Origin of the sequence: Bradyrhizobium sp. BR 1433 (assembly GCF_051547665.1) — a bacterium.
Lineage (GTDB): Bacteria > Pseudomonadota > Alphaproteobacteria > Rhizobiales > Xanthobacteraceae > Bradyrhizobium > Bradyrhizobium australafricanum.
The window spans coordinates 4,446,378-4,560,039 of record NZ_JBPUGG010000001.1 but is presented as its reverse complement, the minus strand read 5'-3'; the positions used below and the strand labels follow the sequence as shown (position 1 = coordinate 4,560,039).

Annotated in this window: 97 protein-coding genes, 1 tRNA gene, 1 other RNA gene, 5 pseudogenes and 1 riboswitch (1 of these 105 running past the window's edge); of the genes and pseudogenes, 38 read left to right on the top strand and 66 right to left on the bottom strand. The window is 65.1% G+C overall.

The features are described 5' to 3' along the window. From ACSKB9_RS22150 to ACSKB9_RS22110, 9 genes and pseudogenes are all read right to left on the bottom strand, one after another. Positions 1–352 (bottom strand): annotated as a pseudogene (locus ACSKB9_RS22150) (ABC transporter ATP-binding protein); it reaches 663 nt to the left of the window's first position. Next, on the bottom strand, positions 352–1,245 hold the full coding sequence (locus ACSKB9_RS22145; protein WP_016848340.1) for an ABC transporter permease: 894 nt from the start codon (positions 1,243–1,245) through the stop codon (positions 352–354). The pseudogene ACSKB9_RS22150 and the gene ACSKB9_RS22145 overlap by 1 nt, the downstream one beginning before the upstream one ends. 86 nt (positions 1,246–1,331) lie before the next feature. After that, on the bottom strand, positions 1,332–2,279 hold the full coding sequence (locus ACSKB9_RS22140) for an ABC transporter permease (RefSeq protein WP_028335293.1): 948 nt from the start codon (positions 2,277–2,279) through the stop codon (positions 1,332–1,334). A gap of 229 nt (positions 2,280–2,508) precedes the next feature. Further along, positions 2,509–4,104 carry an ABC transporter substrate-binding protein gene (locus ACSKB9_RS22135; RefSeq protein WP_438075729.1) on the bottom strand — a complete coding sequence of 532 codons (1,596 nt, stop codon included), beginning with the start codon at positions 4,102–4,104 and terminating at the stop codon, positions 2,509–2,511. A gap of 416 nt (positions 4,105–4,520) precedes the next feature. Beyond that, positions 4,521–4,859 (bottom strand): TauD/TfdA dioxygenase family protein, encoded by a 339-nt coding sequence (locus tag ACSKB9_RS22130; RefSeq protein WP_438080342.1) that lies wholly within the window; start codon positions 4,857–4,859, stop codon positions 4,521–4,523. Continuing rightward, positions 4,771–5,409, bottom strand: coding sequence for a TauD/TfdA dioxygenase family protein (locus ACSKB9_RS22125; protein ID WP_438075727.1), 639 nt, complete (start codon positions 5,407–5,409; stop codon positions 4,771–4,773). The genes ACSKB9_RS22130 and ACSKB9_RS22125 overlap by 89 nt, the downstream gene beginning before the upstream one ends. A gap of 71 nt (positions 5,410–5,480) precedes the next feature. After that, a complete protein-coding gene (locus ACSKB9_RS22120; protein WP_430640642.1) occupies positions 5,481–6,179 on the bottom strand; it encodes a DUF2270 domain-containing protein in 699 nt (232 codons plus the stop codon). Positions 6,180–6,299: 120 nt separating this feature from the next. After that, complete coding sequence (locus tag ACSKB9_RS22115) at positions 6,300–7,850, bottom strand: AMP-binding protein (RefSeq protein ID WP_438075725.1); 1,551 nt, start codon at positions 7,848–7,850, stop codon at positions 6,300–6,302. Between the two features lie 88 nt (positions 7,851–7,938). After that, entirely contained in the window at positions 7,939–9,093 is a 1,155-nt protein-coding gene (locus ACSKB9_RS22110) for an iron-containing alcohol dehydrogenase (RefSeq protein ID WP_438075723.1), read from the bottom strand. A gap of 504 nt (positions 9,094–9,597) precedes the next feature. On the opposite strand from ACSKB9_RS22110, the gene ACSKB9_RS22105 reads away from it, so the two are divergent. Next, positions 9,598–9,903 (top strand): DUF6916 family protein, encoded by a 306-nt coding sequence (locus ACSKB9_RS22105; protein WP_438075721.1) that lies wholly within the window; start codon positions 9,598–9,600, stop codon positions 9,901–9,903. Here the strand turns inward: ACSKB9_RS22105 and ACSKB9_RS22100 are convergent. The 6 genes from ACSKB9_RS22100 to ACSKB9_RS22075 all read right to left on the bottom strand — a co-directional run bounded on the left by ACSKB9_RS22100 (position 9,885) and on the right by ACSKB9_RS22075 (position 20,380). Beyond that, positions 9,885–10,433: an N-acetyltransferase family protein gene (locus ACSKB9_RS22100; protein WP_438075719.1), complete on the bottom strand. Its 549-nt coding sequence runs from the start codon at positions 10,431–10,433 to the stop codon at positions 9,885–9,887. The genes ACSKB9_RS22105 and ACSKB9_RS22100 overlap by 19 nt on opposite strands. A 7-nt stretch (positions 10,434–10,440) precedes the next feature. Then, complete coding sequence (locus tag ACSKB9_RS22095; RefSeq protein ID WP_057021215.1) at positions 10,441–10,974, bottom strand: phage tail protein; 534 nt, start codon at positions 10,972–10,974, stop codon at positions 10,441–10,443. A gap of 12 nt (positions 10,975–10,986) precedes the next feature. Next, complete coding sequence (locus ACSKB9_RS22090; RefSeq protein ID WP_076834878.1) at positions 10,987–11,511, bottom strand: phage tail protein; 525 nt, start codon at positions 11,509–11,511, stop codon at positions 10,987–10,989. Between the two features lie 12 nt (positions 11,512–11,523). Continuing rightward, positions 11,524–12,024 (bottom strand): phage tail protein, encoded by a 501-nt coding sequence (locus tag ACSKB9_RS22085; RefSeq protein ID WP_225162022.1) that lies wholly within the window; start codon positions 12,022–12,024, stop codon positions 11,524–11,526. 410 nt (positions 12,025–12,434) lie between these two features. Continuing rightward, positions 12,435–12,779: a hypothetical protein gene (locus ACSKB9_RS22080; protein ID WP_438075716.1), complete on the bottom strand. Its 345-nt coding sequence runs from the start codon at positions 12,777–12,779 to the stop codon at positions 12,435–12,437. Further along, a complete protein-coding gene (locus tag ACSKB9_RS22075; RefSeq protein WP_438075714.1) occupies positions 12,776–20,380 on the bottom strand; it encodes a cadherin domain-containing protein in 7,605 nt (2,534 codons plus the stop codon). The genes ACSKB9_RS22080 and ACSKB9_RS22075 overlap by 4 nt, the downstream gene beginning before the upstream one ends. 798 nt (positions 20,381–21,178) lie before the next feature. On the opposite strand from ACSKB9_RS22075, the gene ACSKB9_RS22070 reads away from it, so the two are divergent. The 3 genes from ACSKB9_RS22070 to ACSKB9_RS22060 all read left to right on the top strand — a co-directional run bounded on the left by ACSKB9_RS22070 (position 21,179) and on the right by ACSKB9_RS22060 (position 27,024). Continuing rightward, positions 21,179–22,396, top strand: coding sequence for an efflux RND transporter periplasmic adaptor subunit (locus ACSKB9_RS22070; protein ID WP_438080340.1), 1,218 nt, complete (start codon positions 21,179–21,181; stop codon positions 22,394–22,396). After that, positions 22,393–25,566 carry an efflux RND transporter permease subunit gene (locus ACSKB9_RS22065; RefSeq protein WP_225642972.1) on the top strand — a complete coding sequence of 1,058 codons (3,174 nt, stop codon included), beginning with the start codon at positions 22,393–22,395 and terminating at the stop codon, positions 25,564–25,566. Before ACSKB9_RS22070 ends, ACSKB9_RS22065 begins: the two co-directional genes overlap by 4 nt. Before the next feature lie 267 nt (positions 25,567–25,833). After that, positions 25,834–27,024, top strand: a complete 1,191-nt coding sequence (locus tag ACSKB9_RS22060; protein ID WP_057021219.1) for an ABC transporter substrate-binding protein — start codon at positions 25,834–25,836, stop codon at positions 27,022–27,024. A 191-nt stretch (positions 27,025–27,215) separates the two neighbouring features. Here the strand turns inward: ACSKB9_RS22060 and ACSKB9_RS22055 are convergent, their stop codons facing one another. From ACSKB9_RS22055 to ACSKB9_RS22035, 5 genes and pseudogenes are all read right to left on the bottom strand, one after another. Next, the gene (locus ACSKB9_RS22055; RefSeq protein ID WP_438080339.1) at positions 27,216–27,605 is read right to left on the bottom strand and encodes an MAPEG family protein; all 390 of its coding nucleotides are present in this window, start codon (positions 27,603–27,605) and stop codon (positions 27,216–27,218) included. Between the two features lie 266 nt (positions 27,606–27,871). Beyond that, complete coding sequence (locus ACSKB9_RS22050) at positions 27,872–28,957, bottom strand: lipocalin-like domain-containing protein (RefSeq protein WP_438075711.1); 1,086 nt, start codon at positions 28,955–28,957, stop codon at positions 27,872–27,874. Beyond that, a pseudogene (locus ACSKB9_RS22045) lies at positions 28,947–31,407 on the bottom strand (FtsX-like permease family protein). Before ACSKB9_RS22045 ends, ACSKB9_RS22050 begins: the two are co-directional and overlap by 11 nt. After that, positions 31,404–32,058 (bottom strand): annotated as a pseudogene (locus ACSKB9_RS22040) (ABC transporter ATP-binding protein). The pseudogenes ACSKB9_RS22045 and ACSKB9_RS22040 overlap by 4 nt, the downstream one beginning before the upstream one ends. Positions 32,059–32,094: 36 nt before the next feature. After that, on the bottom strand, positions 32,095–32,856 hold the full coding sequence (locus ACSKB9_RS22035) for a class I SAM-dependent methyltransferase (RefSeq protein WP_438075709.1): 762 nt from the start codon (positions 32,854–32,856) through the stop codon (positions 32,095–32,097). 222 nt (positions 32,857–33,078) lie between these two features. On the opposite strand from ACSKB9_RS22035, the gene ACSKB9_RS22030 reads away from it, so the two are divergent. Beyond that, entirely contained in the window at positions 33,079–34,407 is a 1,329-nt protein-coding gene (locus ACSKB9_RS22030; protein WP_438075707.1) for an MFS transporter, read from the top strand. Between the two features lie 225 nt (positions 34,408–34,632). Here ACSKB9_RS22030 and ACSKB9_RS22025 read toward each other — a convergent pair whose 3' ends face one another. Then, entirely contained in the window at positions 34,633–36,351 is a 1,719-nt protein-coding gene (locus ACSKB9_RS22025) for an N-acyl-D-amino-acid deacylase family protein (protein ID WP_438075705.1), read from the bottom strand. A 166-nt stretch (positions 36,352–36,517) separates the two neighbouring features. Continuing rightward, positions 36,518–38,326: a chloride channel protein gene (locus ACSKB9_RS22020; protein WP_438075703.1), complete on the bottom strand. Its 1,809-nt coding sequence runs from the start codon at positions 38,324–38,326 to the stop codon at positions 36,518–36,520. A 76-nt stretch (positions 38,327–38,402) separates the two neighbouring features. Between ACSKB9_RS22020 and ACSKB9_RS22015 the strand changes: the two genes are divergently transcribed. Then, positions 38,403–38,855, top strand: coding sequence for a MarR family winged helix-turn-helix transcriptional regulator (locus ACSKB9_RS22015; RefSeq protein ID WP_283089155.1), 453 nt, complete (start codon positions 38,403–38,405; stop codon positions 38,853–38,855). A 124-nt stretch (positions 38,856–38,979) separates the two neighbouring features. Here ACSKB9_RS22015 and ACSKB9_RS22010 read toward each other — a convergent pair whose 3' ends face one another. After that, complete coding sequence (locus ACSKB9_RS22010) at positions 38,980–40,218, bottom strand: MFS transporter (RefSeq protein ID WP_438075699.1); 1,239 nt, start codon at positions 40,216–40,218, stop codon at positions 38,980–38,982. 162 nt (positions 40,219–40,380) lie between these two features. Here ACSKB9_RS22010 and ACSKB9_RS22005 point away from each other — a divergent pair, with 162 nt between their 5' ends. After that, entirely contained in the window at positions 40,381–41,628 is a 1,248-nt protein-coding gene (locus tag ACSKB9_RS22005; protein ID WP_438075697.1) for a hypothetical protein, read from the top strand. Positions 41,629–41,645: 17 nt separating this feature from the next. On the opposite strand, the gene ACSKB9_RS22000 is transcribed toward ACSKB9_RS22005, so the two are convergent. From ACSKB9_RS22000 to ACSKB9_RS21990, 3 genes and pseudogenes are all read right to left on the bottom strand, one after another. After that, positions 41,646–42,638: an ABC transporter substrate-binding protein gene (locus ACSKB9_RS22000; RefSeq protein WP_438075695.1), complete on the bottom strand. Its 993-nt coding sequence runs from the start codon at positions 42,636–42,638 to the stop codon at positions 41,646–41,648. 376 nt (positions 42,639–43,014) lie between these two features. Continuing rightward, positions 43,015–43,188, bottom strand: coding sequence for a hypothetical protein (locus ACSKB9_RS21995; RefSeq protein ID WP_438075693.1), 174 nt, complete (start codon positions 43,186–43,188; stop codon positions 43,015–43,017). 112 nt (positions 43,189–43,300) lie between these two features. Then, positions 43,301–45,584: pseudogene (locus ACSKB9_RS21990) on the bottom strand (TonB-dependent receptor). Between the two features lie 109 nt (positions 45,585–45,693). Further along, a riboswitch (cobalamin riboswitch) is annotated at positions 45,694–45,891 on the bottom strand. A gap of 112 nt (positions 45,892–46,003) precedes the next feature. Here ACSKB9_RS21990 and ACSKB9_RS21985 point away from each other — a divergent pair. From ACSKB9_RS21985 to ACSKB9_RS21975, 3 genes are all read left to right on the top strand, one after another. After that, complete coding sequence (locus tag ACSKB9_RS21985; protein WP_438080337.1) at positions 46,004–47,047, top strand: FecCD family ABC transporter permease; 1,044 nt, start codon at positions 46,004–46,006, stop codon at positions 47,045–47,047. Beyond that, positions 47,044–47,817, top strand: a complete 774-nt coding sequence (locus ACSKB9_RS21980) for an ABC transporter ATP-binding protein (RefSeq protein ID WP_438075691.1) — start codon at positions 47,044–47,046, stop codon at positions 47,815–47,817. The genes ACSKB9_RS21985 and ACSKB9_RS21980 overlap by 4 nt, the downstream gene beginning before the upstream one ends. Before the next feature lie 270 nt (positions 47,818–48,087). Next, entirely contained in the window at positions 48,088–48,834 is a 747-nt protein-coding gene (locus ACSKB9_RS21975) for an ABC transporter substrate-binding protein (protein ID WP_438080335.1), read from the top strand. Between the two features lie 98 nt (positions 48,835–48,932). Here the strand turns inward: ACSKB9_RS21975 and ACSKB9_RS21970 are convergent, their stop codons facing one another. The 8 genes and pseudogenes from ACSKB9_RS21970 to soxX all read right to left on the bottom strand — a co-directional run bounded on the left by ACSKB9_RS21970 (position 48,933) and on the right by soxX (position 54,870). Then, positions 48,933–49,973 carry an MBL fold metallo-hydrolase gene (locus ACSKB9_RS21970; protein ID WP_438075689.1) on the bottom strand — a complete coding sequence of 347 codons (1,041 nt, stop codon included), beginning with the start codon at positions 49,971–49,973 and terminating at the stop codon, positions 48,933–48,935. A gap of 340 nt (positions 49,974–50,313) precedes the next feature. Then, positions 50,314–50,769, bottom strand: coding sequence for a DsrE family protein (locus tag ACSKB9_RS21965; protein ID WP_253606209.1), 456 nt, complete (start codon positions 50,767–50,769; stop codon positions 50,314–50,316). Next, positions 50,766–52,515, bottom strand: a pseudogene (gene soxB, locus ACSKB9_RS21960) (thiosulfohydrolase SoxB). Before soxB ends, ACSKB9_RS21965 begins: the two are co-directional and overlap by 4 nt. Before the next feature lie 34 nt (positions 52,516–52,549). After that, positions 52,550–52,864, bottom strand: a complete 315-nt coding sequence (locus ACSKB9_RS21955; protein ID WP_438075687.1) for a hypothetical protein — start codon at positions 52,862–52,864, stop codon at positions 52,550–52,552. After that, positions 52,861–53,721 (bottom strand): sulfur oxidation c-type cytochrome SoxA, encoded by an 861-nt coding sequence (gene soxA, locus ACSKB9_RS21950; RefSeq protein WP_438075685.1) that lies wholly within the window; start codon positions 53,719–53,721, stop codon positions 52,861–52,863. Before soxA ends, ACSKB9_RS21955 begins: the two co-directional genes overlap by 4 nt. Beyond that, a complete protein-coding gene (gene soxZ, locus ACSKB9_RS21945; RefSeq protein WP_057021236.1) occupies positions 53,718–54,029 on the bottom strand; it encodes a thiosulfate oxidation carrier complex protein SoxZ in 312 nt (103 codons plus the stop codon). Before soxZ ends, soxA begins: the two co-directional genes overlap by 4 nt. A gap of 21 nt (positions 54,030–54,050) precedes the next feature. Then, positions 54,051–54,545, bottom strand: coding sequence for a thiosulfate oxidation carrier protein SoxY (gene soxY, locus ACSKB9_RS21940; RefSeq protein ID WP_092078902.1), 495 nt, complete (start codon positions 54,543–54,545; stop codon positions 54,051–54,053). 34 nt (positions 54,546–54,579) lie between these two features. Beyond that, positions 54,580–54,870, bottom strand: coding sequence for a sulfur oxidation c-type cytochrome SoxX (gene soxX, locus ACSKB9_RS21935; protein WP_051448082.1), 291 nt, complete (start codon positions 54,868–54,870; stop codon positions 54,580–54,582). Between the two features lie 262 nt (positions 54,871–55,132). Between soxX and ACSKB9_RS21930 the strand changes: the two genes are divergently transcribed. Continuing rightward, the gene (locus tag ACSKB9_RS21930) at positions 55,133–55,807 is read left to right on the top strand and encodes a DUF938 domain-containing protein (RefSeq protein ID WP_438075683.1); all 675 of its coding nucleotides are present in this window, start codon (positions 55,133–55,135) and stop codon (positions 55,805–55,807) included. Between the two features lie 6 nt (positions 55,808–55,813). Here the strand turns inward: ACSKB9_RS21930 and ACSKB9_RS21925 are convergent, their stop codons facing one another. Next, complete coding sequence (locus ACSKB9_RS21925; protein ID WP_438075681.1) at positions 55,814–56,686, bottom strand: protein-L-isoaspartate O-methyltransferase family protein; 873 nt, start codon at positions 56,684–56,686, stop codon at positions 55,814–55,816. A gap of 86 nt (positions 56,687–56,772) precedes the next feature. Here ACSKB9_RS21925 and ACSKB9_RS21920 point away from each other — a divergent pair, with 86 nt between their 5' ends. The 3 genes from ACSKB9_RS21920 (at position 56,773) to ACSKB9_RS21910 (ending at position 60,199) form a co-directional block, all read left to right on the top strand. Further along, positions 56,773–57,264, top strand: a complete 492-nt coding sequence (locus tag ACSKB9_RS21920) for a type II toxin-antitoxin system HicB family antitoxin (protein ID WP_438075679.1) — start codon at positions 56,773–56,775, stop codon at positions 57,262–57,264. A gap of 304 nt (positions 57,265–57,568) precedes the next feature. Then, the gene (locus ACSKB9_RS21915; protein ID WP_438075677.1) at positions 57,569–58,813 is read left to right on the top strand and encodes an MFS transporter; all 1,245 of its coding nucleotides are present in this window, start codon (positions 57,569–57,571) and stop codon (positions 58,811–58,813) included. Positions 58,814–58,984: 171 nt separating this feature from the next. After that, positions 58,985–60,199, top strand: a complete 1,215-nt coding sequence (locus ACSKB9_RS21910) for an MFS transporter (RefSeq protein WP_438075675.1) — start codon at positions 58,985–58,987, stop codon at positions 60,197–60,199. Positions 60,200–60,378: 179 nt separating this feature from the next. Here the strand turns inward: ACSKB9_RS21910 and ACSKB9_RS21905 are convergent, their stop codons facing one another. Continuing rightward, positions 60,379–60,816, bottom strand: a complete 438-nt coding sequence (locus tag ACSKB9_RS21905) for a helix-turn-helix domain-containing protein (RefSeq protein WP_438075673.1) — start codon at positions 60,814–60,816, stop codon at positions 60,379–60,381. Positions 60,817–60,898: 82 nt separating this feature from the next. Between ACSKB9_RS21905 and ACSKB9_RS21900 the strand changes: the two genes are divergently transcribed. From ACSKB9_RS21900 to ACSKB9_RS21890, 3 genes are all read left to right on the top strand, one after another. Continuing rightward, positions 60,899–61,762 (top strand): class I SAM-dependent methyltransferase, encoded by an 864-nt coding sequence (locus ACSKB9_RS21900; RefSeq protein ID WP_438075671.1) that lies wholly within the window; start codon positions 60,899–60,901, stop codon positions 61,760–61,762. Then, complete coding sequence (locus ACSKB9_RS21895; RefSeq protein WP_438075669.1) at positions 61,755–62,258, top strand: DUF2938 domain-containing protein; 504 nt, start codon at positions 61,755–61,757, stop codon at positions 62,256–62,258. The genes ACSKB9_RS21900 and ACSKB9_RS21895 overlap by 8 nt, the downstream gene beginning before the upstream one ends. A 415-nt stretch (positions 62,259–62,673) precedes the next feature. Further along, on the top strand, positions 62,674–63,708 hold the full coding sequence (locus ACSKB9_RS21890) for an IS110 family transposase (RefSeq protein WP_438075667.1): 1,035 nt from the start codon (positions 62,674–62,676) through the stop codon (positions 63,706–63,708). A gap of 358 nt (positions 63,709–64,066) precedes the next feature. Here the strand turns inward: ACSKB9_RS21890 and ACSKB9_RS21885 are convergent, their stop codons facing one another. Together ACSKB9_RS21885 and ACSKB9_RS21880 are read right to left on the bottom strand one after the other, a co-directional pair. After that, positions 64,067–64,582: a VOC family protein gene (locus ACSKB9_RS21885; protein WP_438075665.1), complete on the bottom strand. Its 516-nt coding sequence runs from the start codon at positions 64,580–64,582 to the stop codon at positions 64,067–64,069. Positions 64,583–64,694: 112 nt separating this feature from the next. Then, a complete protein-coding gene (locus ACSKB9_RS21880; RefSeq protein ID WP_028343517.1) occupies positions 64,695–65,240 on the bottom strand; it encodes a carboxymuconolactone decarboxylase family protein in 546 nt (181 codons plus the stop codon). A gap of 170 nt (positions 65,241–65,410) precedes the next feature. On the opposite strand from ACSKB9_RS21880, the gene ACSKB9_RS21875 reads away from it, so the two are divergent. Both ACSKB9_RS21875 and ACSKB9_RS21870 read left to right on the top strand, forming a co-directional pair. Continuing rightward, complete coding sequence (locus ACSKB9_RS21875; protein ID WP_438075663.1) at positions 65,411–66,595, top strand: acyl-CoA dehydrogenase family protein; 1,185 nt, start codon at positions 65,411–65,413, stop codon at positions 66,593–66,595. Positions 66,596–66,744: 149 nt separating this feature from the next. Then, complete coding sequence (locus ACSKB9_RS21870) at positions 66,745–67,884, top strand: acyl-CoA dehydrogenase family protein (RefSeq protein ID WP_438075661.1); 1,140 nt, start codon at positions 66,745–66,747, stop codon at positions 67,882–67,884. 97 nt (positions 67,885–67,981) lie between these two features. Here the strand turns inward: ACSKB9_RS21870 and ACSKB9_RS21865 are convergent, their stop codons facing one another. The 9 genes from ACSKB9_RS21865 to ACSKB9_RS21825 form a co-directional block, all read right to left on the bottom strand. After that, entirely contained in the window at positions 67,982–69,019 is a 1,038-nt protein-coding gene (locus ACSKB9_RS21865) for an amino acid ABC transporter substrate-binding protein (protein ID WP_438075659.1), read from the bottom strand. A 59-nt stretch (positions 69,020–69,078) separates the two neighbouring features. After that, the gene (locus tag ACSKB9_RS21860; RefSeq protein ID WP_438075657.1) at positions 69,079–69,672 is read right to left on the bottom strand and encodes a L,D-transpeptidase; all 594 of its coding nucleotides are present in this window, start codon (positions 69,670–69,672) and stop codon (positions 69,079–69,081) included. Between the two features lie 170 nt (positions 69,673–69,842). Further along, complete coding sequence (locus ACSKB9_RS21855) at positions 69,843–69,971, bottom strand: DUF2474 domain-containing protein (RefSeq protein ID WP_092078858.1); 129 nt, start codon at positions 69,969–69,971, stop codon at positions 69,843–69,845. Positions 69,972–70,072: 101 nt separating this feature from the next. Continuing rightward, positions 70,073–71,074, bottom strand: a complete 1,002-nt coding sequence (gene cydB, locus ACSKB9_RS21850; RefSeq protein ID WP_438075655.1) for a cytochrome d ubiquinol oxidase subunit II — start codon at positions 71,072–71,074, stop codon at positions 70,073–70,075. Beyond that, positions 71,071–72,477, bottom strand: coding sequence for a cytochrome ubiquinol oxidase subunit I (locus ACSKB9_RS21845; RefSeq protein ID WP_438075653.1), 1,407 nt, complete (start codon positions 72,475–72,477; stop codon positions 71,071–71,073). Before ACSKB9_RS21845 ends, cydB begins: the two co-directional genes overlap by 4 nt. 190 nt (positions 72,478–72,667) lie before the next feature. Beyond that, a complete protein-coding gene (locus ACSKB9_RS21840; protein ID WP_076834906.1) occupies positions 72,668–73,246 on the bottom strand; it encodes a thioredoxin family protein in 579 nt (192 codons plus the stop codon). Positions 73,247–73,263: 17 nt separating this feature from the next. Then, positions 73,264–74,013, bottom strand: coding sequence for a cytochrome c biogenesis CcdA family protein (locus ACSKB9_RS21835; protein ID WP_438080333.1), 750 nt, complete (start codon positions 74,011–74,013; stop codon positions 73,264–73,266). A gap of 411 nt (positions 74,014–74,424) precedes the next feature. Continuing rightward, entirely contained in the window at positions 74,425–75,036 is a 612-nt protein-coding gene (locus ACSKB9_RS21830; RefSeq protein ID WP_438075651.1) for a sigma-70 family RNA polymerase sigma factor, read from the bottom strand. 246 nt (positions 75,037–75,282) lie between these two features. Continuing rightward, a complete protein-coding gene (locus ACSKB9_RS21825; RefSeq protein WP_438075649.1) occupies positions 75,283–76,350 on the bottom strand; it encodes an acyltransferase family protein in 1,068 nt (355 codons plus the stop codon). Positions 76,351–76,562: 212 nt separating this feature from the next. On the opposite strand from ACSKB9_RS21825, the gene hrpB reads away from it, so the two are divergent. The 4 genes from hrpB (at position 76,563) to ACSKB9_RS21805 (ending at position 83,056) form a co-directional block, all read left to right on the top strand. Continuing rightward, positions 76,563–79,031, top strand: a complete 2,469-nt coding sequence (hrpB, locus tag ACSKB9_RS21820) for an ATP-dependent helicase HrpB (RefSeq protein ID WP_438075647.1) — start codon at positions 76,563–76,565, stop codon at positions 79,029–79,031. Positions 79,032–79,250: 219 nt separating this feature from the next. After that, positions 79,251–80,702 (top strand): NCS1 family nucleobase:cation symporter-1, encoded by a 1,452-nt coding sequence (locus ACSKB9_RS21815; protein ID WP_438075645.1) that lies wholly within the window; start codon positions 79,251–79,253, stop codon positions 80,700–80,702. Between the two features lie 188 nt (positions 80,703–80,890). Further along, positions 80,891–81,403, top strand: a complete 513-nt coding sequence (locus ACSKB9_RS21810) for a TIGR02281 family clan AA aspartic protease (protein WP_438075643.1) — start codon at positions 80,891–80,893, stop codon at positions 81,401–81,403. Between the two features lie 153 nt (positions 81,404–81,556). Next, on the top strand, positions 81,557–83,056 hold the full coding sequence (locus tag ACSKB9_RS21805; RefSeq protein ID WP_438075641.1) for a phosphomannomutase/phosphoglucomutase: 1,500 nt from the start codon (positions 81,557–81,559) through the stop codon (positions 83,054–83,056). Between the two features lie 145 nt (positions 83,057–83,201). On the opposite strand, the gene ACSKB9_RS21800 is transcribed toward ACSKB9_RS21805, so the two are convergent. From ACSKB9_RS21800 to ACSKB9_RS21775, 6 genes are all read right to left on the bottom strand, one after another. After that, positions 83,202–84,668 (bottom strand): methyl-accepting chemotaxis protein, encoded by a 1,467-nt coding sequence (locus tag ACSKB9_RS21800; RefSeq protein ID WP_438075639.1) that lies wholly within the window; start codon positions 84,666–84,668, stop codon positions 83,202–83,204. Next, positions 84,649–84,960, bottom strand: coding sequence for a hypothetical protein (locus tag ACSKB9_RS21795; RefSeq protein ID WP_229161883.1), 312 nt, complete (start codon positions 84,958–84,960; stop codon positions 84,649–84,651). The genes ACSKB9_RS21800 and ACSKB9_RS21795 overlap by 20 nt, the downstream gene beginning before the upstream one ends. Before the next feature lie 161 nt (positions 84,961–85,121). Further along, on the bottom strand, positions 85,122–85,622 hold the full coding sequence (locus tag ACSKB9_RS21790; RefSeq protein WP_016848075.1) for an Lrp/AsnC family transcriptional regulator: 501 nt from the start codon (positions 85,620–85,622) through the stop codon (positions 85,122–85,124). 75 nt (positions 85,623–85,697) lie between these two features. Continuing rightward, positions 85,698–86,645, bottom strand: a complete 948-nt coding sequence (locus ACSKB9_RS21785; RefSeq protein WP_438075636.1) for a sugar kinase — start codon at positions 86,643–86,645, stop codon at positions 85,698–85,700. A 78-nt stretch (positions 86,646–86,723) separates the two neighbouring features. Then, positions 86,724–87,674 carry an NAD(+) diphosphatase gene (gene nudC / locus ACSKB9_RS21780; RefSeq protein ID WP_438075634.1) on the bottom strand — a complete coding sequence of 317 codons (951 nt, stop codon included), beginning with the start codon at positions 87,672–87,674 and terminating at the stop codon, positions 86,724–86,726. Positions 87,675–87,681: 7 nt separating this feature from the next. Then, positions 87,682–88,101, bottom strand: coding sequence for an HIT domain-containing protein (locus ACSKB9_RS21775; RefSeq protein ID WP_016848078.1), 420 nt, complete (start codon positions 88,099–88,101; stop codon positions 87,682–87,684). A gap of 110 nt (positions 88,102–88,211) precedes the next feature. Between ACSKB9_RS21775 and ffs the strand changes: the two genes are divergently transcribed. The 5 genes from ffs (at position 88,212) to ACSKB9_RS21750 (ending at position 91,815) form a co-directional block, all read left to right on the top strand. Beyond that, positions 88,212–88,308, top strand: an RNA gene (gene ffs, locus ACSKB9_RS21770) — signal recognition particle sRNA small type. 112 nt (positions 88,309–88,420) lie between these two features. Then, positions 88,421–90,274 (top strand): DNA polymerase III subunit gamma/tau, encoded by a 1,854-nt coding sequence (locus tag ACSKB9_RS21765; protein ID WP_438075632.1) that lies wholly within the window; start codon positions 88,421–88,423, stop codon positions 90,272–90,274. Between the two features lie 23 nt (positions 90,275–90,297). Beyond that, entirely contained in the window at positions 90,298–90,618 is a 321-nt protein-coding gene (locus ACSKB9_RS21760) for a YbaB/EbfC family nucleoid-associated protein (protein WP_028335943.1), read from the top strand. Beyond that, positions 90,619–91,224: a recombination mediator RecR gene (gene recR, locus ACSKB9_RS21755; RefSeq protein ID WP_016848081.1), complete on the top strand. Its 606-nt coding sequence runs from the start codon at positions 90,619–90,621 to the stop codon at positions 91,222–91,224. Between the two features lie 147 nt (positions 91,225–91,371). Next, positions 91,372–91,815 (top strand): hypothetical protein, encoded by a 444-nt coding sequence (locus ACSKB9_RS21750; protein ID WP_371852196.1) that lies wholly within the window; start codon positions 91,372–91,374, stop codon positions 91,813–91,815. 130 nt (positions 91,816–91,945) lie between these two features. Here the strand turns inward: ACSKB9_RS21750 and ACSKB9_RS21745 are convergent, their stop codons facing one another. Continuing rightward, positions 91,946–93,316, bottom strand: a complete 1,371-nt coding sequence (locus ACSKB9_RS21745) for an AmpG family muropeptide MFS transporter (protein WP_438075629.1) — start codon at positions 93,314–93,316, stop codon at positions 91,946–91,948. A gap of 195 nt (positions 93,317–93,511) precedes the next feature. After that, positions 93,512–94,729, bottom strand: a complete 1,218-nt coding sequence (locus ACSKB9_RS21740) for a DNA recombination protein RmuC (RefSeq protein ID WP_316398618.1) — start codon at positions 94,727–94,729, stop codon at positions 93,512–93,514. Positions 94,730–94,899: 170 nt separating this feature from the next. Between ACSKB9_RS21740 and def the strand changes: the two genes are divergently transcribed. The 3 genes from def to truA are packed head-to-tail and all read left to right on the top strand — an operon-like array spanning position 94,900 to position 97,130. After that, entirely contained in the window at positions 94,900–95,427 is a 528-nt protein-coding gene (gene def / locus ACSKB9_RS21735) for a peptide deformylase (RefSeq protein ID WP_438075627.1), read from the top strand. A gap of 30 nt (positions 95,428–95,457) precedes the next feature. Continuing rightward, a complete protein-coding gene (fmt, locus tag ACSKB9_RS21730) occupies positions 95,458–96,393 on the top strand; it encodes a methionyl-tRNA formyltransferase (protein ID WP_438075625.1) in 936 nt (311 codons plus the stop codon). After that, the gene (gene truA / locus ACSKB9_RS21725; RefSeq protein WP_438075623.1) at positions 96,393–97,130 is read left to right on the top strand and encodes a tRNA pseudouridine(38-40) synthase TruA; all 738 of its coding nucleotides are present in this window, start codon (positions 96,393–96,395) and stop codon (positions 97,128–97,130) included. The genes fmt and truA overlap by 1 nt, the downstream gene beginning before the upstream one ends. Positions 97,131–97,322: 192 nt before the next feature. Here the strand turns inward: truA and dapE are convergent, their stop codons facing one another. The 11 genes from dapE to rpmH form a co-directional block, all read right to left on the bottom strand. Continuing rightward, positions 97,323–98,489, bottom strand: a complete 1,167-nt coding sequence (gene dapE / locus ACSKB9_RS21720; protein WP_438075621.1) for a succinyl-diaminopimelate desuccinylase — start codon at positions 98,487–98,489, stop codon at positions 97,323–97,325. Between the two features lie 17 nt (positions 98,490–98,506). Further along, on the bottom strand, positions 98,507–99,118 hold the full coding sequence (locus ACSKB9_RS21715; RefSeq protein WP_438075619.1) for a DUF805 domain-containing protein: 612 nt from the start codon (positions 99,116–99,118) through the stop codon (positions 98,507–98,509). 241 nt (positions 99,119–99,359) lie between these two features. Beyond that, complete coding sequence (gene dapD / locus ACSKB9_RS21710) at positions 99,360–100,205, bottom strand: 2,3,4,5-tetrahydropyridine-2,6-dicarboxylate N-succinyltransferase (protein WP_438075617.1); 846 nt, start codon at positions 100,203–100,205, stop codon at positions 99,360–99,362. A 254-nt stretch (positions 100,206–100,459) separates the two neighbouring features. Then, on the bottom strand, positions 100,460–101,155 hold the full coding sequence (locus ACSKB9_RS21705) for a pyrimidine 5'-nucleotidase (RefSeq protein ID WP_438075615.1): 696 nt from the start codon (positions 101,153–101,155) through the stop codon (positions 100,460–100,462). A gap of 190 nt (positions 101,156–101,345) precedes the next feature. Continuing rightward, complete coding sequence (locus ACSKB9_RS21700; protein ID WP_438080331.1) at positions 101,346–102,332, bottom strand: DUF1036 domain-containing protein; 987 nt, start codon at positions 102,330–102,332, stop codon at positions 101,346–101,348. 59 nt (positions 102,333–102,391) lie between these two features. Then, positions 102,392–103,285 carry an acetylglutamate kinase gene (argB, locus tag ACSKB9_RS21695; protein WP_016848093.1) on the bottom strand — a complete coding sequence of 298 codons (894 nt, stop codon included), beginning with the start codon at positions 103,283–103,285 and terminating at the stop codon, positions 102,392–102,394. A gap of 224 nt (positions 103,286–103,509) precedes the next feature. Next, positions 103,510–103,878 carry a DUF423 domain-containing protein gene (locus tag ACSKB9_RS21690; RefSeq protein ID WP_438075613.1) on the bottom strand — a complete coding sequence of 123 codons (369 nt, stop codon included), beginning with the start codon at positions 103,876–103,878 and terminating at the stop codon, positions 103,510–103,512. After that, entirely contained in the window at positions 103,875–104,528 is a 654-nt protein-coding gene (gene yihA / locus ACSKB9_RS21685; RefSeq protein WP_438075611.1) for a ribosome biogenesis GTP-binding protein YihA/YsxC, read from the bottom strand. Before yihA ends, ACSKB9_RS21690 begins: the two co-directional genes overlap by 4 nt. Positions 104,529–104,727: 199 nt before the next feature. Further along, positions 104,728–106,596, bottom strand: a complete 1,869-nt coding sequence (gene yidC / locus ACSKB9_RS21680; protein ID WP_438075609.1) for a membrane protein insertase YidC — start codon at positions 106,594–106,596, stop codon at positions 104,728–104,730. 3 nt (positions 106,597–106,599) lie between these two features. Beyond that, positions 106,600–106,995: a ribonuclease P protein component gene (gene rnpA / locus ACSKB9_RS21675; RefSeq protein WP_438075607.1), complete on the bottom strand. Its 396-nt coding sequence runs from the start codon at positions 106,993–106,995 to the stop codon at positions 106,600–106,602. Between the two features lie 32 nt (positions 106,996–107,027). Next, positions 107,028–107,162, bottom strand: a complete 135-nt coding sequence (rpmH, locus tag ACSKB9_RS21670) for a 50S ribosomal protein L34 (protein WP_008542748.1) — start codon at positions 107,160–107,162, stop codon at positions 107,028–107,030. Between the two features lie 363 nt (positions 107,163–107,525). Between rpmH and ACSKB9_RS21665 the strand changes: the two genes are divergently transcribed. From ACSKB9_RS21665 to ACSKB9_RS21635, 7 genes are all read left to right on the top strand, one after another. Next, positions 107,526–109,004: a sensor histidine kinase gene (locus tag ACSKB9_RS21665; RefSeq protein WP_438075601.1), complete on the top strand. Its 1,479-nt coding sequence runs from the start codon at positions 107,526–107,528 to the stop codon at positions 109,002–109,004. A gap of 151 nt (positions 109,005–109,155) precedes the next feature. Then, a tRNA-Arg gene (locus tag ACSKB9_RS21660) sits at positions 109,156–109,232 on the top strand. 148 nt (positions 109,233–109,380) lie between these two features. Then, entirely contained in the window at positions 109,381–110,010 is a 630-nt protein-coding gene (locus tag ACSKB9_RS21655; protein WP_438075599.1) for a hypothetical protein, read from the top strand. A gap of 73 nt (positions 110,011–110,083) precedes the next feature. Continuing rightward, positions 110,084–110,341 carry a hypothetical protein gene (locus tag ACSKB9_RS21650; RefSeq protein ID WP_438075597.1) on the top strand — a complete coding sequence of 86 codons (258 nt, stop codon included), beginning with the start codon at positions 110,084–110,086 and terminating at the stop codon, positions 110,339–110,341. Then, the gene (locus tag ACSKB9_RS21645; protein WP_438075595.1) at positions 110,338–110,583 is read left to right on the top strand and encodes a hypothetical protein; all 246 of its coding nucleotides are present in this window, start codon (positions 110,338–110,340) and stop codon (positions 110,581–110,583) included. Before ACSKB9_RS21650 ends, ACSKB9_RS21645 begins: the two co-directional genes overlap by 4 nt. A 103-nt stretch (positions 110,584–110,686) precedes the next feature. Continuing rightward, positions 110,687–113,143, top strand: coding sequence for a toprim domain-containing protein (locus tag ACSKB9_RS21640; RefSeq protein ID WP_438075593.1), 2,457 nt, complete (start codon positions 110,687–110,689; stop codon positions 113,141–113,143). 48 nt (positions 113,144–113,191) lie between these two features. Further along, the gene (locus ACSKB9_RS21635; RefSeq protein ID WP_438075591.1) at positions 113,192–113,662 is read left to right on the top strand and encodes a hypothetical protein; all 471 of its coding nucleotides are present in this window, start codon (positions 113,192–113,194) and stop codon (positions 113,660–113,662) included.

Sequence of the window (113,662 nt, the reverse complement as noted above, 5' to 3'; positions counted from 1 at the left end):
CGCCGATCCGCATCACCGGATTGAGCGAGGTCATCGGCTCCTGGAAGATCATCGAGATGCGGTTGCCCCTGATGTCGCGCATCGCGGCATCGTCGAGCTTCAGCAGATCGGTGCCCTCGAGCGTCACCGAGCCGCCGACGATGCGGCCGGGCGGATCGGGCACCAGCCGCATGATCGACAGCGCGCTGACGCTCTTGCCGCAGCCGGACTCGCCGACGATCGCCAGCGTCTCGCCGCGACGGACCGAGAACGAGACGTCGTCGACCGCGCGGAACAGGCCGGAGTTGGTGAAGAACACCGTTTGCAGGTTCTTCACGTCGAGAATCGTATCGAGCGTCTTGGCCTCGCTCATCAGCCGCGCTGCCTCGGATCGAGAATGTCGCGCAACGCGTCGCCGAACAGATTGGTGCCGAACACCGCAAGGCTGATCGCAATGCCGGGGAAGATCACCAGCCATGGCGCGGTGCGGACATATTCGGCGGCGGATTCGGACAGCATGCGACCCCAGGACGGATAAGGCTCGGGGATGCCGAGGCCAAGGAACGACAGCGACGCTTCGGTCAGGATGGTTGAGCCGAGTTGCGCGGTGGCGAGCACGATCAGCGGCGCGATGGTGTTGGGCAGCACGTGGCGCAGCGCGATCCGCATCTCGCTCATGCCGATCGATTTGGCGGCCTCGACGAACGGCTGCTCGCGCAGCGCCAGCGTGTTGGCGCGGATCACGCGCGCGACCGTCGGGATCAGGGGAATTGCGATCGCCAGGATCACGTTCGGCAGCGAGGGACCGAGCGCCGCGGTCATGACGAGTGCGAGCACCAAGAGCGGCAGCGATTGCAGGATGTCGGTCACCCGCTGGAACACGAGGTCGACCCAGCCGGAGAGATAGCCAGAGGCGAGGCCGACGATCACGCCGAGCGTGGCGCCGAGCGTCGTCGAGCCGATGCCGACCGCAAGCGAGATCCGCGCACCATGGATGATGCGGCTCCAGACATCGCGGCCGAAGGAGTCGGTGCCGAACCAGTGCAGTGCGGACGGCGCCGCCAGCCGGTGCGCGGAATCGACGCTGAGCGGATCGTACCGGCTGATGACGTTCGCGAAGATCGCGGTCAGCACGAACAGCAGCATGATGACGAGGCCGACCGTGCCGAGCACATGGCGCTGCGCGAGGAACGCAAACCGTCCCCAGCCACCGGTGGCGTTGGCCCCGGCACGTCGCAATTCGCTGTCGAAATTGATCGTTGCCACGTGGCCTCTTTAGTCGAGCATGATCTCAGCGCAAACGCTTTGCGTTTGTCGCAGGGAAAACCGGTTCTCACTTTTCCGGATCATGCTCAGTCTCCAAACCGGATACGTGGATCGATCGCCGCGTAGAGCATGTCGACGATGAAGTTCACCACCACCACGACGACGGCGATGAACATCACGAGGTTCTGCACGATCGGGTAGTCGCGCCAGCGCAGCGCCTCGACCAGGAAGCGGGCGATGCCGGGGATGTTGAACACGGTCTCGGTGACGATCAGGCCGCCGATCAGGAACGCGGCCTCGATGCCGATCACGGTGATGACCGGCAGCACCGCGTTCTTCAGCGCGTGGTGATAGTTCACGGAGGCCTCGGAGGCGCCCTTGGCGCGCGCGGTGCGGATATAGTCCTGGCGCAGGATCTCCAGCATCGAGGAGCGGGTGATGCGCATGGTGAGTGCCGCGCTGCGGAAGCCCACCGCCATCGCCGGCACGGCATAGATGGTCAGCGCCTCGAGCCAGGTTTTCGGGTTCGGATTGAAGATCGGCATGGTGCCGAACAGCGAGACCGAGGCCATCAAGATCAAGAGGCCGAGCCAGAAAGACGGCAGCGACAGGCCGCTGAGGCTGACGACGCGCAGCGCATAATCGAGCCGTGAGCCCTGGTGGACGGCGCTGATGACACCGAGCGGAATACCGATCGAGGCGGAGAACAATAGCGCCAACCCGGCGAGCCGCGCGGTGATCGGAATCCGCGGCAGGATTTCCTCCAGCGCCGGCTTTTCCGAGACGTAGGAATAGCCGAGATCGCCGTGCAGCAGGCCGCCGATCCAGTGCAGATACTGGATCACGATCGGCTGGCTCAACCCGAGCTCGCGCTCGAGATTGGCCTTGTCGGCGGGGTCGACGAAGCCCGCGGCGTCGAACAGGATGTCGACGATGTTGCCGGGAACGACGCGCAGCAGCACGAAGATGATGACCGAGATCCCGAACAGGGTCACCAGCATCAGGAACAGCCGCCGCACGATATAGGCAAACACCCTGGCTCTCTCCTCTGGCCGACGTGCTAAGGAACGATGCTTGCGAGAACTTGCTTAGGCGAAGACTTCACCTCTCCCCAGCGGGGAGAGGTCGGCGCTAAGCGCCGGGTGAGGGGGCACAGGTTCCATGATGGAGCGTGATCCCTCACCCGCGCCTTCGGCGCGACCTCTCCCGATGGGAGAGGTGAAGTCCTGTGCACGCCAGCCCTCATCCGATCTATGCTTTCACTTACTTATCCAGCCAGACGTCTTCGTAACGATAGCCGTTATAGGAGCTGTTGGACATGATCGTGACATTCTTCACGTAAGGCTGCCAGCAAGTGCCGGTGCGGGCATGGAAGATGATCGGACGCGCGACGTCTTCCTGCAGCTTCTTGTCGATCTCCCAGACCAGCTTCTTGCGCTTGTCGACGTTGGTCTCTTCCGACTGCTGGTCGAACAGCTTCTCGATCTCCTTGTTGCAGTAGTTGGTGTAGTTCCGCTCCGAGCCGCAGGCGTAGTTCTCGTAGAACGACTGATCGGGCTCGTCGACGGCATTGCCGGTAAGGTTGAGGCCGAGCGAATAGTCCTTGCGGGCGATCTTCGGGAACCATTGCGCGGTGTCGACGACGTCGAGCTCGGCGTCGATATAGATGCTCTTGATCTGGTCGATCAGGATGATCGCGGGATCGCGATAGACCGCGATGTTGCGGGTCGAGACCTTGATCTGCAGGTGCTTGTCCGGGCCATAGCCCGCCTTCTGCATCAGCTTACGGGCTTCCTCGCGGTTCTTCTCGATGTCGGGACCGTAGCCGGGGATCTGCTCCAGCATGTCCTTCGGCATCGCCCACAGCCCGTCCGGCGCCGGCTCCATGGTACCGCCGATGTCGCCCTGGCCTTCGAACATGATCTGGATGAACGCCTTGCGGTCGAGCGCCAGCGCCAGCGCGCGGCGGATGTCGAGATTGTCGAACGGCGGGGCGGTCGAATTGATGATGATGTTGGTGGAGACGTTGTTCGGTTCCACCACGCAGACCGCATTGGGCGCCTGCGACTTGACGTCCTTGAGCAGCGGGATCGAGACCTCGGTCGGGAACGTCATGTCGAACTTGCCGGAGACGAAGCCGAGGATCGCGGTCGAGCGGTTCGGGATGATGGTGAACTCGATACCGTCAAGATAAGGCAGGCCCTTCTTGAAGTAATCCGGGTTCTTGGTGAGCTTGATCGATTCGTTGGCCTTGAACTCGACGAACTTGAACGGGCCGGTGCCGACCGGCTTGGTGCGCATCTCGGCCGGCGACACATGGCAGGGATAGACCGGCGAGTAGCCCGAGGCGAGCAGCGACAGCAGCGCCGGCTGCGGCCGCTTCAGCTTGAACGACGCCTCATGGTCGCCGTTGGTCGTGACCTCTTCGACTTGCTCGTACCAGGACTTGCGCGGGTTCTGCCGGAACTTCTGCTGCGACTTGCCCATCAGCATGTCGAAGGTGCATTTGACGTCGGCGGCGGTGAACGGCTTGCCGTCGTGCCATTTCACGTCCTTGCGCAGCTTGAAGGTCAGCGTCTTGTTGTCGCCGCTCCAGGCCCAGCTTTCCGCAAGCTCGGGCCGGATCGTGCTGGTGCTGTTCTGGGCGATGTGCTGATCGAAGATGACGAGATTGTTGAAGATCGGCATGAACGGAACGTTCAGCGAATAGGTCGCGCCCTCGTGGATCGAGGCGCTGCCGGGGCTGTCGCGGTGATAGATCCTGAAGATGCCGCCCGGTTTCGGCTCGGCTGCGCGTGAAACGTCGCTGATGATCAGCACAGACAACACCGCGACGGCCAGCGCTTGCACGCTCCGCATGGTCCCCTCCCACATTTCGGTCTCAATGGCCGATTGGCATCGACGATACCACGGTGAGGCTGTCGGGCAACCAGCGAGGATCGCGCGGGGATTGGCAATTCGGATGACCCCACAACATTAAAATTTCCACGGATCGGGAATAATGGCTGTGATTGCGGGGAACCTGGGTTGTTTTTGCTATGCAGCGGCGAAACTCCGTTTGAATTCGGTTGCCGATGCCGATGTGTGCGGCGTGAAGCGGGCTGCAATCAGCGACAGTATGTCGCCGATGTAAGCCGCGCACTGCACACGCTCTCCGTCATCCTGAGGAGCGCGAAGCGCGTCTCCAAGGATCGACGGCCCAGCTGGTGGCCGTGCATCCTTCGAGGCTCGCTCCGCTCGCACCTCAGGATGACGGGGAAACATTCGCATTCACCTCACTCCGCCGCCTGCGGCGAAGGCAGGTGCATGTTGGCGACGCCATCGGCCTCGGTCGCCGAGATCGTGGTGCGAATCATCAGGCGGCCCTCATGCGCCGGCCAGGGGCGGCCGCGATGCATGGTGGCGCGGTTGTCCCACATCACGACGTCGCCCTGCTTCCATTGATGCAGATAGCTGACGCCGGGCGCGGTCGCGGCTTCGGTCAATTGCTCGATCAGCGCCCTGCCGGCCTCGGCATCCATGCCCTCAACGCCATAGGCATGGGAGGCAAGATACAGCGCGCCGCGGCCGTTGACGGGATTGCGCCAGACCATCCGCCAGCATACCGGCGGCAGCGCGTTCGACTTCTTCAGTCGTTGCGAGGCCGGTGGCCACCTTGCTGCGCGAATGCGCGTAGGAGTGCCAGGCGAACGTGTTCTCCAGCCGACTTGCCGCGTCCTTGTCGAGCCGCTCGAAGGCAAGCCGCATCGAGACGAATTCGGTCTCGCCGCCATGTTCAGGAATGATGCGCGCCGACAGGATCGAGGTCAGCGCCGGCACCTGCTTGAAGGAAGAGTCGGTGTGCCAGAGCTGGTTGGCCCTGGCGCGCAGCTGCTGCCGGTGATCGGATGGAACCACCTTGCCGTCGGGCCCGAAGGTCGAGAGGATCACGAAATGCGAGCCGGTGCCCATCGAGCCGACCTTGGTCACCTCGGGCGGACCGAACCGGCGCGAGAAGGCGAGCTGGATGTCGTCGCTGACGTCCTGGCCGCGGAACACCAGCACCGAATGTTCCTCGAACGCCGCGCGCACCGCCGCATAGGCTGCATCGCTGGCGGCAACGTCCGACAGCGTGACGCCGCGCAGCTCGGCGCCGAAACCAGGTTTCAGCGGGATCACTTCCATCGCAAGTCCTCCCTTTTCTTTGTTGTTGCGGCGAGGTTAGGGGAAAAGCCCGCCATCGGCAACGCGGCCCCTCAGCCCATTGCGATCAGATTGTGCCGCGTGCGCCGGTCGGCGACCTCGATGCGATGTGTAATGAAGGCGAACAGCGCCCAGCTGGAGTGGAAGGCGATACCGGCCAGAATCACGATGGTTCCGGGAATCGGACCGATCGAAGCGCGGTCCCAGATCGCGCCCATCGTGGTCAGCGGCAGCGGGTGGATCGCCAGCTTGCCGTAATAAGCGATGGCCTGGATCGCGAAGATCCAGCCATAGGTCCGTCGCAGGCGCCGGCCGATCGCTCTGACATAGCTGATGTGATAGCTGGGGCGGCGGTAGTCGTTGGCGAGCAGTTCGGTCCAGGCTGCGTTCGGTGTGGGGCCCTCGCCGCGGATCATCGGCGCGTAGAAATCGGTTTCGAGCAACCGCGCCCGGGCGCGCCAGACGTTGAAATAGCGATAGCGCCGCGCCTCGAATAGCAGAAACACGGTTACCAGCAGTCCGACCAGGACCATCGGCAAGGGCGAAGCCTCTGCGCTGCTATAGGTCGCCGACAGCGCGATCCCGGTCGTGACCACCGCCCAGTTGGTCGAGCTGTCGAGACGGGTGCGCCAGACCGTGCTGCGATAGACCTCGCCACGATAGAGATGGGCGAGTGCACCGATCTCGGCGGCAGTGAATTCGAGCCTTCCGGCCTGCACCGGCTCCGGCTCGCGCGGCTGGGGCAATGGCATGGCGGCCTCCGGCGAAGCTGGCTTACGATCCCGGAGCATAGCGCGAAATCCGCGCGACCGGCGAGTCCGTTGCGTCCGTCGGCTTGGTTGGCAGCATCAGTCCGGATGCCGCACCGCCGCTCACACGATCCGCGAGGTCTTGTTGCCCCAATAGCGGTCACGCAGCAGGCGCTTGTAGAGTTTGCCGGTCGGCAGCCGCGGCAGCTCGGCTTCGAAATCCACCGAGCGCGGCACCTTCTGGCGCGACAGCGAGCCGGCGCAGAACGCGATCAGTTCCTCGGCGAGCTCCGGCCCCGGCGCGATGCCGTCGACCGGCTGCACCACCGCCTTCACTTCCTCGCCGAGGTCGACATTGGGCACGCCGAACACCGCGGCGTCGACGACCTTGGGATGGGTGATCAGGAGGTTCTCGCATTCCTGCGGGTAGATGTTCACGCCGCCGGAGATGATCATGAAGGTGGCGCGATCGGTGAGATAAAGGAAATTGTCGTCGTCGACATAGCCGACGTCGCCGACCGTGCTCATGCTGCCGTCGGCCGAGCGCGCCTCGCTGGTCTTGGCGGGGTCGTTGAAATATTCGAATGGCGTGGCGGTCTTGAACCACACGGTGCCTGGCGTTCCCTTGGGGCAGGGCTGCATGTTCTCGTCGAGGATATGCAGATCGCCGAGCAGGACCCTGCCGACGGTGCCGCGATGCGCGAGCCACTCCTCGCTGTTGCAGGCGGTGAAGCCGAGCCCCTCGGTCGCGCCGTAATATTCGTGGATGATGGGGCCCCACCATTTGATCATGTCGTCCTTGACCAGCGTCGGGCAGGGCGCGGCGGCATGGATCGCGATCTCGAGGGTCGACAGATCGTAGCGGGCGCGAACCTCCTCGGGCAGTTTCAGCAGACGCGAGAACATGGTCGGCACCAGCTGGCTGTGGGTGATGCCCCATTGCTCGACCAGCTGCAGATAGCGCTCCGGGTCGAAGCTCTCCATGATGACGACCGTGCCGCCCATCCGGATGGTGAGATTGACCGCGGCCTGCGGCGCCGAGTGGTAGAGCGGCGCCGGCGAGAGGTAGACCATGCCCTCGCGGTAGTGCCAAAGCTTGGTCAGGAAATCGAACAGCGGCAGGTTCTGCGACGGCGGCTGCTCCGGCAGCGGCCGCACGATGCCCTTGGGCCGGCCGGTCGTGCCGGAGGAATACAGCATCGCGGTGCCGGCAAATTCGTCCGCGATCGGCGTTGACGGCAGGCCTGCGGTGGCCTCTCGCAGTCCGACAATGCGATCGCTCTCGCTTTCGCCGTCGACCACGATGCAGAGCTCGACCCGCAGGCACTCCTTCAGCGCCTCGCGCGCGATGTCGAGCTTCAGCTTCGAGGTGATCAGGATCCGCGACTGGCTGTTGGTCAGGATGTAGGCGAGTTCGCCCGCGGTGAGGTAGGAGTTGACGCAGGTGAAGTAGAGCCCGGCGCGCTCGCCGGCGCCGCAGGCCTCGAGGTAGCGGTTGTTGTTCTCCATGAAGATCGAATAATGGTCGAGCCGCCGCAGCCCCTGCTTGCGGACCAGATGCGCGAGCCGGTTGGAGCGCGCCTCGAGTTCACGATAGGTGACGGTCTCGCCGGTCCCGGCCATGATGAAGGCGGGTTGCAGCGGGCGCAGGTAAGCATGCTTGCCGGTGTACATCGAACTCCAGATCCCCCTTGATCGTGCTTGTTCTCGTTTGACGCGTTTTCTTCACGCGAACCGGTACCCACTTCGCTCGAAAAACGCTCTATGCAGCCATCTCCAGAATCTCGCGAACCTGGGATGGATCGTCGATCTTGCGCGGATTGCGCGGCACCCAGGGCGTTCGCATCGCTTGCTTTGCGATGCGGTCGAAATGCTCGGGGCCGACGTGGACCTCCTGCAGGCTGCGCGGCATGCCGAGGTCGCGGATGAAGCGGTCAAGCACGTCGCCGGCGTCCGCGCCCGCATGTCCCATTGCGGCCGCGACCAGCGCCTGCCGGTCGGAATTGTCGCGCTTGTTCCAGCGCATCACCGCGGGCAGCATCACGCACGAGGTATAGCCGTGCGGCACGTCGAACTCGGCGCCGAGCACGTAGCCGATGCCGTGGCTCGCGCCCATCGGCACGCCCGAGGCAAGCGGGCCGGTGGAGAGCCAGGTGCCGATCTGGCAATCCATCCGCGCCGAAATATCCTTCGGGTCGGCTTTCACCCGCGGCAGGCCGGCCGCCAGCATCTCGAGTCCCTTCAGCGCCTGCGCGTCGCCGTAAGGATGCGCCTCGCGCGAGCAAATGCCCTCGACGCAATGGTCGACGGCGCGGATGCCGGTCGACAGGAACAGCCATTCCGGCGTGTGCACCGACAGTTCCGGATCGAGGATGGTGGCACGCGGCATCACCAGCGGATGGCGCAGCATCTCCTTCTGCCGCTTGGCCTCGTTGGTGACGCCGGCGATCGACGAGAACTCGCCGCCGGCGATGGTGGTCGGCACGCTGATCTGGCGCACGGTCGGTGGGTTCATCGCGGGCGAGACGCCGCCATGGGTGCGGATCGTCTCGATGCCGTCGGACGTCGTGACGTTGTTGGCGAGGCAAAGCTGCACCGCCTTGGCGCCGTCGGTGATCGAGCCGCCGCCGATCGTGACGATCAAATCCGCTTTCGCGCCGCGCGCCTGCTCCGCCGCCGCGATCACCGCGGCGCGCGGCGTATGCGCCGGCATCTTGTCGAAGGTGCCGACGCAGCGGCGCCCAAGCGCCACGCGAACCTTTTCGATCTCGTCGGTCTCGCGGTTCAGCGTGCCCGACACCATCAGAAAGGCGCGCTCGGCGCCAATCCGGTCCAGCTGCTCGACGATGGCCTCACGCGCGGGCCGCCCGAACACGACCTCGTCCATGGCACCGAATACGACACGGCCTTGATGCAAGCGCCTGTCCTCCCTCAACACGGTCCGCCTTGCTGGCGGACCTTTGCGGCGAGGTTAGCGGAGGAAATCGGGGCCGTCATCAGGGCTCTGGGCCGGTGGTTTGATACGGTCGCGCCGCCCATTCCGCTGTCGTCCCTGCGAAAGCAGGGACCCATAACCACAGGGTTGCGTTGTTGAAGTGAGCTGTGGCCCGAGCGCTGGCTAAACAATTGGCATCGGTGGTTATGGGTCCCGGGTCGCGCGGAGCCTGTCATCGGGCGGCGCTTCGCGCCGACCCGTTGGCTTGCCCGGGACGACATCGAATATGTGGCGCTCGCGTGAGTCATACATCCGCATCCTCGCGGCGCGCTGCATCCGAGTCTTGCGTTTACTTGCCTCCCCCTTGAAGCAGAGGGCGCCCCGGAATGACGGTGAAAGCTTCAGGTCGAAATCGGATGACCGGCAGAAATCTTGACGGCAACATCGCGGCGTGTGTTACACCTCGAAAGCAACAGGGACGTGCGCATGACATCGACCGTCGATCTCGCGAAACTGCACATTGACGACTTCACGCCGCATCAGGATGCGGAGTTCGAGATGCGGGCGGAGAGGGATCGCGTCGTGCCGCTGAAGCTCGCCAAGGTCGAGCCCGCGGGCAACAGCGGCCGGCCGGGCGGCGCGTTCTCGCTGCTGTTCACGGCGCCGAAGGGCGCGTGGCTGCCGCAGGCTATCTATCCGGTGCGGCATCCGGCATTGGGCGTGATCGAGATGTTCCTGGTGCCGATCGGTCCGGTCGCGCACGGCAATGGTTATCAGGCGATCTTCACCTGACGCTCTGCCGCCCGCCAGCGCATCAGGTCGTAAACGCCCTTGTCTTCCTCCGTGATGAAGCCGAGCCGCCGGTAGAGCCGCATCGCCGGGTTGAGCTTCTCGACGTGGATCGAGACGTCCTTGCCGGCGGCCTTCGCCTCGTCGATCGCGTCGCGCAGCAACGCTTCGCCGTAGCCCCTGCCGCGATGCTCGGGCAGGAAGGCGATGTCGATGATGCGGTGCTGGCTCGGCCAGCGTTCGAGATAGAACCGGCCGACGTCTTCACCCTGGCGCGCGATCACCAGCCAATCGGCGTTCGGATAGTGCTGCTGGTAGTGCGCGTGCTGGGCGCGGAATTGCTGCTCGAGAAAGGCAGCCTTGTCGGCCTCGCTCCACGGCACCGGCGCAAGTTCCTCGGCGCGCGTCGAGGCATAGAGGCGGCCGAGGAACGGCAGGTCCGCCTCCGACAGGCGGCGAAAGCCGCAACCGACTTCGGCCGCGCGCGCCCAGCCGAAGGCGGGCGTGATGGTGCCTGGCGCGTCGAGAGCCAAAACGAGCTCAGCCTCGCGCCGGGAAGACGCCCTGCAGTGCGATGCAGAAGTTCAGCGTGAGGTAAGGTTGCATGTTGTTGTGCGGAAGGTTGCCGCCCGTCATGCCGATCATGGTGGCGTTCATCTGCGTCAGTGTTGGCGCCGGGCTCCCGGGCACGTAGGCGAACGCGTTGGCCGATTTGCCGAGGATGCGGGTCGGGCTCGGGACTTGAACGTCGGCCGTGTCCTGCGTACCGACGTTCACGGGGTGGTTGTGCTGCGGTATCTGGTTTTGCAGCAGCGTCACATTGGGGGAGCCGATGGTCTCGCCGAGGTCATACAGCGACAGCCCCGGGCCCTGTCCGGGCGCCAGCGGCGCGTTGCCCTGCATGTTGGGAAGCGCGAAATTCGAGGTGCCGTTGCCGCCATAGGTGACGCCGAGCAGCGAAAACAGCGCCGTGTTCTGCGAGATCGGCAGGATCTGGCCGCTGCAGAAGGCCCAGCCCTTGGGAGCGAAGTTGAACGGAAAGATGCGGATTTCGGCGACGAAGGGGTCGGCCATGGTGTCGCGCTCCTAACCCTGGCTCGGGAAAATGCCGGACAGCGAAATGATGAAGGTGACGCAAAGCAGCGGCTGCAAATTGCTGTGCGGCAGGTTTCCGCCGGTATTCGTCAGCATTCCGCCTGCCATGGGCCCGTCGGGCGGCTGGCCGTCGATATACATCGCGATTGTGCCGGTCGTCTGATCGAGAATATTTCCCTGCGGGTTCGACGCGGTGCCGGTCTGCTTCGCGGCGATGAAGGCGTGCGAATGCTGCGGGATCGTCTGCGTCGTGAGTGTTACGTTTTCGACGCCGCCAGTCTGCCCCATGGCATAGGTCGTGCCGCTGCTGGCGGTGCCCGTGTGGATTGGCACACGGCCTCGCAGATCGGGGACCGCGAAGGTGGATTGGCCATCGCCGCCATAGGTGGTGCCGATCAGATTGAACAGCGCGTCGTACTGGGAGATCGCCAACAGGCTGCCGTCACAGAAATTCCATCCGACCGGGGCAAAGCTGCCGCCGAACATACGGATTTCGCCTAAATAGGATTCTGACATCGGCGCTTCTCGTCAATTCTGCGAGGGGAAAATGCCCTGGAGGGCAATGCTGAAATTGATCGTCAGGAACGGTTGCATGTTCTGATGGGCCTGGCTGCCGCCGGCATTGCCCACGGTCAATGGATTGAGCGGGGTGATGTCGGTCGTCGACGTGCTGTAGCCGTTGTTGAAGGCACCGAGATAGGCCCCCGAATCGAGCGGCTGGCTACCGTTGCTGTTGGTGGCGTTGGCCAAATGATTGTGCTGCGCCATCTCGTTGATCGTGAGCGTGTGGCTCTCCTCGCCGCCGCGTTGGCCGAGCGTATAGCCGGGGCCCATACTTATCGGCACCCGGCCTCGAAGGTCGGGCAGGCCAAAAGTGACGCGCCCGTCCCCGCCATAGGTCGTACCTAGCAACGAGAACAGTGCCTGATTCTGAGCGATGGGAAGCAGTTGGCCGTTGCAAAATGCCCAACCCTTGGGCGCAAAGCCGAACGACATCATGCGGACTTCGGAAAGAAACGGATCGGCCATCGGTCCTCCGCGAATACGTCGTACGATTTGTGAAAAATTCGAAGCAATGATGCTGCGTGTGCAACGTCTGCACGATAGCGTGTTTTGCGGCTAGTGCAACCTCAACGATTGTCTGGTTTCCGCGATTTTTTCGATTCCGCGGCCGCGCGAGCCATTCGCAGTTCGCGACGAGACGGTATCGCTGCTGACGGGACCGTTGTCACGAATCGGACATGTCCAAGCGGACATCATGAGGCGATTGAAGTTTGCCGGGTCGACGGAAGCGCGGATCCCATCCATCTGAGGCAAGCCTGCCGGAACGCTTCGGCAGGCGTTGTGTAGTCGATACGGTGCCCGGTCAGACGATCAGGTCATGGTGCAACTGGGCGTGGTTGTCGGTCGGCGTGCCGCCCATGGCGGCAAACGTCGCCTCATGGCCGACCCACCATGGGGTGCCGGCATTGGCGTGCCCGCTGAACAGATCGGACCAGGTCTGGGTGTTCGCGGGCCAGGTCCGCGTGGCTCGTGCTGGCCTGCGACGGCGTCTGGGTGAACGACGAGAAGTCGAAGCCGTCGCGGTTCAGAGTCGAGGATGTGTTGCTCTGCATGGGCATCGCCTTCGCCGATCCCACGTTGGCCTGCGTGACATCCGCGGCGGTTGGGAGCCGCCGCTCGCCGTCGGTGAGACTGATATACATCAGGTCGTTGGCATCGGATGACGACGTCAGGTCGGGGAGGCCGAGCACGTGTCCCAACTCATGGACCACGGCGGTCAATAGATCGAGATGACCGGCTGCGGCCGTCGACGAATCGGTCTGCAGATCGGAGCCAGAAGCATTGAGCGCGTGGGGAACTCAAAATTGTCAAACGGTGTCGAATCGACGAACCAGCCATGGCCGGCGGCATCGGCATCGATCGTAATGTGGCCGGCGCTTTCCAGGCCGACCACCTGGCCGGCGAGATCAGCGACGCTGAAGGTGACGGCATGCAGCGCGGCCAGTTGATCCGCGTCCACGCCAGCCTTTGCCCATTGGGTAATGGCCGCCGAGACGACCGAGTCGAGCTGGCTTTGCGTCAGGTGGGTTTCACCCGGGGTCGCGACGGCGGCCTGCACGCCGCCATCCGCGGCGAGCAGCGGCGACGAGCCGAAGCCGTTGGTGCTGCCCGCCGTGACGCTGATGGTCGGCGCCGTGGTGACCGTATTGTGCGCCAGGACGTAGCTCGAGATTGCGGCGGTATCGGTCGCGCCGCCGCCATAGGACGAGCCGTCGCCCGCGTGCAGGCCGACGGTGGTGGCAAACCGATCGCGCAGCCGGATGTCGGTGCCGGTCGCGCCCGAACCGAGGAACTGATTTTCCTGGGCGCCGGTGCCGCCCAGCGTCAGCGAGACGCTCTGCGCGTCGCCCGCGACCGTGCCGGCATTAATTTCGAAGCCATGAGCGCCGAACGCACCCGGGTTGGACACCGTGTTGCCCATGACGATCGCGGTCAATAGGGCGTTGCCGCCGTTCGCAGCGTCACCGGTCTGCAGTTCGATTCCGTCGTTGTTGTACTGATACAGATGATTGTTGGTGATCGTGACGCTGGAATTGGCGCCGCCCATCGTGACGAAGCCGATGTCACTGCCCTGGGCGGAGCCGCTGTTGGCGACGCCGGCGACGCCGATCGTGTTGGAATCGATCGTGCCGTTGAACGAGCTTGCGCCTGATCCCGTGCTGATGCCGAGCGCGGTGCCGAGGGCATCACGCATGGTATTGTTGGCGATGTTGAAGGTCAGGTTGGCGTGGTCGCCGGTCCCGCCGGAGCTGATGGTGATGCCGCCGCCGCCCGAGACGATATTCTGGTTGTTGTTCGAGAAACTGTTTCCGTTCAGCACGAGGTCCGAGTTGACGCCGCCGTGCAGATCGAGCTGGAACAGGTCGCCGCGCGCCGACGTGAATGTCGAATTCTGGACGGTCGCGTTGAATGTTCCGTCGGTGGCCTGGAACACCAGGGCATCGCCCGAGCTGTTTCCGGCCGCCGAATTGGTCGCGAAGGTCGAGCCGGTAATGGTGATGCGGTTGAGTGTCTGACCGCTGTTGTTGAAGACGTGGAACGCATCGAGCGCTGCGCCCGTGAAGGTCGAATTCGTTACCGACGCCGTGCCGGACAGGCCGGTGAAGTAGACGTCGCCCTCGCCGATGCCGCCGACGTTGGTGCCGTTGGTGCCGGTCACCGTGGTGTTGCCGAGGGTAAAGCCGGTGACGCTGGTGCCGACGATGCCGTAGTTCTGGAAGTCGTGCATCGCCAGATAGGACAGCTGAACGTCCTTGGTGTTGTTCAGGTAGACGCCGCTGCCCTGCGTGGTGCTGCCGTCGGCGCCGGTCTTGTTGGCGATGGTGCCGCCGCTGCCCGCCGTCGAACCGTCGCCGGTGATGTGCAGGCCGCCATTGCCGGCGGCCGTGCCGGTATTCGACAGGATGATGCCGTTGTTGGACCCGCCGCTCGAGGTGATGCTCTTGAGGATGAGGTTGGACGAGCCGATCTGGGTGTTCTCGACATCGAGCGCGGTGCCGGTGCCCGACGTGATGGAGTTGTTGGTGCCGGTCAGCGTGATGGTGCCGCCATGGGTGAAGCTCATGCCGGTGCCGCTGGCAGTCTTGACCGTGATGTCGGACATCGTGACGGTGCCGACATTGTTGTTGTCGTCGCTGATGCCCATGCCGGTCGAGGCCGAGGTATCGATGCTGACGCCGCTGATGCTGTGGCCCGAGGTGCCGAGCAGGTCGATGCCGTTGTCGGCGCCGGTCACCTTGATCACCGGATCGGTGCCGGTCGCAGTGTTGGCAGTCACCACGGCGCCGGTCACCGGATTGGTGAACGTCAGGGAGTGACTGCCGCCGACCAGGTTGACGCCATTGGCGAGGTTGATGCCGTTGGCCTCGGTATAGGTGCCGGACCTCAGCACGACATAGTCGCCAGAGCCGGCCGGATTCGCCGCGTTGTAGGCGGCGATCGAGGTGTATGGATCGGCCGCGGTGCCGAGATTGGCGCTGTTGGCCAGCGCCGTGGGCGAGTTGTCGATATAGAACACCTGCGGGACAACGCCGACGTGGAAGGTCTGGGTGCCCGACGTGAGCGGCCCGCCGGTGCCGGTGTTGCCGTTGTCGTTGATGTTCAGCGTGACGGTATCCGAGCCGGTGAAGCCGTCGTCGCTGTTGTATGTCAAGGTCGCCAGCGCGGTGTTGACCTGTGCGACGGTGCCGGTCAGCGTCACCGTGTGGCTGCTGTTGTTGGTGGAGCTGGCGAGCCCGGCGGTATTGAAGGTCAGGTTCGCATGGCTTGAGGCAATCGTCGCCGTGACGTTGCCGCTGGCGGCATCGATGTCGGCGACCGAAAGTCCTGAAATCGCGAAGTCGGTGTGCGAGAATGCCGTGCCGATCGAATTGTCCGCCGGCACCGACGCGGTGGGTCCGTCGTCCACCGCGGTGACGCTTCCCGTCGTCGATCCCGTCCCGGTGTTGCTGCCGCCATTCGCGGTACCGCCGTCATCGTGCACGGTCAGGCTGTAGGAGCGCGCGGTGGTGTCGGGGTTTTCGCTGGTGTTGTTGAACTGGATCAGGTCCAGCGCCGCATTGTAGTGCGCAAGCGTGTCGGTACCGGTGAAGCTGATCGTTTCGGTACCGGCGGTGCTGGTGATCTCGAAGTGGATGCCGCCGATATCGCCGCTGTTGCCGGCGTGGCCTGCGATCGACAGCGCATCCGACGGCTTCAGATTGTTCAGAACGAAGGTCGCATCGGTCAGGTTATTGCCTTCGGCGTCCGTGATCGTCAGGTTCGGCGTGATCGTGACCGGCGTCGAGTTCGCTGCCGGCGTGCCGTTCGGCGGCTCGGAGAAGCCGGTAATGGCACCGAAGCTCACGACCGGCGCATCGTTGACCGGCGTGACGTGGATGGTCGAGGTCGAGGTGTTGCTGCTGTCGGTGCCGTCGGTGACCGTAAAGCTGACGATGCGATCCGCCCCGGATGGGTTGTCGCTCGAGTTGAAATAGGTGATGGAATCGAGCGCGGCCTTGTAGTTGGCGACGCTGGCGGAGCCGGTCAGCGTCAGCACGCCGGTCCCGGAATTGTACGAGCCGGTGATGCCGTTCTGGTTGACGAAGCCCAGCACGTCCTGGCCGGCGGCGAAGCCGCCGGTGATCTGCACCGTCGCGCCGGTCAGATTGGCGCTGTCGACGTCGGTCACGTTGACCGACGCATCGATCACGGTCGCGGCCTGGTTTTCGGTGTAGTTCAGCGTGCCGCCGGCGGTCGTGACCGGCGGATCGTTGACCGGCGTGACGTTGATGGTGCCGGTAACCGGCGTGGAGGTCGCCGTGCCGTCGTTTGCGATGATCGTGACGGTGCGCGCCAGGCCCGACGGGTTGTCGCTGGTGTTCTGATAGGTCACCGAGGCGAGCGCCGCCTGATAATCGGCGACGCTGGCGGTGCCTGTCAGCGTCAGCATGCCGGTTCCCGCATTGAACGAGCCGGTGATGCCGTTCTGGGACGTAAAGGCGAGGACGTCCTGACCGTTCGCGTAGTTGCCGGTGATCTGCACCGTCGCGCCGGTCAGCGTAGTGTTGTCGACGTCGGACACGATGATCGCCGGGTCGAACGCGGTCGCGGCCTGGTTCTCCGTGTAATTGAGGGTGTGACCGGCGGTGACGACGGGCGGGTCGTTGACCGGGGTGACGTTGATGGTGTCGGTGACCGGTGAGCTGTCGAGCGTGCCGTCATTGGTCGTGATGGTGACGGTGCGCGCCAGCCCGGACGGATTGTCGCTGCTGTTGATGTAAGTCACCGACGCCAGCGCGGCCTGGTAGTTCGCGACGCTGGAGGAGCCGGTCAGCGTCAGCGTTCCGGTCGCGGCATTGAACGAGCCGGTGATGCCGTTCTGGTTGGTGAAGCCGAGGACATCCTGACCGTTGGCGTAGTTGCCGGTGATCTGCACCGTTGCGGACACCAGATTGGCGTCGTCGCCGTCGGTGACGGTGATCGCCGAATCGATCACGGTCGCGGCCTGGTTCTCGGTGTAGTTCAGCGTGTGGCCGGCGGTGACGACCGGCGCCTGGTCGACCACGACGGCGATGGTGAAGGTCTGCTGGCTGTGCAGCGTGCCGTCGCTCGCATCGACCGTGACGTCATAGGACGGGTCGGCGATGTTGATCTTGCTGGGATCGGCGACCGTGATCTTGCCGGTGGTCGCATCGATGGTGAAGCCGCCGCCGGAGGTGTCGCCGACCAGCGAGTAGGTCACGGCGGGGCCGTTGAGGTCGGTCGAGGATGCCGTGACGCTGGTTCCTGCGCCGACCGGTGCATTGACCGCAACGCGGTTGGCGCCGGGGTCGCTGTCGACCGGGGTCGACGGCGCGACGTCGGTGACGGCGATGGTGAAGGTCTGCGAACTCGTGAGCAAACCGTCGCTGGCCTGCGCGGTGACGGTGTAGGCGTGCCCGGCCGGGCCTTCGTAATCGATCTTGGAGCTGTCCGCGACGGTGATGACGCCCGTCGTCGCATTGATGGTGAAGCCACCGCCGGAGGTGTCGCCGATCAGCGACCAGGTCACGGCGGGGCCGTTGACGTCGGTTGCCGCCGCGGTGATGCCGACGGTCGAGCCGTTGGCCGCGCCTTCGGCGATCGAGTTGGTGCCGGCGTCGGCATCGACCGGGGTCGACGGTGCGGCGTCGTTGACGGCGATAGTGAAGCTCTGCGAGCTCGCCAGCGTGCCGTCGCTGGCCTGCGCGGTCACCGTGTAGGAATGGGTCGGGCCGCTGCCCTCATAATCGATCTTGGTCGGGTCGGCGACGGTGATGACGCCGGTCGTCGGGTCGATGGTGAAGCCGCCGCCGGAGGTGTCGCCGATCAACGACCAGGTCACGGCCGGGCCGTTGACGTCGGTCGCGTGCGCGGTGATGCCGACCGCAGTGCCGGCAGCCGCGCCTTCGACAACGCTGTTGGCGGCGGCATCGCCGTCGACCGGGGTCGATGGCGCAACATCCGCGATGTTGATGGTGAAGGTCTGCGAACTCGCCAGCGTGCCGTCGCTGGCTTGCGCGGTGACGGTGTAGCTGCCGCCCGAGCTTTCGAAATCGAGCTTGCTCGAATCGGCGACCGTGACGACGCCGGTTGCGGCATTGATGGTGAAGCCGCCGCCGGAGCTGTCGCCGATCAGCGAATAGGTCACGGCCGGACCGTTGATGTCGGTCGCCGACGCGGTGATACCGACGGTCGAGCCGTTGGCTGCGCCTTCAATGACGGTGTTGGCGCCGGCGTCGGAGTCGACCGGGGTCGACGGCGCGACATCGGTGACGGCGATCGTAAAGGTTTGCGAGCTCGCCGTCGTGCCGTCGCTGGCCTGCGCGGTGACGGTGTAGGAATGGGTCGGACCGCTGCTCTCGTAATCGACCTTGGTGCTATCCGCGACGGTGATGACGCCGGTTGTCGCGTCGATGGTGAAGCCGCCGCCGGAGGTGTCGCCGATCAGCGCATAGGTCACCGGCGGGCCGTTGACGTCGATCGACGACGCCGTGACACCGACGGTCGAGCCGTTGGCGGCGCCTTCGGCGATCGCATTGGCGCTGGCGTCGCTGTCGACCGGAGTCGAGGGCGGGGCTTCGGTGACGGCGATGGTGAAGGTCTGCGAGGTCGCAAGGGTGCCGTCGCTGGCCTGCGCGGTAACGGTATAGGCGTGGCCGGGCGCGCTTTCGTAATCGAGCTTGCTCGGGTCGGCGACGGTGATGACGCCTGTTGTCGCGTTGATGGTGAAGCCGCCGCCGGAGCTGTCGCCGGTCAGCGAATAGGTTACCGCCGGGCCGTTGATGTCGGTCGAGGATGCGGTGACGCCGACCGTGGTGCCGACGGCCGCGCCTTCGACGACGGTATTCGCGGCAGCATTGCTGTCGACCGGGGCCGACGGCGCAACGTCGGTGACGTTGACGGTAAAGGTCTGCGTGCTGGTCTGCGTGCCGTCGCTCGCCTGCGCGGTGATGGTGTAGGCGTGGCCGGGCGCGGTTTCGAAATCGATCTTGGTGGGATCGGCGACGGTGACGACGCCGGTCGCGGCGTTGATGGTGAGGCCGTGGGCATCGCCGACCAGCGAATAGGTCACTGTGCCGCCATTGATGTCGGTGGCGTGCGCGGTGATGCCGACGGCGGTGCCGATGGCGGCGCCTTCGACCACTGTGTTGGTCGCGGCGTCAGAGTCGGTGGGAGCCGACGGCGGGGCGTCGGTCACGCCGATCGTGAAGGTTTGCGTCGTCGTGGTCGCGCCACTCGTCGCCTGCACCGTGATGGTGTAGGCGTGGCCCGGCGCGCTCTCGTAATCGAGCTTGTTCGGATCGGCGACGGTGACGACACCCGTCGTGGCATTGATGGTGAAGCCGCCGCCGGAGGTGTCGCCGGTCAGCGAATAGGTGGTTGCGGGGCCGTTCGGATCGACCGCGGAGGCGGTGATGCCGACCAGCGTATTGACGGCAGCGCCTTCGACGACGCTGTTGGCGGCGGCATTGACGTCGACCGGGGTGCTGACCGCCACGTCGTTGACGTTGATCGTGAAGCTCTGCGAGCTGACGCCGCCATGGCCGTCGCTGGCCTGGACCGTGATGGTGTAGGCGTGACCCGGCGCGGTCTCGAAGTCGATCTTGGTGGAATTGGCGACGGTGACGATGCCGGTGGTGGGATCGATCTTGAAGCCGCCATTGGAGGAATCCGATGTCAGCGAGTAGGTGACGCCGGGGCCGTTGACGTCGGCCGACGACGCGGTGATGCCGACCGAGGTGTTGACCGCGGCGCCCTCGTTGACGGCGTTGGCGGTGGCGTTGCCGTCGGTCGGTGTCGAGGGCGGCGCATTGCTGACCGCGATCGTGAAGCTCTGCGACGAGACGAAGATACCGTCGGTCGCCTGCACATTGACAACGTAGCTGCCGCCGGAGCTCTCGAAATCGACCTTGGAGGGATCGGCAATCGACACGACGCCGGTATTCGGATCGACCTTGAAGCCGCCATGCGAGGAATCGGACGCCAGCGAATAGGTGACCGGAAGACCGATCAGGCTGGTGGATTGCGCGGTGATGCCGACCGATGTACTGGCTGCGGCGCCCTCAACGACCGTGTTGGCGCCGGAATTGGCGTCGGTCGGAGGCGATAGGAAGCCGGGCACCGGCGGCCACGGCGTGCCGGGAGGACAGCCCAGGTAAAGATATTGCAGACCATACGTATTGACGAACGCCTGCGCGGCCGGATCCAGAATGATATTGCCGCTCGGATCGAGATGAAGCTGGGGCGAGTTAAACCACCGATTGTATAGGCAGGTATGGTCGTCATGAGCACTCCCGCGATCGGCGTGAAAGCCGATCAACTAACTACAATTTTTGGGGACGACGAGGTGTGAAGCAGTTCACACGTTGAGGTTGATCACTTGCGATTCGAGATCGCACCGGTCCGCTCGCAATATGCGGACACCGCGACGGTTGCGGAGTCCCGACATCAGCAAGTTCAAATGCGCTTGCCATTACGTAATCGCTTCCACTCACTCACGCCGCGAGAAAAGCCCAATGAATGTTCGAGAAAAGCGCGGCGGCCAAGAAAATTTACCGGTTGGCAACCACGACCGTATTGTCGATGCTTCCGAGTGTCAATGTGTGTCCACGTGACACCGCGCCGTTAACCACGATTCGGCCATGCAGCGGGAGGTAGAGTGTGGAAACTCGACCATTTTTAATCTTGTGCGACCCCCGGTGGTTTCTGCGCCGCAGGCGGAATTGTCGTTGTGTGACGAACATGTGTCGGTGATTCGCCTTGGGATTGATTCCCGGCAAGCCGTCTGTGATCTCTCCTCACCCGAAAGGCCAGTGGATCTGTCCCTTCCTGTCGTCACGGCTTCGCGATCACGTCGTAAGGCTTTCAGATTGCGCAACTATTCGCTTGATCCGGCGGCCATCTTGAACAGACTGGGGAGCGGCTACATCTGTGACGTCCGCTGCCGCGACATTGCGGTGGTCCATCCGCGTTGAATCACCGCAAGTTTAATTGCGACTTTCGTAGCCCTGCACTGATCCTTGGGGAGAGGGAATTGAGTTCGATTGACAGAACGGGGCGTGTGGCTCCGGTGACCGGCGTCGAGCGTCATTCGCTTCGCCGCCATGCCTCACGCGGCCTGTCGCTCAGGCCTTGGCTTGGCCTTGCGCCGATCGGGCTGCTGGCGGCGCTGGCGCTCGGCGGCTGCGACAACAAGAGCGCGCAATCGCAGGCCGCGCCTCCGCCGCCACCTGTGACCGTCGCGCAGCCGGTCAAGCGCACCGTCACCGACTGGGACGAGTTCACCGGCCGCTTCGAGGCGATCGAGGAGGTTCAGGTCCGCGCGCGTGTCGGCGGCTTCGTCAACAGCGTCGAGTTCAAGGATGGTGCGATCGTCCACGCCGGCGATCTGCTCTACATTATCGACCCGCGGCCGTTCGAGGCTGTCGTGCTGCAGGCCGAAGGCCAACTCGCTGACGCGCGCGCCAAGGGGGAGCTTGCCAAGCGCGATCTCGAGCGCGGGCTGAACCTCGTGCAGACCAGCGCGGTCTCGGAGCAGGTCGTCGACCAGCGCCGTCAGGCATTGCAGGCGGCGCGCGCCGCCGAGACCCAGGCCGAAGGCACGCTGAAGGCCGCGCAGCTCAATGTCGAATTCACCCATGTGCTGGCGCCGATCACCGGCCGCGTCAGCCGGCATCTGGTCACTCCGGGCAATCTCGTGCAGGGCAGCGAGGGCGGCGCGACGCTGCTGACCTCGATCGTGTCGCTCGATCCGATCTACATCTATTTCGACGTCGACGAGGCGACCTATCAGCGCAACAGCAAGCTGTGGTTCGAAGGCAGGCGGCCGAGCTCGCGCGACACGGCGAACCCGGTGCAGATCGCGTTGACCGGTGAAACCAAGCCGTCGCATGAGGGCAAGATGGACTTCCTCGACAACCGGCTCGACGTCTCGACCGCGACGCTGCGCAGCCGCGCGGTCGTTCCGAACAAGGATCTGTCGGTCCTGCCCGGCCAGTTCGGCCGCGTCCGCATCATCGGCTCCTCGCCCTATGAGGCGCTGCTGATCCCGGACAGCGCGGTTGCTACCGACCAGTCGCGCAAGATCGTGTTCGTGGTCAAGGACGACAACACGGTGGAGGCAAGAGCGGTCACGCTCGGGCCGCTCGACGAGGGCCTGCGCGTCGTCCGCGAAGGCCTCAAGCCGGAGGATCACGTGATCGTCGACGGCCTGCAGCGCGCCCGCGTCGGCGCCAAGGTGACGCCGAAGATGGCGCAGGCTCCGGCGGATTCCAAGCCCGCGGCAGGCGACAAGCCGGCGGCCGTTGACAAGCCCGCCTCAGGTGCCGAACCATGAATCTCGGCAGGCTCTCCATCAACCAGCCCATCCTCGCGATGGTGCTGTCGATCGTGCTGCTGATCGTCGGCGCGATCGCCTATCCGACGCTGCCGGTCTCGGAATATCCGCAAGTGGTGCCGCCGACCGTCGTCGTCACCACGCAATATCCGGGCGCCTCGGCGCAGACCGTGTCCGACACCGTCGCCGCGCCGATCGAGCAGGAGATCAACGGCGTCGAGGACATGCTGTATCTCTACAGCCAGGCGACGTCGAACGGCCAGCTCACCATCACCGCGACCTTCAAGCTCGGCACCGACCTCGACAAGGCCCAGGTGCTGGTGCAGAACCGCGTCGCGATCGCGCAGCCGCGGCTGCCCGAAGAGGTGCAGCGCAACGGCGTGACCACGCGCAAGAACTCGCCCGACATCCTGATGGTCGTGTTCATGCTGTCGCCCGACGACACGTTCGACCAGCTCTACATCTCCAACTACGCGCTGCTGCAGGTCCGCGACCAGCTGTTGCGGCTCGATGGCGTCGGCGACATCCAGATGTTCGGCGCGCGCGACTATTCGATGCGGCTGTGGCTCGATCCCGACCGGATCGCCAATCTCGGCCTGACCTCGACCGAGGTGCTGGCGGCGATCCGGGCGCAGAACCTGCAGATCGCCGGCGGCCAGATCGCCGAGCCGCCGATCGCCGATCGCGCATTCCAGCCGAACCTCGTCTTCACCGGCCGCCTCAAGGACATCAGGCAGTTCGAGGACATCGTGGTGAAGGCCGGCTCCGACGGCCGCACGGTACGTCTGCGCGACGTCGCCCGCGTCGAGCTCGGCGCGCTGTCCTACGCTACCAACAGCTTCCTGCTGCGCAAATCCGCCGTCGCGCTGCTGGTGACGCAACGGCCCGGATCGAACGCGCTCGCCACAGCCAAGAGCATCTCCGATACGATGGAGCGGATGAAGGCGAGTTTCCCGAAGGGGCTCGACTACAATATCGGCTACAACCCGACCGAATTCATCGCCCAATCGGTCCACGAGCTGATCAAGACGATCTACGAGGCCATGGCGCTCGTCGTCATCGTGGTGCTGGTGTTCCTGCAGGGATGGCGGCCTGCGATCATCCCGATCATCGCGATCCCGGTGTCGCTGGTCGGCACCTTCGCGGTGATGGCGGCGCTCGGCTTCTCGATCAACAATCTGACGCTGTTCGGCCTCGTGCTGGCGGTCGGCATCGTGGTCGACGACGCCATCGTGGTGGTCGAAAATGTCGAGCGGCATCTCGAGCACGGCATGAGCAGGCGCGACGCTGCGCTCAAGACCATGGAGGAGGTCGGCGGCGCGCTGGTCTCGATCGCGCTCGTGCTGTGCGCGGTGTTCGTGCCGACCGCCTTCCTCGGCGGCATTTCCGGGCAGTTCTTCCAGCAATTTGCGGTGACGATCGCGGTCGCGACCGCGATCTCCTGCTTCTGCTCGCTGACGCTGTCGCCGGCGCTGGCCTCGCAGATCCTGGTGCCGCATGAGGAGAAACGCCCGCCGGCACGCTGGAACATCATCGCGCGCGGCTGGGACAGCTTCACCGCGCTGTTCAATCGCGTGTTCGACCGGCTCGCCCACGGCTATGCATCGGTGGCCGACTTCGTGATCCGGCATACGGTGGTGATGCTTGCGCTCTACCTCGTACTGATCGGCAGCGCCGGCTGGCTGCTCGCGACCACCTCGCAGGGCTTCATTCCGGCGCAGGATCGCGGCTACGTCATCATCTCGGCGCAGCTGCCGGGCGCCGCGTCGCTGGCGCGGACCACCGCTGTCGTGCGCGAGATCGAGCGGATCGCGCTGGATACGCCGGGCATCGTTCGCGTCGCGGCGTTCGCCGGCTTCTCCGGTGCGACGCGCACGCAGCAGGGCAACGCCGCGGCGCTGTTCCCGGTATTCGACGAGCCGGAGGCGCGCCTGAAGAAGGGGCTGACGGCGAACGCGATCACGGCCGAATTGCGCAAGCGTCTCTCGGTGATCCAGGGCGCCTTCATCATCGTCATTCCGCCGCCGGCCGTGCCCGGTATCGGCACCGGTGGCGGCTTCACCATCCGTGTCCAGGATCGCCAGGGGCGCGGACCCGAACTGCTGGCATCCGCGACCGATGAACTGGTGACAGCCGCGCGCAAATCACCGTCTCTCACGTCGGTGTTCTCGCCGTTCACCGCGAACACGCCGCAGCTGTTCGTCGACATTGATCGCGTCAAGGCGCAGAAGCTCGGGGTGCCGATCGCCAACATTAACGACACGATCCAGACCTATTTTGGTTCGACCTATGTCAACGACTTCAACCTGTTTGGCCGCACCTATCACGTTACCGCGCAAGCCGATCTGCCGTTCCGGAAAGACAGCCCCGATCTCGCAAGGCTGCGCACCCGCAACGTCGCCGGCGACATGGTGATGCTCGGCAGCATCGTGGACTTCAAGGACGTCTCGGGACCCGACCGCGTCGCGCGCTACAATCTGTACTCGGCGTCCGAACTGCAGGGTGAGCCGGCACCGGGCGTGAGCTCGACGACGGCGCTCAACACCATCAAGCAGCTCGCCGACCAGACATTGCCGAGCGGCTTTTCGTTCGAGTGGACCGACTTGTCCTACCAGCAGGTCACCGGCGCCAATGCCGGACTCTACGTGTTCCCGATCTGCGTGCTGTTCGTCTATCTGGTGCTGGCCGCGCAATATGGCAGCTGGACCTTGCCGTTCGCGGTGATCCTGATCGTGCCGATGTGCCTGTTCGCGGCCACGATCGGCGTGCGACTGATGGGCCAGGACGTCAACATCCTGACCCAGATCGGCTTCGTGGTGCTGGTGGGGCTGGCCGCCAAGAACGCGATCCTGATCGTCGAATTTGCACGCGACATCGAGCTCGAGGGGAGGTCGCGGCTGGACGCGGTGATCGAGGCCTGCCGGCTCCGTCTGCGGCCGATCCTGATGACCTCGTTCGCCTTCATCCTCGGCGTGCTGCCGCTGGTGGTATCGACCGGTTCGGGCTCGGAGATGCGGCAGGCGGTCGGCGTTGCCGTGTTCTTCGGCATGCTCGGCGTCACCCTGTTCGGCCTGGTCTTCACGCCGATCTTCTACATGGTGGTGCGCAACCTCGCGGAAGGAAAGAACGAGGGCAAGCCGGCCGAGCCCAAGGCAACCGTGGCGGGCTGAGGGTGACACCCAACGTTCCGCAGCAGCAAGTCCTTCCCCGTCATCCTGAGGAGCCTGCGAAGCAGGCGTCTCGAAGGATGCACGGCCACCGGCCGGGCCGTCGACCCTTCGAGACGCGCGTTCCGCGCTCCTCAGGGTGACGGGAAGCTAGCAAGTGCTGTCGACGCAGCCCATACTTTTGGCTGAGCGGAAAGAGATGGGCAGGCGTGGGGTAATAAAATAATGTCGCGCCGATTTTCCTGATAGAAACTGCTGGGAGAGCATAGAATGAAGTCCGGATTTTTGGCCGCGGTCGCGGCCTGCAGCCTGATGCTTGCGGCGCCGGCGATGGCCCAGGGCGTCAAGATCGGCATCCTGAACGATCAGTCCGGCGTCTATGCCGACTACGGCGGCAAATATTCGCTCGAAGCCGCGCGGATGGCGGTCGAGGATTTCGGCGGCGAGGTGCTGGGACAGAAGATCGAGATCGTTACCGCCGACCATCAGAACAAGCCGGATCTTGCGACCGCGATCGCGCGGCGCTGGTACGAGGTCGAGAACGTCGACATGATCACCGAGCTCACGACGTCGTCGGTCGCGCTCGCGGTGCAGGAGCTGTCGAAGGAAAAGAAGAAGATCGACATCGTGGTCGGCGCGGCGACCTCCCGTATCACCGGCGATGCCTGCACGCCCTACAGCTTCCACTGGGCCTATGACACCCGCGCGCTCGCCGTCGGAACCGGCGGTGCGCTGACGGAAGCCGGCGGCAACACCTGGTTCTTCCTGACCGCCGACTACGCCTTCGGCTACGCGCTGGAGAAGGACACCAGCGACATCGTCACCTCGAAGGGCGGCAAGGTGGTCGGCTCGGTCCGCGTGCCGCTCAATTCGTCGGACTTCTCGTCCTTCCTGCTGCAGGCGCAGAGCTCGAAAGCCAAGATCATCGGGCTCGCCAACGCCGGACTCGACACCACCAACTCGATCAAGCAGGCGGCCGAGTTCGGCATCGTGCGCGGCGGCCAGAAGCTTGCCGGCCTGTTGATGACGCTGTCGGAGGTGCACGGTCTCGGGCTCGAGGCGGCGCAGGGTCTCGTGCTCACCGAGGGCTTCTACTGGGACCACGACGACGCCTCGCGCGCCTTCAGCGAGCGCTTCTTCAAGCGCACCAGCCGGATGCCGAGCATGATCCATGCCGGCACTTATTCGGCGACGCTGAGCTATTTGAAGGCGGTGAAGGCCGCCGGCACCAAGGACAGCGAGGCGGTCGCCGCCAAGCTGAAGGAGCTGCCGGTCGATGACGCCTTCGCCAAGGGCAAGGTGCTCGCGAACGGCCGCATGGTGCACGACCTCTATCTGTTCGAGGTCAAGAAGCCCTCGGAATCGAAGAAGCCGTGGGACTATTACAAGCAGATCGCCGTGGTGCCCGGCGACAAGGCCTTCTTCACCGCCAAGGAAAGCGGCTGCCCGCTGACCAAGTGAGGCGTGGCTGGCGTATCACGCAGCTCACGACACCACATCACCGTCGTCCCTGCGAAAGCAGGGACCCATAACCACCGCCTTCAATCGTAGCGTCGGGCTGGAGCCCCAGCCATCGCAAAACTTGGTCCTGTGGTTATGGGTCCCGGGTCAAGCCCGGGACGACAACGGAGTGTGTGGCGACTATTGAGGCTTCAATGCGCCAGCCGCCACACCGCGCCGCCGATCGCGCCGACCCAGAGGATGACGCAGGCGAGCGCCTGGATGGCGAAGCCGGGGCTGCGTTTTGCCACCGCTTCGCGATAGCCGATGAAATAGACGATGCGGCCGATCACCCAGATCGCGCCGACCGCCGCCGCGGCGGTATCGCCGACATAGACCGCGAACAGCCAGAGCGACGGCAGGAAGATCGGCATCCATTCCAGCGTGTTCATCTGGATGCGGTAGATGCGCTCGAAATCCGGATTGCCCGTGATCGCCGGCAGCTTGACCCCGTAGACCGCGCGGGCGCGGGCGACCTGCAGCGCGAAGAAGAAGTGCAGCGCGACCGCAAGGCAGGTGACGATGGCGGTGTAGTGGTACATGTCAGGCATTTCCTCTTTCCATTGGCCCGATGTCATGACGGGACAGCGAAGCCCGGTGTGACATGCGGCCTTGCTTTACCTCTCCTCGCGCGCGGGGAGAGGTCGGAACGCATCGTCAGATGCGTTCCGGGTGAGGGGGGACCTCGGCGAGACCAACTGTCACCGAGTACGCGGAGACGGCCCCTCACCCCAACCCTCTCCCCGTAAGAACGGGGCGAGGGAGCACAGTTATGCCGCGGCCCCATTCGGACCAATTCCGTCACGTCCTAGTACCCCGTCATCTCAAGATAGCCGATTCCGGCGTGGCTGCCTGCAAAGCGGATCGGACCTTCCCAATAGGGGAAGCTGGTTCCCATCCAGGCCTTCGGATTGAGCGGCGTGGTCTCGATGGCAAGGCCGCGTGTGGGCAGGCTGACGCGCCATGCCGTCGGCAGCTTGCGGCCGTCGATCTCGGTGATTGTGACAGGCACGATGCTGTTGCCGCTGGCGGCGATCTCGGCCGAGCGGCCGTCCGGCGTGATCCAGTTGCCGAACAGGTTTTCGCGGCCGTCCTTCTGGCGCAGCCGGTACAGCATCAGCTTCTCGTCGCCGGGCAGATGCAGCGAGAACCAGTCCCAGCCGGTCTGGTCGGCCGCCAATGGCTGGCTGCTCCATTCGCGATCCATCCAGGCCACGCCCGTGACGTCGATCGGTCTGTCGTCGATCACGATGCGGCCGGACGCCTTGTAGAACGGCTGGCTGTAGTAATAGGAGGCCTGCCCGCGATCCGACTTGCGGCTGTAGCCGTGATCGCCCTGCAGCACCAGCGCGCGGTCGGCCTCGAGCAGGAGCGCGGTGCTGAAGTCGGCGGCGAAAGCCTTGAGCTCAAGCGGCGCGACGCGCTGCGCATCGAACGCATCGCGCCCGCGCAGCTCCCAGGCGTCGATCCAGGCGCGGAACGGCGTGGCTTCGACCGCGGCCTGCCCGACGCCGCCGCGGGCAAAGGTTTCGCTGAAGCGGTGCGTCCCGGCGCTGGTCACGGCGGCGTGGCCCATCCAGAGCTGCTGATTGGCCCAGCCCTCGGCCGGTCCGCCCGCTTTCATCGCCTGGCGGAACAGCGTCCATTGCGCGCCATAGGCCGCGCCGCTCGTGTCGGACAGGTTTGCGGTCACGTACCACCACTCGATCCGGAATTCCGGATGCGGGCCGTGGTCCGCGGGGAACGTGAATGGCTTGGCCGGCGTGACGGCGGCAAATCCTTCCGCGGTCTCGCCGAACCCGGCGAAGCCCTGCGCGAACGTCTTGCCGCCGAGCGCCAGCCCCAGCGCACCGCCGGCAAAGGCGCGACGGGTGATGGTGCCGCTAGCGCTCATTGACAAAGATCCTGATCAGGCTGGCCGGCTGCATGCGCGCCAGCCTGGCGACCGGAAGCGCCGCGGCACAGAATGCGGCGGCCAGCGCCACCGCGAGCAGCTCGATCAGTTGCAGCGGGAAAACGTGGAACGGCAGCCGCCAGCCGAACGCCTTGACGTTGACGATCGCAAGCAGGCACCACGCCACCAGCAGGCCGAGCGGCAGCGCGAACAGCGCGGTGATCAGCGCGACCGCCATGGTCTTCAACAGTTCGAGCGCGGCGAGCCGCCGCCGGGTCAGGCCGATCGCCCACAGCGGCGCCAGCTGCGGCAGCCGCGAATTGGCCAGCGTGAGCAGGCTGGTCAAAAGCGCAATGCCGGCGACGCCGAGCGTGAAGGCGTTGAGCGCGGCGGTCACCGAGAAGGTGCGGTTGAAGACCCGCTTCGATTCCGTTTTCATCCTGGCCTGGTCGGCGATGTTGCGATCATCGAGACCGAATTTCTCCTGTAGCGCGGTGATTAGCGGTGCGATCTTATCCGGTGCCACGCGGAGGCCCATCCGTGTCATTGGTGTCTGCGGGAAGCGCCGGGTCAGCGCGGCGAAGTTGACCGCGATCTGGCCCTTGGGGTTGCCGTAATCGGCATAGATGCCGACGATCTCGAGCGGCCAGTTGCCGCCGGGGGCGGGTACCTCGATATGATCGCCGATCGCCAGCTTCATCCGCCGCGACAGCTGCTCGCTGACGAGGCAGGTGTCGCCGGGCCGCAGCCGAACCCACGCATTTGCGACGCTTTCGAGCAACGGCCAGCTGTCGCGATAGGTGGCGTGGTCGGGCAGGCCGAGCACCTCGATCGGCGCGCCGTCGAGCTGGGTGTCGGCGCGGCCGCCGGGCAGGATGGCCTGAACCTCGGGCCGATCGCGCAGCCAGGCCTTGATCTCCTTTGCCTGCTGATCGCTGGCGGCGCTGATGTAAACGTCGGCGGCGAGCCTTCCGTCGAGCCAGACCAGGAAGGTGCGGTTGAAGCTTTCCACCATCGGTGCCGACGCCGACATTGACCGCGAGCGCAAGCAGCAGCGCCATCAGCGCCAGCGACAGTCCCGACAATTGCTGGCGGTCTGTCGGCCCAGAACCAGATGCCGACCGGCGCCCGCGCGCTGCGCTGCCCGAAGGCCAGCGCAATCTGCAGGACCATCGGCAGGATCAGCGCCGCGCCGAGCATCAGCGCGGCGAGCACGGCGAAGCCCGCGATCAGGAAATCGCCGAACCAGATCAGGCCCGCGGCGACCGCGAACACTGCGAGCGCGGCCGCACTCTGGATGATCAGCCAGCGCCGCTGCGCCTGCTGCCAGGCCTGCGGCTGCGCCGTCGCCAGCACCGGCATCCGGATCGCCTTGGCAAGGCTCGCGGCCGCCGCGGCGAGCGCGCCCAGAATGCTGATGGCGATGCCGGCGAACCACCAGACGGGTTTGAGCGAAAGCTGTCCGGGAATCTGCGCGCCATAGAGCCCGCGCAGCGAGGCCGCGACATCCGGCAGCAAGGCAGCCGCGATGAAGTAGCCGCAGACGAGGCCGATGAGGCCGGCGACCAGCGCCAGCGACACCAGCTCGATCACCAGCACGGTGTTGAGCATTCGCGCCGAGACGCCGCAGGCGCGCAGCGTGCGCAGCATCGGCAGCCGCTGCTCGAAGGCGAGGCCGATCGCGGAGTTGACGATGAACAGGCCGACGAAGAACGACAGCAGGCCGAACGCGGTGAGGTTGAGATGAAAGCTGTCGGTGAGGCGTTCGAGGTCGCTCTCCGCGCTCGGCTCGACCAGGCGGAGCTTGTCACCCGCCACGCTTTCCAGCGCTGTGTGCGGCGCTTTGGACGTGCCGACCAGCAGGCGGGAGACCTGGCCGGGCATCTTCAGGATGTCCTGCGCGATGCCGATATCGACGATCAGCGCGCCGGGCGCGAGCTCGGCCTGCACGAGCAGCGGCGGCAAGCTCGTGCCGTTGGCCTCTGGCCGCTCGCCTTCCTTGAGGCCGAGATCGCGCAGCGTTTCGCCCGCCACCAGCATTTCACCCGGCGGCGTGACGAAGGACTGCAGGCTGCCGCGTCCGACCGTCGGCGCGTTGCCGACCTCGGACGGTAGCGTCACCGGCTCGACGCCGAGCAGGCGGAAGCTGCGCCCGTCGATCTGGACCCGGCCCTCCAGCATCGGCGACACCGGCCAGCCGGCACGGCGCAGATCGACGAACAATGCTTGCGGAAGGTCGCGCTGTCCCTGGCGACCAGCATTGCAGTCCGCGACCCGCCGAAGGTCGCGGCGGCGCGGTCATAAGCGATGCGGGCCTGCTGGTTCAGCGCCTGCACGCCGCTCCACAGCGCGGTGGCCGAGATCAGTCCGATCAAGAGCGTTGCGAGCTGCATCGGATGCCGCCGCCAGTGGCTGAGCAGCACCGCGAGGATCCACAGCGCGCGCCTCATGCGACGATCCCGGCATGGCAGGGTGACCTGGCGGTCGAGCGTCGCGGCGAGCCGCGCGCTGTGCGTGACCATCAGGAAGCCGCAGCCGGTGCGGGTCACCAGATCGCGTGCCAGTGCCAGCACCTCGTCGGCGGTGTCCTCGTCGAGATTGCCGGTCGGCTCGTCGGCGAGCAGCAACAGCGGCTTTGGCGCCAGCGCGCGGCCGATCGCGACGCGCTGCTGCTGACCGCCGGACAATTGCTCGGGATAGCGCCTGAGCAGGCTTCTCAGGCCGAGGCGCTCGACCAGTTCGTCGTGCCAGGCGGCGTCATGCCGGCCGGCGATGCGCGACTGAAACACGAGATTGTCCGCGACCGTCAGGCTCGGGATCAAATTGAATTGCTGGAAGACGAGGCCGAGCCGGTCGCGGCGTAATTCGGCGCGGCCAGCGTCGTTGAGGTCGGAGACGACGGTGTCGGCGAGGGCGATCTCGCCGCTGTCGGCGGCATCGAGCCCCGCGATCAGATGCAGCAGCGTGCTCTTGCCGCTGCCGGATTCGCCCGATAGCGCCACGCTCTCGCCGGTCGCAACGGCAAGGTCGACGCCGCGCAGCACAGCGACGTCTTCGCCGGCAGAGCGGTAACTCTTGGTCAGTCCGGTGACGCGAAGCACTGCGGCGGTCTGGTCAGATGAAGCGATGGCCGGGCCTCATTGCGGCTTCTGGTATTTCAGGACGAACTCGTCGATCGGCACCGGTGCCTTGAAGACGGGAATGTCCTTGGGGTCCTCCGCATGATGCAGGAAATCGCCCTCGGCCACCAGCTTGAAGCCGGCCGCCTCGATCTCCTGCTTCAAGGTGCTCTCCTCGATCCGGTGCAGCGTCTTGGCGACACCCGTGCCTTCGCCCGTCTTGGCCGAGTGATCCGCGATCACGAGGAAGCCGCCCGGCTTGAGCGCGGCGAACATCTTCTTGTTCATCGCGGCGCGGTCGACCGGCAGATAGGTGATGTCGTGATAGAAAAAGAAGAAGGTGATCATGTCGAGGTTCTTGACCTCGGGCGGGATCGGGTCGTCATAGTCGCGCACCACATGGACGACGTTCTTCATCGCCGGCGCCTTGGCGCGGGTGTCGAACTTGTCCTTGACGAAGCGCTCGAGCACGGTCGCGGAATCCTGTGCGTAGACCTTGCCCGACGGGGCTACGGTGCGCGCCATTAGTTCGGTGCTGTAACCCGCGCTCGCCGCCATGTCGAGGATCGTCATACCGGGCTTGACGCCGGCAAAGGCGAGCATCTTGGCCGGCTGCCGGCGCTGGTCGACCTGACGATCCGCATCGCTGCGATCGGGTGCGGCGACGATCGCGGCGTAGTCGGGATTGGCGGCGTCTTCCGCGCGAACTTGAGGCGCGGCAAGCAGCGCGGCGGATACAAGTGCTGCGCAGGTGGCAGCACATAGGATCAATCTGTTCATGAAATAACCCCGGGCTTTTCGTTGGCCCTGAACATAGCAGTCGGGACATGACAGTTCACCGCTCCACTGGCGCGACCGACGCGATCGTGATCGGGCCGTTAGAAGCGCTCCGGGGCGCACAACCCCGAGGAAATGCGGTGTTGCGTTGCACGGCGAGGCGTGGCTAGCATCGCCGGACGGGGCCGATTTACGAAGCCAAAACGAAACGACGGGGAGCCGGACATGACGACGCAAGCGACGCCCAAGAGGACGTCAGAGGGGCTGTCAAAGGGGACGCCGAAGGGCGCCTGGCAAATCACCTTCCTTCTATTCCTGTTCATGGTGGTGAACTTTGCCGACAAGATCGTGGTCGGGCTCGCCGGCGTGCCGATCAAGAAGGAAATGGGCCTCACCCAGGAGCAGTTCGGCGATCTCGGCTCGTCATTCTTCCTGTTGTTCTCGATCTCGGCGATCGTGGTCGGCTTCATCGTCAACCGCGTCGCCACCCGCTGGGTGCTGCTGATCCTGGCGGTGATCTGGTCGCTGGCGCAATTTCCGATGGTCGGCACCGTCAGCTTCACGACGCTGGTGATCTGCCGCATCATCCTCGGCGCCGGCGAGGGGCCGGCGTTCTCGGTCGCGGCGCACGCGATCTACAAATGGTTTCCGGACGAGAAGCGTACGCTGCCGACCGCGATCCTGTCGCAGGGCTCCGCGTTCGGCGTGATCCTCGCGGTGCCCGCGCTGAACTGGATCATCGTCAATCACAGCTGGCATCACGCCTTCGGCGCGCTCGGCATCGTCGGCCTGATCTGGGCGGTCGCCTGGTTCGCGCTCGGCAAGGAAGGGCCGCTGGTGTCGACGTCTGCCGTGGCGGCCGACGAGCCGCGGATTCCGTATTGGAAGCTTTTGACCTCGCGCACCTTCATCGGCTGCGTGGTGGCAACCTTCGGCGCCTATTGGGCGCTGTCGCTCGGGCTCACCTGGTTCACGTCCTTCATCATCGAGGGGCTCGGCTTCTCGCAGCACCAGGCCGGCTTCGTCTCGATCCTGCCCTGGATATTCGGCGCGACGATCGTGCTGCTGACCGGCTGGATCTCGCAGCTGATGCTGGCGCGCGGCTTCACCACCCGCGGTGCGCGCGGCGTGCTCGGCTCGGTGCCGCTGATCTTCGGCGGCGCCATCCTTGCGATGCTGCCCTATGCGCCGCCCGGCGGGATCATGATCGCGCTGCTGGTGATCGGCTCCGGCCTGTGCGGCTCGATCTACGTGGTGTGCCCGCCGATGCTCGGCGAGTTCACGCCGGTGTCGCAGCGCGGCGCGATCATCGCGATCTACGGCGCGCTCTACACGATCTCGGGCATCCTGGCGCCGATGGTGATGGGCAATGTGATCCAGCACGCGGCCACGCCGATGGCCGGCTACATGTCCGGCTTCACCATCAACGCGGCGATCATGGCCGGCTCCGGCCTGCTCGGATTGCTGCTGCTGTGGCCGAACACCGAGCGGGCGCGCCTGACCGGCACGTCGCAGCCGGCAGGCACGATCAAAGGCGCGATGTCGCCGACGTAAGGGGACGCACCTCTGGCAACTCGCTCCACTTCGCCTCTCCCCTTGTGGGAGAGGCCGGATCGCATGCAGCGGAGCGCAATGCGATCCGGGTGAGGGGTTGCGGTCTCTCGAGGGACGGAGTTCGCGGAGGCAGACCCCTCACCCGGATTTCCCGCTGACGCGCGAAATCCGGCCTCTCCCACAAGGGGAGAGGCGGAAGTCCTGTAGCCCGGATCGCTGCGTCTCTCAATTCATCCCCTGCGCGCCGCGCACCAGTCTGCCCGGGCGTGCGCCGGTGGCCTTGCCCTCGCGCTGGGTCACGATGCCCGACACGATGGTGGCGTCATAGCCGTCGACCTGCTGCAGGAGGCGGCGGCCGCCGACCGGCAGGTCGTAATGCACCTTCGGCGGGTGCAAATGCAGCCGGTCGTAATCGATCACGTTGACGTCGGCCTTGAAGCCAGGCGCGATCACGCCGCGATCATGCAGGCCGACCGACAGCGCCGTCTTGCGCGACTGCGCCGCGACCACGAACGGGATCGAGAGCTTTTCGCCGCGGCTGCGGTCGCGCGTCCAGTGCGTCAGGAGATAAGTCGGGAAGCTGGCGTCGCAGATGATGCCGCAATGCGCGCCGCCGTCGGACAGGCCGGGCACCGCGCTCGGTTCACGCAGCATCTCATGCACAGCGTCGAGGTTGCCGTCGGCGTAATTCAGGAACGGCACATAGAGCATGCCGCGGCCCTCGTCGGTCAGCATCGCGTCATAGGCGAGCTCTTCCGGCTGCCGGCCCTGGCGGCGCGCCTGCGGGCCGAGCGCGTTTTCCGGCGGCTGCTCATAGTCCGGCGGATTGCCCAAGAGGTACATCTTGTCGTAGTTCGGCCGGAAGAACAGCGGATCGTCGGTCGCCGTCGCGCTCTCGCTCAGGATCGCCGCGCGCACCTCGGGCCGGCGCAGCTGCGCGAGCCGCTCGGCCAGCGGCAGCCTGGCGATCTCGCGATAGCTCGGATGGGTCTGGAACGGGTTGCGCGACAATTCGAGTCCGAGCAGCAGCCCGACCGGCCGCGCCGCGATCTGGGTCGTGATCGACAGACCGCGGGCGGCGGCTTCATTGATGGTGTCCATGGTCTGCCGCCAGCGCCGCGGCGCCTTGTCGGCCTGGGCGACGGAGAACGAGATCGGGCACCTTGTGTTCTCGGCGACCCGCAGCATCATCGGCAGGTCCTCGTGCACGGTGCTCTGGTCGAGCACGAATTGCAGCACGCTGCGGCCGACGCCGTGCATCGCGCCGGCGATCGCGGTCAGTTCATCCTCGCCGGCTTTCAGCGTCGGCGTGTAGTCGCCGGTCGAGGTGCGGTGATTGAGCGTGCGCGAGGTCGAGAAACCCAGCGCGCCCGCACGCACCGCGTCGCCGGCGAGTGCCGCCATCGCCTTGTTGTCCTCGGCCGTCGCGGGATCGCGGCGCGCGCCGCGCTCGCCCATGACATAGACCCGCAGCGCCGCATGAGGCAGCTGTGCGCCGATGTCCATGTCGAAATTACGCTTCGACAGCCACTCCATGTAGTCGGGGAAGCTCTCCCACGCCCAGGGAATGCCAGCCGAGAGCACCGGCTCCGGAATGTCCTCGACGCCTTCCATCAGCTGGATCAGCCTGGTGTGGTCGCTGGGCCGGCACGGCGCAAAACCGACGCCGCAATTGCCCATGATCGCCGTGGTGACGCCGTTCTGCGACGACGGCGTGATGTCCTGGCTCCAGGTCACCTGGCCGTCGTAATGGGTGTGGACGTCGACGAAGCCGGGCGCCACCAGCTTGCCGCGGGCGTCGATCTCTTCCTTGCCCTTCGCCGAGACCTTGCCGACTTCGGTGATCTTGCCGCCTGTGATCGCGACATCGGCTTCATAGAGGTCGCCGCCCTTGCCGTCGGCGATGGTGCCGCCGCGGATCACGAGGTCTGGGGTCGAGGTCATGGCATTTCATCCCAAGGCTGTTTTTGGTTGACGGCATCATGGGTCAGCCCCCGATGCTGTCAACCAGCGCCGATGAAGCTCTGGGATGCGCTGGCGCTGATTTGCCAGCTGGGATCGAGCGTTGCCGTCCGGCGGAAATTTGTTCCGCCGGCAACCCGCCGCGAACTTATCGCGCGCCGAAGAACGCCGTCTTCTGGGTCTCCTCGGCCTGCAGCCTCACGCGCACGCGCATCAGGTCCTTCCAGCCGATATAGCCGACAAGGCGCTGATCCTCGCGCGAGATGACCGGCAGATGCGAGACGTTGACCTGCATCAGGCGGTCGGCGAGCCGGTCGAGATATTCGTCGGGATAGGCGACGGTGATCTTGCTGCCGGCCAGCAGCTGCCTGAGCGTCGCGGTGCGATGCTTGCCGGCGCGGCGCCAGCGCAGCACGGAGGGCGGGTCGATCACGCCGAGCACGTGATGGTTGGCGTTGACGACGGGAAAGCTCGGGTGAGCTGTCTTCGGGTTGGTCAGGAAGGCGGCCGCGCCGTGCAGCGACATGGTGTCGGAGACGGTCTCGACCGCCGTGGTCATGACGTCGCGCACGCGCGTCAGCGCGAACGGATCGACGCGGTACTCGCGCACCAGATGATGGCCACGCCGCGCCACCTTCTCGGTCAGAATCGAGCGCCGCATCAAAAGCACCGTGACGCCATGCGCGGTGCCGCAGGCCGCGATCAGCGGCAGCAGCACATGGGTGTTGCCGGTCAGCTCGACCGCGAAGAAGGTCGCGGTCAGCGGCGAGCGCATCGTGCCGCCCATCGTCGCCGCCATCGCCAGCAACGCCCAGAAGCCGGGGCTCGCATCGGGCAGATAGCCGCTCAGCGCCGTTCCCATCGCGCCGCCCATGATGAGCAGCGGCGCCAAGACGCCGCCCGACGTGCCCGAGCCGAGCGCGACCGACCAGATGACGGCTTTAACCACGAGCAGCAGCAGCGCGGTCTTCAGCACCACGTCGCCGCTCAGCATCGACGCGAGGTTGTCATAGCCGACGCCGAGCGCCTGCGGCTCGATCAAGCCGCCAAGGCCGACGACCAGGCCGCCGATCAGCGGCCACCACATCCAGTGGATCGGCAGCTTGAGGAAGATGTCCTCGCAGCCATAGACCAGCTGGGTGAGCACGCCCGACAGCAGCCCGGAAAGGATCCCGATCAGCATCCAGGCGCCGAGTTGCAGCACCGAGATGTCGACGCCGCCGGTGAACGGAAACAGGGGTGCGGGCATGTGCAGGAAGGTGCGTCCGACCGCCGCCACCACGGCGGCGACGGTGACGGGAATGAAGCTGCGCGGCGTCCATTCGAACAGCAACAGTTCGACCGCGAGCATGATCGCGGCGATCGGCGTTCCGAACACGGTGGTCATGCCGGCGGCGGCGCCCGCCACCAGCAGGGTCTTGCGCTCGTTGTCGCTGACCGGGAGCATCTGAGCGATCAGCGAGCCGATCGCGCCGCCCGTCATGATGATCGGGCCTTCGGCGCCGAACGGGCCGCCGGTGCCGATCGACACCGCCGACGACAACGGCTTCAGGATCGCCACCTTGGGGTCGAGCCGGGAACGGCCGAGCAAGATGGCCTCGATGGCTTCCGGAATGCCGTGGCTGCGGATCTTCTCGCTGCCGAAACGCGCCATCAGCCCGATGATCAGCGAGCCCGCGACCGGCACCAGCACGGTCCAGAGACCGAGCGGCGAATCCTGCAATTTCAGGTCGGCGAAGCTGAACTGGCCGAAATAGGCGATGTTGGTGGCGAGCTTGATCAACTGCAGCAGTCCCGCCCCGGCCAGCACGCCTGCGACGGAGACGAACACGGCGATCGCCGAGATCACCACGACGCGCGGATCGGTCGTGAAGTCGCTCAGGAGGTGGCTGGCCTTGTCGCCGATCTTGGCACTGGTCTTGGCGGAGACGCTCGATTTGGTGGAAATGACGCTCATTGGTGGCGTAAGGCTCGGGTGAAGTGGACGCGGCGTCATATCGCATTGCGATATAATTACAAGCGGGAGACATCGAATGGCAGCGTTGAAAGGACCGTCGAAATCGCCGAGGCAGGACCAGAAGCGGGTTCCCAGCCAGGCCGATTACGAGGCGCTGTCGCAATTTCGCTATCTGATCCGCCGGTTTCTGGAGTTCAGCCAGGATGCCGCGAAGGCCGCGGGCCTGACGCCGCGGCAGCATCAGGCCTTGCTGGCGATCCGGGGCTATCCGGGCGGCGGGCCGGTTGCGGTCGGCGATCTGGCCGAACGGCTGCGGCTTCGTCACCACACCACGGTCGAACTGGTCGATCGGCTGTCCGAGGCCGGGCTGGTCGAGCGCGTGCTCGATCCCGCCGACCAGCGGCGGGTGCTGCTGAAATTAACCGGCCTTGCGGCCGATCATCTCGCCGAATTGTCAGCGGTCCATCTCGACGAGCTGTCGCGGATCGAGCCGCTCCTGAAGCAGGTGCTGTCGCGACGGTCGGAATGAATTCACGTCGCGCAAACTCTATCCACGTCATTGCGAGCGGAGCGAAGCAATCCATAGCTCAGCAGCACGAGAGATGGATTGCTTCGTCGCTATCGCTCCTCGCAATGACGGCGGTGAAAGCCTCTCAGCCGCGCGGGCCGGCTGCCTCTGCCTGATATCCCGAAGCCCGCGGCTTGCGCTCGGTGACGAGGGCAAGCAGCACGGTCAGCACCATGAACACCACGGAGGCGCCGAACACCCAGTGCGGCATGTGCTGGTCCATGATCCAGCCGAACAGCAGCGGGCTCACGATGCCGCCGAAGTTGAAGCCGGTGGAGACGATGCCGAAGGCGCGGCCGGCGGCGCCGGGCGGCGCTGCGTTGCGCACCATCATGTCGCGGGACGGCGCGATCACCCCGCCGAGGAATCCGGCAAGCCCCATCGCCAGCGTGAGCGCCACCGGCGGCAGGTCGAGCAGCGCAATCAGCAGCACGAGGGCGGCATTGACCGCGAAGCAGGCCGCGGCGAGCTGGCTGTGGCGATGGGTCCAGTCGGCGAGGTAGCCGCCGGCGAGCACGCCGGCCGCGCTGGCGCCGAGGAACGCGGTCAGCGCGATATTGGCCGTCGAGAACGACGCGCCGTAACCGCCCATCAATGCGACCACGCCGAAATTGTTGATGCCGGAGGTCGACAGGCTGAGCAGCGTGAAGAAGGCCGTCAGCACCATCAGCGCCGGCGTGATCACGCTCGCCTTCGGCGCGGCGTCGTCCTTTGCCTTGTTCTTGTTGGCGCCGGCATCGGGAATGCCGAGCACGATCAGGAACAGCGCCACCAGCGGACCGACCGCGCCGGCGACGATCAGCGCGCCGAGGCCGCCGATCGAGGCCACGAGTGCCGCCATGATCGCGGGCGCCACCGCGCCGCCGAGGAAGCCGGCAAAGGTGTGGATCGAAAAGGCGCGGCCCATCCGCGCCTCGTCCATATGGGCCGAGAGGATCGCGTAGTCGGCCGGATGATAGACGCTGTTGGCGAGGCCAAGCAGCACCGCGCAGACTATCAGCGACGTATAGCTGAGATGCAGGCCGAGCCCGATCAGTGCGCAGCCGCCGACGGTCAGTCCAATCAAGAGGATCTTGCGCGCGCCGATGTGGTCGGCGAGGTAACCGATCGGCGCCTGGGTCAGCCCGGAAACCACCGCGAACACCGTCAGCGCCAGGCCGAGCTCGACGTAGCCGACGCCGAGCTGCTGCTTCAGGAACGGGAACAACATCGGCAGCACGAAGATATGGAAATGGCTGACCCAATGGGCGACCGAAATCCCCGTCAGCGTGCGCAGCGCACTGTCGGCTTTCGCTTGCTGCGGTGCGGCCAGAACGTCGACCATGTGCCTGAAAACCCTAATTCCGGAAAGCCCGCCGAAAATAGAGATCGGCCGCTAATTGTCCATGAACGCGGGCGCATGGCTGCCCCCGGCGCGGGCGTGCCGGATCGACACATGCGGCATTAAATGCGGCGACAAAGCACGGCGGCACGGCGATGATCGGCCATGATCGACGCCAAAAAGCAGCTCCGCGTGCTGGTGTCGGAGGGCTCCAGCACCTCCGGCCGCGAGGCGATCACGATCCTCGGCCTGGCCGGCCATCACGTCGAGGTTTGCGACCCCTCGCGCTGGTGCCTGGCGCGCTACTCCCGCTTTGTCCGCAAATACCACCATTGTCCGCCGCTGCGGTCGGATCCGGTCGGCTTCCTGCGCTTCGTCGAGCGCCTGTTGGCCTCGCGGCATTTCGATGTGCTGCTGCCGACCCATGAACAGGGATTTTTGTTCGCACGCGCCGCGGCAGGGCTGGCATCACGTACCGGCCTCGCGCTGCCGGATTTCGCCAGCTATCGCGCCGTGCACAGCAAGGCCGGCTTCAGCCGCCTGCTCGACCGGCTCGGGCTGCCGCAGCCGCCGACCCGGATCGTGAATTCGGCCGAGGAGCTGCGCGAGGCGGTGCGGTTTCCATCCGTTGTCAAGACGTCGGTCGGTACCGCCAGCCGCGGCGTCTGGTTCGTGCGCGACGCTGGTGATCTCAATCGCGCGCTCTACGACCTCGAGTCCTCAGGCGATTTTGGCGGTGAGGTGCTGGCGCAGGATCTGGTCACCGGCACGGTCGAGAAGGCGCAGTCGGTGTTCTGCCACGGCACGCTTGTCGGCTTCCATGCCTACCGCCAGATTGCGGCCGGTGTCGGCGGCGGCGAGGCGATCAAGGAGAGCGTGAGCCGGCCGGCGATCCGCGCCGGCCTCGAGACCATCGGCGCGCATCTTGGTTGGCACGGTGCGCTCTCGGTCGACGTCATCATGCCGCTCGACAGCGCGACGCCGCTGTTGATCGACTGTAACCCGCGGCTGGTCGAGCCGATGAACGCCTTTCAGTCGGGCGTCGATCTGGTCGATCTGCTGCTGCGCGTCTCGCGCGGCGAGACGCCGGCGCCGCTGGCCGAGGGCCGTCTCGGGGTGCGGACGCATCTGGCGATGCAGGCGCTGCTCGGCAGCGCATCGCGCGATGGCACGCGGCGTGACCTGATCCGGGAATGCGGCCGCATCGCCGCGGGCGAAGGGCACTATCGGGGAAGCAGCGAAGAGCTGACGCCGGTGCGGCTCGACTGGCTCAGTGCCGTGCCGCTGGCGATGACCACGGCGTTGCTGCTGGCATCACCGCAGATCGCCGCATCGCTGGCGCGCGGCGGCTTTGGCGCGCACCTGCTCGATCGCGGCAGTATCAAGGCGATCGAAAACGGCGATTTCCGCTAGGATCCTTCAGTGCGAATTCACTGCACGATCTTGTCTGCGCGCTTCAAGAGCTCCGGTGGAATCTCGACGCCCACGGCACGGGCCGCCTGGAGATTGAATATCAGCTCTCGCTTGGTGACGACGCCGACCGGCAGGTCGCCGGGCTTCGCGCCCTTGAAAATCTTGTCGGCGAATGTCGCAAACTCGCGCCATGTATCGGCGACGTTGGCGCCATAGGTAATCACCCCGCCCGCGTCCGCCTGGCCGCCGGGAAACATTACCGGCAAGCGGTTCTTCATGGCCAGTTCACCGACCCGCTTTCGATTGCTCCAGGGCACCGGCACTTCCAGGACCAGCAGCGCCTCCGCGCGTTCCTTTGCCATCCCGGCAATCGCGGCCTCCAGATCGTCCGCACCCTTGACCTTCACGATTTGCGACTCCAGCCCCAGGGCCTTGGCTGCGGCCTCGTTGGCACGGTCAATCGGGGCGAGCCCGCGTTCATCCGCGCCGGGGATCGTTTGATCACTGAGAATCGCAACGCGCGTGATCCCGGGGAATGCCTCCTTCAGAAGCTTGAACTGGTCGCTGGCCTGCTGCGGATCCAGGTTGGTGAGGCCCGTGACATTGCCTCCCGGTTTTTCCATCGAGGCGACAAGCTTCAACGCGACCGGATCAGTCACGATCGCGAAGATCACCGGGATCGTCGACGTGGCCTTCTGCGACGCCACCGACGCCGGGCCGCCGAGTGCGAGGATGACATCCACATTCGCGCCGACCAGTTCCGAGGCGAGACCGGGAAGGCGCTCGAGCTTCGACTCGGCAAATCGCGGCTCGATGACGATGTCGCGTCCTTCGAGATAGCCGCGCTCGGCGAAGTCGCTCAGAAGGTTTTTCTTGATGGAATCGAACAGCGGCGACGGGCTGCCGTTGACGAGGATTCCTACTTTCCTGGGGGCCTGTTGCGCATTGGACGGTTCGCACATCGACGCGATGATGCAGAAGACCGTGAGCACCGCCTTCGCAAATCTCATGGCACCGCCCCCCAAAGCAAGGATCCAGCGTCCATGCCGAGCCTAGCACGGCAACCAATCCGGAAGGGGGGCAGCCCATGACCCCGCTGCGACCTATTGTCTGCTTGGCGACGACGAGCCGGGCTGGGTAGCTCGCAAGCTGCGAGCCCGCGGCGCGCTACTGCGCGACCGTGCGCGTATCAGGGAGATCGGGGACGAAGCCTTTGACTAGCTCCATCCGCGTCGTCCCGGGCAAGCGCAGCGCGACCCGGGACCCATAACCATCGCTGGCGATTGTTGCGTATCGCTGGGGCCGCAGCCTATTTCAACAACCCAATCCGGTGGCAATGGGTCCCGGCCTTTGCCGGGACGACGTGAGGATGGATATCGCATAGCCTCACAACGGCTCGTCATCATTGCCGTAGCGGTCGAGCTTCGGCGTGGCGATGTCGCCATCCTCATAATACTCGTCTTCCTGCAACGCTGCGGGTGGCGGAGGCTTCTTAGACTTGTCGTCGGTCTTGTCTTTGGTCTTGGCGCCGCCCTTGGTCTGCTTCCCGGCCTTGGCCATGCGTTTCCCCTGCGCGGGTCAAATCAGCTGCCGGAACTCTACCCCAGTTTCGGTGCGTTTGTAATATTCGGAGACGGTGCGGCGGGTCACACCCGCCCCACCGGATCATGCTCTAGAACGTCGCGCCGGCCTTTACCATGTAGGTGCGGCCGGGCAGCGGATAGGCCGAGAAGCGGCCTTCGGTGAACGTGCTCGCGATGGCGTAGTCGTAATAGAGCGCGTTGAACAGGTTGTTCACGCTCAGCGACCAGAAGAAGCGGTCAACTTGCCCGCTCAGCTTGATATCGGCGGTGGCGTTGCCGGGAATCCGGCTCTGGGTGTTGGCCTGGTCGTTGTCCATGATGCGCGAACTCCAGGCCCGCACCGTGGCGTCGAACACCAGATAGTTCTGCCAGATATTCCAGGTGACGCCGAGATTGCCGGTGTAGCGCGACACCAGCGGCACGTCGTTGCCGGCCCAGATGCCTTCGCGGAACACCGCACGGGTGATCGCCATGCCGCCGCGCAGGGTGACGCTGTCGCTGACCTTGAGCGAGGCACTGGTCTCCGAGCCATAGCGGCGGGTGGGGTCGAGGTTGGTGTTGAAGAACAGCACCGGGTTGAAATGGATCTCGTTCTCGAGATCCATCAGATAGACGCTGGTCTGGACCTGGAAGCGGTTGGTCCTGACGCGAAAGCCGCCCTCGAACATCCTGCGAGGTCTGGGTCTTGAGCTGGAAGGTCTGCGGGATCGGGGCGAAGGTCAGCGGGTCGAATGACGGACCCGACGCGACGCGTTCGTCGACATCGGGCGTGCGGAATGCGCGTGCCGCGCGGCCGAACACCGAGAAAGTGTCGGTCAGGCGATGCTCGATGCCGACATGCAGCGCGTATTGCGTCTCGTTGCTGTCGAGCGGTGCCGCCTGGGTGTCGAATGCGAATGGCGCATTCGGGTCGTAGCGATCGCGCGCCGAGATGCTGGTGTTCTGCACGCGCGCGCCGTAGGCGAAGTCGGTCGTCGGCAACAGGCCCAGCGTATGTTGCCAATAGCCGGCCACGGACTGCTGCTCGATATTGTAGATATGGAACGGGTCGACGCCCTGATAGGCGCCGCGCGCCTCGCGGAAGGTCGAATCGTAATAGTCGATGCCGGTCAGGATTGTCGACGGCATGCCCAGCATCACGTTCTTGACGCTGAGCCGCGGCGTGAGCGACCAGGTCTGCAGCGCGGCGTCATTGTAGGTCGAGGCGAAGCTGATGGTCGGCACCGTGCCGAAGAAGCCGCTTTGCGTCTCGCGCTGCCGCCAGCCACCGTCGACGATGAGGTCGACGCCGTTCATCAGCGTCCTGGTGAAGCCGGCGGTGACGCTGGCGGTCTGCTGGTTGGCATAGTCGAAAGGCGTCGCGGCGCCGCGGCGGTCGGTGAGCAACTCGTTGACACCGATCGACGGATCGATCAGCCGTCCGCCGGGCAGGCCGAGCTTTTGGTCGCTGCCCGTGACGGTCAGGAAGGCGGTGAGATCCAGCGTGGTGTAGTTGATGTTGCCGACGGCGTTGCGCTGGTCGAGCGCATTGTTGACGCGGTAGCCGTCGGACTTGATGCCGTTGCCGTAGAACGAGGTGGACCACGGTCCGGAATTGAGCGCCGCGGACACCGCGGCCATGCGGGTGTTGAACGAGCCAAATCCGGCCTCGGCGCGCATCGCTGTCGGCGGGCAGCCGACGCCGGTCTTGGTGATGATGTTGACGACGCCGCCCACCGCGTTGTCGCCGTAGAGCACTGCGCCGCTGTTGCCGCGCGTGATCTCGATGCGCTCGATCGAATCGAGCGGAATCGTGGTGAGGTCGAAGCCGGCCTTGTCGACGTCGTTGAGGCGGCGGCCGTTGAGCAGGAAAAGGGTATTGTCGGTCGCGAATGCGCCGAAGCCGCGCAGGTCGACCGACGTCTTGGCGCCGTTCGGTCCGCCATAGGGCGTTTGCAGTTGCACGCCCGGCACCTGCGCGAGGATCTCGGGCAACGACTGCACCGGCGAATGCGCGATGTCGTCGGCGGTGATCACGGCCGAGGAGGAGCCGACAATGCCGGCGAGCTGGCGGCCGCCGGTGCCGCCCGTTCCGGTGGCCACGCCGGTCCCTGTCGTGCCCGATCCGGCTCCGCTGCCTGTATTGTTGCCTTGCGAGGTGCCCGGCGCCGGGCGTCGCGGCGCCGGCGCTTCGTCAGCGGCCGGCCTGGCGCGCGTGACGTTCTGGTCGCCCGGCTTGGTGACTTCGATCGCCGGCAGCTGATCGGGAGCGGGTGCCTGCTGCGCCCGCGCTGCGGAGACAAGGAATGCCGGCGCGAGCATCGTCGCCGGCGCGATCATCGTCGACGCGAGCAGAAGCGCGCGGCGCCGCCGATGGAAAGGGAAGGAGAACATAAGCAAGGCCTCGGCAACGTCAGTGGCACGTCACCGCGAACCAGTCTCACCATCGTGCTCACGGCATCAGGTGAAGCTCATGCCTGTACTCCCCGACCGGCAGCATCGCGTGTGACCACGGCTGACGGCAGGTCTCCTGGCTCGCGGGTCGTTACCCTTCGTCGCCTTCCCAGGACCGAGATTCCCAGTGGCCTGTGACGAAGGATTCACCGCATACAGTTGCGGGGGCAGCCGCGGCGTTGGGGAAGTTTCCCCGTACCGCATTCCCTTTTCATCTCATGAAAGAACCGTCATGTTCATCTAGGGTTCGGCCGGGTAGCAAAGTCAATCCGGCGGAAGTCGGGCAATGGCCGTGCGGCCACGGTTTTTGTCGAGTGTCGCTTGTCTGCCACGACGATCGCTGTAAGAGCATGGATCCGATGAGCGTGCAGGATTTTGCCTTGGCGGCCGAGGTCGCGGCGCGGCGCCGGTGGGGCGCCACCGCGGCGCTGCTCGCGCTCGTGGTCCTGCTGTGCGTGCTCTCGCTCGGCGTCGGGCCGGTGCGGCTGTCGCCGCTCGCGGTGATCGAGGCGCTGTTCGGCGGCGGCAGCGATGTGGCGCAGGTGATCGTGCGCGAGATCCGCCTGCCGCGCACCATCCTGGCATTTGCGATCGGCGGCATTCTCGGGCTGTCCGGTGCGGCGCTGCAAGGGCTGCTGCGCAATCCGCTGGCCTCGCCGTCGCTGTTCGGCGCGCCGCAATCGGCCGCGTTCGGCGCGGTGCTGGTGATCGCGCTGGGCCTCGCCGATGTGCGCTCCTACACGCTGCCGGTGGTCGCGATCATCGCCGCCTTCGGCTCGGTGTTCGCGCTGCTTGCGATCGCCGGCCGCAATGCCGGGCTGTTGATCCTGATCCTCGCCGGGCTCGCGATCTCGAGCTTTGCGGGGGCGGCAACCGCGCTGGTGATGAATCTCTCGAGCAATCCGTTCGTGGTGCTGGAGATCGCGTTCTGGCTGCTCGGCTCGTTGGAGGACCGCAGCTTCCAGCACGTGGCGCTGGCGCTCCCCTTCATCATCGCAGGCGCCGCCATCCTGCTCAGCCAGGCGAGCGCCTTCCGCGCGCTGACACTCGGCGAGGAGGCGGCGCAGAGCCTTGGCGTCGACGTCGGGCGGTTGCGGCTTTTCGTGATCACGGGCGTGGCGCTCGGCGTAGGCGGCGCGGTCGCGGTCACCGGCACGATCGGTTTCATCGGCCTCGTTGCGCCGCATCTGATGCGTCCCGTGATCGGTCACGATCCGGCGCGGCTCTTGGTGCCGAGTGCCCTCACCGGCTCGGCGCTGCTGCTCGCCGCCGACATCGCGGTGCGCATCATTCCTTCAACCTCGGACATCAAGGTCGGCGTGCTGACCTCGATCATCGGCGTGCCGTTCTTTCTCTATCTGATCATGCGCGAGCGCCGCGCGCTCGGCGGAGGCGTGGCATGACGCTGCTCTCCGCCGTCGCTCTCAATGCCTCGCTCGGCAGCCGCAAGGTGCTGCACGATGTCTCGCTGTCGCTGCCGTCGGGCCATCTGGTCGCGCTGGTCGGGCCGAACGGCGCCGGCAAGACCACACTGCTGCGCGCGCTGGCCGGGCTGATTCCGTCGGGCGGCGAGATCCGGATCGGCGGCGATGTGCTGGCGTCGCTGCCGCTGCGCGAGCGCGCGAAACGATTCGCCTATCTGCCGCAGGGGCACATGGTGCACTGGCCGCTGCCGGCACGCGATATCGTCGCGCTCGGCCGCTATCCGCACGGCGCGACCGATCCGGCGCGGATGTCGCAGACGGATATGGAGGCGGTGCTGCGCGCGATGCAGGCGGTCGACGTCACTGAATTCAGCGATCGCCGCGTCACCGAACTCTCCGGCGGCGAGCGCAGCCGCGTCGCGCTGGCCCGGGTGCTCGCGGTGGAGGCGCCGGTGATTCTCGCCGACGAGCCGACCGCCTCGCTCGATCCACGCCACCAGATCGACGTGATGCAGAAGCTGCGCAACGTCGCCGATGCCGGTGTGCTGGTGATCGTGGTGACGCATGACCTGGGACTCGCCGCGCGCTTCGCCGATCATGTTCTGGTGCTGTCGGAGGGACGGCTGGCCGCGCAGGGCGCGCCTGCTGAAGCGTTGTCGGAAGCGGTCCTCGCCAGCGTGTTCCGGGTCAGCGCCTATCGTGCCGAATTTCAGCGCGAGGCCGTCATCGTGCCGTGGGCGGACGTCTGATGTGGCCACGTCCTCACCACGAGCTCAGTTCACCTCTCCCGCTTGCGGGGGAGGTCGCTGCGCTCGAAGAGCGCAGCGGGTGGGGGCTCTCTCCACGATATGAACTCGCTGCGAAACCCCCACCCCAACCCTCCCCCGCAAGCGGGAGAGGGGGCGCACTTTCAGTGTGGCCGCCATCTCGCTTCGCTTCATCTTGGAGCGGTGGTCGCGATACTGCTGTGGCTTATCTCTGCCGGTGCCGCGTCCGCCGCCGGACCGCGCATCGTCTCGATGAATGTCTGCAGCGACCAGCTCGTGCTGTCGCTGGCCGATCCGGACCAGATTATCGGCCTCAGCCGCTTCTCGCGTGATGCCTGGCAATCCTGGGCCGCGGAGAAGGCGCGAAACTTTCCGCGCCTGTCCGGCGAGGCCGAGGACGTGCTGCTGCTGAGGCCCGACCTCGTCGTGGTCAGCCTGTTCGACAAGCGCGCGACCCGCGATCTGTTGAAGGCCCACGGGCTGCACCTCGTCGAATTCACGGTGCCGCGCACGCTGGACGAGGTGAAGGACCAGATCCGCGCGATGGGCGATGTGGTGCAGCATCCCGATCGCGCAGAAGCCGAGATCGCGCGCCTCGATGCGGCGATCGCGCATGCGCGGGCGGCGGCAGGCGCGCATCATTACCGCGTGTTGCCGCTGGAGCGGCGTGGCTTTGTGCCCGGCGACGGCAGCCTGGTCAGCTCGCTGCTGGCGGCAACCGGCCTGTCCAACGCCGCCGGCGAACTTGGCGTCGGAGCAGGCGGGTTTGCTTCGCTGGAGGCGATCGTAAAGCTACGGCCGGATTTCATCCTGGTGTCGGAAGCCGGCGACCGCGCCGAGGATGACGGTCGCGCCTTCCTGCTGCATCCGGCGCTGGAGCGCTTCTATCCGCAAAGCAAGCGCATCGTGCTGCCGGAGCGGCTCACCGTGTGCGGCGGCGTGATGCTGGCGGATGCGCTGGATCGGCTGACGGAAGAGCTGAAGCGGGTGACGCGGTAGGTACACCGTCATTGCGAGGAGCGACAGCGACGAAGCAATCCATGCCGCAGCAAGCGGAGAGATGGATTGCTTCGCTTCGCTCGCAATGACGGGGAGACCTAACCCATCACCACGGGACCGCCGGCCTTCTTCCACGCATCGATGCCGCCATCGATATGCGCGGTGTTAACCAGTCCCGCCTTCTTCGCGGCGGCCACCGCCATCGCCGAGCGCTCGCCGAAGGCGCAGAAGAACACGACGCGGCGGCCGGTTGCGGCGGCGACCTCGCGCAGCATGCCGCCGGGCTGCAGGGTGGCGCAAATCCCCGGATAGGGCGCGTGCAGCGCGCCCGCGAGCGTGCCGTGCTTGGCCCGCTCGCCGCTCTCGCGCAAATCGACCAGAAGGATATCGGGGCGGCCGAGACTCGCGATGGCGTCGCGCGCGCTGAGGGAGAGGCCTTCCTTGGCGAGTTCGTCCTGGTGCAGGCCGACATGCATGTTGGCGGGCACCACGACGTCCATCAGCTTCGGGTTCGGCAAATTGAGGTTGTTCATCAGCTCGACATAGTCGTCGATCGATTTGACCTGCAGCCGCGGATTGTAGCGCTTCTCCTCGCCGATGGTGGAGACGGTGTCGCCCTTGTAGTCATGCGCGGGGAACACCATGGTCTCCTCCGGCAGCTTCAGCAGGCGGTTGAAGATCGAATCGTACTGCGCCCGCGCGCTGCCGTTCTGGAAGTCGGTGCGGCCGGTGCCGCGGATCAGCAGCGTGTTGCCGGTGAAGACGCGGTCGCCCATCAGGTAGCTGTAGGAATTGTCGGTGTGGCCGGGCGTGTACAGCGCCTCGAGGCAAAGGCCCTCGATCGTCACCTTGTCGCCGTCGGAGACGCGCATCGACACCACGTCGGCCTTGCTCTGCTCGCCCATGATGGTGATGCACTGGGTGCGGTCGCGCAGCTCGCCGAGGCCGGTGACGTGATCGGCGTGCAGGTGCGTATCGACGGCCTTGACCAGCCTGAGGTCGAGTTCCTGCAGCAGCTTGCAGTAGCGATCGGCCTTCTCCAGCACCGGATCGAGGATCAGTGCCTCGCCGCCGGCGCGGCTCGCGAGCAGATAGCTGTAGGTTCCGGATACGCTGTCGAAGAGTTGGCGAAAGATCATGACGGCTTACCTATTCTCCGGGCCGAGTCACATGGAGGATATTATTCCATAGATAGGGTCCGTTCAAAGCAAATCCATCCCCACCCCAGCCGGATCCCGTCACCCTGAGGAGCGCGCTCTTGCGCGCGTCTCGAAAGGGTGGACGGCCCGGGTCTTTCCGCGAATGGGACAAGGCATCTGGGCCGTGCATCCTTCGAGGCTCGCTCCGCTCGCGCCTCAGGATGACGGGATATGCATCGAGGTCGTGGAAGAGACGAAGTTACGGCCGCACGTAACTCCAGCCCTGCTCCCGCGGGCGCGCGTTCGCGCGACCCGTTGGCTCGCAATGACGACGGGGCCGTTACGGCCGGACCAGCGTGTATCCATTCTCGGTGAGCAGCAAGATCTGCGCGACGCCGACCTGCACGGGGGTGGCGGCGGCGATGTAGTCCGGCCGCTTGCCGCTGTCGCGCTCGATCGTGTCGACGGTGTTGAGGCAGATGTCGACCCGCGCGCCCTGCGCGATCAGGCTCTCGACCAGCTTGCGGTTCGGGTTGTCGGGCTTGAGCAGGTCGATGCCCGGGCCGAAGGCGACGATCTCGACCGCGACCTTGTCGGGGTCGTAATGCTTCATCAGATTGTTGGCGACGCTGATGACGAGGCCTTGCTTCCTCGGATCGTTGTCGGAGAGCTGCAGCACGACCTTGTGCTCGGCGAACGGCTTGTCCTGCAACGGCGCCTGCTGGGCACGCGCGAGCGGCGTCGCCAGCGCGAGCGCAGCAAGGCCGAATGCCGCGATCAGCGCGCGGCGCGTCATCCGTGCCTCGCGATGCCCGGGTTGTCCTCGACGCCTTTCAGCGTCACGCCGGGTTCGTCGCGGTTCGGCGGCCGGCCGGAGCGCAGATGCCTGGCGACGACATCCCAGATCGGCGCGCCGCTCTGCTGGTTGACCGAGGCCCAGCCTGCGACCTTGTAGTGCTTGCCGGCTTCGAGATGCTTGCCGTTGCCCAACTTCAGCTCGGAAATGCGCTTGCCGACAGTCTCGGCCGGCGTGCAGGTGTAGGCGAGGCCGCCGACGCGAACCATGTCGCCGCCCTGCTGATAATAGGGATCGACGTTGAACAGATTGTCGCAGACGTCTTCCAGCACATCCTTGATCTGGCTGCCCGTCATCTTGGCGACGTAGGTCTCCGGATAGGTGATCGCGGTTTCCGACAGCACGTCTTCCATGGTCAGCGGCTGGCCGGCGAGCGTGGTGATGCCCCAGCGGAAGCCCGGCGACAGCGCGATCTCGGCGTCGAGCTCGTTCAGCAGCGCATCGCAGATCAACTGGTCGACGGTGCCGGAGAAATTGCCGCGGCGGTAGAGCAGCCGGTCGGCCGAGGCCAGCTTGGTGTTCCATTCGTCGACATGCGGATCGCGCATCTTGTCGATCAGCGTCTGCATCGCAGGATCGGGCTTCAGCAATTCGGCGAACACCGGCAGCAGCCGGTAGCGGACGTTGGCGACCTTGCCCTTGGCAAGATCGAGATCGAGCACGCCGATGAACTTGCCGTTGGAGCCGGCATTGGTCACCAGCGTGACGCCGCCGGCATTGGTTACCGTGATCGGGATCGGGATCGCGTCATGGGTGTGGCCGCCGAGAATGACGTCGATGCCGGTGACGCGGCTGGCGAGCTTGAGGTCGACGTCCATGCCGTTATGCGACAGCAGGATCACCGCCTCGACCTTGTCGTTGTTGCGATGGCCATCGACGAGCTTCTGCAGCTCCTCGTCGCGGATGCCGAACTTCCAGTCCGGCGTGAAGCGCTTCGGATGGGCGATCGGCACGTAGGGGAAGGCCTGGCCGATGATAGCGACGCGATGGCCGCCGATCTCCTTGATGAAGGACGGCTTGAACACCCGCCCCGAAGCCGGATCGAACGCCTTGGCGTCGTTGAACGCGGCTTCCTCGGTCAGGAACACGTTCTGCGCCAGGAACTCGCCCTTGAAGCGCGAGAGGTTGTCGCGCAGCACCTGCTCGCCATAGGTGAATTCCCAGTGCCCGGTCATCGCCTCGATGCCGAGCAGATTGGCGGCCTCCACCATGTCGGCGCCGTTCATGGCGTTGGCGAGCGCCGAGCCCTGCCAGAGGTCGCCGCCGTCGAGCAGGATCGAACGCTTTTCGCCGACATCGGCGCGCAGCTTGTTCGACCAGCGTCTTCAGGTGGGCGAAGCCGCCGAGCCGGCCGAAGCGGCCGGCGGCCTTCTCGAATTCGACGCAGGTGAAGGCATAGGCGTCGGCGCTGTCGGGCCGGATGCCGAAGCGGTCGAGGAACGCCTTGCCGACGAGGTGCGGCGGTTGGCCGGCCATCGCTCCGACGCCGAGATTGACGCCGGGCTCGCGGAAAAACACCGGCTTCAGCTGCGCATGCGTGTCGGTCATGTGCAGGATGCGGGCGTTGCCGAACCGCTCGAGGTCGTAGACGCTGGCGGTATCGGCGCTGCGCGCAAGGCGGGGCAGGCCGGCCGTCAGCGTTGCGGCGGCCGCAGCTTTCAGGAATTCCCGGCGGCGGATGATCATCATTCTCTCCGCGCGGCCCCTGGCCTGCGCGCTCTTAACGAACTTCCATGTCCTTCCAGCGTTCCTTTTCGCTGGTGGCCTGGAAGATCGAGGCCTTTGCCAGTGCCTCGGCCTCCGTGGCCATGGCGACTGCGGTGTCGAAATCACCAGCCTCACCGGCCTTTTTTGCGGCAGATAGTGTCGAGGCGGTGGTGGTCCACTGGTTGCGCAGGTTGCCTGCTTCCTTGTTGGCGGCTTCGGCGGCGGCGTAGGCGGCCTTGTAGTCGTCTTCGGAGGCGGCGAGGGCGCCGGTCGCCGCTGCGATCAGCAGGGCTGATGCTGCGAGGACAGTTTTGATGGCCGCGCTCATGGCCGTGCTCCCGGACCCGAAATCGGCAGCCCGTTGCTGACATAGGACAGATAGTATTCGAGGTTGCGGTACTCGTCGTCCTGCGGATTGAGCGGCACGCCGCGGATCTGGCTGTTGCAGGTGGTGAAGCGGCGGCTGGTCGTGCCCATGCCGCTCCATTCCGAGCGGTAGATCGGCATCGCGTTCAGGATGCCGAGCGCCGGCGCCAGCACCTCGGCGCGGATCCGCTCGCCCGGGCTCTGGATGTGGCAGGTTGCGCAGGAGAAATTGAGCTGGCCGCGGCGGGTGTAGAAATATTCCTTGCCCTTCTGATAGGCCTCCAGCGCGCGCGGATCGTTCGGGATCTTGATGTCCATCGGCTTGCCGCGCGAGGTGAAGGCCATGTAGGCGGTGAGCGCCGCCATGTCGTCCTTCACATAGGAGAACGGCGCCTCGCCATTAGCTTCGCGGCAGCGGTTGAGCGCGAGCTCGAGCGTGACGACCTTGCCTTCCTTCTCGTCGAAATAGGGATAGTTCTGGCGGATACCGATGCCCTTGTTCGGGAAGCAGTCGGCGTAGGTCTTGCCGTTCTTGAACGGCGTCGCGAACATCTCCTTGCCGGCTTCGAGCGAGAACTCGTAGGGCGGAAACTGCTCCTTCTCCTCCCACTGCCTGTGCAGGTCCTCATTCATCGAATAGGGACCGTTGACGAAATCCTCGAGCTTCAGCTTGGGGAATTTGCTGGTGAAAAATTTCTGGAACGCGGCCTTGTCGGCGGCGGGATCGACGATGTCGGCCGCGCGCGCGGCCGGCGCGAGCGTCAGCACGCCGAGCGCGAACGTTGCGAGTGCTGCGCGGAATGCGAGGCGCCGCGTCATTGAATCTTCGCCGTGGCGGTGTCGGTCGCGCCCTTGTTGTCGACCCAGCTGACCTTCAGATCGTCGCCCTTCTTGCCGCCCTTGAAGGCGAACTTGACATAGGGGTCCTTGGAGACGCCGCCGCCCCAGTCGGCGACGAACACCGGCTTGCCGTCATATTCGAAGGTGAGCTGCTGGATGAAATGCGGCGGAATGATCTCGCCCTTGGCGTCCTTGACGAAGCCGGAATCCATCGGATGCTGGATCAGCGCCTGCACCTCGGTGGTGTCGCCGTTTGACGTGGCGCGCACGCGAATGCTCGATGCCATCTGATTATCCCTTGATTGAACTCAGCCGCCGCAGCCGCCGACGGTGACCTTGATTTCCTTTTTGGCGCTGTAGAGCTTGCCGCCGGCCTCGACGATCGCGGTGACGTTGCTGGTCTTCGCCATCTTGATGCGGTTGGAGACGGTCGGCAGCGTGCCGGCCGGAATCCTGTATGAGGCGACCAGCGAGATCGGATTCTCGCTCACCAGAAACGAGATCGAGGTGACGTCGGCCAGCGTCGTGGTGGCGGAGATCGGCACCACCGCGCCGTTCTCGGCAATCTCCGGCGCATCCATCTTGATCTTGTCCGACGGCTCGGCGGTCTTGCCATAGAGCGCCTTGATCGCGTCGGCCTCGTTCTTCTGCTTGAATGCGTCTTCGGGATATTTGTCGTTGGCGGCGGCGAGCGCCTGCGGCACGTCGAACGGAATGCCCCCGAGGCCGATCAGCGCGGCGACGCCGGCGCCCTTCAGCACCATGCGGCGCGCTTTGAAAAATTCGCTGGTCGTGATGTTCATCGAAAAAAAATCTCCTCAAGCGACGGTCACGGCGTCACAACGTCTGCAGGAAGTCCACCACCGCGTCGATTTCCTTCTCGCTCAAAATCCGGTTTCGGCCGAACGGCGGCATCACCGTCTGCGGATTGCGCTTGGTTTCGTCGGTCACGATCGCGATCAGCTCGTCACGGCTGTATTTGGCCTTCAGGCCGCTCAGCTCGGGGCCGATCGTGCCGGGCAGGTCGCCGCCCTTGATGACGTGGCAGGTCAGGCAATTGCCCTTGCCGCGGTCGAAGGCGAGCTTCTGTCCCTCGGCGGCGGACTGGGCCTGCGCGGGCGCGGCCATGGCGGTGCCTGCCAGCAGCGCCAGGACGAAGGCTGGCTTGGAGAAAGTGGCGATCAAGGACGTTTCCCGGGCTTCAATCTCGATGATCCCATCGCAATATAAAGAGTGGAAAGCACAAAGGCCATCGGCTGGCAACACGGAGAATAGGCGCTTTGCGACGGGGTTAATGTCAGGGCAGTCCGGCACTGGAGCGCATGTCCTGCGCCTTCCGCCTGTCATGTTTGTGCGGTTGAGATGTGGCTGAGGCGTAGGGAGAAGCGCGGTGGCGGAATTCGTGGCGGAGTTTGGTAAGGACGGCCGGCCGGTCGAGGCGGACGGGCGGCTCGATGCGCCGGCGTTCCATCGCAACCATCAGCCGATCTGGACCGTCCTGAAGGACTACCTCGCCGGCCAATCCGGCGACGTGCTGGAAGCCGGCAGCGGCACCGGCCAGCACGTCGTCTATTTCGCCGGTCAGACGCCCGACATCACCTGGTGGCCGAGCGACCTCCACGCGGCGCACCTGCGCAGCATCGAGGCCTGGCGCGCGCATGCCGGCCTTGCCAACATCCGGCCGCCGCAGCCGATCGATCTGTCCGACCCGGCCTGGACGCCGGCGCCGTCGGAGGGCAAAGGTCCGGACGAACTGCTCGCGATCTTCTGCGCCAATGTGATCCACATCGCGCCGTGGCGCGTCGCCGAGGGCTTGTTCGCTGGCGCCGCGCGGCACCTGCGCGCCGACGGCCGGCTGTTGCTCTACGGCCCGTTCAAGCGCGGCGGCAAGCATACCGCGCTCAGCAATGCCGTGTTCGACACGTCGCTGCGCGAGCGCGACGCCGAGTGGGGGGTGCGCGATATCGCCGATCTCGAGACGCTTGCGGAGCGCGTCGGGCTCAAGCTCGTCGGCAGCTTCGAGATGCCGGCCAACAACATGATTTTGGTCTTTGCCCGCAAGTAGCCGCGCTCAATCGTAAGCCAGGCACCAACCCGGCCCGCGCAGCCAGCAGCGTTCGGCGGGAATCTCGGCATCTCGGTATAGCCGCGTCACCTTCTGCCAGCCGCCGCGGGCGAAGGCTTCGGCGAGCGTTTTTTCGGACGTCTCGTCCCGGCCGCCGTCGCAGGGAATGATCGCGACCGGTGATATCCAGTCCGCCCGGTACGCTGCCTCCTCGCGCCGGATCCGGAACACGGCGCCGGATCGCGCAACCTGCTCCGGCGCGCCGCCCTTGAATCCCTCATCCGAAGTCAGCGGCAGGATCAGACGGCCGCCGGCGGCGAGCCCGTCGAGCCATCGCGCGACAGGCCGGGTGCAGCCGGCGTTGACATAGATCACGTCGGCGGACTCGAACGCGACCTGTGTGCCGTCGCCCTGGATGATCTCGACATTTGCGCAAGCGGCGAGATTGGCGCGAGCGTCTGCCGCAAGGTCCGGATCGTATTCGATGCCGGTCACGCGGCCGGACGGTCCGACCAGATGCGCGAGGATCGCGGTGTAGTACCCCGTGCCCGTACCGATATGCACCACGTGCTCGCCGGCGGTGGGTGCGGCCTGGTGCATGAGATAGGCATGCAGCGACGGCTGGCCGTTGTTGAGACGTCGCTCGGGTCGCAAGGCGACGAGATCGTTGGTGTAGAGATAGACCGGGTCGGCATCGGGCGTCGGCGCATAGTCGCGGCTCCACCAGCGCAGCATCATCCATGGTCCCGGGCCGACGAAGTCCTCGCGGCGAATGGCGGCGAAGGCCTCCGTCAGCCGCGGATTGATGGTGTTGGCGGCGGCCAGGATCTGCTTGGCATAGGCCGCGCGGACGATGCGGAGTTCGGCTTGCGGGTCCATTGCCGCGCGCTCCCACGATGTCGCGTGTTGTGTGATTTGACACACCGAGGTGTGTGAAATAGCATACTGCGGCGACGGAGGCCAGAATGAAGAGACGGCTTTATCCGGCCGTGCTGGAGCGCGGTCCGCGCGGCGCGTTCGGGGCGTGGTTTCCGGACTTTCCCGGCTGCGTCGCCGCGGGACGATCGCAGGAAGACGCGATCGAGCGCGCCGAGCAGACGCTGGCGCAGACCGTCGACGGCTGGGTCGAGCAGGGCAAGCCATTGCCGGAGCCGACCCCGATCGAGCGCATCGTGCCGCCGAAGGGCTCCGACGTCGCCGCCTTCTTCATGGTCGGCGTCGATCCGCCCGACCCGTCCGAGCGCGTCAACGTCTATTTGCCGAAGAGCCTGATCACACGGATCGACAAGCATGCCGCCGGACTCGGCATGAGCCGTTCGAGCTTTTTCGGTTTCGCCGCGACGCTTGCGTTTGAATGGCACGTTCACAAGCCGCACCTCGTCGGGCCGCGCTCCAAGGTGCACAAGACCGGCGCGCTGCGCGCCGAGAAGCGGATGGGCAAGAAGCCGGCGCGGTAGGCGATCGATCATCGAGCGACAGCTCTCTCACCGTCACCCTGAGGAGGCCGCAGAGCGGCCGTCTCGAAGGGTCGACGGTCCGGCTGTTGGCCGTGCATCCTTCGAGACGCGCTACGCGCTCCTCAGGATGACGGTACTGATAGAAGTGCCGGGCTGCTGTGACGTCACTCTGTGAGAGCAAGCGATCCCCTCGTGCGCCTCCTGCATGGCGTACGTCCGTTTGCGCCGGTTGATCGGCTTCGACCCGCTCTCCATAGTGCGCCCGATTGGGGGCTCCCGCCGGGGCTTCGAGGCGGGACCACCGATGATTGACGTGACAGCTGCGGATGAGGCGAGCGACGACGCGCGGGCGCGCAGCAATGTGTGGCGGCTTGCGGCGGCGCAGGCGCTGACCGGTGCCAATTCGGCCGTGATCTTCGCCACCGGCTCGATCGTCGGCGCGACGCTGGCACCCGACGTCTCGCTCGCGACGGTGCCGCTCTCGATGTATGTGCTCGGGCTTGCCGCCGGCACGCTGCCGACCGGCGCGATCTCGCGCGCCTACGGACGACGCGTCGCCTTCATCATCGGCACCTTCTGCGGCACGCTCACCGGTGCGCTCGGCGCCTGGGCGATCCTGCATTCATCGTTCTGGCTGTTCTGCGGCGCGACCTTCCTCGGCGGGCTCTACGGCGCCGTCGCGCAGTCCTACCGATTTGCTGCGGCCGATGGCGCCAGTGTCGCGTTCCGGCCCAAGGCGGTGTCCTGGGTGATGGCCGGCGGCGTGTTCGCCGGCGTGCTCGGGCCGCAGCTCGTGCAATGGACCATGGACATCTGGCCGCCCTATCTGTTCGCGTTCTCCTTCGTGATGCAGGCGCTGGTCGCGCTGGTGGCGATGGCGGTGCTCTCGGGCGTCGACGCGCCGAAGCCTGCGGCGGCGGACCTGCATGGCGGCCGCCCGCTGCTCGAGATCGCAAAGCAGCCGCGCTTCATCGCCGCGGCGCTGTGCGGCGTGATCGCCTATCCGATGATGAATCTGGTGATGACCTCGGCGCCGCTCGCCATGAAGATGTGCGGGCTGTCGGTCAGCGATTCCAATTTCGGCATCCAGTGGCACATCGTGGCGATGTACGGCCCGAGCTTCTTCACGGGCTCCTTGATCGCGCGGTTCGGCGCGCCCGTTATCGTCGCGCTCGGGCTGGCGCTCGAGGCGGTGGCCGCGATGATCGGACTGTCGGGCATATCAGCGCCGCACTTCTGGGCGACGCTGTTCGTGCTCGGGATCGGCTGGAATTTTGCGTTCGTTGGCGCTTCCGCGCTGGTGCTGGAAACGCACCGGCCGCAGGAGCGCAACAAGGTGCAGGCGTTCAACGATTTCCTCGTGTTCGGCATGATGGCGATCGGTTCGTTCTCGTCGGGCCAGCTGCTCGCGCATTACGGCTGGAATGCCGTCAACTGGGTGGTGTTCCCGCCTGTGCTGCTCGGCCTTGCCGTGCTCTCGTTCGCTTCATTCGCCAAGCGACGCGCGAAATTGCGCGCGGTGGAAGAAATCCAGGATCCGAGCATCTAAAGCTTGTCGTTTGACCATGGTCTGTTCGGAAACCGCTTCGCACTTTTCCGGACCATGCTGCTGCCAATTGCTGACACTTCGATCAGCTTCGAAATGATCCGCTTGCAACGCTGTTCACATCATGGGATCGGATTGGTCCGGCCATGACGATGTGAGAAGCAAGAGCAAGAAATGGACGCATCCTCAGCCACGCTGCCTGATGAATCCTCGCTTGGCTACGAAGGCTGGCGCATCGTCGTCGTCTGCTTCCTGCTTGCGACCTTCGGCTGGGGATTGGGCTTCTACGGACAGAGCGTCTATGTTGCCGAGCTGCAGCGGCTGCACGGTTGGCCGGCGTCGCTGATTTCGTCGGGCACGACCTTCTTCTATCTGTTCGGCGCCGCGCTGGTTGCCTTCGTCAGCGAGGCGATCAAGGCGTTCGGCGCGCGCGGCTGCCTGATCGCCGGCACCTTCGCGATGGCGATCGCGGCCGTTGCGATCGGCGAGGTGCGCGAGCCCTGGCAGCTCTATCTTGCCGATGCGCTGCTGGCGTTCGGCTGGGCCGGCACCAGCCTCGGCATCATCACCAACACACTCGGCCTGTGGTTCGACAAGAAACGCGGCATGGCGATCAGCCTGGCGCTGAACGGCGCGAGCTTCGGCGGCATCGTCGGCGTGCCGCTGCTGGTGGCGGGGATCGGCACGTTCGGCTTCTCCGGCGCGATGATCGCGGCCGCGGGGCTGCTGATCGTGGTGATGGTGCCTGTCATCCTGATCTTCGTCGGGCAACCGCCGGTGCATCTGCACGCGGTCACGGCCGCCGCTGCCGACGCGCCGTCGGCGACGCAGGTGCGCAGCCGGGCGCTGCGCGACATCCGCTTCCTCTCGGTCTCGATTGCCTTCGCGCTGGTGCTGTTCGCCCAGGTCGGCTTCATCGTGCATCTGATCGCCTATCTCGATCAGGTAATCGGCCGCGAGCGCGCGACGGTGGCGATGGCGCTCTTGACCGCGATGGCCGTGGTCGGGCGCGTCTCGTTCTCCTTCGTGATCGACCGGCTCAACCAGCGGCTGGCATCGGCGCTGTCCTTTGTCAGCCAGGCGGTCGCGCTCGCCGTCATCATCAATGTGCACAATGACGTGGCGCAGATCGCGGCCTGCGCGCTGTTCGGCTTCTCGGTCGGCAATCTGATCACGCTGCCGGCGCTGATCGTGCAGCGCGAGTTCGATCCGCGTGCGTTCGGCGTGCTGGTCAGCCTGATCACCGCGATCAACCAGATCACCTACGCCTTCGGCCCCGGCGTGGTCGGGCTGCTGCGCGATCTCTCCGGCAGCTATTCGCTGCCGTTCTACGGCTGCATTGGCCTGGAGCTGATCGCAGCGGCGACGATCATGGCGAAAGGGAAGTAGCTTTCCACCTCCCCTTGAAAGGGGAGGTCGCTTTGCTCACAGAGCAAAGCGGGTGGGGATCTGCTCTCTCCGCTTGCAACATCGCCTGCGGCTGACCCCCATCCCGACCTTCCCCCTTTCAGGGGGAAGGGGAATAAAGACCTGTCCCCGGATGTCGCTTCGCTCATCTGGGCTACGTTCTACGACTTGCGGCGTGACTTCCGCGCCTTCTTCGGCTCGCTGATCTTGCCGGCCGCCGCGACCCGCAGCAGGCGGCGGAAGGTCGGGCATTCCATGTGGCTCGGCGCCGGGCAGACGGCGGCGTGGCGCAGGCCGTCGCGCATCGCGTTGAGCCTGCGGATGGTGCGGTCGAGCTCGTCGGCCTTGGCAGAAAGCATTTTCCGGTCGATGCGCGGTCTTCCATCGGGCGCGAACATCCTTGCGATCTCGTCGAGCGAGAAGCCGGAGGCGCGCCCGAGCGCGATCAGCGCCAGCCGGTCCAGCACCGCCGGATCGAACAGGCGGCGCAGCCCGCGCCGGCCATGCGAGGCGATCAGACCTTTCTCCTCGTAGAAGCGCAAGGTCGAGGCGCGCACGCCCGATAGCTCCGCCACCTCCGCGATATCGATGTCCCGCATGGCCCTTGACCTCAAGTTCACTTGAACTGGCAGTATCCAGCCTATCGCTTGCGTAAGGCAAGCATCAACAAGGACGAGAATCATGGGTGTCGCAGCGCAAGTCGACGACGAGCAGGTCAAACTCTGGAACGGCGCCGCCGGCCGCGCCTGGGTCGAGACGCGCGAGGTGCTGGAAGGGATGTTCAGGCCGCTTGAAGAACTGCTCGTTCAGGCGGTGTCCGATGCCGCGGCAAGCCGCGTGCTCGATATCGGTTGCGGCACGGGCGCCACAACGTTCGCCGTTGCCCAATTGCTCCGCCAGCAGGGGCATTGCACCGGCATCGACGTTTCCGAGCCGATGATCGCGGCGGCGCGCGCCCGCGCGGAGCGGGAAGGGCGGCCGGTCAGCTTCATCTGCGCCGACGCGCAGACCTATCCGTTCGCGCCCGCGAGCTCCGACATGATCATCTCGCGCCTCGGCGTGATGTTCTTTGCCGATCCGGTGCAGGCTTTCGCCAATCTGCGCCGCGCGGCCCGGCCGGATGCTGCGCTCCGCTTCATCGCCTGGCGCGGCGCCGCCGAGAACCCGTTCATGACGACGGCGGAACAGGCGGCGAAGCCGTTGCTGCCGGATCTTCCGGCGCGGCGTCCCGATGCGCCGGGGCAATTCGGCTTTGCCGACCGGAAGCGGGTCGAAACTATCCTGGAGGATAGCGGTTGGGACGCGATCGCGATCGAACCGGTCGATGTCGCCCTCGGCTTTCCGGCATCGCAGCTGACCCGCTATGTGAGTTGGCTCGGCCCGGTCGGGACGATGCTGCAGGCGATGGAGGAGCCGCGCCGCACGCGAGTGATCGAGACCGTCCGCGGTGCGTTCGGTCGTTACATCCACGGCAACGACATTCGCTTCACCGCCGCCTGCTGGATGGTCGCGGCACGGGCGCCGGCGGAGGCCGCGCATGGTTGAAGCCGCGGAATTTGTGGCGAGCGCGGTGCTGATCGGGACCGGCGCGACCGTCGTGATGGACATCTGGGGGATGGTCCGCACGCGCCTGCTTGGCGTCCCGTCGCTGGACTATGTCCTGATCGGCCGCTGGCTCGGCCATCTCGTATCCGCCCGCCTGCGCCACGACCGCATCGCCGCGTCACCGCAGATCGGGGGCGAACGGGTCATCGGCTGGGCCGCGCATTATCTGATCGGGATCGGCTTTGCCGGCGTGCTGCTTGCGATCTTCGGCCTCGATTGGGCGCGGCAGCCCACCATCGCTCCGGCTCTGATGGTCGGGATCGGCAGCGTGGCCGCGTCGTTCCTGGTGATGCAGCCCGCGATCGGCGCCGGCATCGCCGCGAGCCGCACGCCCCATCCATGGGCGGCGCGGCTGCAGAGCCTCGTGACGCACACGGTGTTCGGCTTTGGGCTCTATGTGGCCGGCTGGCTCGTGCACCCGTTCCTGAACCCGTAGCCCGGATGAAGCGAAGCGCAATCCGGAGACAACATCACCTTACGGCGCGAACCCCGGATTTCGCGGAGCCTGTCATCGGGCGCGCGTTCGCGCGACCCGTTGGCTCCATCCGAGCTACCTCTTCACCTCCCCTTGGAAAGGGGAGGTCGCTTTGCTCGCAGAGCAAAGCGGGTGGGGATCTGCTCTCTCCACTTGCAGCAGAGCCCGCGGCTAACCCCCATCCCGACCTTCCCCTTTTCAGGGGGAAGGGGAAAGCACTCGTAGATGGGGTAACGGGCCGGCCGCCCGCTCGCTACGGCGCAATTTGGAAGCGCGCTCGCGAGCGGCCTGTTGGTTGGAAGGCGGTCGTCCCTCAAACTGATGGTGTCGAAACGGAGTCGGGCAAGCCCGCTCCAAGCATCATCGAGGGACGACCATGTACCACTATGCAGGAATTGATGTGTCTTTGGAATGCTCGAGCGTTTGCCTTGTCGATGGGACAGGCAAGATTTTGCGCGAGACGAAGGTTGCGAGCGAGCCGGAGGCGCTGATCGCCTGGTTCCGGTCGCTGGGTCTGGTACTGGAACGGATCGGGCTGGAGGCAGGCCCGCTGTCACAATGGCTTTACGCAGCGATCCGGGACGCAGGGTTTGCGGTCGAGCTGCTGGAAACGCGGCACGTTCGCGAAGCCTTCAAGTCGATGCCAGTGAAGACGGATCGCAACGATGCCCGCCGGATCGCGCAGTTGATGCGGCTCGGCTGGTTCCGACCGGTGCACTGCAAGTCGGTCGCGGCGCAGGAGACCCGCGCCATCCTGACGGCGCGCAAGCTGCTGCAATCCAAGCTTCGCGATGTCGAGAACAGCCTGCGCGGCGTGCTCCGCGGTTTTGGCCTGAAGGTCGGTGCGACAACCGAGCGCACGTTCGCCGGACGCATCCGCGAGCTCGTGACCGGCCATCCCGGACTGGAGTTGGTCGCGGCGGCGCTGCTCCAGGCCCATGCCGTGCTGCTGCGCGAGTTCAACAGCCTGGACAAGCACACCCAGAAGCTCGCCAGGACGCATCCGCAAGCGAGGCTCCTGATGACGACGCCGTCGGTGGGCCCGATCGTGGCGCTCACCTATGCTTCGGCGGTCGACGACCCGCAGCGCTTCCGCTCCTCGAAGGCCACGGGAGCCCACTTTGGGCTCACCCCGAAGAAGTACCAATCCGGCGAGACCGATTACACCGGCCGCATCAGCAAGATCGGGGATGCGTCCGTGCGCGAGGCGCTCTACCAGGCGGCTCACGTCATGCTGACCAAGCCGGTCAAGAATTGCTCGGCGCTGAAGAGCTGGGCGATGCGGATCGCCAGGCGCGCAGGCATGCGCAAGGCCAAGGTAGCGCTCGCGCGCAAACTCGCCGTGATCCTGCATCGCATGCTCGCCGACGCTCGACCGTTCAATCCGACGGTCAACGCCATGGCAAGCTAAGCAAGGAGTATCGATCGGTTCTGGGCGGGCCACGACACCAGGCTCTCCCCGAGCGAGGTCCCTAGCCGGGACGATGGATCCGGTCAGGCCGCCATCCGGGAAGTGGCTCACAACCACGCTTCCGTAGATTGGCCGGCCGGCTCCTCAAATGCACCCCATCAGGCGACGGCCACCGCGCCGATCCCGTACAGAAGCAAGTGCCCGGCGACTGGATCACGCAAAAAGGGATTGACTAACCAAGGCCCGTTACAGAAGCCCGGATGGAGCGAAGCGTAATCCGGGAGCGGTATTACCTCATGGAGCGAACCCCGGATTTCGCTGCGCTTCATCCGGGCTACGAGATTATCGCCTTGCGGAATTACCTCGCCCGCTGCTTCAGCAATTCCTCAACGTCCAGCCGTCGCGTGAACATCGCGAGCTTGCCGTCCGCGCTGCGCGGCCATTCGGCCTCGGGGCGATCCCAATAGAGCTCGACGCCGTTCTCATCGGGATCGCGCAAGTAAAGCGCCTGGCTGACACCGTGGTCGCTGGCGCCGTCGAGCTCGATGCCGGCCGACAGTACCCGGTGCAGCGCATCGGCGAGCGCCGGGCGGGTGGGATAGAGGATGGCGGTGTGGAACAGGCCCGTGGTGCCCGGCGGCGGCGGATGGCCGCCCTTGCTTTCCCAGGTGTTGAGGCCGATGTGGTGGTGATAGCCGCCGGCCGAGATGAAGGCCGCGTCCGCGCCCAGCCGCTGCTGCAGCTCGAAGCCGAGCACGCCGCAATAGAAGCCGAGCGCGCGCTCGAGATCGGCCACCTTGAGATGGACATGCCCGATCCGCGTGCCCGCGATGATGGGGGATTCTCTGGCATGAGCGGACTCCGTTGACGTCAATGCCCCTGCCATCAGGGGCAAGGTTCGCCGCCTGATATAGTCCGGATTTGCCGACGCCGGAGCGATCGATCCGGAAACGCAGCGTTTCCGAAAGGCGCCACGGTCGCCGGGCCTAGCAGAGTTCCGACAACTCGCCGCCGGGCAGCTGGAACTCGAACGTGTTCAGCGTCATCGACACCATGGTGTAGTAGCCGCAGAGGCCGATCACCTCGACCAGGCCGCGCTGGCTCAGCACCTCGACCGCCTCGTCATACAGTGCCTTCGGCAGGCCGTGACCTTCGTGCAGCGCCTTGGCGACGTCGTAGATCACCCTGGCCTTGGGATCGTCGAAGCTTGGCGTCCGGCGCACGCGAATGTCCTCGATGATCTTCGGGTCGAGGCCGCCCTTCAGCGCCAGGCGCTTGTGGGCATACCACTCGTAATGCGCGGTCCAGTGCCGCGCAGTGACGAGGATCGCGATCTCCGACAGCTTTGGGGGAAAGATCGTGTCGAAGCGCAGCACCTCGCCGAGCCGCGTGGCATGCCGTGCCATCTCCGGGCTGTTCAGCCAGGCCATCATCGGCGCGGGTGGCGCACCGCGCTTGCCGGCGATCGACTCGTCGTAGGTTTCTTTCTGGGCGGCGTTCATTTCGCTAGGCGAAAGCAGCTTCAGCCGCATGTCCGTTTCCTTTTGTTTTTCAAGCGTTACCCCATCTCGGCGATACACCCGATCGCGCGAGGTGAGTAGCGACGCCAGAGCATGGCGCGGCCGCGAGGCATATTGAATTCGGCGGCTGCGTAGGTCTAAGGTCGAATCCAATTCGACGATTTTTTGACTGGAAACGCACCATGGCCGACCTCGAGAAATTCCGCGCGGAGACCCGCGCCTGGCTGGAGCAGAACTGCCCGGCGGAGATGCGCAAACCGATGACCTCGGATGGCGACACCTTCTGGGGTGGCCGTAACACGAAATTCTCGTCCGAAGCGCAGCGCGTCTGGTTCGAGCGGATGCGCGACAAGGGCTGGACCGTGCCGCATTGGCCGAAGGAATATGGCGGCGGAGGCCTCGACGGCGAGGAGGCCAAGATCGTGCGCCAGGAGATGGCTGCGATCGGCGCGCGTCAGCCGCTGACCTCGTTCGGCATCTCCATGCTCGGACCGGCGCTGCTGAAATACGGCACCGAGGAGCAGAAGAAGGAGCATCTGCCGAAGATCACCGCGGGCCTGATCCGCTGGTGCCAGGGCTATTCCGAGCCGAACGCCGGCTCCGACCTCGCCTCGCTGCAGACCCGCGCGGTCGGCGACGGCGACGACTACATCATCAACGGCCAGAAGATCTGGACGTCCTATGCCAACTACGCCGACTGGATCTTCTGCCTGGTGCGCACCGATCCGGCGGCCAAGAAGCATGACGGCATCAGCTTCATCCTGTTCGACATGACCTCGAAGGGCGTGTCGACCAAGCCGATCCTGCTGATCTCGGGCTATTCGCCATTCTGCGAAACCTTCTTCGACAATGTCCGCGTACCGAAGTCGCATGTCGTCGGATCAGTCAATCGCGGCTGGGATGTCGCGAAATATCTGCTGCAACACGAGCGCGCGATGATCTCCGGCATGGGCGAGCGCGGCGTCGGCCGTCCGCTCGGCCAGATCGCCGCCGACTCGGTCGGCGCGGACGCGCAGGGCAAGCTCGACGATGCGCAGCTGCGCAGCCAGATCGCGAGCTTCGAGGTCGACGAGGCCGCGCTCGCCGCCGCCGCGGAGCGCGCGGTCGATCTCGCCAAGGCCGGGCAGTCGCATCCGGCGTTCTCCTCGGCGATGAAATATTACGGCACCGAGCTCGACAAGCGCCGCTATGAGATCCTGATGTCGGCCGGCGGCATCGACGCGCTGGAATGGGAGAGCGACCGCTCCAAAGGCGGCGCCCGGCCGCGCGCCTGGCTGCGCACCAAGGCCAATTCGATCGAGGGCGGCACCTCGGAGGTGATGCTCGGCATCGTCGCCAAGCGCATCCTCGATTTGCCGGGCGCGTGACGTTTTTTGTCGTCATGGCCGGGCTTGACCCGGCCATCCACGTCTTTGTCGCGGTTAGCTCAAGACGTGGATGCCCGGCACAAGGCCGGGCATGACGATACCTTGAAATTCGACTGAACGAACAACATCAGAGTTACCGGATCCATCCAATGGCCCTCGTCCTCACCGAAGAACAATCCATGCTGCGCGACAGTGCGCGCGGCCTCATCAGCGACAAGGCGCCGGTGGCGCATCTGCGCGGTCTGCGCGATGCCAAGGATGCCACCGGCTTCTCGCGCGATCTCTGGAAGACATTTGCGGAGATGGGCTTCTCCGGCCTGCTGGTGCCGGACCAGTTTGGCGGCAGCGGGCTTGGCTGCGTCGAGGCCGGCATCGTCATGGAGGAGATCGGCCGCACCTTGATGCCGTCACCGTTCCTCGCGACCTCGGTGCTCGCCGCCTCGGCGCTGTCGCGCGGCGGCAGCGAGGCGCAGAAGGCGCAGCATCTGCCGAAGATCGCCGACGGCTCGCTGCTGGCGGCGCTCGCGATCGATGAGGGCGCCAAGCATCGCCCGTTGCAGACCAAGTTGCAGGCCACGCGCTCCGGCAACGGCTTCAAGCTGTCGGGCGAAAAGGCCTTCGTGGTCGACGGCCACACCGCCGACCTCCTGATTGTCGCCGCGCGCAGCGCGGGCAGCGCCGGCGACAGGAACGGGCTGACGCTGTTCCTGGTCGATCCGAAGGCGAAGGGGCTCGCGGTCGAGCGCACCGCGATGGTCGATTCGCACAACGCGGCGCGCATCGTGTTCGACAATGTCGAGGTCAACGCCGACAGCGTGCTCGGCGAAGTCGATCAGGGCTTTGGGCTGCTCGAGGGCGTGCTCAATATCGGCCGCGGCGCGGTGGCGTCCGAAATGGTCGGCCTCTCCGACGAGGTGTTCGGCCGCACCGTGGCCTATCTGAAGGAGCGCAAGCAGTTCGGCAAGGCGATCGGCGAATTCCAGGCGCTGCAGCACCGTGCCGCGCAGCTCTACATCGATATCGAGATTACGCGCGCCGCTGTGTTGAAGGCGCTGCAGGCGCTCGACACGGACATCGACAAGGCGGCCACCGCGGTCGCGGTGGCAAAGGCCCGCGCCGGCACCACTGCGACGCTGGCCGTGCAGGAGGGCGTGCAGATGCATGGCGGCATGGGCATGACCGACCAGTTCGACATCGGCTTCTTCATGAAGCGCGCCCGCGTCTGCCAGGAGCTGTTCGGCGACAGCAACTTCCACACCGACCAGCTGGCGAGCGGCAAGGGGTACTGATCTCAGTGCGTCATTCCGGGATGGTCCGAAAGGACCAGACCCGGAATCTCGAGATTCCGGGTTCGCTTCGCGCCCCGGAATGACGGTCTGATTGCCGTTACCGGATCGGCGGCGCGTACTGGACGCCGCCGGCGTTCCAGAGCTGGTTCATGCCGCGCGGGATCTTCAGCTTGGAATCGGCGCCGACGTTGCGGTCGTAGACCTCGCCGTAATTGCCGACATGGCGGATGATGCGCACCGCCCAGTCCTTGGTCAGGCCGAGATCCTCGCCATAGCTGCCCTCGGTGCCGACCAGCCGCATCACCTCCGGCTTCTTCGACTTCAGCGCCTCATCGATATTCTTCGAGGTGATGCCGAGCTCTTCGGCGTTGATCATGGCGTACAGCGTCCACTTCACGATCATCATCCAGTCGTCGTCGCGCTGCCGCACCACCGGCGCCAGCGGCTCCTTGGAGATGATGTCGGCGAGGATCGTGTGGTCGCTCGGCTTGGCGAGGTTGAGTCGCAGCGCATAGAGCTGCGAGGCGTCCGACGTGAGCGTATCGCACTGGCCGGAGCTATAGGCCTTCACGACGTCGTCCAGCTTGTCGAACTTCATCTCCGTGTACTTCATGTTGTTGGCACGGAAATAGTCGGCGAGATTGAGCTGCGTCGTGGTGTTGGCCTGCACGCAGACCTTGCTGCCGTTCAGGTCGAGCGCGGAATCGATGTTGCGCGAGCGCGGCAGCATGAAGCCCTGGCCGTCATAATAGGCGACCGCGGGGAAATAGAGGTCGTAATTCGTCTCGCGCGACATGCTCCAGGTGGAGTTGCGCGAGAGGATGTCGACCTTGCGGTTCTGCAGTTCCTTGAAGCGCTCGCTGGCGTCGAGCGGCAAGAACTTCGCCTTCGACGGGTCGTCGAAGATCGCCGACGCGACCGCGCGGCAGAAGTCGACGTCGAAGCCGGTCCAGTTACCCTTGTCGTCCGGGATCGAGAAGCCCGGCAGGCCCTTGTTGACGCCGCACAGCACGTCGCCACGACGGACGGTGCGCTTCAGCGTGCGGGTGTCGTAACGCTCATAGGTGAAGGCGGCGGCCGCAACCAGCACGGCGACCGCGAGCCCGATCGTCAGGCCGCCTCGAAATGTACGCATGGGTTCTCTCTCGGGAAGGATCGGGGAAAATCAGGGCGGATATCGAAGGCGGGTAGAGATCAGAGTTCGGGCTTCTGCCGGATGATCACCTTGGTACCGACCGGAACGCGGCTGTAGAGGTCGGCGACGTCGTTGTTGACCAGGCGGAAGCAGCCGGAAGAGATGGCGGTGCCGATGGTGTCGGGCCGGTTGGTGCCGTGGATACGGTACACCGTGGTGCCGAGATACATCGCGCGCGCGCCGAGCGGATTGCCGGGGCCGCCCGCCATGAAGCGCGGCAGATAGGGCTGGCGCGCGATCATTTCCGGCGGCGGCACCCAATCCGGCCACTCGGCCTTGCGGGTGATGCTCACGAGGCCCTGCCATTGGAAACCATCGCGGCCGACGCCGATGCCGTAGCGCAGCGCGCGGCCATTGCCCTGCACCAAATAAAGGTGACGCTCGGCCGTCGCGACGATGATGGTGCCCGGCGCCTCATTGGTCCGGTAATACACGACCTGCTTCTGCCATTCCGGGTCGAGCTCGTAGCTGTCGTCAGCGACAAGGCCGGGCTCGTCGGCGTCCGGGCGGTTCTGGGCAAAACCCTGCGATGTCGACAGCACGAGCGCGCCCGTCGCGATCAACATCCAGACCAGGTGACGAAACTTCGTCATTGAAAGCTCTCCTTGTTGGCACGCGGCCAAATGGTTGCTCCACCCGCAAATCAGGCAGCATCAAATCTCAGCGGCAGCTTGATGGCAAGCTTAGGGCGGCATCACAGGTATATCCCTGTAATGCTTCTGTTTTTTGTCATTGATTGTCGCGGCACGTTGCGCGGGCCGCCTCATTTCGGCGCGATCCAGAGTCGCAAGGCGAACGAGATCAGCGCCACGGTGCCGACGCCGCCGAGCCACAGCGCTGCGAACCACAGCAGGCGCTGGCCGAGCGGCCGCTGATTCGGCACCAGAGCCATTTCCGTTCCGATGGAATCGGAACGAGGCTCTGGATTCTCGTTTTGACGCGTTTTCTTGACGCGAACCGGAATCCACTTCGCTGGAAAACGCTCTAGCGGCATCAGTGGTATCCGTGGCCGGGGCGCACCTTGCCGCGGAACACCCAATAGGCCCAGGCGGTGTAGCCGAGGATCAGCGGCACCAGGATCGAGACGCCGACCAGCATGAAGACCTGGCTGTTGGTCGGTGCCGCCGCCTGCCAGATCGTGATGCTCTGCGGCACGATGTACGGATACATGCTGATGCCGAGTCCGGCATAGGACAGCGCGAACAGCCCGAGCGTCAGGAAGAACGGCTGGTGGTCGTTCTTGTTGCTCAGCGCGCGCAGCAGCAGTGCGGTGACGGCGGCGACCGCGATCGGCACCGGCGCGGTGAGGATGATGTTGGGCCAGGCGAACCAGCGCTGGGTGTACTGCACGCTGAGGAAAGGCGTCGCGATGCTGACGGCGCCGATCGCGCAGAGCATCGCGACCAACAACATCCAGCTCAGATGATAGGCGCGGTCGCGCAGCTCGCCCTCGGTCTTCATCACCAGCCAGGTCGCGCCGAGCAGCGCGTAGCCGATCACCAGCGCGACGCCGGTCAGGACGCTGAACGGCGTCAGCCGATCCCACCAGCCGCCGGCGTATTGGCGTCCCTCGACATGGATGCCCTGCAGGATGGCGCCGAGCGCGATCCCCTGCGCCAGTGTCGCAAGCAGCGAGCCGCCGGCGAAAGCGATATCCCATTTGTTGCGCGCCTTCTGGGTCCGCCAGCGGAATTCGAAGGCGACGCCGCGGAACACGAGGCCGAGCAGCATCGCGATCATCGGCGTGTAGAGCGCCGGCATCAGCACCGCATAGGCCAGCGGAAACGCCGCCATCATGCCGCCGCCGCCGAGCACCAGCCAGGTCTCGTTGCCGTCCCACACCGGCGCCACCGTGTTCATGATGACGTCGCGGTCGGTCTTTTGCGGGAACAGCGGAAACAGGATGCCGAGGCCGAGATCGAAGCCGTCCATCACGACATAGACGAACACGGCAAAGGCGATGATGAAGGCCCAGATCGTGGCGAGATCGATCATCGCACGCCCTCCACGGCAGCACCTGCCGCCGGCGTGATGCCGGCTGCGCGGGCGGGAAGATCCTTCGTCGGACCTTGCTCGCCGGGATGCGGCGGCTGCGCCATCAGCCGCAGGATGTAGATCACGCCCGCGGTGAACACGGCGAAATAGACGATGATGAAGGCGATCAGCGACGAGCCCACCGCGGGCGCCGCCAGCGGCGACGCCGAATCGGCGGTCCGCAGCAGCCCGTAGACCGTGAACGGTTGCCGCCCGGTCTCCGTGGTGATCCAGCCCGCGAGCACCGCGATGAAGCCGGCGGGGCCCATCAGCACGGCGAAGCGATGCAGCAGCGGCGACTGGTACATCATCCCCCGCCAGCGCATCAAAAGGCTGAGCAGGCCGAGCCCCATGATCAGGAAGCCGAGGCCGACCATGATGCGGAACGACCAGAAGGTGATCGGCACCGGCGGCCAGTTCTCGCGCGGCACGGTGTCGAGGCCGGCCAGCGGCGCGTCGAGCGAATGCTTCAGGATCAGCGACGACAGTTTCGGCACCTCGATCGCAAACTTCACCTTCGCCTCACGCTGGTCGGGCCAGCCGAACAGGATCAGCGGCGCGCCGTCCTTGTGGCTCTGGTAATGGCCTTCCATCGCCATCACCTTGGCGGGCTGGTGCTCCAGCGTGTTGAGGCCGTGCTGGTCGCCGGCGAGGATCTGGATCGGCGCCACCAGGGTGGCCATCCACATCGCCATCGAGAACATCACGCGCGCTCCCGCCAGATGCTGGTCGCGCAGCAGATGCCAGGCGCCGACCGCGCCGACCACGAGCGAGGTGGTAAGGTACGCCGCCAGCACCATGTGCACGAGGCGATAGGGGAACGACGGATTGAAGATCACCTTGAGCCAGTCGGCGGCGACGAACTGGCCATCGGCGTTGACGGCGTGGCCGGTCGGTGTCTGCATCCAGGAATTGGCCGACAGAATCCAGAACGCCGAGATCAGCGTGCCGATCGCGACCATCAGCGTCGCCACGAAGTGCAGCCTGGGGCCGACGCGTTCGAGCCCGAACAGCATCACGCCGAGGAAGCCGGCTTCCAGGAAGAATGCGGTCAGCACCTCATAGGCCATCATCGGGCCGATCACCGGCCCGGTCTTGTCGGCAAAGGACGACCAGTTGGTGCCGAACTGGTAGGACATCACGATGCCCGAGACCACGCCCATGCCGAACGCGACCGCGAAGATCTTCAGCCAGTAATTGAACAGGTTGATGTAGACCTCGCGCCTGGTGGCAAGCCACAGCGCTTCCAGCACCGCGAGATAGCTCGCAAGCCCGATCGAGAATGCGGGAAACACGATGTGGAACGACATCGTGAAAGCGAATTGCGCGCGGGCGAGTACGACCGCATCCCAGCCTTCGAACATTACGCACCATCCGTCGTCGACCTGGCGTGGACCTTACCACGTCAGCTGTGACGACAAAGAGGGCGGATTGTCCGACTGGAGCGGGTTGAGTTTTGGCTGGATCGGCTTGGTGCGGTCCCGGTTCACCTCTCCCCGTCGGGGAGAGGTGAGCTTTCGACGCCGTTCCAGCTCAACCTGATTTCATCAGGCTTTAGCTGTTGGCGTTGAGCAGCCGCGCGACGGTGCGGTCGATCTCGTCGTACTGTCCCTCGCCGGCGTGCTGGAACACGATCTTGCCGTTCTGGTCGATCACGTATTGCGCCGGCCAGTACTGGTTGCGGTAGGCGTTCCAGGTCTGCGAATTGTTGTCCTGCGCCACCGGATAGAGGATGCCGTGCCGCTTCAGCGCCGCCTGCACGTTGGAGGCCGAATGCTCGAACGGGAATTCCGGCGTGTGGACACCGATCACGACGAGGCCGCGATCCCGGTACTTCGAATAGAGCTGGGTCACGTGCGGCAGCGTGTTGACGCAGTTGACGCAGCCATAGGTCCAGAAATCCACCAGCACGACCTTGCCGCGCAGGTCGGCGAGCCTGAGCGGCTGCGAATTGAACCAGTTGCTGATGCCGACGAATTCGGGCGCGGTCTGACTCTGTCCGGTTGTCATGGCGATCGCCCGCGGCACTGGCTGTGCCGGCGCGTCTGACTCGGTGCAGAGGCCGGGAATGACGGCGCCGCCGAGGCCAAGGCCCGTAACCAGAGCGGATACGGCAATCAAGCGCAGGGACATCGATATCTCCTTTGGGCTTACAGGCCGATCTGGCCGTTGGGATAGAACTGGGTCAGCCATGCCACGATCAGCGTGTCGTATTGCAGGTAGGACAGCGCGGCGAATGCGACGATCACGACGCCGAAGCCCTGCTGCAGGCGCGGCGCGATCCGCGCCAGGCTGCGCACGCGCGTGGTGACGGCCTGTCCGCCATAGGCAATCGCAAGCATCGGGATCGCGGCGCCGATCGCGTAGGTGACGAGCTGCAGGCTCGCCCACGCGGTGTCCTTCGAGGTCGCGACGATGGTCAGGATCGAGCCGAGCACGGGGCCGGCGCACGGCGTCCACACCAGGCCGAGCGTAGAGCCGAGCACGAAGCCGCCGAACAGGCTGTGCGACGGCGCGGCCTGACCGAGGCTGCCCTGTTGTTTAGACGCGCTTTCTTGACGCGAACCGGTTTCGCTCGAAAACGCTTTGGTAGCGCCGGTGAGCCGGATCGACAGCCATTCGAACGGCGCCGGCCAGATCATCAGGAGGCCGAAGCCGGCGAGCAGCACGGCCGCGCCGGTCCGCAGCACGTTCGGATCGAAATCGAAGGCGCGCGTGATCGCGCTCAGCAGCAATGCCACCGCAGAGAATGACATCACGAAGCCGAGCGCGATCATCGCGGGCCGCGCCTTGCCGGTCTGGCCTATCGATACCCCGAGCAGGATCGGCAGCATCGGCAGGGTGCAAGGGGCGGCGACGGTGGCGACACCGGCAAGCAGGGCAAGGGCAAGGCTGAGCATCGTCATCCGTCCATCAGAGTCCCGGCGCGCCAGAGGGCCGTGCCGGGTACGCCTGATGTTCTTCGCGAGGACGGTTTGGCCGTTACGGCGGGCCGGTCGCGGGCCGCGTCACGTCTGTGTGAGGCGAGGTGCACTCGGCTTCACGACGTCGCGCCGAATACAGAGCGACCCGGCTGGGGGGCATCCCGGCCGGGTCGTTGGAGGCTACTTGGGAGGTTAGAACGAAGAGGTATCGAAATCGGTTCAGTGGATTGGGGTTGGGGTTGCGTCGTTGGATATAGGTATAGAGGTCGCGTTTTTCCGGGTGATGTCGTCGATTGTTTCAATTGTTTCGTCGCCTGAATTTTTCGGCTTCGTGGACAATTGCCTGGGTCGCGTGATTTCCCTTTAAGGTATTGAATTTGCAATCTTTTATGCGGCGACGCTATCCACGCCGGCACCCCGCAGGAGGTCGGCGAGCTGCTTGCGGGCATCGAACATGCGGGTCTTCACCGTGCTCTGCGGGATCCCGATGATCTGGCCGGCCTCCTCGACCGACTTCTCATGGTAGTAGACCAGATTGATGATCTCGCGGTGAGCCGGCGACAGCTTGGCCACGCAGGCGCGGAGGATCTCGCTGGTGGTGGCGCGATCGAGCGAGGTTTCCGGCGTGTCGGCGCCGTCGGCGATCTCCAGCACGTCGTCCTGGTCGATGTCCTCATGCTTGCGCTGGCGCAGCGCGGTCAGCGCCTTGAAGCGGGCGATCGAGAGCAGCCAGGTCGAGACCTGCGAGCGGCCCTCGAATTGGGCCGCGGTGCGCCAGACGTCCAGGAACACCTGGCTCACCAGGTCCTCGGCCATCGTGGTGTCGCGCACCATGCGGAGCACGAAGCGGTAAACCCGGACGTTATGACGGGAATAGAGCGTGTGCATCGAGGTGCGGTTATTCTTGGCGATACGCGCGAGCAGCGTTTCATCCGAGGTCGCGCGAGCAGCGTCGATATGCTTCGTGGCTGCAGAGTTGATGGCGATGACGTTCGGCATGACAGGCTCCCAGTTCGCCGTTGGGCGGCGGTTCGTTGGGAGAATTGTTAGTTACGGCCCGTTTCCGGATGTCTGCGCGAAAAGCGGAAAATGGTTTCGTGAACGGGAGAATTGTTTCGTCGCCGGCCCGACGACGAAACATTCGGGACCAAAAAGCCAATAATTTCAATGCGAGGAAAATTCGAACGGCCGGATTCCCGCCGTCGGAACAAATCCGGCTGTTATGACTTCTGGCACTGTCGGGGCTTATTCGGCCGCCTGCAGCGAGGGCGCCGCCTTTTTCGGGGCAATCCAGAACGCATCGGGCCGTTCGAACAGGAAATTGGCCCGCGCCGCCAGCGCCAGCCGCCAGATCACGAGCGAGCCGGCGACGCCGACCGCGGTCACGATCAGCGAGATCAGGCCGATGTCGTGGATGACGCCGAAGCGCAGCAGAAGGGTGCGTGACGCCGCCATCGGCAGGAAGAAGGCGAGATAGATCACGATCGAATGCTCGCCGCAGAAGCGCAGGAAGCCAAGCCAGTGCGCGCGCGCCAGCAGCGTGCCGGTCACGATGATCGCGCAGGCGCCGGCAAAGCCGAGTGCCAGCGAGACGACCGGCCATTCGCTCACCTCGAGCGCAACCAGGCCGCCATTGATCAGCGCCCAGAGCCCAAGCCCGAGCAGGGCAAGCGCAGGCCGTGCCCGCGCGCGGTCCGAGAGCGCGAACACGTAATCGGCGAGGACATAGCCGGTGTAGAAGTAGACGAAGCGGGAGCAGAATTCGTCGATCGCGGTCCAGCCGGTCGCGACATGCGCGGTCTCCAGCGCTGCCGCGATCAGCCAGATCACGAGCGGGTGGATGTTGCGCGCGAGCTTGGTGACGACGAAGAAGATCGGCAGCAGATAGATGAACCACAGCGTGCCGAACGGCTCGATGAAGGACTCGAGATATTGCAGCCCAACCTGGGCCCAACCGGTCTCGGCGGCCAGCGACGGCGCCTTGAAGCCGAACTGGATCGTCACCCAGAGCACGTAGAAATAGGCGAAGTGCATCACCTTGCGGTCGAGATAGGTGCGCCAGTCGCGATCGATCACGACCGACAGGAACAGGCCCGAGATCAGGAAGAAGTCAGGCATCCGGAACGGCTTCGCGAACATCACGACGTAATGCATGAAGCCGGTCTGCTCGGCGGCCTTCTCGACCCCCAGCACCGAATGCATCATCACGACCATGATGATGCAGATGCCCTTGGCATAGTCGACCCAGTCGACGCGTCCGCTCGCGCGCGGGCCGGAACGATCTGTCGCAGCGGCTGTGCCGTTCGTGGTCATCTTTGTCTCGTTCCGGCGTGATCGGGCCTATCATCGGCCCGATCGGTTGCTTTCTCCTTTATTGATACAAATGGTGTGCCACCAAACCGGACCTTTCCGCGGGTTTCCCGTAGCCGGCGAATGGTCTAAGAGGCCGAGGAATCCAAGAGAAGAGACCGTTTGTTAACCATGGGACGCACCGGCCCGAGCGCCGCTGCGATGATGAAAAGCCCTTGCCGCGCCAATTCGATAGTCCGCTGCCGATCGACGCCGTGCTCGATGAGCTCGATCGCACGCTCGAGGGCCACAACGCCGCGGTGCTGGTGGCGCCGCCGGGTGCCGGCAAGACCACGCGCGTGCCGTTGGCGTTGCTCGATGCACCCTGGGCGAGGGGCAAGAAGATCATCGTGCTGGAGCCGCGCCGCATCGCCGCGCGCGCCAGCGCGGAGCGGATGGCGAAGACGCTCGGCGAGCGTGCCGGCGAGACCGTCGGCTATCGCGTGCGCTTCGGCTCGAAGGTGTCGCGCGCGACGCGGATCGAGGTCGTCACCGAAGGCATCTTCTCGCGCCAGATCCTCGACGATCCCGAGCTCAACGGCATCGCCGCGGTGCTGTTCGACGAATTCCATGAGCGCTCGCTCGATGCCGATCTCGGGCTGGCGCTGGCGCGCGACGCGCAGACCGGCCTGCGCGAGGATCTGCGGATCCTCGTGATGTCGGCAACGCTCGACGGTGCACGCGTCGGAAAACTGCTCGGCGACGCGCCGGTGGTCGAAAGCGAGGGGCGCGCCTTTCCGGTCGAGACCCGTTACGTCGGCCGCAAGGTCGACGCGCCGCTGGAGCGGCAGATGGCCGAGACGATCGCGACCGCGCTGCGTGCCGATGCCGGCTCGGTGCTTGCCTTCCTGCCGGGCGCCGCCGAGATCCGCCGCACCCAGACCTTCCTCACTGAGCGTGTGCACGACGCCTCTGTCGAGATCGTGCCGCTGTTCGGCGCGCTCGATGCCAGCGTGCAGGATCGCGCCATCGCGCCGGCGCCGAAGGGCACCCGCAAGGTGGTGCTGGCGACCTCGATCGCCGAGACCTCGCTGACCATCGAGGGCGTCCGCATTGTGGTGGACTCTGGCCTTGCGCGGGTGCCGCGCTACGAGCCAGACATTGCATTGACGCGGCTCGAGACCGTGCGGGCGTCGCGCGCCGCGGTGGATCAGCGGCGCGGCCGCGCCGGCCGCATCGAGCCCGGCGTCTGCTACCGGCTCTGGGACGAGCCGCAGACCGCGTCGCTGCCGGCCTACACCGCGCCCGAAATCCTCTCCGCCGATCTGTCCTCGCTGGTGCTCGACCTCGCGCAATGGGGCGTCAGCGATCCCGCGGGCCTTGCCTTCCTCGATCCACCGCCGGGACCGGCGCTGAAGGAAGCCAGATCGCTGCTGTCGGAGCTCGGGGCGCTCGACGGTGATGGCCGCATTACAGAGGAAGGGCAGAGCCTGCGCGCGCTGGCGCTGCCGCCGCGGCTGGCGCGCATGATCGTGGATTCCGCCCGCTTCGGTATGGGCGAGGAGGCGGCCGAGATCGCCGCGGTTCTGACCGAGCGCGGGCTCGGCGGCGACAGTGTCGATCTCGACGTCAGGCTCGACCAGTTCCGCCGCGACCGTTCGCAGCGCGCATCAAGCGCTCGCAGCATGGCGGCGCGCTGGGCCGCGCAGGTGAAGTCGGCTGTCGGCGAAGCGAAGGATCTCTCCACCGGCGTCATGCTGGCCTTCGCATTCCCGGATCGGGTCGCCAGGAACCGCGGCAATGGCAGCTTCGTGCTGGCCAACGGCCGCGGTGCCGCCGTCGAGCAGACCGCGGCGCTGGCGCGGCTGCCTTATATCGCGGTCGCCGAACTGACCGGCACGGCCGCGAGCGGCCGCATCCTGCTGGCGGCGCCGATCACCCAGGAGGAGATCGAGCAGCGTTTCGCCGACCAGATCGAGAACGTGGAAGAGGTGACGTTCGACCGCGGCGCGATGGCGCTGCGCGCGCGGCGCCGGCGTTCGCTGCACGCGATCACGCTGTCGGAAGCACCGATGTCGCTGTCGCCCTCGGCCGAGACCGCGCGCGTCTTCGCCGACGGGCTCATCGCGGCCGGGCTCGACCGGTTGCCGTGGTCGAAGCACTCCAAGCAATGGCGCGACCGTGTCATGTTCCTGCGCAAGGCCGAGGACGAGAGCTGGCCCGATCTGTCGGACACCGCGCTCGCGGCGCGTGCCGACGACTGGCTGGTGCCGGCGCTCCACGACAAGACCGCGCTGAAGGACCTGTCCGCCGGCGACCTGTCGGACGCGCTGATGGCGTTGCTGCCGTGGGAATTGCGCGCGCGGCTCGATCGCGAGGCGCCGACGCATTTCGAGGCGCCGACCGGAACGCAGCTCGCGATCGATTACGAGGCCGAGCAGGGCCCGACCATCGCGGTGCGGCTGCAGGAGCTGTTCGGGCTCAACACCCATCCCTCGATCGCCAAGGGCGCGGTGCCGCTGGTGCTGGAACTGCTGTCGCCGGCACAGCGGCCGGTGCAGGTGACGCGCGATCTGCCCGGCTTCTGGCGCGGCAGTTACGCTGCGGTGCGTTCCGACCTGCGCGGCCGCTATCCGCGCCATCCCTGGCCGGAAGATCCCGCCAGCGCGATGCCGACCAGGCGCGTGAAACCGCGCGGCACGTGACGGGTCGCGAATCTCATGCATCGCCGTCATTGCGAGGAGCGATAGCGACGAAGCAATCCATCGTTCCGCGCATGCCGCACGATGGATTGCTTCGCTTCGCTCGCAATGACGGGCATAGACCCGCACCATCCGGGACGTAACGCTGGCGAGCGTCCGCAAACGGTGGTTAGATTTGCACGCTGGGATGGGATCACGGGCTCGCAGTTTGGGGAGGTCACCGTGGAGATCAAGAACGCATCGCCGTCGCTGTACAACGAAGACCTGGCGCCGGCCAAGGAACGCAACTGGGGCGCCTTCAGCATCTTCAACGTCTGGACCTCGGACGTGCACAGCCTGTGGGGCTATTACCTCGCCGCCAGCCTGTTCCTGCTCTGCGGCAGCTTCGTCAATTTCATCCTCGCGATCGGCGTCGGCTCGCTGGTGATCTTCGTGCTGATGAGCCTGATCGGCAATGCCGGCGTGAAGACCGGCGTGCCCTATCCGGTGCTGGCGCGCGCCTCGTTCGGGGTCTGGGGCGCCAACATTCCGGCGCTGGTCCGCGCTGTCGTCGCCTGCTTCTGGTACGGCGCGCAGACTGCGGCGGCCTCGGGCGCGATCGTTGCGCTGCTGACGCGCATCGACAGCTTCAAGGCGTTCCACCAGTCCAGCCATATGCTCGGCCATTCCACGCTCGAGGTGATCTGCTTCGTCGTGATCTGGGCGCTGCAGCTCCTGATCATCCAGCGCGGCATGGAAACGGTGCGGCGCTTCCAGGACTGGGCGGGACCTGCGGTGTGGTTGATGATGCTGATCCTTGCGATCTATCTGTGCATCGCGGCCGGCGGCATCTCGCTCACCGCGCCGATCCCGCAGGACGTGCTGCTGGAGAAGACCAAGGAGGCTGGCGTACCCGGCGTGCCCGGCTCGTTCCCGGCGCTGTGCGCCGTCGCCGCGACCTGGATCACCTATTTCGCCGCGCTCTATCTCAACTTCTGCGACTTCTCGCGCTATGCGCCCGATGCAGCCGCGCTGCGCAAGGGCAATATCTGGGGCCTGCCGGTCAATCTGATCCTGTTCTCGCTGGTCGCCGGCGTCACCACGATCGCGGCGTTCAACGTCTATCACGAGGTGCTGCTGCATCCCGACCAGATTTCGGCGAAGTTCGACAGCTGGTTCCTGGCGCTGCTCGCGGCGGTCACCTTCGCGGTGGCGACGCTCGGCATCAACGTCGTCGCCAATTTCGTCTCGCCGGCGTTCGATTTCTCGAACGTGTTTCCGCGGCATATCGACTTCAAGAAGGGCGGCTATATCGCGGCGCTGATCGCGCTGGCGCTGTATCCGTTCGCGCCCTGGGAGGGCAGCGCCGCCTCGTTCGTCGGGCTGATCGGCGCGACGATGGGACCGATCTTCGGCGTCATGATGGTCGACTATTACCTGATCGCCAAAGGCCGTGTGAACGTGCCGGCGCTGTATCAGGAGAACGGCGAATATCGCTTTCAGAACGGCTGGAACGTCAGCGCGCTGATCGCCGCCGGCATCGGCGCGCTGTTCTCGTCGCTGCTGCCGAACTTCACCTCGATCCTGCCGGCGTGGTGGGCGGTCTATGGCTGGTTCTTCGGTGTCGGGATCGCGGGCGCGGTCTATTACGCGCTGCGCGTTGCGATGCCGAGCCCGGTCGCCAGGACGGCCTGAGAGACGGCCTGAGGGCCGGAAATTGCGGCCCTCGCGGGCGACCGACGTCATTCGGCCGCCCCTTGGGGCTCGCATTAACCCTTCGCTCATCCTTTTCGCCAAAATGGCAGGCTCGTGCCGCCGCCCTCGCTCGCGGCGGGGCGGGCGGCGTGGTGAAATTGCGTGTTCGGTTTTCCGAGTATGGTGTCATGCGTAACCTGATGATTTTCGCGGCCATCCTGATCGGGCTGGGCACCTTCATGGCTCAGATGGCCAGCAAGATGTCGCCCGCCGCCGCGACCACCACAAAGCAGACCATGGCCCCCGCCGTCACGGTGGCGCAGGCCAGCGCCCGCACGCTCAGCATTGCGCCCGATCCTCGCGGTCATTTCGCGACCGACGGCCGGATCGACGGCCAGCGCATCAACTTCATGGTCGACACCGGCGCCTCGGTGGTAGCCCTGAACGAAACGTCCGCGGCACGCTTCGGCCTGCGTCCGGTGCCGGGCGATTACACCTCGCGCGTCACCACTGCCAACGGCACCATCAGGGCCGCGCGCGCCCGCATCGCCATGATCGAGATCGGCGGCCTCACCGTGCGCGACGTCGATGCCCTGGTGCTGCCCGACGAGGCGCTGTCGGAAAACCTGCTCGGCCTGTCCTTCCTGTCGAAGCTGAAGCGCTTCGAATACGCCAACGGCAAATTGTTGCTGGAGCAATAAACCCAGCCTTTTTCGGGATACAGGCGGTGATCTCGCTGCCGCCATTTCCGCCGTAATTGTCGGCCACCAGCCCCAGTCTCTGCTTTCGCCCCGCCCGCGCATTCGCTAAAGGCTGCGACGATGTTTTTCTGCATACGACCATAAGGCCGACCCATGTTTCCCAAGCCGAAATCCGTGCTGGTTCCGAACACCTATGCCTTCGAATCCGAGCCGATGGTGAAGCCGACCGGGTTTCGCGAGTACGACGCGCGCTGGCTGTTCGACAAGGAAATCAACCTGATGGGCGTGCAGGCGCTGGGCATGGGGCTCGGCGCGCTGATCGCGGAGCTCGGCGTCCGCCAGGAGATCGTCACCGGTCACGACTTCCGCGGCTATTCCGCCTCGATCAAATACGCGCTGATCTCGGGCCTGATGGCGGCGGGCTGCAAGGTGCATGACATCGGGCTCGCGGTGACGCCGATGGCCTATTTCGCGCAGTTCGATCTCGATGTGCCCTGCGTCGCGATGGTCACCGCCTCGCACAACGACAATGGCTGGACCGGCGTCAAGATGGGCGCCAACCGTCCGCTCACCTTCGGTCCCGACGAGATGTCGCGGCTGAAGGCAATCGTGCTCAACGCCGAATTCAACAACAAGGCCGGCGGCTCCTATCAATTCCACGAGAATTATCCGGCGCGCTACATCGCCGACCTTACCAGCCGGCCGCAGCTGAAGCGCAGGCTGAAGGTCGTCGCGGCCTGCGGCAACGGCACCGCGGGCGCGTTCGCGCCGCAGGTGCTGGAGGCGATCGGTTGCGATGTGATCCCGCTCGACACCGAGCTCGACCATACCTTCCCGAAATATAATCCGAATCCGGAAGACATGGAGATGCTGCACGCGATCCGCGATGCGGTGCTGGCGCACAAGGCCGATGTCGGCCTCGGCTTCGACGGCGACGGCGACCGCTGTGGCGTGGTCGACAACACCGGCGAGGAGATATTTGCCGACAAGGTCGGCGTCATGCTGGCGCGCGACATGTCGGCGATCAACGCCAACGCGCAGTTCGTCGTCGACGTGAAGTCGACCGGGCTGTTCGTGACCGATCCCGTGCTGCAGAAGCAGGGCGCGAAGACGGTCTACTGGAAGACCGGCCATTCCTACATGAAGCGGCGCACCAATGAGCTGGGCGCGCTCGCCGGCTTCGAGAAGTCGGGCCACTTCTTCTTCAACAAGCCGTTCGGCCGCGGTTATGACGACGGCCTGGTGTCGGCGATCGCGATCTGCGAAATGCTCGACCGCGCGCCCGGCAAGTCGATGGCCGACCTGAAGGACGCGCTGCCGAAGACCTGGTCGTCGCCGACCATGTCGCCGCATTGCGCCGACGAGGCGAAGTACGGCGTCGTCGACGCTGTCGTGAAGCATTTCGAGACGCTGAAGCAGAACGGCGGGAAGGTCGCGGGCCAGAACATCCGCGACCTCGTCACCGTCAATGGCGTGCGCGTCACGGTCGAGGACGGCAGCTGGGGCCTGGTGCGCGCGTCCTCGAACAAGCCGGAGCTCGTGGTCGTGGTGGAAAGCCCGGTCAGCGAGCGGCGCATGCACGACATGTTCGAGGCGATGGATGCCGTGCTGCGCACGCATCCCGAGGTCGGCGAGTACAATCAGAAGATCTGAGCTGGGTACTCGCCGCGAAGAATGGTGTCATCACCCGCGGAAGCGGGTGATCCAGTATTCCAGAGACGGTCGTGATTGAGCCGAGAGGCCGCGGCCTACTGGATCGCCCGGTCAAGCCGGGCGATGACAGCTTAGGAGGTGGTGCTCACGCCGCCCGCAGCGAAGCCAGGAAGCGGTCGAGCTCGGTCTTCAGCCACTCCGATTGCGACGACAGGCCGTTCGCCGCATCGAGCAGTTGTGCGGTCGCGCTGCCGGCCCGTTCGGAGGCGCGGTTGACGTTGAGGATGCCCTTGTTGACGTCCCGCGTGCGATCGGCGGCCTGCTGCAGATTGCTGGAGATCTCGCGGGTCGCCGCGCCCTGCTGATCGACGGCGGCCGCGATTTCGCCCGAGACCTGGTCGATCTCCGCGATCGTGGTGCCGATGCTCCCGATCGCGCTGACGGCCGCGCCGGTCGCGCTCTGGATGTCCTGGATCTGGGCTGAAATCTCCTCGGTCGCCTTGGCGGTCTGGTTGGCCAGTGCCTTGACCTCGCTCGCGACCACGGCGAATCCGCGGCCATGCTCGCCGGCGCGCGCCGCTTCGATGGTTGCGTTCAGGGCGAGCAGATTGGTCTGGCTGGCGATGCTCTGGATCAACGTCACCACCTCGCCGATCTTCTGCGTGCCGGCGGCAAGGCCTTCGACGACGCTGTTAGTGCGGCGTGCCTCGTCGGCGGCCTTGGCGGCGATCCGCGCCGAGCGCGTCACCTGCTCGGCGATGTTGTTGATCGAGGCCGTCAGCTCCTCGGTCGCGGACGCGACGGTTTCCACATTGCTCGAGGCCAGCGTCGATGCGGAGGCGGCGGCGGTGGCCTGGCGGATGGTTTCCGCGTTGCTGCCGTTCATCGTTGCTGACAGGTCCTGCATCGCGCCGGCCGCCACCGCGACGGCCTCGACGACCTCGCCGATCTTGCGCTCGAAGCCGGCGGCGAGCTCGCGCCGCGCGGCATCGCGATCGTGCTTGGCGCGTTCGGCCTCGATGCGCTCGGCGTTGGCGCGCGCCTCGGCGGCACCGGCGGCCTCGGCCTCCGCCGCTTTCTGCGCCGACGTCCTGAACAGTTCGGCAAGCGTGTGCGCGAGCCAGATCAACACGCCGGCCTCGATCAGCAGGATCACGGCGTGGAGAACGACGCGACCGAAATCGGCGCCGCCGGGATAGATCGCAGCCGGCAGGATGAAATTCAGCGTCAGGTGGTGCAGGGCAACCGCCAAAGTGCCGGCGACGATCGGCCGATAGTCGCAATAGGCGACAAGGCACGCCAGCGCGGCGAAGAAATACATGTGCATGTCGACCTGCCAGCGGTGGCCGGCAAACTGGTAGACCAGCATCGACACGCCGGCCATCAAGGCCACGGCAACGATCAGGCGGGTCGAAACGCCGTTCCCCGAGACGCGCCACGACACCGTCGCGGCCAGCGCCATCGCGACCATGAAGCCGGCCGGCATCAGCCAGTCGGCATGCAGCGTCACGCCGACGATGATCGCGATCGGAACGTGCAGCCACAGCACCACGAGCAGAATCTTGCTGGCCGTCTCGCGCAGCGCGGCCATTTCATCGCCTTCGAAGGTCATCCCCAACCCCCAGATCGTCATCCGCCGTGAAGCAGCCGGCGATCGCCTGCGGATCCATGGTCAGCAAGGCGCCGGCCTCGTACAGCCGGCCCAGCCCGCCATTGCGGTCAGGCCGCACCACCAGCAGGGCCGGGATCGCGGTCATCCGAACGATCGACGCATTGGCGGCTGCGGCGGCCAGCAGCGCGCGCTCGGCGCGCCACCATGGCGGAAAGGCCACGGCCACCACGTCGCTGCCCGCACGCACCTTTAGCGACAGCGTTGCGACCGCGATCCAGCTCGCGATCAGCAATGCAGCCGCGCCCAGCCATGCAGGCCGTCGTCTCGCTGGGATGATCTCCCCCGGCTCCATCGCAGCAGAATGCCGCTGCCGGCGCTAACTTCAGGTAAATGCCGAACCGACCAACTACCTGGGAGGGTATCGACCTATCGTGTGGGATTGTGCGGCGGCGCTTACGCCGCGGGCACCGGCAGCGCCGTCACCGACTTGATCTTCTCCATCGCGAAGCGCGAGGTGACGTTCTTCAGCGGCACGGCACTGATCAGCTTCTTGTAGAACACGTCGTAGGCCTGCATGTCCGCGACCACGACGCGCAGCATGTAGTCGACGTCGCCGGCCATCCGGTAGAACTCCATCACCTCGGGCATGGCGCTGACGGCGTCGGCGAATTTGCGCAGCCAGGCTTCCGAATGGTCGGCGCTCTCGACCGAGACGAACACCGAAATCCCGAGCCCGATCTTGTTCTGGTCGACCAGCGCCACGCGGCGCAGGATCACGCCATCGGCCTCCAGCCGCTGGATGCGCTTCCAGCACGGCGTCGACGACAGGCCGACCCGGTCGCCGATCTCGGCGACGGAGAGCGACGCATCCTCCTGCAGCACGGTCAAAATCTTGCGATCGATCGCGTCGAGGCGGCGGCTGTTGTCATGAAGCTGAATGGCGACATCGGTCATAGAAGAAAGTTCCATATGAAGGTTCGATATCCCTCATATGAGAAGAATCTTCCAAATCAAGCGATTCGTGGCGGCTCAGGCCGGCTTGGCGTCGGCGTGCTGACCCAAAAACTCTTCAACTTCAGTACGTTGCGGTGCGGCATAAGCACCCCCGAAGCGGGTGCATTTCAGCGCTGCAGCGGCCGAGGCGAAGCGGAGCGCGTCGCGTAGCGGCTGTTTCTCGGTGATGGCGAGGGCGAACGCCCCGTGGAAGACGTCGCCGGCCCCGAGCGTGTCGACGGTATGGACCGGGAAGGCCGGGGTTTCCTCCAGCTCGCCGTTCTCGTTGAGCCAGATCGTGCCCATCGGCCCGCGGGTGCCGGCCAGGAAGGAGGGGGTGAGCCTAGCGAGCTTGTGCAGCGCCTGGCCGTCGTCGGTGACGTCGGCGGTCTCCTGCAGCGGCTCGCTAGAGAACACCAGGTGAGAGGAGGCGGTGAGCAGCCCCTCCCGCATCGACATCGCGCGGTCGACGTCGACCACCACCGGAATGCCGCGTTTGACGGCCTCGGCGCAAAGCTCGGTGCAGAACGGCGCGCAGCGGCTCTCGGTCAGGATCGCCGCGCAATCCTCCAGCAAGAGTTCGGTCGGCGGCAGCTTGACCTTCCAGAGCTCCGGATCGCGGAAGGTGACGATGGTGCGCTCGCCGCTGTCGTCGATCATGATCGCCGAGATCGGGGTGACCAGGTTCGGCATGTGGATCAGATGATTGGTCTCGATGCCTTCCTGGGCGAGCTTGTCGAAGATGTAGCGGCTCGAGGTCTCCTGCGAATCGCCCATCGGGCCGCAGATCGAAGCGCGCCCGCCCAGCCGGACAATACCGATGGCGGCGTTCAGCGCATTGCCGCCGCAGATCTCGTCGAAATGCGTCGCGTTCTCCTTGGAGCCGCGCGCCGGAACGCTGACGCGAAAGGTCAGGTCGCGCACCGGCAGGCCGATGCAGAGGATGCGGGGCGGGACTTTCGGGGCGCCGTTCTGAAAATTCATGCGGGGATCCGTCGCAATGGTTCCGTTACTGCCAGAACTGTGTCCAGCTTTAATCGGCAGAACGATGTCCGGTTCCCGCTATTTCTCCAACGGGTTCTGGTGATGCACCCAGCGGCCGAGCAGATGATGGGCAATCGCGAACGGATGCGGGCCGGCGAGCCCGTCGGGATGCTGGCGCTTCAGCATCAGCGACGCCTCGGCATGGTCGAACCAGCGCGCATCTTCCAGCTCGGTGCGGTCGACCACGATGTCCTCGTTGGTCGCGCGCGCGGTGCAGCCGATCATCAGCGATGACGGATAGGGCCAGGGCTGCGTCATGTAGTAATTGACGTCGGTGCAGCGGATGCCGGATTCCTCGAAAATCTCGCGCCGCACGGCGTCCTCGATGGTCTCGGCGGCTTCCACGAACCCGGCGAGGCAGGAATACATGCCGGGCATGAACTGCTTCTGCCGTCCCAGCAGCACCTTGTCGCCGTACGTCACCAGCATGATCACGACCGGGTCGGTGCGCGGAAAGTGCTCGGCCTTGCAGCTCGGGCATTCGCGCTTCCAGCCGCCGTCCTTCATCGCGGTGCGGGTGCCGCAGTTCGGACAGAAGCCGTGGCGCTGATGCCAGGTCACCATCGATTTTGCCATCGCGATGGCCGAGAGCTGCTCGGGCGGCACCACGCCCTGCATCGCCATGCCGCGCAATTCGGTGATCGCGACGTCGGCGCGTCCGACCAGCTTCTCGGCCGCCTGCGGCGCGATTCCCATGCCGAAGATCGGCGCGGCGTCGCGCAGCCCCAGGAAGATCGTGCCGGGATTGGCGCCAAAGCTGCGGGCTTCCTCCAGCGAGAGCAGCGCGCGGGCCCCGCCATCCTCCTGCTTCACCACCAGCGAGTCGCGATAGATCACATAGGCGCGGGCCTCGCGGTGGCCCTCCAGCGCGAACAGCTTCTCGTCGTTGGTGCGCAGATGCGCGGCGCGGTCCAGCACGTGGGTGACAAAGGCCGGCTGGCCGAGCGGAAATGAATCGAATGCAGACATTGAATGTTCAACCCAACCAGATCTTGCGGCGAAGCGCGCTGATGAAATTCTGCACTTCCTCGGCGTCATGCGCCAGCGGCGGCATCACGCCCCAAACGGGACGCGGCCATGCAGCGTCGCTGGTGCGGCGCGCGATGACGTGGACGTGCAGCTGCGGGACGAGGTTGCCGAGCGCTGCGACATTCAGCTTGTCGCACTTGGTGACCTCTTTCAGGGCCCGCGAGACGCGGGTGATTTCCGTCATCAGCTGCGCTTGCGCGACCTCGTCGAGGTCGATGATCTCGACCGCGCCGTCGCGCCGCGGCACCAGCAGCAGCCACGGATAATGCGCATCCTTGATGACGAGCACCTTGCACAGCGGCAGGTCGCCGATGTCGATGGTGTCTTTCTTGAGCTGCGAATGCAGCGACCAATTGGAGGCGGACATGGGGGCAAATAATGCCTTTCCGTGTTCCCAGACAAGTCCCGCAAAGCCAGCCTTACAAAGCCGGGTCAGGCCGCTTGCTTTCCGGCGGTTTTGGCCCCAAATAGGGACCGGGAGATTGGCGGTGGACGAGCCACTCGCCAACCGGGTCAGGTCCGGAAGGAAGCAGCCCTAACGAGGTCCGGATCGGGTCGCTCGTCAGTCTCCTACCTGTTTTTCCGAGCGAATCGCGCTGGAATGGCGGTCTCCGCGCCCGGCGCTCGATTTTGGCTCCTATCCGCACGCCGGCTGAAGAGACAATTCCCAAGTTGCGGATCGATGCATGAATGACGCTGGCGACCCCTCCCATCCGTCCGACGGCGCAGGCAAAGGGAGCCTTGACGGCGGTTTCGATCTCGGCGGTGCGCCGGACGCCGCAAAACCCTACCGCGTTCTCGCCCGCAAATACCGCCCCTCCAGCTTCCAGGATTTGATCGGCCAGGAGGCCATGGTGCGCACCGTCTCGAACGCGTTCGAGACCGGGCGGATTCCGCAGGCCTGGATTCTGACCGGCGTCCGCGGGGTCGGCAAGACCACCACCGCGCGCATCCTCGCCCGCGCCTTGAACTACGCCAAGCCGGACGGCTCGGTGCAGGGGCCGACCATCCACATGCCCGACCTCGGCGTGCACTGCCAGGCGATCATGGAAAGCCGGCACATGGACGTGCTGGAGATGGACGCCGCGTCCCACACCGGCGTCGACGATGTCCGCCAGATCAATGACAGCGTGCGCTACGCGCCGGCCAGCGCGCGCTACAAGGTCTACATCATCGACGAAGTCCACATGCTGTCGACGGCGGCCTTCAACGCCTTCCTGAAGACGCTGGAGGAGCCGCCGGAGCACGCCAAGTTCGTGTTCGCCACCACCGAAATCCGCAAGGTTCCGATCACGGTGCTGTCGCGCTGCCAGCGCTTCGACCTGCGCCGCGTCGAAGCCGACGTGCTGATGAAGCATCTCGGCAACATCGCGGTTAGGGAAGGCGTCGAGGTCGAGCCCGAGGCGCTCGGCATCATCGCGCGCGCGGCCGAGGGATCGGTGCGCGATTCGCTGTCGCTGTTCGACCAGGCGATCGCGCATGCCGCGGGCAACGTGAAGGCCGACGCGGTCAGGCAGATGCTCGGCCTCGCCGACCGCACCCGCGTCATCGATCTGTTCGAACAGCTGGCGCGCGGCGATATCGCCGCCGCCTTCGCCGAATTCCGCGCGCAATATGACGTCGGCGCCGATCCCGTCGTGGTGCTGTCCGACCTTGCCGAGTTCGTCAATTTCGTCACCCGCGTGAAGTTCGTGCCGGGGACGGCCGACAATGTCGCGTTCGGCGAGACCGAGCGGGTGCGGGCGCGCGAGTTCGCCGCCAAGCTGTCGATGCGGGTGCTGTCGCGGATGTGGCAGATGCTGCTCAAGGGCATCGCCGAGGTGCAGACCGCGACGCGCCCGGCCGCTGCCGCTGAAATGGTTCTGGTGCGGATCGCCTATGTCGCCGACCTGCCGACGCCGGATGAGGTGATCCGGATGATCGAGCAGAATGGCGGCGGCGCTGCGCCCGCGACGTCGGGTTCCGCCGCGTCGTCACCGTCACGCGGCGCACCGAGCTCGGCGATGTCGGCCATGCCGTCGGCGCCGGTGCGCGCGCCGCAGGCCGCGCCGCGCGCCGATCTCGCCGCGCGTCCGCAGATGGCCGCGCCGGTCGCCGATGCCGCGCCGGCGCTGCGGATATCGAGCTTTCCGCAGCTGATCGCGCTCGCCGGCGAGAAGCGCGACATCATGATGAAGAGTGCGCTGGAAGCCGATGTGCGGCTGGTGCGCATCGAGGACGGCCAACTCGAGATCGCCCTCGAGCCGAAGGCGCAGCGCGCGCTGGTCACCGATCTGTCGCGCAAGCTCGAACTATGGACCGGGCGGCGCTGGACCGTGATCATCTCCAACGAGGCCGGCCAGCCCACGGTGCGCTCGCAGAACGAACTGGCGCGCAGCGAGCACCAGCGCGCCGCCGAGGCCGATCCGCGCGTGCAGGAGGTGCTGGCGCGCTTCCCCGGCACCAAGGTGGTCGAGGTTCGCCGCCTTGCCGCCGAGGTTCCGGTTTCGGATGCGTCAGGCGAAGACCCGATTGAAACTTCCGACAGCGACGACGATTGATATTTGGCTACAGGGACGCACGCATGGCTGATTTTCTCGGCATGATGAAGCAGGCAGCGCAGCTGCAATCCAAGATGCAGGAGATGCAGGAACAGCTCGGCAATGTCGAGGTCGAAGGCATCTCCGGCGGCGGCCTGGTCACGGTGCGCATGACCGCCAAGATGGAAGTGAAGGGCATCAAGATCGATCCGTCGCTGATGAAGCCGGAGGAACGCGAGGTGCTCGAGGATCTCCTGGTCACCGCGCATGGCGATGCACGCCGCAAGGCCGAGACCGCGATGCAGGAGAAGATGATGGCGCTCACCGGCGGGCTCGGCCTGCCGCCGGGATTTGGTCCGACCTAAATGGCTGCAAGCGTCGCCGGCCCCGAGATTGAACGCCTGATCCAGTTGCTGGCGCGGCTGCCGGGCCTCGGGCCCCGTTCGGCGCGGCGCGCGGCGCTGCATCTGATCAAGAAGCGCGAAGCCCTGATGACGCCGCTGACCGCGGCGCTGCAGGTGGCTATCGAGAAAATCCAGGTCTGCAAGACCTGCGGAAACATCGATACACAAAACCCCTGCACGGTGTGCACCGATCCGCGCCGCGATCCCTCGATCATCGTCGTGGTCGCGGACGTCGCCGACCTCTGGGCGCTGGAACGCGCCAATGCGACCAATGGCCGCTATCACGTGCTGGGCGCGACGCTGTCGCCGCTCGACGGCGTCGGTCCGCAGGATCTCACCATCGATCAACTGGTGGCGCGCGCGCATGCGCCTGAGGTCAGCGAGATCATCCTGGCGCTGAATGCGACGGTCGATGGCCAGACCACCGCGCATTACATCACCGACCTGTTGTCGGAGGCCAATGTGCGGGTGACGCGGCTGGCGCATGGCGTGCCGGTCGGCGGAGAGCTTGATTACCTCGATGAAGGTACGCTATCTGCAGCGATGCGGCAGCGGACGCTGTTCTAGCGCGCGATGCCGGCGCCGAGCACGGCGTCAGGCGCCAAGCGATCGGTTACAATCCGAAAGATCGCACCAAAACAAAATGGTAGTGTGGATGCCAATTCGGGGACGGTCATTCACGCTCTGACGAATCAAGATACGGAACCACTGACAATGACGGCACACCGATTCGGCGTACGCTTGTTCGGCGTACGTTTGGGCTTTGCGCTTCTGACGGCAACGTTCGCCGCGCCTTGCGCGCTCGCGCAGCAGGCCGACGCCCCGCAGAAGCCCGGCAAGATGATCCACGCCGGCGACGTGCTGTCGGGAGAGCTCGGCGTCATGAAGGTGCGTGACGCCAAGAACCGCGGCAAGCGCGTCGCGACCTACCAGATCACCAGCGAGCCGCGCCGCCTGCCGCCGCCGAACGGTCTGTGCAATCTCGAGACCGGGCCGGAAACCTTCCAGCTGATTCCGACCAACGACGCCCAGGCCGCGCAGCTCAAAAGCCTCTCCGGCAAGGAAATCTCGGTGAAGGTCGACGAAGTCGCCTGCGCCAAGGATGCCGGCGAGATGAGCGAAGCCATCGTCACCAAGTGGAGCGTAGTGGCGAAGTAGTCACCCCAACTTCGGTGTCATCGCCCGGCTCGACCGGGCGATCCAGTACGCCGCGGCTTCTCCGCTGAATTACGAACGCCTCTGGAATACTGGATCACCCGGTCAAGGGAAGCGGGTGATGACAGGGGAGCTAGACCCGCACCGGCCCCAGCTCGTCGAAATGCCCGCGCCGCTGCAGCCAGGCGAGCAGGATCAGGCTCGGGATCGCGACCAGCACGCAGATCACGAAGAACATCTGCCAGCCGACGGCCTTGGCCACATAGCCCGCGCCCGACGACAGATAGGTGCGGCCGACTGCCGCGAGCGCCGTCAGCAGCGCATACTGGGTCGCGGTGTGCAGCGGGTTGCGGCACAGCGCCGAGAGGTAGGCGACGAAGATCACGGTGCCGATCGCGCTGGTGAAATTCTCCGCGGTGATCGCAAGCGCGAGCGCCCATTGATCGACGCCGACATGGGCGAGCCAGGAGAACGACAGGTTGGCGACCGCCTGCAGCACGCCGCCGATCCAGAGGCTGGTCGCCAGCGAATAGCGCCGCGCCACGAAGCCGCCGGCAAAGCCGCCGATCAGGGTTGCGGCAAGGCCGACGCCCTTCACGATCGCCGCGTAATCGACCTTGGAAAAGCCGATGTCGATCACGAACGGCGCGGTCATGGTGCCCGAGAACGCGTCGGTGAACTTGAACAGCACCACAAAGGCGAGCGCAGCGAAGGCGTCCTTGCGGCTGAGGAACTCGGAGAACGCGCCGAGCGCGGCATGTAGCACGCGTTCGGCCGCGTTCTGCGCATGCGTCGCCGCCTCCGCGCCCTTCGATTGCGTCGGCTCGGTCGCCGCAAGCGCGGTGACGATGCCGATCACGACCAGCGCGGCCATCACCACATAGCCCCACATCCAGGCCGACAGGCGCACGAGGCCAGCGGACTCGAAGCCGCTGACGATGAACAGCGCGCCTGCGGTCGAGACCAGCATGCCGACGCGGTAGGCCGCGACATAGGACGCCATGCCGGCGGCCTGCTCGCTTTCAGGCAGGCTTTCGACGCGGAAGGCATCGACCACGATGTCCTGCGTCGACGATGCGGTTGCGACCAGCAGCGCGGCGAAGGCCGCGAACCACGGCGAGTGCGCCGGATCGGCCATCGCCAGCACCAGGATCGCCGCGATCAAGAGCAACTGCGAGAACAGCAGCCAGCCGCGGCGGCGGCCGAACATCTGCGTGAACAGCGGAACATGCAGCGCGTCGACCAGCGGCGCCCAGAGGAATTTCAGCGTGTAGGGCGTGCCGATCAGCGCCAGCAGCCCGATGGTGCCGAGATCGACCCCGGCCTCCTTCATCCAGACCTGCAGCGTCGAGCCCGACAGTGCCAGCGGCAGCCCCGAGGAGAAGCCCAGCAGCAGCACGACCAGCACCCGCGGCTGCAGATACACCGCAAAACTGTCGCGCCAGGAGGTGGCGGCGGGGGGATTCTTTTCCGGTTGGGTCGCGGTCACTTCGGGCGCGGTCATGTCCCTCTGTTAGCAGATTCGACCGCAGCTGCCTTGGCTCCCTCTCCCCGCTCTTTCGCGGGGAGAGGGTTGGGGTGAGGGGCTTTCTCAGCGAATTATGATGGGTGCAATGTGCGGAAGCTCCCCCTCACCCGAAATTCGCGCGATGCGCGAATTTCGACCTCTCCCCGCAAGTGGGGCGAGGTGACTTCGGGGCTACTCCCCCGCCTGCAGCTTGCGCGGGGCGGGGAACAGGTCGGGGGCGGGCTTGACGAAGCGGGGGACCTCGATCGGGGTCTCGGACTTGCTGAAGTCGAGTTCCTCGATCCGGCCGGCGCGTTTCTCGATCTTGTCGGCGGAGATCAGGATCTGCCTGACGTCCTCGTTCACCTGGCCGAAATGGGTCTGCAGCTTGAGCACGCGATCGCGCAGGCGGCCGAGGTCGTCGCCGAGATGCATCACCTCGTTGCGGATCTGGTCGGCGGCGTCGCGGATGCGGGCGTCCTTCAGGATCTGCTGCATCACCTGGATCGCCAGCATCAAGAGCGAGGGCGATACCAGCACGACGCGCGCGCGATAGGCCTTCTGGATCACGTCGTCGAAGCCGTCATGGATCTCGGCATAGACCGATTCCGACGGCACGAACATCAGCGCGGTGTCCTGGGTCTCGCCAGGGATCAGGTACTTCTCCGCGATGTCGCTGACATGCTTCAGCACGTCGGCGCGCAGCCGCTGGCTGGCGAATTTGCGCTCCTCGTCGCTGCGCGCATCGTGCAGCGCGGTCATGGCCTCGAGCGGGAATTTCGCGTCGATGCAGAGCGGGCGCTGGTCGGGCAGAAACACCACGCAGTCCGGCCGCTTGCCCGACGTCAGCGTGTACTGGAACTCGAACGAGCCCTTCGGCATGCCGTCCTGGACGATCGCCTCCATCCGCGCCTGGCCGAAGGCGCCGCGCGATTGCTTGTTGGCGAGCACGTCGCGCAGCGTCGTCACCTGGGTGGTGAGTTCGTTGAGGTTCTTGTGCGCGTGGTCGATGATGCCGAGCCGCTCATGCAGCACGCGCAGCGAATCCATCGTGTTGCGGGTCGATTGCTCCATCGACTGGCCGACCCGGTGGGTCACCGAATCGAGCCGCTCGTTGACGGCCCGGGCCATCTCGGCCTGGCGGCCGGCCAGCGCCTGCGCCATAGTATCAACCTTGGCATCGACCCGCCCGGAGGATTCGCTCTGGGCCCGCAGCATGTCGGCGAGGCGCTCCTCCAGCTCTTCGGCGCGGATGGCCTGGGCCATTGCGAGTTCCGCGCCGCGCCGGCTGGCGCGTGCGATCACCACCGCAATGGCGAACAGCAGGATCAGCGCCAGCGCCCCAAGGCCGATCAATGCGTCGGAGACACGGACGGGAAGGTCGCCAATCGTGAGGAGAATCTCGTTCATGCCGGCAGTTGTAGCCGATTCGCGGCCAGGTGCGAACGAAGAGGGAACGCTTATGGTAAATGCATTCCTGATTTTCACGGTTAATGCGGGGTGAAGAAACGTGGTTAACGTTGTCCTAACGGGTTCCTGAGCGCATTGACCCCATGAAGTCAGCAGCTTAAATCGCCGCCATGGCATTAAGAGAAATCATCATCCTGCCGGACAAGCAGTTGCGGCTGGTGTCGAAACAGATCGAGAAGGTGACGCCGGAGATCCGCAAGCTGGCCGACGACATGCTCGAGACCATGTATGACGCGCCCGGCATTGGGCTCGCGGCGATCCAGGTCGCGCAGCCGCTGCGGCTGATCACCATGGACCTCGCCAAGCGCGACGAGAACGGCGAGACCACGGCGAAGCCGCGCGTCTTCATCAATCCGGAGATCATTGCGCGTTCGGAAGAGCTGTCGGTGTACGAAGAGGGCTGCCTGTCGATCCCCGAATATTACGAGGAGGTCGAGCGGCCGGCGCGGGTACGCGTGCGATTCACCGATCTCGACGGCACGGTGCATGAGGAGGATGCGGAAGGGCTCTACGCCACCTGCATCCAGCACGAAATCGATCATCTCAACGGCGTGCTGTTCGTGGATTATCTGTCGAAACTGAAGCGCGACCGCGTCTTCAAGAAATTCGAGAAGGCCGCCAAGCGCGCGGCGGAGTAACGCCGCTTATTCTCGGAAGAAATCGATCGCATGCCTCTCCGCCTGATCTTCATGGGCACGCCCGATTTCGCGGTGCCGACGCTGCTGGAGCTCGTGGCCCATGGCCATGAGGTCGTGGCGGTCTACACCCGCGCGCCGAAGCCGGGCGGGCGGCGCGGCCTGCAATTGCAGCCGACGCCGGTCGAGCAGGAGGCGCGCCGCCTCGGCATTCCCGTGCTGACGCCGAAGACCCTCAAGACCTCGGAAGCGCTCGAGGAGTTTCGCGCGCATGACGCGGATGCCGCCGTCGTCGTCGCCTATGGCATGATCCTGCCGCAAGCCATTCTCGACGCGCCGAAGCTCGGCTGCTTCAACCTGCATGCCTCGCTGCTGCCGCGCTGGCGCGGCGCCGCGCCGATCAACCGCGCCATCATGGCTGGCGATGCCGCGAGCGGCGTGATGGTGATGAAGATGGATGTCGGCCTCGACACCGGGGACGTCGCGATGGCCGAGCGGTTGCCGATATCGGACAGCATGACGGCATCCGATCTGCACGACGCGCTAGCGCCGCTCGGTGCCGACCTGATGGTGCGCGCGATGGCGGCGCTGGGGCGCGGCGGCTTGCAGCTGACGAAGCAGAGCGAGGACGGCGTCACCTATGCGGCCAAGATCGAGAAGGCCGAGGCGCGGATCGACTGGACACAGCCGGCGCATGCGGTGCTGCGGCACATTCACGGGCTCTCGCCGTTTCCCGGCGCCTGGTGCGAGCTCACCGGCGAAGGCGAGCCGGTGCGACTGAAGATCCTGCGCTGCGAGCAGGCGAAAGGCTCGGGCGCACCGGGCGCTGTGCTCGACGACAATTTCGCGATCGCCTGCGGCGACGGCGCGATCCGGATCCTCGAACTGCAGCGCGCCGGCAAGGCGCCGATGAAGGCGGCGGATTTCCTGCGCGGCACGCCGCTGAAGCCGCCTGCGCGACTCAGCTGATGCCCCGCTACAAGCTCACCATCGAGTATGACGGCACGCCGTTCTCCGGCTGGCAGATCCAGGACACCGCGCCGACCGTGCAGGGCGCGCTGGAGGCGGCGGTCAAGGCGATCTGTGGCGAGGACGTGCGCGTCCACGGCGCCGGGCGTACCGATGCCGGCGTGCATGCGCGCGGCCAGGTCGCGCATTGCGACATCGCCAAGCATTTTCCGCCCGGCCGCTTTCGCGACGGGCTGAATGCGCATCTGCGGCCCAATCCGATCGGCGTGCTCGCGGCTGACATCGTGCCCGACGATTTCGAGGCGCGGTTCTCCGCGACAAGGCGGCACTATCTCTATCGCATCACCAACACGCGCGCGAACCTCGCGCTCGACATCGGCCGCGTCTGGCGCGTGCCGCGCGCGCTCGATGCTGACGCGATGCACGCCGCCGCGCAGCGCCTGCTCGGCAAGCATGATTTCACCACCTTCCGCGACACCGAGTGCCAGGCCAAGTCGCCGGAGAAGACGCTCGATCAGCTCGACGTCACGCGCGAGGGCGACGCCGTCAACATCGTGACGTCGGCGCGCTCGTTCCTGCACAGCCAGGTGCGCTCGATGGTGGGCTCGCTGGTGTGGGTCGGCGAGGGTCGCTGGAGCGCCGACGATCTTGCCGGTGCGCTCGCCGCCCGCAACCGCGCCGCCTGCGGCCCCGTGGCGCCGCCGGACGGGCTCTACCTGATGCGGGTGGATTACTAGGCGGTGTGAATGATCTTGTAGGATGGGTAGAGCGAGGCGAAACCCATCATGTGCGCCGCGATTCGAGGTAATGGGTTTCGCTGCGCTCTACCCATCCTACAGACTGTATCTGGTGCGAGTGGATACTAGTGGCCCCAATCCCTACTGTGCATGGGGTTGTTTTCGATGTTTTTGTCCAGCCGCGCGGCTGGCCTACCCGAAATACCGCTCCAACACGCCCCGATAGATCCGCGTCAGCTTCTCCAGATCAGCCACCGGCGTGCGCTCGTCGACCTGGTGCATGGTCTGACCGACCAGGCCGAACTCGATCACCGGGCAATAGCTCGAGATGAAGCGCGCGTCCGAGGTGCCGCCGGAGGTCGATAGCTCCGGCCTGCGGCCGGTGATCTCCTCGATCGCGGCGACCGCGAGGTCGGTGAACGGGCCGGGCTGGGTGACGAACACGTTCGAGTTCGACGGTTGCCAATCGATGTGGGCGCGGATCCGGTTGCCGCAGGCTTTCGCCAGCCGTTCGTCGACCAGCTGGCGCAGGCTCTCCTGGGTGTGGTTGTCGTTGTAGCGGATGTTGAACTTCGCGCGCGCCTGGCCGGGGATCACGTTGCTGGCGGTGTTGCCGACATCGACCGTGGTGAATTCGAGGTTGCTGGCCTGGAACTGCGCGCTGCCGTGATCGAGCGGCTCGTCGCTCAGCGCCACGATCAGCCGCGAGATATCAGGCACCGGGTTGGAGGCGCGGTGCGGATAGGCGACATGGCCCTGCACGCCGTCGACCACCAGCGTGCCGGACTGCGAGCCGCGCCGGCCGATCTTGATCATGTCGCCCAGCACTTCGACATTCGAGGGCTCGCCGAGCACGCAATGATCGAATGTCTCGCCGCGCTCGGCGCACCATTTCAACAGCTTGACGGTGCCGTTGATCGAGACGTCTTCCTCATCGCCGGTGATCAGGAAGGAGATCGAGCCGTTGCCATTCTCTTGTGGCTTGCCGTCATGGTCGCCGAGATATTGCAGCACAGCGGCGACGCTGCAGGCGATGCCGCCCTTCATGTCGACGGCGCCGCGGCCATAGAGATAACCGTCCTTCACCTCGCCGGAGAACGCGCCGAGCGTCCACGCGGCTTCATCGCCAGGCGGCACCACGTCGGTGTGGCCGGCGAAGGTGATATGCGGCGCCGAGGTGCCGATGCGCGCATAGAGGTTGTCGATATCGGCGGTGCCGGGCTCGGAGAAGGTCACGCGGTGGACTTCGAAGCCTGCGGCTTTCAGCAGGTTTTCGAGAACGCCAAGCGCGCCGGCGTCGGCCGGGGTGACGGAGGGGCAGCGAACGAGATCGCGGGTAATCGAGACGGCATCACTCATGCGCCTCGCTTAACACGTCACACGGCGGGTGGACCAGCTTTGTGCGGCACGATATCGAGTTCGCTCTGCTGATCCCAGCCGCCCGCGGAGCGCGACCCGCTGTCGCGGCCTTGCCGCATATGGGTTTTCCCAAGCGGATTGGGGCCATAGCGATTGGGGTAGCTGGTGCCGCGCAAAAAGGCGAGCTCGATGAAGCCCCAGACATAGAGCACGAAGACGATCAGGCCCGCGGCCATCACCCAATAGGATTCATCGGGGAGCCGATCCGAGAACTGGCTCATGAGACCCGGGATCGCGAAAAACGGCACCATCCACCAGCCGCTCTTGTCGCGGTCGTGCAGTCGCTTGATCGAGACAGCGACATAGACCCAAACGAACAAGAACGTTCCGCAGGCCTTGACCAGCAATGCCGGCAATCCGGCCCAGCTCAGCGATTTGTAGCTGTCGGGGTCGAAGGCCCGGAAGATGTCGTCGACATTGAAGCTGAACCCGTTCTTGCCGCCGAGGCCGGCCGAGACCGCCAGCAAAGCCAGGAACATCATCCAGCAGACGATGATCAGCCCTGCGAGCCAGAATTTGGCCCGGTTGACGCGGCCCTTGAAGCCGAACAGGTAATTGGCCCAGTCCATAAAAATAAGCTCCGGGCTGCGGCAATTCTTCGCAGCCCGGAGATATGTCGGCGTCGGATCGAAATTGGTTCGATCAGTCCAGACCCGTCGTCCTGAGGTGCGAGCCTTGCGGCGCAATTGCGCCGCTGGGCGAGCCTCGAAGGATGCACGGCCCCGCTGGTGGCCGTCGACCCTTCGAGACGCCTGCTTCGCAGGCTCCTCAGGGTGACGGTGATGGACTGATCTCGCGGCGAAAAAGCGATCAATCCCGCAGCAGCTCGTTGATGCTGGTCTTGGCGCGGGTGCGCTCGTCGACCCGCTTGACGATCACGGCGCAGGCGGTGGCAGGTCCCGGCTGGCCGTTCTTCAGCGGCTTGGCCGGCAGGGTGCCGGGCACCACGACGGCATATTCCGGGACCTCGCCGACGAAGATTTCGCCGGTCTCGCGGTCGACGATCTTGGTCGAGGCGCCGAGGAACACGCCCATCGACAGCACCGCGCCCTTGCGCACGATCACGCCCTCGGCGACCTCCGAGCGCGCGCCGATGAAGCAGTCGTCCTCGACGATCACCGGCTCGGCCTGCAGCGGCTCGAGCACGCCGCCGATGCCGACGCCGCCGGAGATGTGCACGCGCTTGCCGATCTGGGCGCAGGAGCCGACCGTCGACCAGGTGTCGATCATGGTGGCTTCATCGACATAGGCGCCGAGATTGACGAAGGAGGGCATCAGCACGACGTTGCGGGCGATGAAGGCCGAGCGGCGCACGATCGCGCCCGGCACGGCGCGGAAGCCGGCGTCGCGGAAACGGTTCTCGCCCCAGCCCTCGAACTTCGACGGCACCTTGTCCCACCACGATGCCTTGCCCGGGCCACCCGCGATCTGATCCATGTCGTTGAGGCGGAACGACAGCAGCACGGCCTTCTTCAGCCACTGATTGACCTTCCACTTGCCGCTCGTCTCGCGCTCGGCGACACGGGCCTCGCCCTTGTCGAGCAGCTCCAGCGCGTGGTCGACCGCCTCGCGGACCTCGCCCTTGGTCGAGGTCGAAATGCCTTCGCGGGCGTCGAACGCGGTGTTGACGGTGGTTTCGAGGGCGGACAGCGACATCGGGACAATCCTTGGCGTATCGGGGATTATGACGGGATTTTGCGGGGCTTTTTCGGAATTTGGGGCCGCGGAGTCAAGGCAAACTCCTTCCTACCAAGCCGACTCTCTCCTCCCGTCGTCCCGGCCAAGCGAAGCGCGAGCCGGGACCCATAACCACGAATGCCAGCGTTGCGGCACGCTGGGGTCACGGCGAGTAGCCACACAGAGATTGGTGGTTATGGGTCCGGCTTTCGCCGGGACGACGTGGGGAGAGGTCAGGGCTTTCCGTTCAGCCGCTGCAGGAAGCCGGTGAGATCATCAGTGACATGATCGACATGGGCGGCGTCGCGGCCTTCGAGTTCCCAGGCCTCGCGCACCACCTCCTGGCTGCCGTCGGGCACGACCAGCACGGTGGTCATGCCGAGCTCATGCGGCACCACGAGGTTGCGCGCGAGGTCCTCGAACATCGCAGCCTTCGCCGGATCGACGTCGTGGAGCCTGAGGAACTTCTGGTAGGTCTGCGGTGCCGGCTTCGGCTCAAGATCGGCGGCGATGATGTCGAACACGCCGTCGAAATGGTTGCCGATGCCGAGCCGGCCCAGCACCGCATCGACATGGTCGACCGAGCCGTTGGTCAGGATCAGCTTGCGCCCCGGCAGTTTTGCGATCGCGGCTCCCATCGCCGGATTCGGCTGCAGCGGCGAGTGGTCGATCTTGTGCACATAGGCGAGATAGTCGTCGGCCTGCACGCCGTGCTCGGTCATCATACCGCGCATCGTGGTGCCGTAGCGCAGGTAGTAGTCCTTCTGCAGCCGCCGTGCTTCCTCGGGAGAGATCTTCAGCCAGTTGCTGACGAACTCGCCGATCCGCGCATCGACCTGCTGCCACAGGTTGACGTGATGCGGGTACAGCGTGTTGTCGAGGTCGAACACCCAGGTCTCGACATGGCTGAAGCTGCGGGGAGTATTCATTGTGGCTCTCCACTTGTCAGCGTGAACGTCGTTCCGCCCTCCGCCGTCGTCCTGGCGAAAGCCAGGACCCATACCGCGGAATTCATCAATGTGGCACGGTGCTCGTCGTTCTTCGCCAAACGCAGTCTTGTGGTAATGGGTCCTGGCCTTCGCCAGGACGACATCGATGTTTGCGGCCTCATTATCTTCATCACGGCATCGCAAAGCGCAGCGTCTTGCCGCCGCTGGTCATGTCGACGGTGGTGAAGCCGAGTGCGGCGAGGCCGCGGGTGCTGCAGTCGCCCTGTTCGTTGATCTCGAACTTGCTTTCGCGGGTGCAGAGCTGGACCCCGCCGCCCCAGTTCAGCGGCTTGTCCTTGATGCGGATGGCCCGGTTGTCGTTGTCGACCGCTTCAGCAAACGAATAGATCTGCTTCGGCGTGCCTGACACGTCCGGATGCAGGCACTTGCCGGGGTCGATGCGATACCAGCCGCGGCTGGTCACCACCTTGCCGTCGTCGGTTGCAACCGCGGCCATCACCTTGTGCGGCGTGTCGTTGCACCAGGTCAGCCCCGATGGCGACGGCTTCTGCACGGCATCGATCATGGTGGCGAAGAAATTCGGCGACTGCACGATGTCGCTGGCGAGCCCGCGACTCCTGAGGAACGCCGACAGCGCACTCTGGGTCTTCGGCCCGTCGACGCCATCGATTGGCGCGGCATCGTAGCCCGCGATCACCAGCAGGCGCTGGATGCCGGCGAGGCGCGCCTGATCGTCGTCATATTCGCTGTCTTCGGCGAGATAGGCGACCAGATGGCCGTCGTCGGTCTTGGTCGGCGTGATCTGGGTGAATTGCGCGGGCATCTGGCCGGAGCGGCATTGTCGCGCGGCGGCGATCACGAAATTGTCCTGCGCCACGCAGAGCGTGTCGGTGCCGTTCTGCGGGATCGGCGAAGCGCCATAGACGCCAAGCGCCCGCGCATTGAGCAGCACGCGGTCGGCGGTGAGCGCGCCCTGCACCACGACCCGGCAGGTCGCGGGATCGATGCGGAACCAGCCGCGTGTCGCGGTCGCGGCCTTGTCGTCGATGCCGATCGCGGCCTCGATCACATAGCTCATGCGGTTGCAGAGCTTGAGGTCGGCATGCGCCGGCGCCGACGAGAACAGGAACGACACCAGCGCGGCGGGCAGCGACATCGCGAGCCGCGCCGGCAGCGACCGGCGAGGAATCCTCGCCGTGTGTCCCGCGTCTGCCATTACTTGTGGATCAGCGTGCCGGTGCCCTGGTTGGTGAAGAGCTCGAGCAGCACCGCGTGCTGCGTCTTGCCGTCGATGATCACGACGCCCTGCACGCCCTGTTCGAGCGCGTAGATGCAGGTCTCGACCTTCGGGATCATGCCGCCGGAAATCGTGCCGTCGGCGATCAGCTTGCGGGCTTCCTTGATCGACAGGTCCGGAATCAGCTTCTTGGACTTGTCGAGTACGCCCGGCACGTCCGTCAGCAGCAGCAGGCGCTTGGCCTTCAGCGCGCCCGCGATCGCGCCGGCGAAGGTGTCGGCGTTGATGTTCAGGGTCTGGCCGTCCTGCGAGGTCGCCAGCGGCGCCAGCACCGGGATCAGCTCATAGCCGATCAGCTGATTGAGCAGCGTGAGGTCGACCTTTTCGGGATCGCCGACGAAGCCGAGATCGATGGCCTTCTCGATGTTGGAATCCGGATCGACCATGGTGCGCGTCGTCTTCGACGCCTTCACCATGTTGCCGTCCTTGCCGGAGAGGCCCACGGCCTTGCCGCCGGCCTCGTTGATGTAGCCGACGATCTGCTTGTTGACCGAGCCCGCCAGTACCATCTCGACGATCTCGATGGTCGCGGCGTCGGTGATGCGCAGGCCCGCGGCGAATTCCGACTGGATGCCGAGGCGCTTCAGCATGGTCGCGATCTGCGGCCCACCGCCATGCACGACCACCGGATTGATCGCGGTCTGCTCGAGCAGCACGATGTCGCGCGCGAACGCCTTCGCGGTGTCCTCGGCGCCCATGGCATGGCCGCCATATTTAATGACGATGGTTTCCTCGTCATATTCCTGCATGTGCGGCAGCGCCTCGGACAGGATGCGGGCCTGATCGAGCGGGCTGATGTGCTGGTCGGTCATGGGGCTGGTCTCGTCGTCAGCGGAGGGGTGGCGCGGTTCTATCTGATTGGCGGGCAGGGCGCAAAGCGGTCTTGACCCTCTCCCCTTGTGGGAGAGGGTGGCTTCGATGCGACGGCATTGAAGCCGGGTGAGGCGTTTGTCTCCGCGGATAGAGACCCCTCATCCGGCGCGGATTGCATCCGCGCCACCTTCTCCCACAAGGGGAGAAGGAAGTATGGCGGTCATCACCGCTTCGGCCACACCGCCGCGACCGCCAGTACCAGCCAGCTCAGGATCAAGAGCGTTCCGCCGGTCGGCGCAGCCATCGGAAACAATCCATGGCCGGCATATTGGCGCAGCACGAGGTCGCCTGCGAACAATGACGTCGCGATGACGAACCCGGCCGCCGCCGTGACTGCGAGCTTCGCATGGATGATCGCGCGATCCGCGACCGCGATGGCCGCGACGACGGCGGGTGCATGGAACAGCAGCATCGAGGATGCCGCCGCCAGCCGCGTGGCATCAGGCAAATGGGCTGCGGCCGCCGCCAGCATCACGCCGCAGGCGCCCATGGCAGCGGCAAGGCCGATCAGGAGGCGGGATGCGCCGCTCATCGGCGCCGTTCCTCGATCAGGCGCACCATGGCGGCACGCAGCTCCGGCATGCCGTCGCCGGTGCGCGACGAGGTCACCAGCATTTCGGGGAAGGCGGCGGGATGTTTTGCGAGTGTTGCTGACGTGTCGGCGATGACGGTCTTGAGTTCGCCGGCCTTCACCTGGTCGGCCTTGGTCAGCACGACCTGATAGCTGACCGCGGACTTGTCCAGCGTCTTCAGCACGTCGAGATCGACGTCCTTGATGCCGTGGCGCGCGTCGATCAGCACGTAGACCCGCGCCAGTGTCGCGCGCCCGAGCAGGAATTTGTGGATCAGCGCCGTCCACAACGCCACCTTGGTCTTGGGCGCCGAGGCGTAGCCGTAGCCGGGCATGTCGACCAGGCGGAAGCCCGCCTTCTCCGGCCCCTCGAAGAAGATCAGCTCCTGGGTGCGCCCGGGCGTGTGCGAGGTGCGAGCCAGGTTGCTGCGGCCGGTCAGCGCGTTGATCAGGCTCGACTTGCCGACATTGGAGCGGCCGGCAAACGCGACCTCGAGGCCGGCCATCGGCGGCAGCGTCTCGATCGAGGGCGAGGCCCAGATGAAGCGCCAGTCGCCGGCGAACAGTTTCCGGCCTTGCTCAATTAGCGCCGCATCGGGTTCGGTGCTCATGCGAAGGATTCCATCTCGTCGCGGCCAGACAAAGGCCCAAGGCGGGTCCTTGGCGTAGGACGACCCGGCCATCCAGGTCAACGTCCAGAGCCTCGGTTCTGGCCGCCCTCCAATATGTCGATGCCCGGCACAAGGCCGGGCATGACGTGGTGACGAAGCGCTGTTGCTGGAAGCTACGTCGCCTTCTTTGTCTCAGTCGTCACGCTTTTTTTTGAAACGTCGACTTCAGATTGTCGAACAGCTCCACCTTCACGCCGTTGCGCCGCATGATGTAGCTCTGCTGCAGCACCGACAGCAGGTTGTTCCAGGCCCAGTAGATCACGAGACCCGCCGGGAAGCCGGCCAGCATGAAGGTGAAGATCAGCGGCATCCAGTCGAAGATCATCTTCTGGGTCGGATCCGGCGGCGCCGGATTGAGCTTCATCTGGACCCACATCGTGATGCCCATGATGATCGGCCAGATGCCCATCACCAGATAGGCGCCGAAATGCGGTCCGAGCAGCGCGATCGGATCGAACGGAATCAGGCCGAACAGCGTGAACAGGTTGGTCGGATCGGGCGCCGAGAGGTCCTTGATCCAGCCGAAGAACGGCGCGTGCCGCATTTCGATGGTGATGAACAGCACCTTGTAGAGCGAGAAGAACACCGGGATCTGCAAGGCGACGGGAAGACAGCCCGCGATCGGGTTGATCTTCTCCTTCTTGTAGATCTCCATCATCTCCTGCTGCTGCTTCACGCGGTCATCAGGATAGCGTTCCTTCAGCGCCTGCAGCTGCGGCTGCACCGACTTCATCTTCGCCATCGAGGCGTAGGACTTGTTGGCGAGCGGGAAGAACAACAGCTTCACGATCACGGTCACCAGGAGGATCGCGATGCCGAAATTGCCGACCAGGCGATAGAACCAGTCGAGCGCCAGGAACATCGGCTTGGTGATGAAGTAGAAATGGCCCCAGTCGATCAGGAGATCGAAATGGTTGAGGCCGAGCTGCTTGTTGTAGCCGCCGAAGCCGACCAGCGGGAAGTTGAGGCCGACCGTGGCGGCCTCCTTCGCGCCGGCGAACAGCCGCCCGTTGGCAACGCCGGTGCCGCCGATCGGAATGGTCTGCGCGCCGAGCATGTAGTCGGTCTGGTAGCGCTTGTCGCCGGTGGTGAAGCGGGCGCTTTCGAGCGTTGCGGTGGTCTCCGGCAGCAGTGCCGTGGCCCAGTATTTGTCGGTGATGCCGAGCCAGCCGTCGGTGACCTTCGTGAACACGATGCCGCGCGAATTTCCGCCGGTCGAGGTCTTGGCCTCGTCGATGTTCTTGTAGCTGAATTCCTGCAGGCCGTGTTCGCCGAGATAGCCGATCGGGCCTTCATGCAGAATCGCGTAGCCGGAGACCGGCGGCTTGCCGCCGCGCGAGATCAGACCGAACGGATACAGCGTCACCGGCGCGCTGCCTTGATTGATGACCTCGTCCTTGATGCTGAAGAGGTAGCGATCGTCGATCGAGATGGTGCGGCGGAAGGTCAGGCCCTGGCCGTTCTCGTATTTCAGAATCACCGGGGTGCTCGGCGACAGGGTGTTCGATCCCTCCTGCTGCCAGACGGTTTCGGCGTTCGGCGTCTTCACCGATGAGCCGTTGGCGGTCAGCCACAGGAACTCGGCATAATAAGGCTCGGCCGTGCCCGACGGCGACAGCAGCACGACGGCCGGCGATTTGGGATCGACCGTCTCGCGGAACTGGACCAGCGAGAGGTCGTCGATCCGGGCGCCCTTCAGCGCGATGCTGCCGGTGACGCGCGGGGTCTCGATCTTGATGCGCGGGCCGGAGGCAAGCACCGTCTCGCGGCTCGCGACCGGAGCGTCGGCAGCAGGCGCGCCGGGAGCCGGAGAGGGAGTCGCCGAGGTACCCGGAGCAGTGCCGGGAGCAGCACCCGGAGTCGCCTGCGGCGCCGGCTTCTGCAACTCCGCCTGGCGCTGCGCCTCGCGCTGCTTCTCCATCTGCGGCACATTGTAGAAATATTGCCAGGCGATCAGGACGAGGCCGGACAGAATGACGGCAAGGATCGTGTTGCGGTTGTCGGACATCTCTTAGGGTCTCGTCATTCCATTCGGATTGGGCGCGCTCTTGTTACCCGCCTTGTTGGTACCCGTCTTGGGCGCAGGCCGGTCGAGGCGGCGCAGCGCCGACCGCAGGTCGTCAAGCATGGTCGCAAAGTCGCGGGTCAGCGCGTCACGACGGCCCACTAGCACATAATCATGGTGCGGCCGCATGAATACGGCGTCGACCTGTCTCATCACTTCGCGAAGCCGGCGGCGGATGCGGTTGCGCTCGGTCGCGGTGCCGTTCTTCTTGGTGACGGTATAGCCGACGCGGATCGGGCCCTGATCGTCGCGGCGGCGGCCCTGCAGCACAAAAGCTGTGGTATTCGCCCGTGCGCCATTGGCAACGGCGAGGAAATCCGCCCGCTGCCTCAGCCGATCCATAATGGGTATCTCCGGAGAGGAGACGTCCGGGCTCAGGCGCTCAGGCGCTTGCGGCCACGCGCGCGGCGCGCAGCGAGGACCTTGCGGCCGCCGGCCGTGGCGAGACGGGCGCGGAAGCCGTGACGGCGCTTGCGCACCAGTTTGCTGGGTTGATAAGTCCGCTTCACGGGTAATTCTCCGCTGACCGGGCAATTTGCCGTTGTATTGAGATGGAGTCCGGTGATGCTGGCGGGCCCAAACGAGCCGTTGACGGCCCCAAAGAGCCGCCCCCGGGTCAAGAACCGGGCCATCGCGGACAGTTGGCGCGGCTTATAAGGGAGCGCCCTGTTTTCGTCAATGTCACAGGCCGTCGCAAAAAGGCTTCTTCGAAACGTCGCAATTGGGGCGAATATATCTGATTTCGCGGGGTATTTGACGGTATGGAGACGCTTTGGGGCGTTCGGGGAACCGCCCACATTAGCGATCCGTAATTTGACCGGCTTGGGCCGGGCCCCATCTTCCGACCCCTAAGCCAAACAAGGCCTTATCTTGTGGCTCTAACTGACGATCAGGCGACCGCGCAGAAGCAGCGGCCCAAGCCGTCCCCCCGGCTCGGGCTGTCGGGCAAGCTTTTGCTGCTGACGATTCCCCTGGTGATGATCGCCGGGCTCCTGATCTACGTCCCGGCCATCGCCAACTTCCGGATGAACCGGCTCAATGACCGCCTGGCCGCCGCCAATACCGCGGCGCTGGTGCTCGATGCCGCCCCGTCCGGCCTGGTGCCGGATTCGCTGGCGCGGCAGATCCTGACCAGCATCGGCGCCCGTGCCGTCGCCATCAAATTGGGACAGCAGCGCCGGCTGCTCGCCAGCGCCGATTTGCCGGCGGCGATCGACCATGACGTCGACATGCGGACCATGACGGTATGGTCGGCGATCGTCGATGCCTTCGAGATCATGCTGGAGCACGGTGACCAGACCATCCGCGTGGTCGGACCCGCGCCGGGCCAGGCGCAATTCATCGAGGTCGTGATCGACGAGAAGCCGCTGCGGCAGGCGATGTACCGCTTCTCGCGCAACGTTTTGGTCGTTGCATTGTTGATCGCCGGCCTGACCGCCGGTCTGGTCTATCTGGCGCTGCATTATTTGTTCGTGCGCCCGATGCGGCGGCTGACCGCGAGCCTGGTCGGCTTCCATGAGAATCCGGAGAGTTCGGCGCGAATCATCGTGCCGAGCCAGCGCGGCGATGAGATCGGCGTTGCCGAGCGCGAGCTGTCCGACATGCAGCGCGACCTCGTCTCGATGCTGCATCAGAAGAGCCGGCTTGCCGCGCTTGGGCTCGCCGTCTCCAAGATCAACCATGATCTGCGCAATCTGCTGGCGTCCTCGCAATTGCTGTCGGACCAGCTCGCCAGCGTGCCCGACCCGCGGGTGCAGCGTTTTGCGCCGAAACTGTTGCGCTCGCTGGAGCGCGCCATCGCCTTCTGCCAGTCGACGCTTTCTTATGGCCGCGCGCAGGAGGCGGCGCCTGATCGCCGCGTGATCATGGTGGAGCCCGCGGTTGCCGAGGTGCGGGAGTCGGCGGGGCTTGCGACCGATGTCTCGATCACCTGGATCAGCGCGATCGAGCGCGGCCTGACCATCGACGCCGATCCGGACCAGCTTTTCCGCGTGCTGCTCAATCTGGTGCGCAACGCGGCGCAGGCGTTGGAAACCCGGCCCGCAGGCGACGGCGGCGCGCAGCAGATTCGCATCACCGGCCGCCGCGAGGGGACGGTTGCGATCATCGAGGTCTCCGACACCGGTCCGGGCGTCCCGGCCAAGGCGCGCGAGCATCTGTTCGAGGCATTCCAGACCTCCGGCCGCCCCGGCGGCAGCGGGCTTGGCCTTGCGATTGCCGCCGAGCTGATCCGGGCTCACGGCGGCCACATCCATCTGGTCGAGGGCACCATCGGCGCCACCTTCCGGATTTCGATCCCGGATCGTCCGGTGGAACTGCTGTCGGTCCGCAGCGAGCGGGCGAGGGCCTGAGGCCGTTCCGGTATTCCGGGGCGGCTAAAGCCGCGCCGAAATTGGCACTTCCAGACCTTGCCAACCGGACCCGGAGCCTGTAGCTAGAGCGCTCTTTCGCGACGTTCCGGGGCTCCCGGGACCATGCGGGCTCAAGCCCACCCGCGAAAATGCGCCCGTAGCTCAGCTGGATAGAGCATCAGACTACGAATTTGAGGGTCGGACGTTCGAATTGTTCCGGGCGCGCCATTATATTCCCCATCCATTTCAATGCCTTACTGGGCCTAATTAGGGAGCTTCAGTCCATTAGGCCGTGTCGCAATTGATGCGACACGATACCGTGTGATATCAACAACTTACGCTATGTAACGCCGTCTCCCTGCGACACGGGTGCAACATGAGTGGCGGGTTCTCGGACTACGACAAAGCGGTTCTTTACGACAATTCGATCGAGGACATGCTCGCCGCCGCCGCGGAGGAGCCGCTGAACGACCGTGAAGTGATGTTTCTTTCCGACGTCACCGCAGCCGTAAACGCATATCGGAACCGTAAGGGCCGGAAGAAGAAGCTAGCCGCCCTGCCGCCAGCTCTCCATGCGCAAATCAATACGTACGCGAAGGCGGGGATGCTCAAGGGGAAAGGTAGAAGACGTCCGAACGAAAGTGTTCTCGCGAGACTGTACAAGCAGGCAGGCCTCGTGGAGATCGCGGAGTTTGCATGCAAACGCAAAGAAGACCGCTTGAACGCAAGCCGCAAGCTAATTGCGGAGGCGGAACATACCGAAAGCTTGGCCAAGCGCGAGAAACTTCGGCGGCAAGCTGAAGATCAGGGCACTGACGCGACGGGAGCCAATGGCGCCCATGATAAGGCCATCGCTGATACCGTAGCCTTCGCTCGTCAACAGCACGGGCTCAAACTTACAACCAACGCAATTGAAGTGTTGATGCGCATGTTGCGATCGGGCCGGCTCCCCGAAATTTGGGGATCAGAGAAAATTAAGAAGGTCAAAAAGATCAAGTCAATCTAAGTCGCGACTTAACACCCAACGACATCCCTTTTATTCCCCGAATAATTTCGCATGGTGACGCTGGAGCCCACCAATGACGAAACCCGCCTTGCCGGACGACTTGCTTTGGGGCGTGCAAGCTATCGCTACTCACATCAAGCGAACTGTACGCCAGACCTATTACTTGATCGAGAGAGATCTAATTCCTGCGACCAAGCTCGGCGCGCGAACGATCGTTGCTCGCAGATCGGAGATCGATAATGCGTTTTCAACGCACGAATTCTCCGGCGGCAATAACGTCAACGCTCTTAAAAAGGGCTCTCGCAGTCAACGCTCGAGGGTTGGGCGATGAACAGTAAACGTGATCGCGCATTCGAAATTCTGTCGAAGATGGCTAGGGCAGGAATTTTCACTGACCCTGAACTTGCCGAGTTGCATCGCGACGATGAATTTTCACAAGCGATGGCAACGATCCTGCAAAACATCGCGAGGTGCCTGTCCGAAGAGCAGGCGCGCCCCGCTGGTTTCAGAATGGACCGGACATCAAAGGGGAGAAATTTCCGTGCGCAGGATAGACAAAAACGGCGCTTGTGAGAGCTCAGAATACTTGCGCATAGTTCACGGACTTGGCGGTAACGCCCGGACGGGTAAATGCCTTTGCCCTGCACATGATGATCACAACCCCTCGTTGGATGTCTTGACCAAAGGTGGGACGGTGCTCTTCAAATGCCGAGCCGGCTGCTCGCAAGACGCTGTTCTCGGCGCCTTGAAGGTCCGGGGTCTTTGGTCACCAAAATCTAAGTCTACGACCGGGCGTGAACTGCCGCTGCCCGATGAAATTGAAGATCGGAGGCATGCCGCGCGAAGGCGAGCCGCAGCAGAAGCGAAGCGTCGTTGGAAAGATGCTGAACTGGCGTCGGAAAGCCATCCATACTGCAACGGCAAAGGCGTTCGGCCCGGCGCTTTGAGGGAGGAGAGTTGGGGTGGTGGTGCGAAGCCGCTGCTGATTCCAATGCGCGACGGAAAAGGCAAGCTGGTAAATCTACAAATCATTCACGGAGATGGAAAAAAGCACAGCATCAAGGGCGGTCAGCATAAGGATACCCATTATTGGATTGCGGCTCCAGAGAAGGTGGAAAGCAAGACGATTTGCATAGCGGAAGGCTGGGCAACAGGACGATCAGCGCGTGATGCGACCCGGCATTCAACGATAGTAACGTTCGGCAAGAGCAACTTGCTATCGGTCACAAGATGGGTTCGACAAAAGTACCCAAATCATAAAGTCATCGTCCTCGCTGATGATGATGGAGGTAATGGCGTCGCGATGGCAAATGAAGCCGCGCGCGCGGTGGACGGGCTCGTGGCTACTCCCGAGTTCGGGAAAGATCGGAACGGGGGCCACAAAGACTTCAACGATCTGGCACAAATAGCGGGCCTTGATGAAGTCAAACGGCAGATCGATGATGCACGCGAACCAGAGGACGAAGAGAAGAAATCCGGCGACAAAGCGAAGGATACGCAAGCCCTCACTTTAATGAATCTCCCGTCAATGGCTCTATTTCGTGCCGACGACCATGCGGGCTATGCCGACTTTATCGTTAAAGGGCATCGGGAAACCCACCGCATCAAGTCGACGAACTTTAAGCGCTGGCTGATGCATCAGTACTGGCTCAACACTGGCCAAACAGCGAGCAGCGAGGCTGTGCGGCAGGCCATAGAAATGATTGAAGCAAAGGCTCTGTTCGATGCTGATGTGCCGGTCAGGGAGGTTTTCGTTCGCGTCGGAAGCCATCAGGGTGGGGTCTATATCGATCTATGCGATGACGAGTGGCGCGCGATAGAGGTCACGCAAATAGGCTGGCGCGTCGTCAGCGATCCGCCCGTGCGTTTCCGTCGAGCGCGGGGCATGCAGTCGTTGCCTGAGCCGCAGCGGGGAGGATCGGTCGAGGAGTTGCGGTCGTTCGTCAACGTCAGATCCGAGGGCGAGGAACCGACTATCTCGGACAAGGATTTTGTATTGGTCGTAGCATGGCTACTTGCAGCGTACCGCGACGGGCCGTTCCCCATACTGAAAGTGTGGGGCGAACCAGGCGCAGCCAAGAGTACAATGACGGAAGTGCTCCGCGGGCTAGTTGATCCGCAGCGCGCCACGCGGCGCCGCTTCCCAAAAGAAGACCGTGACCTATTTATCGCAGCCAATAACGCCTGGGTACTTTCCTACGATAACGTCAGTGCCATCCCCGAATGGTTGTCGAACTCGCTTTGCACGATCGCGACCGGAGGTGGGTTTGCAGCCAGGGCGCTTTATACCGACGAGGATGAGCAGCTATTCGTGGCGAAGCGGCCCGTCATAATCAACGCTGTCGAAAACTTCGTCACCAAGCACGATCTTGCCAACCGGATGATCTTGCTTGAGTTGCCGTTCATCCCCGCGAGCGAGCGGCAGCGCGAGAAAGAATTTAAGGAAAAGTTCGAAGCCAAGCGACCCCGCATTCTCGGTGCTCTGCTCGATGTGGTTGCCCAAGGTCTTAAGAGCTTCCCTTCTGTCCCAGAAGAGGATTGGCCGCGCATGGCCGACTTTGCGCATTGGATCACTGCCTGCGAGCCCGCATTGTGGGAGCCGGGCACATTCCGTAAGGCCTATGATATCAACCGCAAGAAGGCGACCCAGAGTGCTATTGACGATGATCTAGTGGCAACGGCGCTGCGCGGATTCGTGAGCCAAAATAAATCGGAATGGAGTGGTACGCAGGCGAAGCTCCTTGAATGTTTGACCAAGTTCGTCGGAGAGGAGCAGGCCAAGGGAAAGGACTGGCCGCAAAATCCCAGAGCACTGACAAGTCGCCTAGAGAAAGCGAGGGGCGCATTGCGCCTGATCGGGATTACGATCCGCTCTGGTCGCCGCACTAACAGGGGCCGGCTTGTAACGATCAAGCCGAACCTAGACGACATGCATAGGTCCGGAAAAGATCGTCACAACTGTCACGACCGTCATTTGCGCGGAGATCACAAGGGCATAAGCCGTGATGGTGCACGTGATGATCGGCCCGCAACTCAATCGGCGTTTGCGCGCGCTCACAAGGACCGACACGACACTGATACGCAATTGGCTGGATCTAACTATATGAAAAAACAGGGAAAGGGGCGGTCGTGACGGTCGTGACGGTATATACGGAGCTTCTTCTTAGAACCGAGAGCGGGCATGGGAGCTGATGAGGACGAGCCGCCGAGTGTTTCACGAACAGAAAAGCGCCGACTGCATTTGAAGCGTATGGAGGCTGTGGAACGCCGGCGGAAGCAGCGCAATGAGCAGCACTGCATCAAACCTCCTATTCATTTCCAAGCGCGGCCACAAGAATACCGAAGGGGCCATAAAACACCAAATCAAGCGAACTTCGATCACGAAATCGATGATGGTGAGCCAAATTTCATTCAGGTCGAAGCGATCATTGCCCTGCTCAAATCGATGGACCGACATCGTCAAGCGCTCACGAATAGCGAAACGATCCTCCGTAAGTGGCTGCAAGCCTCATCTGAGTTTACCGGTGTTTGGAACACCTTTGTAAGAGCAGGAGGCGTTAGTGCTGCTGACTTCGATAGCTTTATGGGCGGCCAATTCCAGGCGCGACGTATTCGACAAAAGAAACATCTGCGGTTGGTCGCGAGCCGTTAA

Excerpts from the sequence above, each read along its gene's own strand:
- ACSKB9_RS22135 (WP_438075729.1), bottom strand. The coding sequence starts at position 4,104 with ATGCGGAGCGTGCAAGCGCTGGCCGTCGCGGTGTTGTCTGTGCTGATC.
- ACSKB9_RS22125 (WP_438075727.1), bottom strand. The coding sequence starts at position 5,409 with ATGGAAGTGATCCCGCTGAAACCTGGTTTCGGCGCCGAGCTGCGCGGC.
- ACSKB9_RS22120 (WP_430640642.1), bottom strand. The coding sequence starts at position 6,179 with ATGCCATTGCCCCAGCCGCGCGAGCCGGAGCCGGTGCAGGCCGGAAGG.
- ACSKB9_RS22115 (WP_438075725.1), bottom strand. The coding sequence starts at position 7,850 with ATGTACACCGGCAAGCATGCTTACCTGCGCCCGCTGCAACCCGCCTTC.
- ACSKB9_RS22105 (WP_438075721.1), top strand. The coding sequence starts at position 9,598 with ATGACATCGACCGTCGATCTCGCGAAACTGCACATTGACGACTTCACG.
- ACSKB9_RS22095 (WP_057021215.1), bottom strand. The coding sequence starts at position 10,974 with ATGGCCGACCCCTTCGTCGCCGAAATCCGCATCTTTCCGTTCAACTTC.
- ACSKB9_RS22090 (WP_076834878.1), bottom strand. The coding sequence starts at position 11,511 with ATGTCAGAATCCTATTTAGGCGAAATCCGTATGTTCGGCGGCAGCTTT.
- ACSKB9_RS22085 (WP_225162022.1), bottom strand. The coding sequence starts at position 12,024 with ATGGCCGATCCGTTTCTTTCCGAAGTCCGCATGATGTCGTTCGGCTTT.
- ACSKB9_RS22065 (WP_225642972.1), top strand. The coding sequence starts at position 22,393 with ATGAATCTCGGCAGGCTCTCCATCAACCAGCCCATCCTCGCGATGGTG.
- ACSKB9_RS22060 (WP_057021219.1), top strand. The coding sequence starts at position 25,834 with ATGAAGTCCGGATTTTTGGCCGCGGTCGCGGCCTGCAGCCTGATGCTT.
- ACSKB9_RS22055 (WP_438080339.1), bottom strand. The coding sequence starts at position 27,605 with ATGTACCACTACACCGCCATCGTCACCTGCCTTGCGGTCGCGCTGCAC.
- ACSKB9_RS22050 (WP_438075711.1), bottom strand. The coding sequence starts at position 28,957 with ATGAGCGCTAGCGGCACCATCACCCGTCGCGCCTTTGCCGGCGGTGCG.
- ACSKB9_RS22035 (WP_438075709.1), bottom strand. The coding sequence starts at position 32,856 with ATGAACAGATTGATCCTATGTGCTGCCACCTGCGCAGCACTTGTATCC.
- ACSKB9_RS22030 (WP_438075707.1), top strand. The coding sequence starts at position 33,079 with ATGACGACGCAAGCGACGCCCAAGAGGACGTCAGAGGGGCTGTCAAAG.
- ACSKB9_RS22025 (WP_438075705.1), bottom strand. The coding sequence starts at position 36,351 with ATGACCTCGACCCCAGACCTCGTGATCCGCGGCGGCACCATCGCCGAC.
- ACSKB9_RS22020 (WP_438075703.1), bottom strand. The coding sequence starts at position 38,326 with ATGAGCGTCATTTCCACCAAATCGAGCGTCTCCGCCAAGACCAGTGCC.
- ACSKB9_RS22015 (WP_283089155.1), top strand. The coding sequence starts at position 38,403 with ATGGCAGCGTTGAAAGGACCGTCGAAATCGCCGAGGCAGGACCAGAAG.
- ACSKB9_RS22010 (WP_438075699.1), bottom strand. The coding sequence starts at position 40,218 with ATGGTCGACGTTCTGGCCGCACCGCAGCAAGCGAAAGCCGACAGTGCG.
- ACSKB9_RS22005 (WP_438075697.1), top strand. The coding sequence starts at position 40,381 with ATGATCGACGCCAAAAAGCAGCTCCGCGTGCTGGTGTCGGAGGGCTCC.
- ACSKB9_RS22000 (WP_438075695.1), bottom strand. The coding sequence starts at position 42,638 with ATGAGATTTGCGAAGGCGGTGCTCACGGTCTTCTGCATCATCGCGTCG.
- ACSKB9_RS21995 (WP_438075693.1), bottom strand. The coding sequence starts at position 43,188 with ATGGCCAAGGCCGGGAAGCAGACCAAGGGCGGCGCCAAGACCAAAGAC.
- ACSKB9_RS21985 (WP_438080337.1), top strand. The coding sequence starts at position 46,004 with ATGAGCGTGCAGGATTTTGCCTTGGCGGCCGAGGTCGCGGCGCGGCGC.
- ACSKB9_RS21980 (WP_438075691.1), top strand. The coding sequence starts at position 47,044 with ATGACGCTGCTCTCCGCCGTCGCTCTCAATGCCTCGCTCGGCAGCCGC.
- ACSKB9_RS21975 (WP_438080335.1), top strand. The coding sequence starts at position 48,088 with ATGAATGTCTGCAGCGACCAGCTCGTGCTGTCGCTGGCCGATCCGGAC.
- ACSKB9_RS21970 (WP_438075689.1), bottom strand. The coding sequence starts at position 49,973 with ATGATCTTTCGCCAACTCTTCGACAGCGTATCCGGAACCTACAGCTAT.
- ACSKB9_RS21965 (WP_253606209.1), bottom strand. The coding sequence starts at position 50,769 with ATGACGCGCCGCGCGCTGATCGCGGCATTCGGCCTTGCTGCGCTCGCG.
- ACSKB9_RS21955 (WP_438075687.1), bottom strand. The coding sequence starts at position 52,864 with ATGAGCGCGGCCATCAAAACTGTCCTCGCAGCATCAGCCCTGCTGATC.
- soxA (WP_438075685.1), bottom strand. The coding sequence starts at position 53,721 with ATGACGCGGCGCCTCGCATTCCGCGCAGCACTCGCAACGTTCGCGCTC.
- soxZ (WP_057021236.1), bottom strand. The coding sequence starts at position 54,029 with ATGGCATCGAGCATTCGCGTGCGCGCCACGTCAAACGGCGACACCACC.
- soxY (WP_092078902.1), bottom strand. The coding sequence starts at position 54,545 with ATGAACATCACGACCAGCGAATTTTTCAAAGCGCGCCGCATGGTGCTG.
- soxX (WP_051448082.1), bottom strand. The coding sequence starts at position 54,870 with ATGGCCGCGCCCGCGCAGGCCCAGTCCGCCGCCGAGGGACAGAAGCTC.
- ACSKB9_RS21925 (WP_438075681.1), bottom strand. The coding sequence starts at position 56,686 with ATGGACCCGCAAGCCGAACTCCGCATCGTCCGCGCGGCCTATGCCAAG.
- ACSKB9_RS21920 (WP_438075679.1), top strand. The coding sequence starts at position 56,773 with ATGAAGAGACGGCTTTATCCGGCCGTGCTGGAGCGCGGTCCGCGCGGC.
- ACSKB9_RS21915 (WP_438075677.1), top strand. The coding sequence starts at position 57,569 with ATGATTGACGTGACAGCTGCGGATGAGGCGAGCGACGACGCGCGGGCG.
- ACSKB9_RS21910 (WP_438075675.1), top strand. The coding sequence starts at position 58,985 with ATGGACGCATCCTCAGCCACGCTGCCTGATGAATCCTCGCTTGGCTAC.
- ACSKB9_RS21905 (WP_438075673.1), bottom strand. The coding sequence starts at position 60,816 with ATGCGGGACATCGATATCGCGGAGGTGGCGGAGCTATCGGGCGTGCGC.
- ACSKB9_RS21900 (WP_438075671.1), top strand. The coding sequence starts at position 60,899 with ATGGGTGTCGCAGCGCAAGTCGACGACGAGCAGGTCAAACTCTGGAAC.
- ACSKB9_RS21895 (WP_438075669.1), top strand. The coding sequence starts at position 61,755 with ATGGTTGAAGCCGCGGAATTTGTGGCGAGCGCGGTGCTGATCGGGACC.
- ACSKB9_RS21890 (WP_438075667.1), top strand. The coding sequence starts at position 62,674 with ATGTACCACTATGCAGGAATTGATGTGTCTTTGGAATGCTCGAGCGTT.
- ACSKB9_RS21880 (WP_028343517.1), bottom strand. The coding sequence starts at position 65,240 with ATGCGGCTGAAGCTGCTTTCGCCTAGCGAAATGAACGCCGCCCAGAAA.
- ACSKB9_RS21875 (WP_438075663.1), top strand. The coding sequence starts at position 65,411 with ATGGCCGACCTCGAGAAATTCCGCGCGGAGACCCGCGCCTGGCTGGAG.
- ACSKB9_RS21870 (WP_438075661.1), top strand. The coding sequence starts at position 66,745 with ATGGCCCTCGTCCTCACCGAAGAACAATCCATGCTGCGCGACAGTGCG.
- ACSKB9_RS21865 (WP_438075659.1), bottom strand. The coding sequence starts at position 69,019 with ATGCGTACATTTCGAGGCGGCCTGACGATCGGGCTCGCGGTCGCCGTG.
- ACSKB9_RS21860 (WP_438075657.1), bottom strand. The coding sequence starts at position 69,672 with ATGACGAAGTTTCGTCACCTGGTCTGGATGTTGATCGCGACGGGCGCG.
- ACSKB9_RS21855 (WP_092078858.1), bottom strand. The coding sequence starts at position 69,971 with ATGGCTCTGGTGCCGAATCAGCGGCCGCTCGGCCAGCGCCTGCTGTGG.
- cydB (WP_438075655.1), bottom strand. The coding sequence starts at position 71,074 with ATGATCGATCTCGCCACGATCTGGGCCTTCATCATCGCCTTTGCCGTG.
- ACSKB9_RS21845 (WP_438075653.1), bottom strand. The coding sequence starts at position 72,477 with ATGTTCGAAGGCTGGGATGCGGTCGTACTCGCCCGCGCGCAATTCGCT.
- ACSKB9_RS21840 (WP_076834906.1), bottom strand. The coding sequence starts at position 73,246 with ATGTCCCTGCGCTTGATTGCCGTATCCGCTCTGGTTACGGGCCTTGGC.
- ACSKB9_RS21835 (WP_438080333.1), bottom strand. The coding sequence starts at position 74,013 with ATGCTCAGCCTTGCCCTTGCCCTGCTTGCCGGTGTCGCCACCGTCGCC.
- ACSKB9_RS21830 (WP_438075651.1), bottom strand. The coding sequence starts at position 75,036 with ATGCCGAACGTCATCGCCATCAACTCTGCAGCCACGAAGCATATCGAC.
- ACSKB9_RS21825 (WP_438075649.1), bottom strand. The coding sequence starts at position 76,350 with ATGACCACGAACGGCACAGCCGCTGCGACAGATCGTTCCGGCCCGCGC.
- ACSKB9_RS21810 (WP_438075643.1), top strand. The coding sequence starts at position 80,891 with ATGCGTAACCTGATGATTTTCGCGGCCATCCTGATCGGGCTGGGCACC.
- ACSKB9_RS21805 (WP_438075641.1), top strand. The coding sequence starts at position 81,557 with ATGTTTCCCAAGCCGAAATCCGTGCTGGTTCCGAACACCTATGCCTTC.
- ACSKB9_RS21800 (WP_438075639.1), bottom strand. The coding sequence starts at position 84,668 with ATGACCTTCGAAGGCGATGAAATGGCCGCGCTGCGCGAGACGGCCAGC.
- ACSKB9_RS21790 (WP_016848075.1), bottom strand. The coding sequence starts at position 85,622 with ATGACCGATGTCGCCATTCAGCTTCATGACAACAGCCGCCGCCTCGAC.
- ACSKB9_RS21785 (WP_438075636.1), bottom strand. The coding sequence starts at position 86,645 with ATGAATTTTCAGAACGGCGCCCCGAAAGTCCCGCCCCGCATCCTCTGC.
- nudC (WP_438075634.1), bottom strand. The coding sequence starts at position 87,674 with ATGTCTGCATTCGATTCATTTCCGCTCGGCCAGCCGGCCTTTGTCACC.
- ACSKB9_RS21775 (WP_016848078.1), bottom strand. The coding sequence starts at position 88,101 with ATGTCCGCCTCCAATTGGTCGCTGCATTCGCAGCTCAAGAAAGACACC.
- ACSKB9_RS21765 (WP_438075632.1), top strand. The coding sequence starts at position 88,421 with ATGAATGACGCTGGCGACCCCTCCCATCCGTCCGACGGCGCAGGCAAA.
- ACSKB9_RS21760 (WP_028335943.1), top strand. The coding sequence starts at position 90,298 with ATGGCTGATTTTCTCGGCATGATGAAGCAGGCAGCGCAGCTGCAATCC.
- recR (WP_016848081.1), top strand. The coding sequence starts at position 90,619 with ATGGCTGCAAGCGTCGCCGGCCCCGAGATTGAACGCCTGATCCAGTTG.
- ACSKB9_RS21750 (WP_371852196.1), top strand. The coding sequence starts at position 91,372 with ATGACGGCACACCGATTCGGCGTACGCTTGTTCGGCGTACGTTTGGGC.
- ACSKB9_RS21745 (WP_438075629.1), bottom strand. The coding sequence starts at position 93,316 with ATGACCGCGCCCGAAGTGACCGCGACCCAACCGGAAAAGAATCCCCCC.
- ACSKB9_RS21740 (WP_316398618.1), bottom strand. The coding sequence starts at position 94,729 with ATGAACGAGATTCTCCTCACGATTGGCGACCTTCCCGTCCGTGTCTCC.
- def (WP_438075627.1), top strand. The coding sequence starts at position 94,900 with ATGGCATTAAGAGAAATCATCATCCTGCCGGACAAGCAGTTGCGGCTG.
- fmt (WP_438075625.1), top strand. The coding sequence starts at position 95,458 with ATGCCTCTCCGCCTGATCTTCATGGGCACGCCCGATTTCGCGGTGCCG.
- truA (WP_438075623.1), top strand. The coding sequence starts at position 96,393 with ATGCCCCGCTACAAGCTCACCATCGAGTATGACGGCACGCCGTTCTCC.
- dapE (WP_438075621.1), bottom strand. The coding sequence starts at position 98,489 with ATGAGTGATGCCGTCTCGATTACCCGCGATCTCGTTCGCTGCCCCTCC.
- ACSKB9_RS21715 (WP_438075619.1), bottom strand. The coding sequence starts at position 99,118 with ATGGACTGGGCCAATTACCTGTTCGGCTTCAAGGGCCGCGTCAACCGG.
- dapD (WP_438075617.1), bottom strand. The coding sequence starts at position 100,205 with ATGTCGCTGTCCGCCCTCGAAACCACCGTCAACACCGCGTTCGACGCC.
- ACSKB9_RS21705 (WP_438075615.1), bottom strand. The coding sequence starts at position 101,155 with ATGAATACTCCCCGCAGCTTCAGCCATGTCGAGACCTGGGTGTTCGAC.
- ACSKB9_RS21700 (WP_438080331.1), bottom strand. The coding sequence starts at position 102,332 with ATGTCGCTGCCCGCCGCGCTGGTGTCGTTCCTGTTCTCGTCGGCGCCG.
- argB (WP_016848093.1), bottom strand. The coding sequence starts at position 103,285 with ATGACCGACCAGCACATCAGCCCGCTCGATCAGGCCCGCATCCTGTCC.
- ACSKB9_RS21690 (WP_438075613.1), bottom strand. The coding sequence starts at position 103,878 with ATGAGCGGCGCATCCCGCCTCCTGATCGGCCTTGCCGCTGCCATGGGC.
- yihA (WP_438075611.1), bottom strand. The coding sequence starts at position 104,528 with ATGAGCACCGAACCCGATGCGGCGCTAATTGAGCAAGGCCGGAAACTG.
- yidC (WP_438075609.1), bottom strand. The coding sequence starts at position 106,596 with ATGTCCGACAACCGCAACACGATCCTTGCCGTCATTCTGTCCGGCCTC.
- rnpA (WP_438075607.1), bottom strand. The coding sequence starts at position 106,995 with ATGGATCGGCTGAGGCAGCGGGCGGATTTCCTCGCCGTTGCCAATGGC.
- ACSKB9_RS21655 (WP_438075599.1), top strand. The coding sequence starts at position 109,381 with ATGAGTGGCGGGTTCTCGGACTACGACAAAGCGGTTCTTTACGACAAT.
- ACSKB9_RS21650 (WP_438075597.1), top strand. The coding sequence starts at position 110,084 with ATGACGAAACCCGCCTTGCCGGACGACTTGCTTTGGGGCGTGCAAGCT.
- ACSKB9_RS21645 (WP_438075595.1), top strand. The coding sequence starts at position 110,338 with ATGAACAGTAAACGTGATCGCGCATTCGAAATTCTGTCGAAGATGGCT.
- ACSKB9_RS21635 (WP_438075591.1), top strand. The coding sequence starts at position 113,192 with ATGGGAGCTGATGAGGACGAGCCGCCGAGTGTTTCACGAACAGAAAAG.